Source organism: Pseudomonas sp. TNT2022 ID1044 (assembly GCF_028656895.1).
In the GTDB taxonomy this organism is placed as follows: Bacteria; Pseudomonadota; Gammaproteobacteria; order Pseudomonadales; family Pseudomonadaceae; genus Aquipseudomonas; species Aquipseudomonas reinekei.
In genome coordinates this window covers 807,219-922,561 of record NZ_JAMDHB010000001.1, presented here as the reverse complement: position 1 = coordinate 922,561, position 115,343 = coordinate 807,219, and the positions used below count along the sequence as shown (strand labels likewise).

The 115,343-nt window shown below is 58.2% G+C and carries 93 protein-coding genes and 2 pseudogenes (2 of these 95 cut by a window edge); 52 read left to right on the top strand and 43 right to left on the bottom strand.

The annotated features are described in order from the left end of the window. The 3 genes from M5G20_RS04050 to M5G20_RS04040 form a co-directional block, all read right to left on the bottom strand. Positions 1 to 366, bottom strand: partial view of a PAS domain S-box protein gene (locus M5G20_RS04050; protein ID WP_273918011.1) — the 5' portion only. The gene continues 1,173 nt to the left of window position 1, outside the view; the window shows 366 of its 1,539 coding nt (coding positions 1-366); it begins with the start codon at positions 364 to 366; its stop codon lies beyond the left edge, outside the window. A gap of 274 nt (positions 367 to 640) precedes the next feature. Continuing rightward, entirely contained in the window at positions 641 to 2,920 is a 2,280-nt protein-coding gene (locus M5G20_RS04045; protein WP_273918010.1) for an ATP-dependent DNA helicase, read from the bottom strand. Then, positions 2,917 to 4,569, bottom strand: a complete 1,653-nt coding sequence (locus M5G20_RS04040; protein WP_337994287.1) for a VRR-NUC domain-containing protein — start codon at positions 4,567 to 4,569, stop codon at positions 2,917 to 2,919. Before M5G20_RS04040 ends, M5G20_RS04045 begins: the two co-directional genes overlap by 4 nt. 207 nt (positions 4,570 to 4,776) lie before the next feature. Between M5G20_RS04040 and M5G20_RS04035 the strand changes: the two genes are divergently transcribed. After that, the gene (locus M5G20_RS04035) at positions 4,777 to 5,001 is read left to right on the top strand and encodes a YgdI/YgdR family lipoprotein (RefSeq protein ID WP_273918009.1); all 225 of its coding nucleotides are present in this window, start codon (positions 4,777 to 4,779) and stop codon (positions 4,999 to 5,001) included. A gap of 108 nt (positions 5,002 to 5,109) precedes the next feature. On the opposite strand, the gene M5G20_RS04030 is transcribed toward M5G20_RS04035, so the two are convergent. Genes M5G20_RS04030 through M5G20_RS04015 form a run of 4 tightly spaced genes read right to left on the bottom strand, consistent with a single transcriptional unit; the run spans position 5,110 to position 8,887 of the window. After that, a complete protein-coding gene (locus M5G20_RS04030; protein ID WP_273918008.1) occupies positions 5,110 to 6,195 on the bottom strand; it encodes a polyamine ABC transporter substrate-binding protein in 1,086 nt (361 codons plus the stop codon). 47 nt (positions 6,196 to 6,242) lie between these two features. Next, positions 6,243 to 6,584, bottom strand: a complete 342-nt coding sequence (locus M5G20_RS04025) for a cupin domain-containing protein (protein WP_273918007.1) — start codon at positions 6,582 to 6,584, stop codon at positions 6,243 to 6,245. A gap of 30 nt (positions 6,585 to 6,614) precedes the next feature. Next, positions 6,615 to 8,021 carry an NAD(P)/FAD-dependent oxidoreductase gene (locus M5G20_RS04020; protein ID WP_273918006.1) on the bottom strand — a complete coding sequence of 469 codons (1,407 nt, stop codon included), beginning with the start codon at positions 8,019 to 8,021 and terminating at the stop codon, positions 6,615 to 6,617. Between the two features lie 50 nt (positions 8,022 to 8,071). Beyond that, the gene (locus M5G20_RS04015; protein ID WP_150732880.1) at positions 8,072 to 8,887 is read right to left on the bottom strand and encodes a helix-turn-helix domain-containing protein; all 816 of its coding nucleotides are present in this window, start codon (positions 8,885 to 8,887) and stop codon (positions 8,072 to 8,074) included. Between the two features lie 263 nt (positions 8,888 to 9,150). Between M5G20_RS04015 and M5G20_RS04010 the strand changes: the two genes are divergently transcribed. Further along, positions 9,151 to 9,423 (top strand): DUF1652 domain-containing protein, encoded by a 273-nt coding sequence (locus M5G20_RS04010; RefSeq protein ID WP_273918005.1) that lies wholly within the window; start codon positions 9,151 to 9,153, stop codon positions 9,421 to 9,423. Between the two features lie 52 nt (positions 9,424 to 9,475). Here the strand turns inward: M5G20_RS04010 and M5G20_RS04005 are convergent, their stop codons facing one another. Beyond that, entirely contained in the window at positions 9,476 to 11,953 is a 2,478-nt protein-coding gene (locus M5G20_RS04005) for a UvrD-helicase domain-containing protein (RefSeq protein WP_273918004.1), read from the bottom strand. A gap of 277 nt (positions 11,954 to 12,230) precedes the next feature. On the opposite strand from M5G20_RS04005, the gene M5G20_RS04000 reads away from it, so the two are divergent. Then, entirely contained in the window at positions 12,231 to 12,926 is a 696-nt protein-coding gene (locus tag M5G20_RS04000) for a pirin family protein (RefSeq protein WP_273918003.1), read from the top strand. 90 nt (positions 12,927 to 13,016) lie between these two features. Here M5G20_RS04000 and pgm read toward each other — a convergent pair whose 3' ends face one another. From pgm to M5G20_RS03980, 4 genes are all read right to left on the bottom strand, one after another. Further along, complete coding sequence (gene pgm / locus M5G20_RS03995; protein ID WP_273918002.1) at positions 13,017 to 14,663, bottom strand: phosphoglucomutase (alpha-D-glucose-1,6-bisphosphate-dependent); 1,647 nt, start codon at positions 14,661 to 14,663, stop codon at positions 13,017 to 13,019. 142 nt (positions 14,664 to 14,805) lie between these two features. Next, positions 14,806 to 16,206 (bottom strand): aminotransferase-like domain-containing protein, encoded by a 1,401-nt coding sequence (locus M5G20_RS03990; RefSeq protein ID WP_273918001.1) that lies wholly within the window; start codon positions 16,204 to 16,206, stop codon positions 14,806 to 14,808. A gap of 37 nt (positions 16,207 to 16,243) precedes the next feature. After that, positions 16,244 to 17,722 carry a hypothetical protein gene (locus M5G20_RS03985; protein WP_273918000.1) on the bottom strand — a complete coding sequence of 493 codons (1,479 nt, stop codon included), beginning with the start codon at positions 17,720 to 17,722 and terminating at the stop codon, positions 16,244 to 16,246. A gap of 564 nt (positions 17,723 to 18,286) precedes the next feature. Beyond that, positions 18,287 to 19,309, bottom strand: a complete 1,023-nt coding sequence (locus tag M5G20_RS03980) for a zinc-dependent alcohol dehydrogenase family protein (protein WP_273917999.1) — start codon at positions 19,307 to 19,309, stop codon at positions 18,287 to 18,289. A gap of 269 nt (positions 19,310 to 19,578) precedes the next feature. Here M5G20_RS03980 and M5G20_RS03975 point away from each other — a divergent pair, with 269 nt between their 5' ends. Next, positions 19,579 to 20,493, top strand: coding sequence for a LysR family transcriptional regulator (locus M5G20_RS03975; RefSeq protein WP_056855394.1), 915 nt, complete (start codon positions 19,579 to 19,581; stop codon positions 20,491 to 20,493). Positions 20,494 to 20,530: 37 nt separating this feature from the next. Here M5G20_RS03975 and M5G20_RS03970 read toward each other — a convergent pair. Next, positions 20,531 to 20,767, bottom strand: a pseudogene (locus tag M5G20_RS03970) (HipA domain-containing protein); the annotation flags it as partial. 294 nt (positions 20,768 to 21,061) lie between these two features. Between M5G20_RS03970 and mexE the strand changes: the two are divergent. From mexE to M5G20_RS03955, 3 genes are read left to right on the top strand one after another with little or no spacing between them, the layout of a single operon-like run. Then, positions 21,062 to 22,315, top strand: a complete 1,254-nt coding sequence (mexE, locus tag M5G20_RS03965; RefSeq protein WP_273917998.1) for a multidrug efflux RND transporter periplasmic adaptor subunit MexE — start codon at positions 21,062 to 21,064, stop codon at positions 22,313 to 22,315. Between the two features lie 15 nt (positions 22,316 to 22,330). Continuing rightward, positions 22,331 to 25,519: an efflux RND transporter permease subunit gene (locus M5G20_RS03960; protein ID WP_273917997.1), complete on the top strand. Its 3,189-nt coding sequence runs from the start codon at positions 22,331 to 22,333 to the stop codon at positions 25,517 to 25,519. Next, a complete protein-coding gene (locus M5G20_RS03955) occupies positions 25,519 to 26,940 on the top strand; it encodes an efflux transporter outer membrane subunit (RefSeq protein ID WP_273917996.1) in 1,422 nt (473 codons plus the stop codon). The genes M5G20_RS03960 and M5G20_RS03955 overlap by 1 nt, the downstream gene beginning before the upstream one ends. Positions 26,941 to 27,066: 126 nt before the next feature. Here the strand turns inward: M5G20_RS03955 and M5G20_RS03950 are convergent, their stop codons facing one another. The 4 genes from M5G20_RS03950 to M5G20_RS03935 all read right to left on the bottom strand — a co-directional run bounded on the left by M5G20_RS03950 (position 27,067) and on the right by M5G20_RS03935 (position 34,646). Beyond that, positions 27,067 to 28,032, bottom strand: coding sequence for an HlyD family efflux transporter periplasmic adaptor subunit (locus tag M5G20_RS03950; RefSeq protein ID WP_273917995.1), 966 nt, complete (start codon positions 28,030 to 28,032; stop codon positions 27,067 to 27,069). A 4-nt stretch (positions 28,033 to 28,036) separates the two neighbouring features. Further along, complete coding sequence (locus M5G20_RS03945) at positions 28,037 to 28,237, bottom strand: DUF1656 domain-containing protein (RefSeq protein WP_273917994.1); 201 nt, start codon at positions 28,235 to 28,237, stop codon at positions 28,037 to 28,039. After that, positions 28,227 to 30,362: an FUSC family protein gene (locus M5G20_RS03940; RefSeq protein WP_273917993.1), complete on the bottom strand. Its 2,136-nt coding sequence runs from the start codon at positions 30,360 to 30,362 to the stop codon at positions 28,227 to 28,229. Before M5G20_RS03940 ends, M5G20_RS03945 begins: the two co-directional genes overlap by 11 nt. A 123-nt stretch (positions 30,363 to 30,485) precedes the next feature. After that, positions 30,486 to 34,646 (bottom strand): hypothetical protein, encoded by a 4,161-nt coding sequence (locus tag M5G20_RS03935; protein WP_273917992.1) that lies wholly within the window; start codon positions 34,644 to 34,646, stop codon positions 30,486 to 30,488. A gap of 144 nt (positions 34,647 to 34,790) precedes the next feature. On the opposite strand from M5G20_RS03935, the gene M5G20_RS03930 reads away from it, so the two are divergent. From M5G20_RS03930 to M5G20_RS03920, 3 genes are all read left to right on the top strand, one after another. Continuing rightward, positions 34,791 to 35,846, top strand: coding sequence for a tetratricopeptide repeat protein (locus M5G20_RS03930; protein ID WP_273917991.1), 1,056 nt, complete (start codon positions 34,791 to 34,793; stop codon positions 35,844 to 35,846). A 153-nt stretch (positions 35,847 to 35,999) separates the two neighbouring features. After that, the gene (locus M5G20_RS03925) at positions 36,000 to 37,502 is read left to right on the top strand and encodes an ATPase domain-containing protein (RefSeq protein WP_273917990.1); all 1,503 of its coding nucleotides are present in this window, start codon (positions 36,000 to 36,002) and stop codon (positions 37,500 to 37,502) included. Further along, positions 37,502 to 39,169, top strand: a complete 1,668-nt coding sequence (locus M5G20_RS03920) for a response regulator (RefSeq protein WP_273917989.1) — start codon at positions 37,502 to 37,504, stop codon at positions 39,167 to 39,169. The genes M5G20_RS03925 and M5G20_RS03920 overlap by 1 nt, the downstream gene beginning before the upstream one ends. Positions 39,170 to 39,211: 42 nt before the next feature. Here M5G20_RS03920 and M5G20_RS03915 read toward each other — a convergent pair whose 3' ends face one another. The 5 genes from M5G20_RS03915 to M5G20_RS03895 all read right to left on the bottom strand — a co-directional run bounded on the left by M5G20_RS03915 (position 39,212) and on the right by M5G20_RS03895 (position 45,753). Then, complete coding sequence (locus M5G20_RS03915) at positions 39,212 to 39,589, bottom strand: response regulator (RefSeq protein ID WP_075945017.1); 378 nt, start codon at positions 39,587 to 39,589, stop codon at positions 39,212 to 39,214. Positions 39,590 to 39,666: 77 nt separating this feature from the next. Next, positions 39,667 to 40,848: a hybrid sensor histidine kinase/response regulator gene (locus M5G20_RS03910; RefSeq protein ID WP_273917988.1), complete on the bottom strand. Its 1,182-nt coding sequence runs from the start codon at positions 40,846 to 40,848 to the stop codon at positions 39,667 to 39,669. Further along, positions 40,842 to 41,435 carry a chemotaxis protein CheB gene (locus M5G20_RS03905; RefSeq protein WP_273917987.1) on the bottom strand — a complete coding sequence of 198 codons (594 nt, stop codon included), beginning with the start codon at positions 41,433 to 41,435 and terminating at the stop codon, positions 40,842 to 40,844. The genes M5G20_RS03910 and M5G20_RS03905 overlap by 7 nt, the downstream gene beginning before the upstream one ends. After that, complete coding sequence (locus M5G20_RS03900) at positions 41,432 to 42,265, bottom strand: CheR family methyltransferase (RefSeq protein ID WP_273917986.1); 834 nt, start codon at positions 42,263 to 42,265, stop codon at positions 41,432 to 41,434. The genes M5G20_RS03905 and M5G20_RS03900 overlap by 4 nt, the downstream gene beginning before the upstream one ends. After that, on the bottom strand, positions 42,265 to 45,753 hold the full coding sequence (locus tag M5G20_RS03895; protein ID WP_273917985.1) for a response regulator: 3,489 nt from the start codon (positions 45,751 to 45,753) through the stop codon (positions 42,265 to 42,267). Before M5G20_RS03895 ends, M5G20_RS03900 begins: the two co-directional genes overlap by 1 nt. Positions 45,754 to 46,013: 260 nt before the next feature. On the opposite strand from M5G20_RS03895, the gene M5G20_RS03890 reads away from it, so the two are divergent. The 14 genes from M5G20_RS03890 to M5G20_RS03825 all read left to right on the top strand — a co-directional run bounded on the left by M5G20_RS03890 (position 46,014) and on the right by M5G20_RS03825 (position 67,608). Continuing rightward, entirely contained in the window at positions 46,014 to 46,376 is a 363-nt protein-coding gene (locus tag M5G20_RS03890; protein WP_273917984.1) for a response regulator, read from the top strand. 155 nt (positions 46,377 to 46,531) lie between these two features. After that, positions 46,532 to 54,052 (top strand): hypothetical protein, encoded by a 7,521-nt coding sequence (locus tag M5G20_RS03885; protein WP_273917983.1) that lies wholly within the window; start codon positions 46,532 to 46,534, stop codon positions 54,050 to 54,052. Positions 54,053 to 54,193: 141 nt separating this feature from the next. After that, positions 54,194 to 55,498 (top strand): glycosyltransferase, encoded by a 1,305-nt coding sequence (locus M5G20_RS03880; RefSeq protein ID WP_273917982.1) that lies wholly within the window; start codon positions 54,194 to 54,196, stop codon positions 55,496 to 55,498. 173 nt (positions 55,499 to 55,671) lie between these two features. Further along, entirely contained in the window at positions 55,672 to 56,541 is an 870-nt protein-coding gene (locus tag M5G20_RS03875) for a phospholipase (protein ID WP_273917981.1), read from the top strand. Positions 56,542 to 56,640: 99 nt separating this feature from the next. Continuing rightward, positions 56,641 to 57,528, top strand: coding sequence for a phospholipase (locus M5G20_RS03870; RefSeq protein ID WP_273917980.1), 888 nt, complete (start codon positions 56,641 to 56,643; stop codon positions 57,526 to 57,528). Positions 57,529 to 57,609: 81 nt separating this feature from the next. Further along, complete coding sequence (locus M5G20_RS03865; RefSeq protein ID WP_273917979.1) at positions 57,610 to 58,515, top strand: AraC family transcriptional regulator; 906 nt, start codon at positions 57,610 to 57,612, stop codon at positions 58,513 to 58,515. 273 nt (positions 58,516 to 58,788) lie between these two features. Then, positions 58,789 to 60,099 (top strand): ABC transporter substrate-binding protein, encoded by a 1,311-nt coding sequence (locus M5G20_RS03860; RefSeq protein ID WP_273917978.1) that lies wholly within the window; start codon positions 58,789 to 58,791, stop codon positions 60,097 to 60,099. Between the two features lie 165 nt (positions 60,100 to 60,264). Beyond that, complete coding sequence (locus M5G20_RS03855) at positions 60,265 to 61,164, top strand: carbohydrate ABC transporter permease (RefSeq protein WP_273918074.1); 900 nt, start codon at positions 60,265 to 60,267, stop codon at positions 61,162 to 61,164. Positions 61,165 to 61,172: 8 nt separating this feature from the next. Further along, a complete protein-coding gene (locus M5G20_RS03850; RefSeq protein ID WP_273917977.1) occupies positions 61,173 to 62,003 on the top strand; it encodes a carbohydrate ABC transporter permease in 831 nt (276 codons plus the stop codon). 33 nt (positions 62,004 to 62,036) lie between these two features. Continuing rightward, on the top strand, positions 62,037 to 63,140 hold the full coding sequence (locus M5G20_RS03845; RefSeq protein ID WP_273917976.1) for an ABC transporter ATP-binding protein: 1,104 nt from the start codon (positions 62,037 to 62,039) through the stop codon (positions 63,138 to 63,140). 16 nt (positions 63,141 to 63,156) lie between these two features. Next, entirely contained in the window at positions 63,157 to 64,629 is a 1,473-nt protein-coding gene (locus M5G20_RS03840; RefSeq protein ID WP_273917975.1) for a mannitol dehydrogenase family protein, read from the top strand. 68 nt (positions 64,630 to 64,697) lie between these two features. Further along, entirely contained in the window at positions 64,698 to 66,194 is a 1,497-nt protein-coding gene (gene xylB / locus M5G20_RS03835; protein ID WP_273917974.1) for a xylulokinase, read from the top strand. Between the two features lie 13 nt (positions 66,195 to 66,207). Beyond that, complete coding sequence (locus tag M5G20_RS03830; protein WP_273917973.1) at positions 66,208 to 67,152, top strand: carbohydrate kinase family protein; 945 nt, start codon at positions 66,208 to 66,210, stop codon at positions 67,150 to 67,152. 186 nt (positions 67,153 to 67,338) lie between these two features. Beyond that, on the top strand, positions 67,339 to 67,608 hold the full coding sequence (locus M5G20_RS03825; protein ID WP_273917972.1) for a DUF2790 domain-containing protein: 270 nt from the start codon (positions 67,339 to 67,341) through the stop codon (positions 67,606 to 67,608). Positions 67,609 to 67,678: 70 nt separating this feature from the next. On the opposite strand, the gene M5G20_RS03820 is transcribed toward M5G20_RS03825, so the two are convergent. Further along, the gene (locus tag M5G20_RS03820; RefSeq protein ID WP_273917971.1) at positions 67,679 to 67,951 is read right to left on the bottom strand and encodes a DUF1652 domain-containing protein; all 273 of its coding nucleotides are present in this window, start codon (positions 67,949 to 67,951) and stop codon (positions 67,679 to 67,681) included. Between the two features lie 295 nt (positions 67,952 to 68,246). Here M5G20_RS03820 and eco point away from each other — a divergent pair, with 295 nt between their 5' ends. Further along, positions 68,247 to 68,729, top strand: coding sequence for a serine protease inhibitor ecotin (gene eco / locus M5G20_RS03815; protein WP_273917970.1), 483 nt, complete (start codon positions 68,247 to 68,249; stop codon positions 68,727 to 68,729). Positions 68,730 to 68,757: 28 nt separating this feature from the next. Here the strand turns inward: eco and ilvA are convergent. Beyond that, positions 68,758 to 69,753: pseudogene (ilvA, locus tag M5G20_RS03810) on the bottom strand (threonine ammonia-lyase, biosynthetic); the annotation flags it as partial. Positions 69,754 to 70,052: 299 nt separating this feature from the next. On the opposite strand from ilvA, the gene M5G20_RS03805 reads away from it, so the two are divergent. Continuing rightward, positions 70,053 to 70,634 carry a peptidase C39 family protein gene (locus M5G20_RS03805; RefSeq protein ID WP_273917968.1) on the top strand — a complete coding sequence of 194 codons (582 nt, stop codon included), beginning with the start codon at positions 70,053 to 70,055 and terminating at the stop codon, positions 70,632 to 70,634. A gap of 59 nt (positions 70,635 to 70,693) precedes the next feature. Here M5G20_RS03805 and M5G20_RS03800 read toward each other — a convergent pair whose 3' ends face one another. Beyond that, positions 70,694 to 71,845, bottom strand: a complete 1,152-nt coding sequence (locus M5G20_RS03800; protein WP_273917967.1) for a PQQ-dependent sugar dehydrogenase — start codon at positions 71,843 to 71,845, stop codon at positions 70,694 to 70,696. A gap of 52 nt (positions 71,846 to 71,897) precedes the next feature. After that, on the bottom strand, positions 71,898 to 72,257 hold the full coding sequence (locus tag M5G20_RS03795) for a hypothetical protein (protein ID WP_273917966.1): 360 nt from the start codon (positions 72,255 to 72,257) through the stop codon (positions 71,898 to 71,900). 190 nt (positions 72,258 to 72,447) lie between these two features. Here M5G20_RS03795 and ku point away from each other — a divergent pair, with 190 nt between their 5' ends. After that, positions 72,448 to 73,308 carry a non-homologous end joining protein Ku gene (gene ku / locus M5G20_RS03790; protein ID WP_273918073.1) on the top strand — a complete coding sequence of 287 codons (861 nt, stop codon included), beginning with the start codon at positions 72,448 to 72,450 and terminating at the stop codon, positions 73,306 to 73,308. A gap of 65 nt (positions 73,309 to 73,373) precedes the next feature. On the opposite strand, the gene lpxO is transcribed toward ku, so the two are convergent. Next, a complete protein-coding gene (gene lpxO, locus M5G20_RS03785; protein WP_212624679.1) occupies positions 73,374 to 74,273 on the bottom strand; it encodes a lipid A hydroxylase LpxO in 900 nt (299 codons plus the stop codon). Between the two features lie 393 nt (positions 74,274 to 74,666). Here lpxO and M5G20_RS03780 point away from each other — a divergent pair, with 393 nt between their 5' ends. Both M5G20_RS03780 and M5G20_RS03775 read left to right on the top strand, forming a co-directional pair. Further along, positions 74,667 to 76,253, top strand: coding sequence for an ABC-F family ATPase (locus tag M5G20_RS03780; protein WP_075945042.1), 1,587 nt, complete (start codon positions 74,667 to 74,669; stop codon positions 76,251 to 76,253). Between the two features lie 143 nt (positions 76,254 to 76,396). Next, on the top strand, positions 76,397 to 77,584 hold the full coding sequence (locus tag M5G20_RS03775) for an MFS transporter (RefSeq protein WP_273917965.1): 1,188 nt from the start codon (positions 76,397 to 76,399) through the stop codon (positions 77,582 to 77,584). A 110-nt stretch (positions 77,585 to 77,694) separates the two neighbouring features. Here M5G20_RS03775 and M5G20_RS03770 read toward each other — a convergent pair whose 3' ends face one another. Further along, positions 77,695 to 78,732 carry an alpha/beta hydrolase family protein gene (locus tag M5G20_RS03770; RefSeq protein WP_273917964.1) on the bottom strand — a complete coding sequence of 346 codons (1,038 nt, stop codon included), beginning with the start codon at positions 78,730 to 78,732 and terminating at the stop codon, positions 77,695 to 77,697. Between the two features lie 166 nt (positions 78,733 to 78,898). After that, the gene (locus M5G20_RS03765; protein ID WP_273917963.1) at positions 78,899 to 79,510 is read right to left on the bottom strand and encodes an FMN-dependent NADH-azoreductase; all 612 of its coding nucleotides are present in this window, start codon (positions 79,508 to 79,510) and stop codon (positions 78,899 to 78,901) included. A gap of 132 nt (positions 79,511 to 79,642) precedes the next feature. On the opposite strand from M5G20_RS03765, the gene M5G20_RS03760 reads away from it, so the two are divergent. Next, positions 79,643 to 80,551, top strand: coding sequence for a LysR substrate-binding domain-containing protein (locus tag M5G20_RS03760; protein WP_273917962.1), 909 nt, complete (start codon positions 79,643 to 79,645; stop codon positions 80,549 to 80,551). Continuing rightward, entirely contained in the window at positions 80,548 to 80,907 is a 360-nt protein-coding gene (locus M5G20_RS03755; RefSeq protein WP_273917961.1) for an MmcQ/YjbR family DNA-binding protein, read from the top strand. The genes M5G20_RS03760 and M5G20_RS03755 overlap by 4 nt, the downstream gene beginning before the upstream one ends. On the opposite strand, the gene M5G20_RS03750 is transcribed toward M5G20_RS03755, so the two are convergent. Both M5G20_RS03750 and M5G20_RS03745 read right to left on the bottom strand, forming a co-directional pair. Next, positions 80,904 to 81,332, bottom strand: coding sequence for a DUF1294 domain-containing protein (locus M5G20_RS03750; protein WP_273917960.1), 429 nt, complete (start codon positions 81,330 to 81,332; stop codon positions 80,904 to 80,906). The genes M5G20_RS03755 and M5G20_RS03750 overlap by 4 nt on opposite strands. Beyond that, a complete protein-coding gene (locus M5G20_RS03745; RefSeq protein WP_273917959.1) occupies positions 81,329 to 82,159 on the bottom strand; it encodes an undecaprenyl-diphosphate phosphatase in 831 nt (276 codons plus the stop codon). Before M5G20_RS03745 ends, M5G20_RS03750 begins: the two co-directional genes overlap by 4 nt. 259 nt (positions 82,160 to 82,418) lie before the next feature. Between M5G20_RS03745 and M5G20_RS03740 the strand changes: the two genes are divergently transcribed. The 9 genes from M5G20_RS03740 (at position 82,419) to M5G20_RS03700 (ending at position 90,622) form a co-directional block, all read left to right on the top strand. Beyond that, positions 82,419 to 84,053, top strand: a complete 1,635-nt coding sequence (locus M5G20_RS03740) for a methyl-accepting chemotaxis protein (protein ID WP_273917958.1) — start codon at positions 82,419 to 82,421, stop codon at positions 84,051 to 84,053. Positions 84,054 to 84,173: 120 nt separating this feature from the next. Beyond that, complete coding sequence (pnuC, locus tag M5G20_RS03735; RefSeq protein ID WP_273917957.1) at positions 84,174 to 84,737, top strand: nicotinamide riboside transporter PnuC; 564 nt, start codon at positions 84,174 to 84,176, stop codon at positions 84,735 to 84,737. Then, positions 84,734 to 85,264 (top strand): AAA family ATPase, encoded by a 531-nt coding sequence (locus tag M5G20_RS03730; RefSeq protein ID WP_273918072.1) that lies wholly within the window; start codon positions 84,734 to 84,736, stop codon positions 85,262 to 85,264. The genes pnuC and M5G20_RS03730 overlap by 4 nt, the downstream gene beginning before the upstream one ends. A gap of 350 nt (positions 85,265 to 85,614) precedes the next feature. Further along, positions 85,615 to 86,049, top strand: coding sequence for a hypothetical protein (locus M5G20_RS03725; protein ID WP_273917956.1), 435 nt, complete (start codon positions 85,615 to 85,617; stop codon positions 86,047 to 86,049). Position 86,050: 1 nt separating this feature from the next. Next, positions 86,051 to 86,629 (top strand): adhesin, encoded by a 579-nt coding sequence (locus M5G20_RS03720; RefSeq protein ID WP_273917955.1) that lies wholly within the window; start codon positions 86,051 to 86,053, stop codon positions 86,627 to 86,629. A gap of 63 nt (positions 86,630 to 86,692) precedes the next feature. After that, the gene (locus M5G20_RS03715; RefSeq protein WP_273917954.1) at positions 86,693 to 87,721 is read left to right on the top strand and encodes a heme utilization protein; all 1,029 of its coding nucleotides are present in this window, start codon (positions 86,693 to 86,695) and stop codon (positions 87,719 to 87,721) included. A 62-nt stretch (positions 87,722 to 87,783) separates the two neighbouring features. Next, positions 87,784 to 88,482 carry a C39 family peptidase gene (locus tag M5G20_RS03710; protein WP_273918071.1) on the top strand — a complete coding sequence of 233 codons (699 nt, stop codon included), beginning with the start codon at positions 87,784 to 87,786 and terminating at the stop codon, positions 88,480 to 88,482. A 25-nt stretch (positions 88,483 to 88,507) separates the two neighbouring features. Further along, on the top strand, positions 88,508 to 89,269 hold the full coding sequence (locus tag M5G20_RS03705; protein WP_273917953.1) for a hypothetical protein: 762 nt from the start codon (positions 88,508 to 88,510) through the stop codon (positions 89,267 to 89,269). A gap of 48 nt (positions 89,270 to 89,317) precedes the next feature. After that, positions 89,318 to 90,622, top strand: a complete 1,305-nt coding sequence (locus tag M5G20_RS03700; protein ID WP_273917952.1) for a hypothetical protein — start codon at positions 89,318 to 89,320, stop codon at positions 90,620 to 90,622. Between the two features lie 138 nt (positions 90,623 to 90,760). Here M5G20_RS03700 and M5G20_RS03695 read toward each other — a convergent pair whose 3' ends face one another. Continuing rightward, positions 90,761 to 92,086, bottom strand: a complete 1,326-nt coding sequence (locus M5G20_RS03695; protein WP_150732820.1) for a sigma-54 dependent transcriptional regulator — start codon at positions 92,084 to 92,086, stop codon at positions 90,761 to 90,763. A gap of 343 nt (positions 92,087 to 92,429) precedes the next feature. On the opposite strand from M5G20_RS03695, the gene M5G20_RS03690 reads away from it, so the two are divergent. The 3 genes from M5G20_RS03690 to nhaB all read left to right on the top strand — a co-directional run bounded on the left by M5G20_RS03690 (position 92,430) and on the right by nhaB (position 95,851). Continuing rightward, on the top strand, positions 92,430 to 92,696 hold the full coding sequence (locus M5G20_RS03690; protein ID WP_273917951.1) for a hypothetical protein: 267 nt from the start codon (positions 92,430 to 92,432) through the stop codon (positions 92,694 to 92,696). A 283-nt stretch (positions 92,697 to 92,979) separates the two neighbouring features. Then, on the top strand, positions 92,980 to 94,269 hold the full coding sequence (locus M5G20_RS03685) for a hypothetical protein (protein ID WP_273917950.1): 1,290 nt from the start codon (positions 92,980 to 92,982) through the stop codon (positions 94,267 to 94,269). A 79-nt stretch (positions 94,270 to 94,348) separates the two neighbouring features. Then, the gene (gene nhaB, locus M5G20_RS03680) at positions 94,349 to 95,851 is read left to right on the top strand and encodes a sodium/proton antiporter NhaB (RefSeq protein WP_273917949.1); all 1,503 of its coding nucleotides are present in this window, start codon (positions 94,349 to 94,351) and stop codon (positions 95,849 to 95,851) included. Between the two features lie 115 nt (positions 95,852 to 95,966). Here nhaB and M5G20_RS03675 read toward each other — a convergent pair whose 3' ends face one another. From M5G20_RS03675 to gnd, 3 genes are read right to left on the bottom strand one after another with little or no spacing between them, the layout of a single operon-like run. Beyond that, positions 95,967 to 96,788 carry an HAD family hydrolase gene (locus M5G20_RS03675; RefSeq protein ID WP_273917948.1) on the bottom strand — a complete coding sequence of 274 codons (822 nt, stop codon included), beginning with the start codon at positions 96,786 to 96,788 and terminating at the stop codon, positions 95,967 to 95,969. After that, positions 96,785 to 98,308, bottom strand: coding sequence for a glucose-6-phosphate dehydrogenase (gene zwf / locus M5G20_RS03670; protein WP_273917947.1), 1,524 nt, complete (start codon positions 98,306 to 98,308; stop codon positions 96,785 to 96,787). Before zwf ends, M5G20_RS03675 begins: the two co-directional genes overlap by 4 nt. Then, on the bottom strand, positions 98,305 to 99,285 hold the full coding sequence (gnd, locus tag M5G20_RS03665; RefSeq protein ID WP_273917946.1) for a phosphogluconate dehydrogenase (NAD(+)-dependent, decarboxylating): 981 nt from the start codon (positions 99,283 to 99,285) through the stop codon (positions 98,305 to 98,307). The genes zwf and gnd overlap by 4 nt, the downstream gene beginning before the upstream one ends. A 273-nt stretch (positions 99,286 to 99,558) precedes the next feature. Here gnd and M5G20_RS03660 point away from each other — a divergent pair, with 273 nt between their 5' ends. From M5G20_RS03660 to M5G20_RS03650, 3 genes are all read left to right on the top strand, one after another. Further along, the gene (locus M5G20_RS03660) at positions 99,559 to 99,735 is read left to right on the top strand and encodes a DUF6026 family protein (RefSeq protein ID WP_273917945.1); all 177 of its coding nucleotides are present in this window, start codon (positions 99,559 to 99,561) and stop codon (positions 99,733 to 99,735) included. Between the two features lie 199 nt (positions 99,736 to 99,934). After that, complete coding sequence (locus M5G20_RS03655) at positions 99,935 to 101,674, top strand: phosphoethanolamine transferase CptA (protein ID WP_273917944.1); 1,740 nt, start codon at positions 99,935 to 99,937, stop codon at positions 101,672 to 101,674. A 195-nt stretch (positions 101,675 to 101,869) separates the two neighbouring features. Further along, entirely contained in the window at positions 101,870 to 102,085 is a 216-nt protein-coding gene (locus tag M5G20_RS03650) for a hypothetical protein (RefSeq protein ID WP_273917943.1), read from the top strand. 82 nt (positions 102,086 to 102,167) lie between these two features. Here M5G20_RS03650 and M5G20_RS03645 read toward each other — a convergent pair whose 3' ends face one another. The 5 genes from M5G20_RS03645 to M5G20_RS03625 all read right to left on the bottom strand — a co-directional run bounded on the left by M5G20_RS03645 (position 102,168) and on the right by M5G20_RS03625 (position 105,655). After that, entirely contained in the window at positions 102,168 to 102,659 is a 492-nt protein-coding gene (locus M5G20_RS03645; protein ID WP_273917942.1) for a GNAT family N-acetyltransferase, read from the bottom strand. 131 nt (positions 102,660 to 102,790) lie between these two features. After that, the gene (locus M5G20_RS03640; RefSeq protein ID WP_273917941.1) at positions 102,791 to 103,378 is read right to left on the bottom strand and encodes a DinB family protein; all 588 of its coding nucleotides are present in this window, start codon (positions 103,376 to 103,378) and stop codon (positions 102,791 to 102,793) included. An 18-nt stretch (positions 103,379 to 103,396) separates the two neighbouring features. Further along, positions 103,397 to 104,515, bottom strand: coding sequence for a cell division protein ZapE (gene zapE, locus M5G20_RS03635; protein WP_273917940.1), 1,119 nt, complete (start codon positions 104,513 to 104,515; stop codon positions 103,397 to 103,399). 30 nt (positions 104,516 to 104,545) lie between these two features. Then, on the bottom strand, positions 104,546 to 104,887 hold the full coding sequence (locus tag M5G20_RS03630; protein ID WP_273917939.1) for a nuclear transport factor 2 family protein: 342 nt from the start codon (positions 104,885 to 104,887) through the stop codon (positions 104,546 to 104,548). Positions 104,888 to 104,938: 51 nt separating this feature from the next. Then, positions 104,939 to 105,655, bottom strand: a complete 717-nt coding sequence (locus M5G20_RS03625; protein ID WP_273917938.1) for a helix-turn-helix transcriptional regulator — start codon at positions 105,653 to 105,655, stop codon at positions 104,939 to 104,941. A 194-nt stretch (positions 105,656 to 105,849) separates the two neighbouring features. Here M5G20_RS03625 and M5G20_RS03620 point away from each other — a divergent pair, with 194 nt between their 5' ends. From M5G20_RS03620 to M5G20_RS03610, 3 genes are all read left to right on the top strand, one after another. After that, the gene (locus M5G20_RS03620) at positions 105,850 to 106,902 is read left to right on the top strand and encodes an aldo/keto reductase (RefSeq protein ID WP_273917937.1); all 1,053 of its coding nucleotides are present in this window, start codon (positions 105,850 to 105,852) and stop codon (positions 106,900 to 106,902) included. A gap of 157 nt (positions 106,903 to 107,059) precedes the next feature. Next, positions 107,060 to 108,508 carry a nucleobase:cation symporter-2 family protein gene (locus M5G20_RS03615; protein WP_273917936.1) on the top strand — a complete coding sequence of 483 codons (1,449 nt, stop codon included), beginning with the start codon at positions 107,060 to 107,062 and terminating at the stop codon, positions 108,506 to 108,508. Between the two features lie 132 nt (positions 108,509 to 108,640). Further along, complete coding sequence (locus tag M5G20_RS03610) at positions 108,641 to 109,114, top strand: LEA type 2 family protein (protein WP_273917935.1); 474 nt, start codon at positions 108,641 to 108,643, stop codon at positions 109,112 to 109,114. Between the two features lie 19 nt (positions 109,115 to 109,133). Here M5G20_RS03610 and M5G20_RS03605 read toward each other — a convergent pair whose 3' ends face one another. Next, on the bottom strand, positions 109,134 to 110,057 hold the full coding sequence (locus tag M5G20_RS03605; RefSeq protein ID WP_273917934.1) for a carbon-nitrogen hydrolase family protein: 924 nt from the start codon (positions 110,055 to 110,057) through the stop codon (positions 109,134 to 109,136). An 84-nt stretch (positions 110,058 to 110,141) separates the two neighbouring features. On the opposite strand from M5G20_RS03605, the gene M5G20_RS03600 reads away from it, so the two are divergent. Further along, a complete protein-coding gene (locus tag M5G20_RS03600; protein ID WP_273917933.1) occupies positions 110,142 to 111,050 on the top strand; it encodes a LysR family transcriptional regulator in 909 nt (302 codons plus the stop codon). A gap of 4 nt (positions 111,051 to 111,054) precedes the next feature. Here the strand turns inward: M5G20_RS03600 and M5G20_RS03595 are convergent, their stop codons facing one another. Next, complete coding sequence (locus tag M5G20_RS03595; RefSeq protein WP_150732793.1) at positions 111,055 to 111,309, bottom strand: hypothetical protein; 255 nt, start codon at positions 111,307 to 111,309, stop codon at positions 111,055 to 111,057. Between the two features lie 163 nt (positions 111,310 to 111,472). On the opposite strand from M5G20_RS03595, the gene M5G20_RS03590 reads away from it, so the two are divergent. Next, positions 111,473 to 111,790, top strand: a complete 318-nt coding sequence (locus M5G20_RS03590) for a DUF883 family protein (protein ID WP_150732792.1) — start codon at positions 111,473 to 111,475, stop codon at positions 111,788 to 111,790. A gap of 92 nt (positions 111,791 to 111,882) precedes the next feature. On the opposite strand, the gene M5G20_RS03585 is transcribed toward M5G20_RS03590, so the two are convergent. Then, the gene (locus tag M5G20_RS03585; RefSeq protein WP_273917932.1) at positions 111,883 to 112,923 is read right to left on the bottom strand and encodes an Ldh family oxidoreductase; all 1,041 of its coding nucleotides are present in this window, start codon (positions 112,921 to 112,923) and stop codon (positions 111,883 to 111,885) included. A gap of 219 nt (positions 112,924 to 113,142) precedes the next feature. Between M5G20_RS03585 and M5G20_RS03580 the strand changes: the two genes are divergently transcribed. Further along, on the top strand, positions 113,143 to 115,343 hold the start of the coding sequence (locus M5G20_RS03580; protein ID WP_273917931.1) for a dermonecrotic toxin domain-containing protein. Its footprint extends 2,626 nt past the window's final position; only the first 2,201 of its 4,827 coding nucleotides appear in the window; the start codon lies at positions 113,143 to 113,145; its stop codon lies beyond the right edge, outside the window.

Sequence of the window (115,343 nt, the reverse complement as noted above, 5' to 3'; positions counted from 1 at the left end):
CTTGGCAAAACCGAGCAATTGGCCCGAAGGGTCGTATATCGGGTCGATCACCACGTGGGACCAAAAATGCGTGCCGTCCTTGCGCACACGCCAGCCCTCGCCCTCGAAACGCCCCTCGCGGATCGCCGTGTCCAGGGCCTTTTGCGGCTTGCCGACTCCGCGATCGTCATCGGTGTAAAAGCGCGAAAAATGCTGACCGATGATCTCGGCTTCTTCATAGCCTTTGAAACGCCGCGCACCAGCATTCCAGCTGATGATGATGCCGTCGGGATCAATCATGTAAATCGCGTAGTCAACCACCGCATCGATCAACAAACGAAAACGCCTGTCCTCGAAAGCCGTGGTATTGGTTTGATCTTCGCTCATTGATCCCTCTGTATTGGTTGATGTGGGGAGTATGCGACAAACCAGAAATTTGGAAAGCCGTAAAACCACTGAACGAGCGGTTAACGGTAAACGTACTTCACGATGTAGGCATACAGGTCGTTAGGGGTGTGTCGGTGCTTCTGACATCGCTCGATTTCCTGATCGAAGAGCCGGTGAAAGTGATACCCGGCCATTTCAATAAAGTGCGTTTCCAGTGATTGTTCAAACCGCGGTTTGATTTAACTTATGTCCATGATTTGAAAGGTAATAATTCCTACTGGGCGGAGTGAAAAAGCGTCGGTTCTATTGACCACCAGCGAGGCAACAATTGCCTGACCTTGCCCTCGCCGAAGCGGTCATCGATCAACATCACCACCCCTTGATCCTGCTGGGTGCGAATCACTCGGCCCGCGGCCTGCACCACTTTCTGTACGCCGGGATACAGATAGGTGTAGTCGTAGCCCGCCCCGAAAATCGCCGCCATGCGTCGTTTCATTTGTTCATTGACGGGATTGAGTTGTGCCAGCCCAAGTGTGGCGATAAACGCGCCAATCAGGCGTGCACCGGGCAAATCGATGCCTTCGCCAAACGCCCCGCCCAATACGGCAAAGCCAACACCCTGGCTTTCGGCGGTGAATTGATCGAGAAACTGCTGACGCTGCTCCTCTGCCATCGCGCGCGATTGCGACCACAGGTTGATCTGCGGATAGCGCTCGGCCAATAGCTGCGCGACTTGCTGCAAGTAATCGAAGCTGCTGAAGAACGCGAGGTAATTGCCGGGACGCCGGGTGAATTGTTGCGCGATCAGCTCGACGATCGGCGCCAGCGACGCCTGCCGGTGGACGAACCGCGTGGAGATCTGATTGACGATGTGCACCTGCAACTGGTCGGCGTGAAACGGCGACTCCACGTCAATCCACACAGTGTTCGCCGGCGTTCCCAGCAAATCAGCGTAATAGTGCCGAGGGCTGAGCGTCGCGGAAAACAGCACGGTGCTGCGTGCAGCCGTCAAACGCGGCCCAATGAAGCCGGCGGGCACCACGTTGCGCAGGCAGACCTGCGAAAGGCTTTTTTTGCGCTCGAGGTCGCGCTTGCTGATATCGAACAGAAACTGCTGATCGAAGAGTTCGCCCACCCGGCAAAACTGCAGCATCTCGAAATAGAAGCTCTGTAGCGCGCTGTCCAGTCCTTGTGGGTGATCGTTCAGATAGTCGCCGATGCTCGCACTGCACGACGACAACGCCTGCAGCAACTTGTCCGGAGGCTTGTCATAGGCCTGATAAGCGCCCGCTTGCTGATTGTGCAGGGCATTCCATTCGCGGTTGACCCGTTGCAGTGGCTTTTTTAATGCTTCGGGGGCGGTTTTTCTTACGCCATTGAGGGCCGATTGGTCGAGGCTGGCGCTGTACATCTGACGGCCGCGCTCCACCAGATTGTGGGCTTCGTCCACCAGCGCCGCGACTTTCCAGTGATTGGCCTGGGCCAGTCCGAACAACAAGGCGCTGAAGTCGAAGTAATAGTTGTAATCGGCGACCACCACGTCGGCCCAGCGGGCCATTTCCTGGCTCAGGTAATACGGGCAAACCCCATGCTCCAGAGCAACCTGGCGCAGTCCATTCTGGTTCAACAGGCTCACTTCACTGGCCGCCTGACGCGCCGCTGGCAAGCGATCGTAGAAACCCTGGGCCAGCGGGCAGGATTCGCCGTGGCAAGCCTTGTCCGGATGCTCGCAAGCCTTGTCCCGAGCGATCATCTCCAGAATCCGCAGGGGCGGCGCATCGGTGCTGTCGAGAATCACCTGCGCGGCGTCAAGTGCCAGTTTGCGTCCCGGGGTTTTAGCGGTGAGGAAAAACACCTTGTCCAGTTGCTGCGGCGCCAGGGCTTTGAGCATCGGGAACAAGGTACCGACGGTTTTGCCGATGCCGGTCGGCGCCTGAGCCATCAGGCAACGGCCGGTACTGACGGCCTTGAACACCGATTCGGCGAGATGACGCTGGCCCGGGCGGAAACCGGCATGGGGAAATTTCAATTGCTGCGCCGCGCGATTGCGCCTTTCGCGATGGACCATTTCCTGTTCGGCCCAGTGCAAAAACAGCAGGCAATGCTGCTCGAAAAACGCCTGCAGCTGCCCGGCGCTGAAAGACTCGACCAGGCAGGTTTCTTTTTCGCTGACGATGTCAAAGTAGACCAGCGCCAGATTGATCTGCTCAAGCTGCAGTTTCTGGCACATCAGCCAGCCGTAGACCTTTGCTTGCGCCCAATGCAGTTGACGGTGGTTGGCCGGTTGCTTGCTCAAGTCGCCACGGTAGGTTTTGACTTCCTCCAGGCAGTTTTGCGCCGGATCGTAACCGTCCGCCCTGCCCTTGACCTTCAGGCTTTTGAACAGCCCTTCGAGGGCGACTTCACTTTGGTAGCCCTCGCTGCGCCGGGATGCCACCGTGCGATGGCCGACAATACCTTCCAGCGCCGTTGGCGACGGTGTGAAGCGCAGGTCAAGGTCCCCGACCTTGGCGGTGAACTCACACAGCGCCCGCACGGCAATGCTGTAGCTCAAGCCTCTTGCTCCGCCCATTGCACGTAGCAAACGGCAATCGGCATGCGGTGCTCATGGCAGAATTCCAGCCAGCGCAGCTGGTTATCCTGCAAGCGGTCCCCCGGCCCTTTGACTTCGATCATGCGGTAGGTCTTTTGCTGCGGCCAGAACTGGATCAGGTCGGGCATGCCGGCGCGATTGGCCTTGATGTCGAGCAACAACCGGTTGAACCAGTGCTTGAGATGCTCCGCCGGCAAACAGTCGAGCGCCTGTTCCAGCAACGCCTCGTTGAGCACGCCCCAGAATACGAACGGCGACTGCACGCCCCATTTGTCGGTAAAGCGTTCACGGATGGTCTGCCGATAACGACCGTCGTCGAGTTCTTCCAGGCACGCCCGGAACAGATCTGCCCGGCGCTCATGGAAATCCTCGTTGAGCAGATCCACCGGCCCACGCTGGAACGGGTGGAAAAAGGCGCCGGGCAACGGCGCGAAAATCGCAGGCCAGCACAACAGCCCGAATAACGAGTTGATCAACGTGTTTTCGACGTAATGGACCGGTGCGTCGTCTTCCGAAAGATGGGCCTGGACGTACTGCTCCACCGATAACTCCAGGTCGGAACGCGGCAAGTGCAAGTCCAGGCGCAGCATTTCCCGGGGCGACGGGCGTTTCATCGGCGGCCCGCCGAGCTTGCGCCGCAGCCTTGGCAGCATCCGCAGCAGCACCTGTCGTTCGGCGGCACTTTCCGGCGTTTGTTCGGCCTGGATGGCCAGTTCCAGCGCCAGTTCAAATTCACTGCAGCGTTCCAGCACGCGGATTAACCGCAGCCTCGCGCCGGGATATTTGCACTGGCGATAAAGCGCCAGCGCAGAGGCGAAATCGGCGATGCGTTCGCAATGCTGGGCGATCTGGAACAGCAGTTTGTCCCGGCGCCTTTGCAGCCATGGATTGCTCAATGTCAGCCCGTTGACCAGCCCGACCACATCGGCCAGCGCCTCACTGGCCTCGAACAGTTGCTGGCATTGGTGCAGGAACATGCAGGCGTCCACGTCCTCACGGCTGCGCAGGCCTCGGGATTCAGCGCAGAAATCGACTTTTTCGTAGGTAAAGATGCCGAGGTCCGCCAGCACGAACTCCGACCAGTCCTGGTAAAGATTGCCAAAAAACATCAAGCGCAGGCGATCGCACAGGCCCATGATGGTCAGGCTGAGCAAGCGGTCGTTGAGCGCCGGGCTCCACTGGTTGAAGCTACGCGCCTCGGGGAATTGCTCACTCAGTACCGGCAGCCAGTCAGTCTTTTTCCCCTTGGGTTGATCGATGGCCGAACCCAGGCACTGGAGAATTTCGGCCTTGAGCAGCACCTCGAACAGTTCCTCCACCGTCAGGGCCATCTGTTCATCAACCCACCCCAGGACCAGCAACGGACTGGCAGCGGTGGCAATGTCGCCGATCTCGGTGTAATGCAGTTTGCCGGCCCTGAAGTGAATACCCTTGCGCATGATCATGCGGACCAGTAATGCCCCGGACTCACGTGGCAAGCCCTTGAAGTCGCGAATAAAGCATTGCTCCTCGTCGCTCAGCACGTCGGCATAACGATGCTCAAGCCAATCAATGACTTGCATGAAGTTATTCAAGTAATAGAACGGATCGTCGAGGGGATTTGCAGTCACAGGAAATAAAGGCCATGGCAAGCGAGTACTGGTTATGCGTACAGATACCAGCAACCACCTGCCCGGCGCAAACGGAAAAGGATAAGCGGCGGCGCTGACAGGTTATTTTTTTGGGCGCGCAGAACTTTCCGCCGATCCATGGAACCAACCGCGTTACAGGTGCTGTCGTGCGCAACCGTCGCAGCTTTTTTTGTTTAAGAGGTGGTTATGAATATCAAGACTCTGGGATTGCCCCTGGCGGCAGTAGCCTTTCTGGCCCTCGCCGGTTGCTCGACGCCAACCGTGGTGACCTTGCAGAACGGCACCCAGTATTTGACCAAGGACATGCCGAAAACCAAGAACAAGGATGGCTTCTACGAGTTCGAGGATATTTCCGGGGCGAAGGTCAAGGTCAAGGCTGACGAAGTGGCGACGGTTCGCGAGGAAGACTGAAGACCGGGTTTTCGCTCATCGCGAGCAGTCTCACTCCTGCAGGGTGCTCCAGTTCCAGGAATGAGACTGCTCGCGAGGAGACCTAGATAGTCGCTACCGTTAACCTGATCAGCTACCGGTACGAATCTTGTTCCACACCCGCGTCCGAATCCGGTCGATATTCAGTGGCATGGCTTCCAGGGCGAACAATTTGCCCATCATTTGCGGACTCGGGTAGACCTTGGTGTCGTTCTTGATGGCCGGGTCGATCAGGCTGTCTGCCTGTTCGTTGCCGTTGGCGTAATGCACGTAATTGCTGATGCTGGCCATGACGTCCGGGCGCAGCAGGTAGTTCATGAAGGCATAACCGGCCTTCTCGTCCGGCGCATCGACAGGCATGGCGACCATGTCGAACCAGATTGCAGCGCCTTCTTTGGGAATCGAGTAACCGATGTCGATGCCATTCCCGGCTTCCTTGGCACGGTTTTCCGCCTGCAGGATGTCGCCGGAGAAGCCGACAGCCACGCAGATGTCACCGTTGGCCAGGTCGCTGGTGTACTTGGACGAGTGGAAGTAGCTGATATAAGGCCGGACCTTCATCAGCAAGTCCTCGGCCTTTTTATAGTCTTCCGGGTTTTTACTGTGATGCGGCAGGCCCAGGTAATTCAGCGCTGCGGGTAACAATTCGGGGCCGTTGTCGAGGATGGCGACGCCGCACTTTTGCAGCTTTTGCATGTTTTCCGGCTTGAAGATCAAGTCCCAGGAATCCACCGGCGCGTTATCACCCAGCACCGCTTTGACTTTGGCAATGTTGTAGCCAATGCCGGTGCTGCCCCACAGGTACGGGAAGCCGTGCTCGTTGCCCGGATCGTTGGTTTGCAGGGCCTTGAGCAACACCGGATTGAGGTTCTTCCAGTTCGGCAGCTGGGACTTGTCGAGTTTCTTCAGCGCCCCGCCTTCGATCTGCCGCGCCATGAAGTGGTTGGACGGAAACACCACGTCATAACCGGATTGGCCGGTCATCAGCTTGCCATCGAGGGTTTCGTTGCTGTCGTAGACGTCGTAGGTGAAGTCGATGCTGGTTTCTTTCTGGAAGTTCTTCGTGGTGTCCGGCGCAATGTAGTCCGACCAGTTATAGATTTTGACGGTCTCAGCTGCCTGGCTGATGGCGGCGACCAGCATCAGCGGGGCCAGTGTCAGTGTCTTTCGGATCATGAGTCGATTCCTGTAGGGGTTGTTTTTGTTGGCAGGCAATCAAAGGATCAAAAAATCAAAACGTAAGTCTTGCGCACGGTTTCCTGGATATCCCAGATGCCGAGGCTGTTGGCTGGCAACATCAGTGCGTCCCCCGCTTCTATGTGCAGGGTTTCGCCATTGTCCGGGGTGAAGGTGCAGCGCCCCTGGATGAAATGACAGAATTCCTGGGCAACGATCTGCCGCCGCCAGCGACCGGGGGTGCATTCCCAGACGCCGGTTTCGACGCCGTCGTCGCGCTCGACACTGGTGGTCGAGGCCACGGCCACCGGCGTACCGAGTGGCACGGCGACCGGGTTCGACTCTTCCAGCTTCAGGGTTGCGGTGTTTTTGAACTGCGTGATGCTCATGGGAGTACCTGTGGTTGTGAAACGCGCCGTTTACTGCATGAAACCTTCCATGAATCCCGCCACCCCGCTGGCAAGTCTGCGCCGCCAAGGGGCAGTGGCCGGGTTGGCGAGGGTCTGGTCTTCGTGGACAAAGCTGCGGATGATCGCGTTGTAACCGAGCCAGCGGCAGGGTTCGGGCTCCCAGGCCCGGAGTGCATCAAGACCGCCTTGGGGAATGACCCACGGCTGACGCACCCGCTCGGTATCGCGTTGCAGGATCAGGTCGGCCAAGGTCCGTCCGCCCAGGTTGCTGGCGCCCACACCCTCCCCGCCATAACCGCCTGACAGGGCAATGCCACTGACCCGGTCGCACAGCATGTGTGGCTTGAAGCGTCGGGACATGCCAAGGTTGCCGCCCCAGCCGTGGGTGATTTGTACATTCTTCAGTTGCGGGAACAATTCACCGAACAGATAGCGCCGCAGCTCGATTTCGCTGCGCGTCAGGTCGAAGTCGTGGCGCAACTGGCCGGCAAACTGATAACCGCCCCGGGCGCCGAAGATCAGCCGGTTGTCCGCGGTGCGCTGGCCGTACGTGACCTGCCGGCTGCTTTCACTGAACGCCTGTCCACGACTCAGGCCGATTTCGTCCCAAGTGGCGGCGGACAGTGGCTCGGTGGCGACGATCAGGCTTTGCACCGGTAACTGATAACGCCCCAACGGCGGCAGCGTCACCGAGTAGCCTTCTACCGCCGGCACAATCCAACGGCTGCGCACCGAGGCTTTCGCCGTGCGCAGGCTGCCGGACTGCCATTGGGTCACCGGGCTGTTCTCATAGATGCGCACGCCCATGCGCTCCACCGTGCGCGCCAACCCGCGTACCAGTTTGGCTGGGTGAATGGTCGCCACGTGGGGGGCGTAAATGCCGCCGTAGGGTTTGGCGACCCGGATCTGCTGCGCCAATTGCTCCGGACTGAGCCAGCGGTAATCGCTTTCGTTGAGCCCTTGCTTGTAGAGCTTGTCCAGATACTGGCGCAGGCTGGCTTCCTGCTCCGGATAGCGGGCAGCGCAGTACAGCGCGCCCCCTTTGCGGTAATCGCAGTCGATGCCTTCACGTTCCAGGACAATCGCTACTTCATCCGGAATGGCGTGCAATAGATCGTAAGACGCCCGTCGTTGCTCGGGTGACAGGCCAGCCAGAAGCCGATCCTCGCCCAGCAAATTGCCCATCAACCAGCCGCCATTGCGACCCGATGCGCCAAACCCGGCGGTTTGCGCCTCGATGATGGCGATGTTCAGGTCAGGGGCCTGACGCTTGAGGTAATACGCGGTCCACAGGCCGGTGTACCCGGCACCGATGATCGCGACGTCGACGTCCAGATCCTGTTCCAGTGCCGGACGCGCCAGCAACGGCTCGTCGAGTTGGTCCATCCACAAACTGATAGTGCGCCACGCCGGCATGCAAGACTCCGCCAATCAAACTTCGTTGGCGCTGATCCTAGTGCGAGGGCTTAAGCGTTGTCTTGCGCGCGTGCACGCAAAGAAATTTGTTTGGCGTAGGCCTTGGGTGACTGCCCGGTGTGTTGGCGGAAACAGCTGTAGAACGCCGACAGCGAATTGAACCCGGCAGCGAACGCCAGTTCGTCGATGCGCAGCGGTGGCGCAGCCTGGTCCAGGGCCGCGAGCAAGTGTTGCAGGCGCGCCTGGTTTACGTAGCGATAGAAGCTCTGCCCCAGCACCTGATTGAGCAAGTAGGAAATCTGGTTGCGGCTGTAGCCACACTCCTTCGCCACCCGTTGCAGGTCGAGCTCAGGGTCGAGATAGGGTTGCTGGCGCTGGAAATACTGTTGCAGATCATCGGCCATGAAACTCAATTGACGCGGTGACAAGCCGAGACGACTGACCGCCGGCCGCTGAGTGCCGCTGCTTTTACTGCTGGGTTGCTCATGCACCAGCGAGGCATATTCGTTGACCCGCCAGATCAGCCCGTCCTTGACGGTGATCGCTTCACTGGCACGAAACGACACCAGCCCCTCGCCTCCACGCAGGGTAATGCGGTACTGAATGAACGCGGTGTTGCCATCCAGGCGGATGCGGTCCGAGTGCTCCAGCGCTTCGTCCGGATCGCGGGGCATGCTGCTGCGCACGTACTCGCGCAACTGTTCAAGGCCCATGACGCGGTTTTGGAAAAAGTCGTTGTACTGGACATCGGGGTGATAAAGCGCCATGACGCCCTCCAGATCCCGGTGTTTCCAGCGCAAATGATAACGCATGACCGTCTCGCCCGTGGCCTGGGTTTGCTGCGGGCCATCATCCTCGGCGTGCATAAAGGTCTCGACGTGAAAAAGCCGAGCTTGCCCAACTTCGGCTTATGCATCAATGGCTAAACGAACGCCGCCGGTTCTGCGAAATCGTTTGCGCAGCCGGGTGAGAATAAAAAACGTGAAGCAATCGCCAAATGACCTGAAAATTCCACATTATTTTCACATCAAGCTGCTACTTTTAAGGTCTGTCATCGGTTGAGCCATTGAAGGCTCTTCCCTCCTAACGTGAGCTAAAGGAAGCGCTCGATGAAGAAGGCGGGCAACACATGAATAAAGGGTTCAGTCAGGTTACTTTTCCAAACGCCTGCCAGCTGATGCGCTGGCATTTTCATCCCATGGGTTTCGAGGCAAGCATGGATGCGCCGGGCAGCATGATCGCCCGTTTGTTTGATCGAGCCACTGGCGAAACCATGATCGCCATTGCCGGTATCCCCTGTGCGACGGTGATGAATGCCGCCGATGTGGAACGAATAATCGAAGCCGTGGAGGATGAGCTGGAGACATTCATCCCCCCGGTGGCTCTCAGGAGTTATGCCTGAAGGTAGATAGTCATGAAAAAGCCCACTTGATGTGGGCTTTTTGTTGGGTGAATCAAAGGATCGCAGCCTTTCCTTGGCGATGATCGACAAAGAACGCCTTGCCCTTACCAATACGGTCCGAAGCCTTCGGCATATTCACCGCCTGGGTTTCCTGCCCATCGACATACCAATAGCAGTGGCTTACCGCCCGGGTAATGCCCACGTAAGCCAGGCGCAGGATTTCGTCTTTCTGCGCATTGTCGTACGGTTCGCTGTCGCCAGCCTTGCCCAGGCCCGCCATGCGGTACACCTGATTCTTGTAGGGCGAACTGGTCAAGTGCTGGCAATCGCCGAGCAGGAACACCGCGTCGGCCTGCAGCCCCTTGGCGCTGTGATAGGTCAGCTGTTTCAAGCGCCTGGCTTCATACGGCAAGCTAGAATCAACATTAACTACAGGATTAATATGCTCTTCAATCAATGACTTATCGCTACCTTTTCGATAGAGCATCAAGATTGAATCACCCTTCCGGTAATGCTCCATCAGCCTTTGCGCCATGCCTTGGTCATCCCGATCCAGTACGTTGACCGGCAGCAACGGCTTCGGCTCACCACTGGCCTTGGCCTTCTTGCCGGGGATCGCCGGCGCGGCACGCACGATGTGTTCGGCGGCGTCGATGATGTGTTGATGGCTGCGGTAGTTATCGCTGAGCATGACTTTGGTGGTGCTCGGTGACGAAAATTCCTTGTTGAACTCCATGAAGTAACTCGGCGAACTGCCGCGCCATCCGTAGATCGACTGCCAGTCGTCCCCCACGCAAAGCAATGACGAGCGTTGCGCGCCACGCCCGACGTGCATGGCCGGGCCGCGACTGCGGATTTCCGTCAGGCTGGCGCGGATCCACGACACGATCTGCGGTGATACGTCCTGGAATTCATCGATCATCAAATGCGACAGCGGCCGCAGCAGCTCATCACTGAGCAACTTGAGGTTTTCCGGCGAGTGCTCGCTGAACAGGGCGAACATCCGGTTGTACGTCATGATCGGTGGCTTCTGGTCGAGCAAGTGATCTTCCAGCGCTCGCCAGTACAGACTCAAGGCTTCGAAAAAGAACCGGTCCGGGTCGTCCTTGCCAAAACTCATCTGGCCCACGGCGGTCGGTACATCCAGGCCGAGGTTCTCGATAAACCCGGCGGCGGCGACAAAACAGTCGAGCAACGGTGCGGAGGCGAGTTCACCCTTGACCTTGTAATCGAAGCCCGGCCCGGCACTGGCATCCCCTGCCAGCGAAGCCAGAACACGCCTTGATGACTCATAACTATCCAGCCATATCAAAGGCTTACAACAGAAAGCTTGAAACAGGGTGCGTTTTACCGCCCATTCCGCGCGCACGCTCAATTTGGCATTGGGACGTGTCAGCTGCGGGTTTTCCCGGGGGTCGAAGCCCAGCACCACCCAGGCGTCCAGCGACGGAATATAGCCGTGGCAATGGAACGTCGAGCCATTGATATCAAACGTCTGACGATCAGGCTCTATCCCCTTGATCGGCCAGGCTTTGGCTCGAAACCACAAGTCCTCGATCGTGTCGCAGAGTTCTTCATCACGCTTGGCGGCCAACTCGGTCACCGCCACGCGTTTCTGCACATCCGGGTGATCGCGCTCCAGTTCCTTGAGTTGCAAGGCATGGCGCGATAATGGCTTGATCAGCTCGCGAAAGCGTTCGTCGCGGGTGTACAAGGCGTGATAACAGGCATTGAGTTGCTGGCGCTGGGCATCGTTGATGCGCAGGTCGAAGGGATTGCTGTCCACCTCTTCGTCGCTGCCTTGAGCTCTGTGGCTGAGGTTCTCGAAGGCCTGCAAATGCTCGAAGCCCGGCAGGCTGCGCACCATGGGCAGGATTCGCGAGTGGAAGGTTCGCACCAGGTCACGGGCTTCCTTGAAGCTGAGCGCTCGCCCCCAGAGCGCGAACAACTCGATCAGTTTATTGATGAAGTCTTTGCGCGATTCGCGGGTGAAAGTCACCACCGTCATCGAACTCAGCTCGAATCCCAGGTACTGCGTCAGCAACACAATGCGCAACACCAGCGTTGTCGACTTGCCCGCACCGGCGCCGGCGATCACCGATGTAGACGGCGTATCACTGAAAATCATCTTCCATTGCGCAGTGCTCGGTTGAGCGTGCGGCGGCAAGAGTCGGGCAACGTCGGCCTTCATGCGCTTTTTCAGCTCGGCGGTTAGCGGCAAGCGCCAATCATCGAACAGGTGGTCATCAATGTTGGGTGGTCGATGCTCGGTGCTGCGCGAGTCACGTATCAGCAACACCTGACGGCCTTCTTCCAGCCCTTCAAGCTTGCCTTCCTTGTAGCCGTAATCCACCCCGGCACTGTGCCCGCTGCGGAAACCGTCCGCTTGGCCGTGCAGCCAGGACGCGCGGTGCTGTGCGCGCAGGCGGGTCAAGCCATGGCCAAAAAACCGGGCGGCCAGGCGTTTGAGCAGCGGCATCTCGGCCAGAGGACGAAGTTCAGGTGGAAGATCGGGGGTGTGTTGCGCCACGCGGACGGACTCCAGGGTCTGAGACTGTTGAGGGCTATGGTGTCTGCATTTACCGCTGAGTTCTAGTCAAATGCTTATGACTCATTGGCTTATGCGATGAAGTGAAGGCTGGATGAGAACGTTGGGACGGTTTTCATATCAAGACATTCGATTGTTATGAGGCATTTTTTACGCTTTTTCTCGATGGTTGCCTGCTGGATGATGACCGTCATCAACCACCGGTCTCGCTTCATGGCTCGCGCGTCAGGCGCCATGACGAACCTTTCAGGAGACGATCATGCTTGAACTCAGACCTTTCAACTCGCTGGGCGGCGCCCACCACGGCTGGCTGGATGCCCATCATCACTTTTCGTTCGCCGAGTATTACGACCCCAAACGCATGAACTGGGGCAACCTGCGGGTATGGAACGACGACGTGATCGCCCCCGGCACCGGGTTCCCCCAGCATCCGCACCGGGACATGGAAATCATCACTTACGTACGTGAAGGTGCGATTACCCACCAGGACAACCTGGGCAACAAGGGTCGCACTGAAGCCGGTGACGTTCAGGTCATGAGCGCGGGTACCGGGATCGCCCACAGCGAATACAATCTGGAAGCGACGCCGACCAAGATTTTCCAGATCTGGATCATTCCCAATGAATCCGGCCTGGCACCGTCCTGGGGCGCCAAGCCGTTCCCCGCTGGTCAGCGCGAAGGTTTCGTCACCCTGGCCAGCGGCAAGGCCGGCGATGATCAAAGCCTGCGTATTCGCGCCGATGCCCGGCTGGTGGCAGCGAACCTGAAGGCCGGCGAAACGACTGAATACCAACTGGACAGCGGCCGTCGCGCGTACCTGGTTCCGGCCACCGGTGTCATTGACGTCAATGGCTTGCGTGCACAAGCTCGCGACGGTGTTGCGGTTGCCGATGAGCAGGTATTGCGGGTAACGGCGATCGAGGACAGCGAAATCGTGTTGGTGGATCTGGCTTGATTGAGTAACTGCATGTCTGGTCCTGAAACAGGTTTACACCTGTTTCAGGACCAGACACTGCACGCTACCTGTAGGAGCCGGCTCCTACAGTTATTGGGTAGAGATGGCGCCATCCACCAATGTCTGCGCTTCGGCCACCAACTGCTTGAGGTGATCGTCGCTGACAAAGCTTTCCGCATAGATTTTGTAGATGTCTTCGGTACCCGACGGACGCGCCGCGAACCAGCCGTTCTCGGTCATGACCTTCAAGCCGCCGATCGCCTGGTTGTTACCTGGCGCGTGGCTCAGAATGCTCTGAATGGCCTCGCCTGCCAGTTCGGTCGAAGTAACCTGTGCCGGCGACAGCTTGCTCAGCAGCGCTTTCTGCTCGGGGTTGGCCTTGGCGTCGACGCGCACCGAGAACGGCTCGCCCAGCTCATCGGTCAACGCACGATAGGCCTGGCTTGGATCGCGGCCGGTGCGCGCGGTCATCTCGGCGGCCAACAATGCCGGGATCAGCCCGTCCTTGTCGGTACTCCAGACGCCACCGTCCTTGCGCAGGAACGAAGCACCGGCGCTCTCTTCGCCACCAAAGCCCAGCGAACCATCGAACAAACCATCGGCAAACCACTTGAAGCCGACCGGCACTTCGTACAGGCGACGACCCAGGCGCTTGGCCACGCGATCGATCAGGCCGCTGCTGACCACGGTTTTGCCGACGGCGGCATCGGCGCGCCACTGCGGGCGGTTCTGGAACAGGTAATCAATGGACACCGCGAGGTAGTTGTTCGGCGCCAGCAAGCCACCGGACGGCGTAACGATGCCGTGACGGTCGTGATCCGGGTCGCAGGCGAATGCCACGTCGTAGCGCTCTTTGAGGCCGATAAGGCCCTGCATGGCGTGAGTGGACGACGGGTCCATACGAATCTGGCCATCCCAGTCGACGGTCATGAAGCGGAAAGTCGGGTCGACCTCTTTGTTCACTACGTCGAGGTCCAGGCGGTAATGCTCGGCAATCGCCGACCAGTAGCGCACCCCTGCTCCGCCCAGCGGATCAACGCCCAGACGCAGCTTGGCATCGCGAATCGCGTCGAAATCGATGACGTTGATCAGGTCGGCAACGTAGGTGTTCACATAATCGTGACGATGGGTGGTGCTGGCCTTCAGCGCTTGTTCGTAGCTGATGCGCTTGACGCCCGCGAGCTTGTTGCCCAGCAGTTCATTGGCCTTGGCTTCGATCCACTTGGTGATGTGGGTATCGGCCGGGCCGCCGTTGGTGGGGTTGTATTTGTAGCCACCGCTTTGCGGCGGGTTATGGGACGGTGTGATGACGATGCCGTCGGCCAGGCCCGAGGTGCGCCCGCGGTTGTAGCAGAGAATCGCATGGGAGATTGCCGGCGTCGGGGTGTACTCGTCGCCCTCGGCAATCATCACGGTCACGCCATTGGCGGCCAGCACTTCCAGGGCGCTGGCGCCGGCTGGAGTGGACAGCGCATGGGTATCGATGCCAACAAACAGCGGGCCATCGATGCCCTGGGCTTCGCGATACAGACAGATAGCCTGGCTGATGGCCAGAACGTGCCATTCGTTGAAACTCAGGTCGAAGGAGCTGCCTCGGTGCCCTGACGTACCGAACGCCACGCGCTGGGTCGAAATGGCGGCATCTGGCTGGCCGGTGTAATACGCCGTAACCAGTCGCGGGATGTCGACCAACAATTCTGCCGGTGCCGGTTTGCCCGCATATTGACTGAGTGTCATGCAAAACCTCTGGAATAGAGTGGTTCAGGAGTTGGATCGCAGTTTACTGGCAGTTTGACCGCCGCGCGACGTTATCGATCCCGTCCCAGGCGCACGGGCAATGTTATAAAAGTCGAGCATTGCGCCAGACCGGGAGCGGCACTCACTCGACCGCCTCCAAACGCAGCGCATCCGCCAGCTGCCCGAGGGCGTTCGCCAGATCCTGTTCAGCGCATACGCTATGACTCAAACGCAGGTGTTGAGCATGCAAACCTTGCAGACTGAACAGTTCTCCCGGCGCGATGACCACCTGCTGTTTGAGCAGGCGCTGGAACACGCGGCGTACGTTGACCCGTCGCAACGGGCGCACCCAGATGGTTGCCCCCCCTCGTGGCTCGACGAAATGCAAGGCATCGGCCAGCCGCTCTTGCAGCAACTGAATCATCTGCACCTTGCCGTCCTTGAGACGACGCCGCAGCAATTGCAGGTGTTGGTCGATGCGCCCGTTGCTGTACAAGCGGGCAATGGCTTTCTGGCGGATGGCAGACAAACGAAACGCTCGCAGCAGAAAATGTCGCTGCAACTCCATGCGCATGTGGCGCGAAAGCAGGTAACCAAAGGGCGCTTCCGGCCCCATGATCTTTTCGAACGAGGAAAACACGATCAGACGTTCCGGCGTCAGCAGCTCCCGGAATCTCGGCCCAACGGGTTCGAATTCAAGTTCGCCGTAGCAGTCGTTCTCCAGGACCCAGCAGTCATGCGCCTTCAACAGCTGCGCGATGGCCTCACGGTTGTCATCCGGCGCCTGGCTGCCCCTGGGCATGTTCAGGCCGGATGAAACCATCACCAGGCGTACAGACTCGGTTTCCAGCAGGTCCTTGAGAAGATCATGGTTCAGGCGGTCATCGGCCATGACCGGCCACTCGATGACCCGAACGCTTGCCGCTTCCAGCAAACGCAGAATCCCCCAGTCGCACGGTGATTCGACCACGACCGTCTCCTCCCTGAGGCCCAGCACCGCAATCAGAATCTCCAGCACACCCCGCAGGTCCGCCCCGATGTAGATGTCGTCAGCGTGCCAGCAACGTAGCGGCGAAGTGGTGTAGCGCGCGGCCAATGCCATACGCAGCTCGAGTTCGCCACAGGGTTGCGAGTGCGCGTGCGGCTGCCGTGGATACTGGCGCAGCAATTCTCTTTCCAGCAGTAACAGCGGGCTGTCGATGGGCTGCAACATCGCCGGATCGTCTGCACTCAGCACCAGCATCCCCGGGCGGCGTGCGTTGACGTAGAGGCTTTCGAGCAAGTCATTGCCGCTGTGTAGCGTGTTCGCAGCGGGCACCGGCTGCGCGAAGTAGCCGGATTTTGCCATTGAGTACACCCGCCCTTCTTTCTCCAGCAGTGCGTAGGCGTACTGAATGGTGGAAATCGACACATTCAGCCGCTGCGCCAGTTGCCGCAACGAAGGCAGACGTACACGCGCGTCGCTGGCTGTTTCGCCAATGAGATGGGTCAGGTAACGATAAACAGCCTGGTAAGCGAAATCGGTTTCCCGCGGCCTTTTCATGGGCGAGGGCCGCATGTGTGATGACGAAGGTTCACTTTCAACCACCGGCTGACGACTCACCCGGCACGGACGAGTGATCTTTGGCTGTATCAGCGGCGGCATCGGCGATTGTCGGCCCGGCCACCCTGCGCTCATCCATAGCCACCGATTTCATGCGATACAACGCGCGGACCAGATTGACCGGCAGACCACTGACATCGGTCAGCCATTGCATGATCTGATCTGCAACCTGATGCCCTTGCATGGCCCGATGCAAATCAGGCAACGCCACCATCATCCCCGGGTGGCACTGACGCAGGAATCGCTCGAGGCTTGCGCCGTTGTCGACAAAAGGCGCAAACAGCAGGCACACCAACTGGGCTTCGTTCAACCCGATGTTGCGTTGCAGTTCAAGGGCCGTCCGTGCCCGCTGCTCAGTAAATGCCAACGGGCCGCCAAATGTTTCCACCGCCTGATCGCACAAGCGTTCCGGCAGTTGTTTACGGCGCATCATCACCAAGGCCCGTTGCAGATATACGCCTACACCCTCTTCATAGGTACGCCCTTGCACGAAACAGGCGTGCAGCCCTCGCATGTGTGCACTGACCGGAAGGCTGCTGTAGTCATTGTCACAAAGGTGAGCTGCGAGTTCGTCCGCCTGGTAACCGAGAAACTCGGTCAGCAGGGGCCATCGCTCTTCCAGTTTGCTGACCAGCAGGTCGTGAATATCAATCAGCGTTGCGCGGCGGCAGGTTTCAAAGTCTTCCGCCGGGCGCCAGGGCTGGCGGCCCGCTTCCGGATAAAAGCGCTGATAACCATGAGCGCCAAGGTCGTCAATCAGGGGGAACAATCCTTCATAGCCGGGGGCGTAATGCCTGGAAGCGTCATGGCCGGCCTTTGCAGCAGCCCGTTTCAGGCCTTCGATAAATCGTTTTTCCTGGCGAGGTGCGTCGTGGCTGATAAAGGCGTCGACGCCATGTTTCCAGCGAGTAATTTGTCCATAGAACTCGCCGGTGGCCAGGTAGCCGTTGTCCCACAGGTCAAGTGGTCCATCCATGGCCCGCACATGGCCAATCATCAGCAGGTGGGTGCGCTCGGCCTCGCGGCCCTCCATGGTCATCGGCGCCAGGGGGTCAAACGGCAGGACCTCGCGGTTATCGACCATCAACACTTCAACCCGCGGATCGTCGTAGACGAACAAGGCGCTGTAGGTGCGATGAATGTTTTCCAGGGCCACCGGGCTGGTGCTGCTCAGACGCAAGGTTGCCACGCGTAGCTGGAACGTTGCCGGCGAACGACTGGCGATGGTCAATTGAGCGGCACGCAGCAACGCCAGGGAGAAGCAACTGTCGCGAGAGCCGGTCTGAATCGCCAATACCTTGAAGTCACCGATTTGCTCCATGCCGCCAGCGGCCACCCCCATGCGTTGTATCAACAACTGCAGTGCCGTGCGTTCAGCCCGGGAAAAGAAACTCAACAAGCGTTGCAGCACTTGTTGATAGACGTTGCTCATGGCTTGTTCATGGATATTGGTCATCTTTATGTACCTGATACTCGTAGTTCAATATCGCGCACATAGCTGAACGCGCAGCGCAGGAGATTGACCTGAACATGGTTTGAATACTGGTTATATGGGGAAATGCTAGCACTTAAATGTTCATATCAATACTTGAGTGCGTGACTGGTTACGCTGACACTGCACACCGCCGGACAGCCTTGCAGCCCGCATTGACAGGGGCTTTCTGGATGGCCTTCGATGTCCTAGGAAATGTCCGACAGCGTCCCACAGACGTTTAACACAAGAAATAAAGAAAGAAGCAACCAACAATTGTCCGGCTAGTGCACAAGCGCGGATTAATTGTTGGATATTTATCAGCAGCGAGCATTGAAAAGTATCAGCCTGATTGCGGCCCATAGCTCATTCCTTGAGATGAAAGTAATCATTCAATTATCAGGGCTTAGATGCTGATTAGAAGCTACAGATTGAGAGCAAAAACCAGTTCAGTTGCTGAACGGCTCCACTGATAGATCAATGGAAGGTCTCATGTAGGAAAGTACTGATAGCAAAAGAGTCCGTGATGGCACGGACTCCTTAAGAACGTCAGGCTGGCTCGACCTGGAGCGCAACCCTTTCGCGGCAAGGGCATTCGTCCATGTAGCGGTGAGCTTCGACAAACTCGGTAAACGGAAACACCCGAGTCTTGAGCGGCAGCAGCACGCGGTCGGCGGTCAGCTGGTTGATGTCACGCAAGGCTCGTTGCAGCGCGACCTGGTCCTGGATGATGCCCAGTTCCGGCTTGCCGGTGAAGTTACCGATACAGTGCACGAAGAACTGAATGTTCTTCTGGAATGCCGCACAGGCCGGGAATGGCGTCTGGTTACCGCCTTGCAGACCGTACAGAACCAGGCTGCCGCGCGGGGCAAGAACGTCGCCCAACAGCGACATCTGTGGGCCGCCCAGGCCATCGAACACGACATCCACGCCGCGATTGTCGGTGATTTTGTTGATCCGCATCAGCAGATCTTCTTCCTCGGTGACAATCACTTTCTCGGCACCCAGCGACAACAGGTATTCACGTTCATCCGCCGACTTGGTGGCGGCAATCACCCGCACACCCAAGGCTTTGCCCAGTTGCACAAACGAAGGGCCGGCGCAGTGGCTGGCGTCAGTGACCAGGGCGAATTGCCCGGGTTTGACCCGTGCGAGATCGGCATAAGCGAAATAGGCAATCAACAGCGGCGTGTAATGCACGCTGGCTTCAATCGGGCTCAGCACGTCCGGGTAGCGGGTCAGGGACGAGCGCGGCAGCACAATCAACTCGCCATACACCGGATAATCGTTCGGGCTTTGAGCCGGGAAGCTGGCGACCTTGTCACCAATAGCCAGGTCTTCGACACCGTCACCGACAGCGGTGACGATACCGGCCATTTCCTGGCCAAGGCCGGATGGCAGTTGAGCACGGGACGACGCCAGGTTTTGACGCCAAAGCGTGTCATACCAGCTGATACCAATGGCTTCGACGCGCACTTGCACTTCACCCGGTGCAGGCAGAGCGGCCGCATGCTCTTCGCATTTGAGCACCTCGGCCGGACCAAACTTGTGAAAACGGATCGTGCGGGACATCGCAAACCTCGCCAGTTAAACCTCTAATGCCATGAACTCTAGCTGGGCTTTCAACCCAACACTATCTGTGGCCATTAATAGTCGACATGCCTGTCATTGATTCCGCATGAGCGGCGACATCGTCAAATGTCGTAAGAAACCGCAGCAGCCTTTGTAGGAAATCTGAATTACTCGGTGCAGAGTACCAGCCTTTCCCCGTAATATTCCTGCTGGCCATTGTTCTCATATGGCCGCTCACGTCAAGTTTACTGACTCTGCCAGGATTCCAGATGAATCGTAATGACCTGCGTCGTGTCGACCTCAACCTGTTGATCGTATTCGAAACCCTGATGCACGAGCGCAGCGTGACCCGTGCCGCAGAGAAGCTTTTCCTCGGCCAGCCAGCCATCAGCGCGGCGCTCTCGCGCTTGCGTGGATTGTTCGATGATCCGCTGTTTGTGCGCACCGGCCGCAGCATGGAGCCGTCGGCCCGGGCCGTGGAGATCTTCGCCCTGCTCTCTCCGGCACTGGATTCGATTTCCACCGCCGTGAGCCGTGCCGCCGAGTTCGACCCCGCCACCAGCACTGCGGTGTTCCGTATCGGTCTGTCAGACGACGTCGAGTTTGCCCTGCTGCCGATGCTGCTCAAGCGCCTGCGCGCTGAATCCCCGGGGATCGTGCTGGTGGTGCGGCGCGTCAACTACATCCTGATGCCAGGACTGCTGGCGTCCGGCGAAATCTCCATCGGCGTCAGCTACACCACCGACCTGCCGGCGAACGCCAAGCGCAAAGTGCTGCGCCGCAGTTCGCCCAAACTGCTGCGCGCCGATACCGTACCGGGGCCGTTGAGCCTGGATGACTTCTGCGCACGGCCTCATGCACTGGTGTCGTTCGCCGGTGACCTCAGCGGGTTCATTGATGAAGAGCTGGAAAAACTCGGGCGCAAACGCCACGTAGTCCTCGCCGTACCGCAGTTCAACGGGCTGAGTACGCTGTTGAGCGGCACCGACATTGTTGCCACCGTTCCCGACTACACAGCCGAAGCCCTCACGGCAGCGGGCGGTGTACGAGCAGAAGAACCGCCGTTGCCGGTGCGCAGTTTTGAATTGCACATGGCGTGGCGCGGGTCGCAGGATAACGATCCGGGCGAGCGTTGGTTGCGGTCGCGGATTCAGATGTTTTTTGGGGACCCTGACAGTCTTTAGGCGTTGTCGGGTGGGCTGTTCATCTGGTCATTTTTGCCGCGATGGTTGCAAATTGGCTCGCCACATCACAAATGCCGTCCATCACTCTGCCTGCTGCGTTCGGGGGCACCTGCGCTTCCTCGGCAAACCGAAGCATTTGCGCGCGGGAAATCGCCAGCGACTCTCCCATCACGTCCATCTGGTGGTATCCACTTGACCCCTCGCGGAAGGTCACGTCGTAAGCCGGCGACAGTCTCCACTGCCCCTCTTTCGACATGATGCAGGCAAAGTTCTTGGAACGCTTGATTTCTGACTTTAGCCGGATAGCATTTGTGAACAACGTGGTGGGTTTACACAGCTAGCCTGCCAGCGATGTACGCACCTCGACCTCAAGCCTTATTAATGCGTTTTCGGCAACACAGAATTAACATCAAGCCAATTGATAGCCCGCTAACCAGAGGTGCAAGCTAGAGGGCTGAATCGGGTCTTATATCATTCCGGATGATAGTTACCTTCGGCTCATTCGATTCGTGCGATACCACCCTGCCGAGCATCATTCGCCAATCTCAACACATTGGCGGATGCATCCATGGAACAGTCATTCAAACATTTGCGCTTCCCGTTGGCTTTATTGGCCATGGTGGTGATCAGCGCTTGCGGCAAGGCTCCCGAAACTGCCGCCACGATGCCGGCGGCGAAAGTCAGCGTGGCCAAGGTGCTGGAGCAACCGGTCAACGAGTGGGACGAGTTCACCGGGCGCCTTGAAGCGCCGGAAACGGTAGAGATTCGTCCACGGGTCTCCGGCCAGATCGATGACGTGGCGTTCACTGAAGGTGCATTGGTCAAGAAAGGCGACTTGCTGTTCCAGATCGACCCGCGTCCGTTCCAGGCCGAGGTCCGCCGCCTCGAAGCACTGGTCGCCCAGGCTCGCGCCAACGCCACACGCAGCGAAAACGAAGCCCGGCGCGGTGAGCGCCTGCGCACCAGCAACGCGATTTCCGCCGAGCTGGCCGATTCGCGGACCAGCGCATCGCAAGAAGCCCGTGCCGCTGTCGGCGCCCTGCAAGCGCAACTGGACCTCGCCAAGCTGAACCTGAGCTTCACCCGCGTCACCTCGCCCATCAGTGGCCGCGTCAGCCGTGCCGAAATCACCGCCGGCAACCTGGTGACCGCCGATACCACTCCGCTGACCAGCGTGGTGTCCACCGACAAGGTCTACGCCTATTTCGATGCTGACGAGCGCGTGTTCCTCAAGTACACCCAGCTCGCGCGCCAGGGCAAACGCGGCGCTACCACTCCGGTTTACATGGGCCTGTCCAATGAAGACGGCAACCCGCACCAGGGCGTGATGAACTTCATCGACAACCAGGTCAACCCGAAAACCGGCACCATCCGTGGTCGCGCCGTGTTCGATAATAGCGACGGCAGCTACACCCCGGGCCTGTATGCACGCCTGAAACTGGTGGGCAGCGGCACCTACAACGCCATGCTGATCAACGACGAAGCCGTCGGCACTGACCTGGGCAAGAAGTTCGTACTGGTCATGGATGCCGACAACAAAACCGCTTACCGCGCGGTCGAGCTGGGTCCGAAAATCGAAGGTCTGCGCATCGTGCGCAATGGCCTGAACAAGGACGACACCATCATCGTCAAGGGTCTGCAACGAGTGCGTCCTGGCTCGCCTGTCACCCCTGAAGTCATCCCGATGGCCAGCGAACAAACCCTCGCGGCCCTTGCACAACAACGACAAGCGCTGGAAGCCAGCAACCTGCCCCAAGTCGCGCCTGCCAAGGTCGCGCCGGGTACGGCTGTAAAACTGGCTGCAGCGAACCCACGCGGTTAAGGGATAACGACTCCGATGAACTTCTCCCAATTCTTCATTTCACGGCCGATCTTCGCAGCGGTGCTTTCGCTGTTGATCCTGATCGCCGGCGCGATCTCGCTGTTCCAGTTGCCGATCAGCGAATACCCGGAGGTTGTGCCGCCGACCGTTGTGGTCCGCGCCAACTTCCCGGGTGCCAACCCGAAAGTCATCGGTGAAACCGTGGCCGCTCCGTTGGAGCAAGCGATCACCGGCGTCGAGAACATGCTTTATATGTCCTCGCAGTCGACCGCCGACGGCAAGATCACCCTGACCATCACCTTCGCGCTGGGCACTGACCTGGACAATGCTCAGGTGCAGGTGCAGAACCGCGTGACCCGGACCGAGCCGAAACTTCCCGAGGAAGTGACGCGCATCGGTATCACCGTGGACAAGGCGTCGCCCGACCTGACCATGGTGGTGCACTTGACCTCGCCGGACAAACGCTACGACATGCTCTACCTGTCCAACTACGCCCTGCTCAACATCAAGGATGAGCTGGCGCGCCTGGGCGGTGTCGGTGACGTGCAACTGTTCGGTATGGGCGATTACTCGCTGCGAGTGTGGCTCGACCCGAACAAGACCGCTTCGCGCAACCTGACTGCGACGGATGTGGTGTCCGCGATTCGTGAACAGAACCGTCAAGTGGCTGCCGGTGCACTGGGTGCGCCCCCTGCCCCGAATGCGCAAAGCTTCCAGCTGTCAGTCAACACTCAAGGTCGACTGGTTTCCGAGGAAGAGTTCGAGAACATCATCATTCGCGCTGGCGACGACGGTGAAATCACTCGTCTGAAAGATATCGCCCGGGTCGAGCTGGGCTCCAGCCAGTACGCCCTGCGCTCGCTGCTGAACAACCAGCCGGCGGTGGCGATCCCGATCTTCCAGCGTCCTGGCTCCAATGCCATCGACATCTCGAACCAGGTTCGGGGCAAGATGGATGAACTGAAGAAAAACTTCCCTCAGGGCATGGACTACAGCATCGTCTATGACCCGACGATCTTCGTGCGCGGCTCCATCGAGGCGGTGGTTCACACCCTCTTCGAAGCGCTGATCCTCGTGGTGCTGGTGGTGATTCTGTTCCTGCAAACCTGGCGCGCGTCGATCATTCCATTGGTGGCGGTGCCGGTATCGTTGATCGGTACGTTTGCGGTGATGCATTTGTTCGGTTTCTCGTTGAACGCCCTGTCGCTGTTCGGCCTGGTACTGGCGATCGGTATCGTGGTGGACGACGCGATCGTGGTGGTAGAGAACGTCGAGCGCAACATCGAACTCGGCCTGACACCGGTCGAAGCGACCAAAAAAGCCATGGGTGAAGTAACCGGCCCGATCATCGCCACGGCGCTGGTGCTCTGTGCGGTCTTCATCCCGGCAGCGTTCATCTCCGGCCTGACGGGGCAGTTCTACAAGCAGTTCGCCCTGACCATTGCGATTTCGACGGTGATCTCGGCCTTCAACTCGCTGACCCTGTCACCGGCCCTGGCGGCGGTATTGCTCAAAAGCCACGACGCGCCGAAAGACCGCTTCTCCAAAGTGCTGGACAAGCTGTTTGGCGGCTGGTTGTTCCGTCCGTTCAACCGCTTCTTTGAAAAAGCCAGCCACGGTTATGTCGGCACCGTTGCCCGTGTGATCCGCTCAAGCGGTATCGCCCTGCTGCTGTACGCCGGCCTGATGGTCCTGACCTTCTTCGGTTTCTCCAGCACCCCGACCGGTTTCGTACCCGGCCAGGACAAGCAGTACCTGGTGGCCTTCGCGCAATTGCCGGATGCGGCGAGCCTGGATCGTACCGAAGACGTGATCAAGCGCATGTCCGACCTGGCCCTGAAACAGCCTGGCGTGGAAAGTGCCGTGGCCTTCCCCGGCCTGTCGATCAACGGCTTCACCAACAGCCCGAACGCCGGCATCGTGTTCGTGACGTTGAAACCGTTCGATGAGCGTAAAGACCCGAGCATGTCTGCCGGGGCGATTGCCGGTGCCTTGAACGGCCAGTACGCCGAGATTCAGGAAGCCTACATGGCGATCTTCCCGCCGCCGCCGGTACAGGGCCTGGGCACCATTGGTGGTTTCCGCCTGCAGATCGAAGACCGGGGCAACCTGGGCTACGAAGAGCTGTACAAAGAAACCATGAACATCATCGCCAAGAGCCACAGCGTTCCGGAACTGGCCGGCCTGTTCACCAGCTACACCGTGAACGTGCCGCAAGTCGATGCCGCCATCGACCGCGAGAAAGCCAAGACCCACGGTGTGGCGGTCAGCGACATCTTCGACACCCTGCAGATCTACCTGGGTTCGCTGTATGCCAACGACTTCAACCGCTTCGGTCGCACCTATCAGGTCAACGTTCAGGCCGAGCAACAGTTCCGCCTCGAATCCGACCAGATCGGTCAGCTGAAAGTGCGTAACAACAAGGGCGAGATGATCCCGCTGGCGACCTTTATCAAAGTCAGCGACACCTCGGGTCCGGATCGCGTGATGCACTACAACGGCTTCATCACCGCTGAAATCAACGGTGCGGCAGCCCCTGGTTACAGCTCCGGCCAGGCGGAAAAAGCCATCGAGAAACTGCTCAAGGAAGAACTTCCGAACGGCATGACCTACGAATGGACCGACCTGACCTACCAGCAGATTCTGTCCGGCAACACCGCGCTGTTTGTGTTCCCGCTCTGCGTATTGCTGGCGTTCCTGGTACTGGCGGCTCAGTACGAAAGCTGGAGCCTGCCATTGGCGGTGATCCTGATCGTACCGATGACACTGCTGTCGGCCATTACCGGGGTGATTGTCTCCGGTGGCGACAACAACATCTTTACCCAGATCGGATTGATCGTACTCGTGGGGCTTGCCTGTAAGAACGCGATTCTGATCGTCGAATTTGCCAAGGACAAACAGGAAGAAGGCATGAGTCCGCTGGCTGCGGTACTGGAAGCTTGCCGTCTGCGTCTGCGGCCGATCCTGATGACCTCCTTCGCGTTCATCATGGGTGTGGTGCCACTGGTGTTCTCCAGCGGTGCCGGTGCCGAGATGCGTCACGCGATGGGTGTGGCGGTGTTCTCCGGGATGCTCGGGGTGACCTTCTTCGGTCTGTTGCTGACGCCGGTGTTCTACGTACTGATCCGTAACTTCGTCGAACGCGGTGAGGCACGCAAGGCCGCCAAAGCGCTGAAACTGCACAATCAGCTGGAGTCGCATTGATGAGTTTGAAAGCTTTCCTGCCAAGCCTGCTGGTACTGGCACTGAGCGCCTGTGCCGTTGGCCCGGACTACCAGACCCCAGCCACTGAACCGGCCAACATCACCACCGCCACCGAGGGTGCGGCCGGTCAGAAGAACTTTGACCGTTCGCGATTCGAAGGCATCTGGTGGCAGCAGTTCGAAGACCCGACGCTCAACCAGTTGGTAACCGAATCGCTCAAAGGCAACCGTGATTTGCGCGTCGCCTTCGCCCGCTGGAAAGCCGCGCGGGCGATCCGTGACGATGTCAGCAATGACGCCATGCCGACCATCACCAGCCGGGCCAGCAGTGATCTGGGCAAAGGGCAGATTCCTGGCCAGACCACCGACCGGGTGAGTAGCGAGCGCTACGACCTGGGTCTGGACATGGCCTGGGAGATCGATCTGTTCGGCCGTATCCAGCGCAACCTGGAATCGGCCGACGCCGAGCAGCAGGCGATTGAGGCTGACTTGTATCAATTGCAAGTGACCATGATTGCCGAACTGGTGGACGCTTACGGTCAACTGCGCGGCGCTCAGCTGCGGGAAAAAATTGCCCTGGCCAACCTGAACAATCAGCAGGAATCGCGCAAGATCACTATCAGCCTGCGAGATGCCGGCGTCGGCGATCAGCTCGATGTGGAGCGCGCGGACGCACGTCTGGCCTCGGTTGAAGCCAGCGTGCCGCAATTGCAGGCGGAGCAGGTGCGGCAGAAAAACCGCATCGCTACGCTCTTGGGTGAACGCCCGGACAAGTTGACCGTGGACTTGAGCCCGAAAGACTTGCCGGCAATTGCCAAGGCGCTGCCGATCGGTGATCCGGGTGAGCTGCTGCAACGTCGCCCGGACATTCTCAGCGCCGAACGCAAACTGGCTTCGGCCACGGCGCGGATCGGCGTGGCCAAGGCGGATCTGTTCCCTCGGGTCAGCCTCAGTGGTTTCCTCGGTTTCACCGCCGGGCGTGGTTCGCAGATCGGTTCCTCGGCGGCCAACGCCTGGGCGCTCGGCCCGAGCATCACGTGGGCCGCGTTTGATCTGGGCAGCGTGCGTGCCCGTTTGCGTGGCGCCGATGCCGATGCCGAAGGCGCGCTGGCGAGCTACGAGCAACAAGTGCTGTTGGCGCTTGAAGAGTCGGAGAACGCTTTCAGCGACTACGGCAAACGCCAGCAGCGGCTGATCTCGCTGATTCGCCAGAGTGAATCGAGCCGTTCTGCGGCCGATCTCGCTGAGATCCGTTACCGCGAAGGCACCGCCGATTTCCTGGTGCTGCTGGATGCGCAGCGCGAACGCCTGGCGGCTGAAGATACCCAGGCCCAGGCCGAAGTTGATCTGTATCGCGGCATCGTCGCGATCTACAAGGCCCTTGGTGGCGGTTGGCAGCCGGAGACGGTGGCCAGCGAGTAACACGGTTTTCTAAAGAGCTCCTTTGGTTGGCCGCAACCAACCAATTTTTTTGCCCCGCGTATCATTGGGTCGCGGGGTTTTTTTTCGCCTGCACGAAATGTTGAACTCACCGCCGCTCCCACAGGGTTAGCGGTGCTCTTCAGGATTGTGGTTTTCCTGCACCGTCACGGTCGCCGTTGTACCGGCGCGCAATTTGTCTTTGCCGGGGTATTCATCGTCAATCTTGATCCGCACCGGCACCCGTTGCGCCAGTTTGACCCAGGTGTAGCTGGGGTTGATGTTGGCCAGCAATCGCCCGCCTGGCAGGTTTTCCCGGTCGGCGATGGCGAAGGCGATGCTTTGCACGGTGCCGCCAAATCGTTCGCCACTCATCAACTCGATGTCGACCCGGTCGCCCTCCCCGATTCTTGGCAATTTGGTTTCTTCAAAGTAGCCGCTGATATAAAACGAGTCACTGTCCACCAACGCCACCAGCGGACCACCGGCAGTCGCGTAGTCGCCCTGGCGGGTCAGCAGATTGGTGACAAAGCCACTGACCGGTGATAACACCCGGGTGCGTTCAAGATCATGTTCAGCCTCGGCCAGCGCGGCAATTGCCAGCTGCACGTTGGCTTGGGCAAACCCCAGGTTGGCCTGGTTGCGTAACAAGTCGGCTTCGGCCACCGACACGTCGGTGTTGGCTTTCTCCCACTCTTCGCCGGAAATCGCCGATCGTTCCTTGAGAGTCCGCCGACGGCGTTCCTCGCTTTGCCGCTGTTTGAGCAATGCCTGGCTGGCGACAATCGTCGCTTGCGATTGCCCTAATGACGCCTTGGACACTTCCACCGCACGCTTGGCGTGTTCCACCGCGAGGTTGTAGCGCGAGGGATCGATTTCAAGCAACAACTGGCCCTTGTCCACGTGCTGGTTATCTTGCACGTTGAGTTTGACAATGCGTCCGGCGACATCGGCGGACAACGTCACTACATCGGCGCGCACCCGGGCGTCCCGGGTCCATGGCGCGCGGGTGTAATGTTCCCAGGCAAACCAGCCGAGCACAAACGCCAGCAGCACCACCGCTACCGTCGAGAGTCGGGCAAGAATCGTCTTCAAGGCATCAGGCTCCCATGAACAAAATCAAGGTCGCGCACACGCAAGCGTACAACGCGCCTTCGAACAAGGCTTCATGCCAGACGAACCGCAGCACACCGAGACGCCGCAGCATCCAGTCCAGCAGCAAAAAAATGGGCACGCCCAGCAACAGCGCCTGGGCAATCGGCGGCAGGTAGACACCGCCTATTTCCAGATCAATGGGCAAGTGCGGGCGCTCCTTGGGGTTGCGGGGATTCAAAGTGGCCTCGGTGTCTCTCCAGGAATGACACTACGATCAACAACGCCACGCGCATGCGAAACACCGACCACAGGTGTTCATGGACACTGGAATGCAACGCGTCCAGTTCATCGCCCAAGGCACGCAACTTGTCGAGCAGGCCGTCGACTTCGGTGTCGGGCCGGGCTGCGACCAACCGTCCGGTTTCGCGTACCGTGGCGAGCACGCGACTTTGCGTGTCCGGACTCAACAGGCTGTTGTTCTGCGTCTGCTGCCTGAGCTGATTCAAAGCGATGCCCAGGGCCATGCTGCCGAGACTGACTTCAAACAGATCTCGCGCAGACGTGTCTTCGATGGCTGGCAGCAGACCCAGCATCATGGTGAGGCGATCGACCATGCGGCTTTCGAAGGCGAACTGGTTTTCATCGGTGGCCGGCATTTTCAGCAAGGCGTAAACCTGCTCGCAGTTTTCCTGGTGTAACCGCCGAAGGCGCAGGCCGGGCCTGAAAGGGAAAATCAACGCATAGACACTCAAGGCCAGTGCGGCGGCGCATACGTAAGCGCCGGCAAATTCGAACCATTGCATCGCAGTGTTCTGCCCCAACCCGGTGTTTTGCGGTCCCAACAGCAAAAACGTCGTCAGCCCCAGACCAATCCCGGTCCCTGTGGTGGGTGGGCTGGACAACCCCACAGCGACCGCATACAGCAAGGGCACCAGCAGCAACGCCAGCATTTCGAAACTGCTGATCATTGGCACCAGGGCGAACTGCAGCAGCGCCGACACCACCAGCGCCAGTCCCAGCCCCCGGGCGTAACTCTGGACCGCCAGCAATGGCCGGGGAAACGTCGCCATCAACGAACAGAGGATGCCAGTCACGATCATCCCGCCCCGGGCGCCGTCCCAGCCGGTTTCGATCCAGATCAGGCCAGCGACCATCAAAGCGCTGTACGCGCGGATGGCGTTCATTGCCGCCAGCGTGTAATCAAGATGCAAGGGGTTCTTCTGACCACGAAACATGCTGCTGGCACCGCGTCCGCTCTGGATCGCGTCGCTCAATTCCAGAATGGTTTCCATCTGCTGCAGCATTCGCGCCTGTTCCCAGCGCAATGACCAGGACAGCGATCGCAACGTCGCCTTCAAGGGTTCGGTGAGCTGTTCCGAACGGTAAGCCAGCGCATCGAAGCGTTTTTGCAGGACCGCAAACTGTCGCCGTTGCGCTGCCGGAAGCGCGCGCCCTTGCCGGGCCAATTCATCGAGAAACTCCAGTTCTTGCGTGAGCAGCTCACGAATCTCCAGAGGGATTTCGCCCTCCCAGCGTTCCAGCAATAGTTCGCGCTGATGGCGCAACGCGGTGAGCCTTGCCGTCAACAGCACCAGTTGGTTGCCCAGCAATTGCACCAGATCATCGGCACTGCGCAAACGCGGAGCGTCGTAATACAGATGCCGACGTACGCCTTCCAGTGCGCCAATCTGCCCAAGCAACTGCATTTGTCGACGGTGGAACTCTGCCTCGCTTTCCTCGGTACGAATCACGGCGCTGGCATGGGTGGCCAGCAGCTTGATCACCTGATCGATCCGCGCGAAGTAATCCTTGGCCACGGCCTCCGGGCGTGCGGTCAACAGGCTGACGACACACACGCAGGCCACCGCCAGCAGTGTTTCGGTGACCCGGGTCACGGCCAGCAAAAACGTGCCATCCGGCTCCGGCACGGCCAGCAGCCCCACCACCACCGCCGTATAACCGCTGAGTACAAACGCCTGGGAACTGGTGTAGCGCAATAAGGTGCCGCCCGCGGTACAAAACGCCAGCCACAGCGATAGCGTAATGAGGAACGGCACCGGCGCCTGGGGAAAGATCGCCATGATCACCACGGCCACCGCCGCCCCCAGGGTGGTGCCGATGACCTGGCCAAAGCTGCGGGCCAACACCATGCCGGCCAAGGGCTGACTGATGATGACCACAGCCATGATCGACCATTTGGGTTGCTCAAGGTCAAACACAAATGCCAGGTACAACGTGAGCAGCCCGGCGGCAATGGTTCGCAAGGCAAACAGCAACACGCCGGGGCCGGGGTGGAGGATGGCTTTGAAGTACTCAAGCAGCGCTTGCATGGAGACGCTCGATGACGGTTCTCCAGCAAGCGTAGACACTGCTGCGCAGCCTCGACAGTTTCAGGTGTCGAGGCCCCTGTGCAAGTGATTGATTTTCACCACTTGCAGATGGTGAAGAATGCATCAGGCGGGTTTATTCGGTGAGACGGTTGTAAACCTGCGATTAAAGACGGAATTAGCCGGCCGAAACAGATTGTCACCGTTAAATTGAACCGGTTTGCTACGCTCGATACTTTTTTCAAGCGCCATAGGGTTCGCAATGAAATTGCCCTGTTTGTCATAGCAGCCGATAACGGCCGAGTCGGGGATGCTCTGGCCGTAATTGACTTCATAAGGCCGCATCCCTAATTTCGAGGTCGGGTGTTTCACCCAATTGTCATTGGCGTACAGATGGTATCCCCTGAGTTGCCTGGCATCGATAACATAGGTATACCCTCCCCGAGCACCGCCATATTGATACGCCCCTGCCCCACTGTGTTTGTAATAAGGCGATGTCGATATGCCCATACCATCCGGGTCCAGCGCATTTTTGCCACCACCGAAGCCACCCCTCATGCCATTCACCTGATTGACATCCGTGATGGTCGTTCGCAACTTGAAGCCTCCCTCGAACACTACTTTCGGTGGTCGCATGTCGCCCCGCAGGACAAACCCCTGGTAAACATATCCCTCCCGGGGTCCGGAAAAATAAATGACCTTGGTGTCCTTGATCAGTTTTTGCGCATATTCCGGGCCTTTGCCAAGTGTCTGCAGCTGACTGACGGTTCGATGGCTGTTGAATTTTTTCTGAATTTTTGTAGTCAGAACCTGCTGATCCAGCACCGTGGGTGCGATCCATTGGGTCGGTTTAGGCAACCTGTGCGTCATGGATTTAATTCGATTGAAGACCAAACGGCCAATACGCGAAGCAACGCCGCCAGACAATGCCTTGCCAATCAGTCTACCCGCCAGCGGCCCCGCGAATTCCATGATGAAGCCACGATAGGCACTGGACCTGAACTGCTCCGCCACGCCGGGATCATCAGCCATCTCGCCCCGAAGCAAATCTGTCGCGCTGGCACTGACGCCAAATAAAAACGACGCAGCCATGCGTGCTCCATTGGTTGCAAGCACGGTGGCCCCTGGGACGATCGTGACGATGGACAGTGCTGCCAGTAACTTGCCCAAGGCATCGAGCACTCCATCCGTAAATCGCTCTTCGTCAGTTGAGACCAGGGTGTCGATGTCAGATTGCACTTGTGTCAATTGTCGCTTGTAGAGCTCGTTCATCGCATCCGAGGTCGTATCAAAAAGCACGGGGGCATAAAGCGGATAGGCGCCGAAAATACTGGAGACAGGCTCACGGTATTTGAAGTCAGTGTCTTCACGCGACAGCTTCTGATTAAGAGGAATCCGGTCCAGAAGTCTGGTTTGAAGAACCGTGTCAGTCTCGATGAGCTGACGCTTTTGTGCACTTCCGGCAGGCAATTCAACGACGGCGTTGTTACCGCCCAAGAATACAAACAGGCCAGTCTCGTCGAGGTTGTCGCTCAAATAAAGGGTATTGCTGACTTTGGCAGGGCTGTTTTCACGGGGATTTTGTAGGTAGACAAGATGGGACCTGGTGTAGCCCTCAAAAAAACTGTCAACGATTTTTATCCCTTCGACAGTCGCATTCGCAGAGTTTTTATAGGATTCCAATGCGGCTTTTAATTCGTATTCCTTGCTCAGCTTCCAGAGTTGTTTTACATCTGGCCGCTCAAGGGTCGACGTGATGAGTTCCTTGTAAGCCGCCTGCAGATCGGCATTCGCAATCGTGTTTATCAAATCCTCAGGGAAGCTTTCCGGCCAGAGGATCGTGAATTCCTCGTCAGCTTTTTTCACTCGAAGGTGATAATCCACACACAGTTCATACAATGAGAATTTCTGAATCCTTTCCGGTTGTGAGGACTTGGTACTCTGTTTGCCCTGCAAGGGTTTCTTTTTAAATCTGACATCAACGGTTGAAGCTGGATCAAGGGTTTGCTTCAGTGAGCTGGGCAGGCTCGATTCACTGATGATGGCGTTGACACTATCGCGTATGAAAGTTTGCGGGTCGGTGATCGCCGCGGCGTCTTTAAGGACCTTAACGACTTTGTCGGTGAGTAGATCGAGCGTGTACCCGGGAGCTATTTCTTCACCGCGCTGATCAGACGGGATTTCGGCCATTTTCCTCTCGCGCACTACTTCAACCATCCAGTGCACGCCGAATGCGCTAACCCTTTCCAGACTACGCTTTTTGCGAATCAACACGTTAGGCTCTCTTGTTTGAGCCGTTGTCGTAGTATCCGGAAGTTGCTCCTCTTCAACTGGCTCATCGGCTTGCACCAACCCGATGACCTCATCTATCCGATCCAGAAAAGTGATGTCGGGATCGCTTGGCGTGTATTGTTGGAGCATCGCCCCAATCTCCTCCAAAAGCTGGAAATCGAGATGTGGGTCCACGTAGGTCGATTGCTCAAGACGCTTTTCAAGAGCCTGAACCAGGTCCGGAAACTCATCGAGTATGTCGTTCAATTCGACGAGGATGATTTCTCGCTCCTGAGTGGCCGAATCAGAGACATAAAAGAACTCGGATGACGCTGAAGAACGTGTAGGGTCTTGCGCCTCGGGCAGAAACCACGCCGCATAAAAATTGCTGATGGCCATGTAGGCTGCGAAAGCACCCAGTGCAACTTTCGGATGGTTTTCAATCAGTTGCCCGGTATGACTGAGGAAGGCAGCACCAGTGCTGACCAGGCTGACAGCCATCCTGTTGAGCCAGTCATGTAACTGCTCACCCAAGTGTTCCATCCGTGTCGCGAGTACGGCAGATTGAGCATCGTCCAGAGGCACGGTCGTTTCTTCATAAACTCTGCGCAGGTCATCTGGCATATCCATGGCCAATTCAACGTATTGCGCATTGGCTCCGTTCCATGGCGCGACTGTATTGAAGAATTGGGTGACAAATTCATCTAACTGCGCTGCACGCAGTCCCAGCGTCGCCCACATTGGCCATATCTGCGCGGTGTCCACCAGATGCTCTCCACCAGGATCCTGCGGCGGTACAGGCAGGTCTTGATTCCCCTCAAGCTTATGTGGCGGCGGGTTCGGCATGCTTAACAATGGTTGCACCGCGCTCAGCACATTCAAGGCACATACGACCGACTCGGCCAGGGTGGTTGGAATACGAGGGCCCGCCGGGGTGAAGGTCGAAAAATCTGCACTGCGCTCAAATTTTTGCAGCTGCGAAAGCAATGAGCTCTCGCGATCCCGGTTCAGTGGTTGCCTGACCGATTCAATGGGCGCCGCCGAAGTCAACGTTTCGCGCAATCCCTTGATGGATGCCGACAACGAAACCGGTTGGCCAACGAGGCTCTCCAGCCAGCTTGGCCCGATGATCCACTCCAGCCACGACTGCTTCGATTCTTCGGCGGGTTTTAGCTGTGCGTAGACAGCTTCAACCTCCTTGGGAAAACGTTCAGGCCAACGAACGCGCTCGCCCGGTGGAGGTTTGTCGAGTTGCTCAATGAACTGAGCCAGATACTGCCGTGCTTCTTGAGGAGTGGGACGAAGGCTGCGCATGTCTTCAAGCATCATCAATGCGCTGTTGAGCGGGTTGTCGCTTGAATGGCGAATGTACTGTCGGGCCTGCCGGGTAACGTGCTGAACGGCCTCCCACTGCGTATCCGCCAGCAATTCATCGTTGGCAATGCGCACGTCACGCTGCATGCCTGCACGTTCCAACTGCGCCTGAATGAATCCCGTAACGCTGTCAGTGCTTTGCCCGGGTGAAAACCGCACTGTTTCGCCCAACGCCGCCTGCCATTGCGCAGGTGGCAAATGACAAATCACGTCGACGATCTCTTCCAGCCGCTCTTCACTCAGCTGCCCGACAGGACGGATCGAGCGCAACATGGCGTCGGCAAACAGTCCGGCAATCGCCTTGCCAGTTGGCGTCTGCAATATGCCGCTGCTGAGAATCGCATACGCCTCCTGTTCGCAGATTGCTCCATCACGGAGAGTTTTCTTCAGTGCCTTCCATTGCTGGTCAAGATCGGTCTGATCGATAAAATCGGGCCTCTGCGAAAAAAGCGTAGGCGCAACAAGGACCGGCGGGGGCACATCACCATTGAGCTTCACCACGGGAATTGACTGCAGGGAAGCGCAATCATTGTGGGCGTGCAGAAGGTGATTTGGCAGTGGACTTCGCATCTGGTCAGGGCCGTGCCATTCGTGTATCCGGGACGGGCGACCGGCTGCGGTAGCGTTTTGAATGGGAGGCATGCTTGTTCGCTTCAAACAGGTCAGATGCATACAGGATATTTATCCGCCGTAATATCCTCTTTCAAAAACAGCCCAAGGTTTGACTCACAGCCTTCCCTGACCGAAGCTGATCACTTTGCAAAAGCTTGCCAGCCCGGATTCTGCATGCCCAAGTCCCGCCGTTATCTGCTCATCAGCCTTTGTGCCCTGTTCGCCATCGTCCTTGTGTGGACGTTCCTGCGCAGTTCGACGCCCGTTGTTCCGGAGGCCATCAAGCGTGGTTACAGCGAAGCGCTGGCGAAGGCTCGTGCCGGCCAACCGGGCGCGGCGCGGGTGCTTTACCAGCAACTGGCCCGGCCTGATATTTCGCCGAAGCGACGGGTGTGGCTGCATGCCGAGTTGCCCAATTATCCAAGTTCTGTCGCGCTTAAACTGGCCAATGCGGATTTGCAGCATGAATCACCAGACGTGCGCATTGCCGCGATCAAAAGCATCACCGGATTGGTCCCCAGTGGGCAACGCAGTCTGCTGTTGGGGCCGTTGCTCGATGACGCCGAGCAGAGCGTACGCCTGGCCGCCGTCAACGCGTTGCTGGGGCTTTCGCCGGATGATCTTGGCTTGTATTTCGGCCCGCTGGAACAGGCCATCGATGCCTGGCAGCATACGCTCAAGCGTGAGCCGCAAAGCGCCGAAAACCAGTATCAGCTGGCCCGCTTGTACACACACAATGCCGAGTTCAAAGAGGCGCAGCAGGCCCTCGAAAACACTCTGCGCCTTGCCCCGGACAACTTGCCGGCGCTGGTGATGCAAATCGAGGTGCTGGACAAACTCGGGCAGAACGATGCCGCCCGCCAATTGCTGGCCAGACAACTCAAGGCACAGCCGGATTCGGCCTATCTGCAACACGCGTTGGGGCTGTGGCTGCTGCACCACGGCCAAAGCGAATTCGCCCTGCTCGGCCTGTCCAAAGCCGTGGAACTCGAGCCGGACAACAAGGATTACCGCTATGACCTGGCCACCACGCTGCACGGTGAACAGGAATTGCAGGCGGCGCAAAATCAATTGCAGGAAATCGTCCAGCGCCACCCCAATGATCGCCGGGCGCGGGTACTGCTGATCAATTACTGGAAAGAAAGCGGCCAACTGCAAAACGTGCAGATTCTGTTGGCCCAACTCGAACAACTGAATCCGGACGATCCGGCTTTGCAGCAGGGTCTGTAAGGCTGCGATCCATCACTCTGGTTTTTTTGCGCATCACGCACCTGCAGCAAAACGGTTGAACCGTCGTCTCGGCCAGCGGTCAAGTAAAACAGGCAGCCCATAGTGGCAATCGTGTCACCTGCCTCGCTTCCCCTAGTCAAGAGAGGGCATTTTTTGTCTACATCTAACGTGTTCATCAGCGAAAAAGCTGCAACCGGTATCGCGGGTCTGGATGACATCCTCGATGGCGGACTGTCCCGCGGCCATGTGTTTTTGCTCGAGGGTGAGCCGGGAACCGGCAAGACTACCGTCGCGTTGCACTTTCTCATGGCTGGCGCTGAAGCCGGCGAGCGTTCGTTGTACATCACCCTGTCTGAAACCGAGCGTGAGTTGCGTCAGGGCGCCCGCTCCCACGGCTGGGAGCTGGGAGAAAACGTCAACATCTTCGAACTCACCCCCCCTGAAAGCGTGCTCAATGCCGAGCACCAGCAATCGCTGCTCTATTCTTCCGACCTCGAACTGGGTGAAGCCACGAGGCAGATTTTCGAAGTGGTCGAGCGGGTCAAACCAACCCGCGTGATCCTCGATAGCCTCTCCGAAATCCGCCTGCTGGCGCAAAGCTCGCTGCGCTACCGTCGGCAGATTCTGGCGATCAAGCATTACTTCGTACGTTATGAAGCCACCGTGCTGCTGCTTGACGACTTGACCACCGAATCCCTGGATAAGACCGTGCACAGTGTGGCCCACGGCGTGATTCGGCTGGAGGAGCTGACGCCCAACTACGGCGCCGAGCGTCGGCGCATCCGCGTGGTGAAGTATCGCGGTCAGAAATACCGTGGCGGCTTTCACGACTTCACCATCATGGCCGATGGCGTGCACGTGTTTCCTCGATTGGTGGCTGCCGAGCATCGCGGCGCCTACCTCCGGCAGCAATTGACCAGCGGCATTGCCGAAATGGATGCCTTGCTGGGTGGCGGTATCGAGACCGGGTCCAGCACGCTGATTCTCGGCCCGGCCGGTACGGGCAAGTCGCTGATCTCGATGATCTTCGCCGCCGCTGCTGTAGCCCGAGGCGAGAAAGCCGCGCTGTTCATCTTCGACGAAGAGCTGGGCTTGCTGTTCGAACGCATGAAAAATATCGGCATCGACCTGCAGGCGTTGCAGGAGAGTGGAAATCTGATGATCGAGCAGGTGGATGCCGCTGAATTGTCCCCTGGCGAGTTTTCCCACCGGGTGCGCCGCTGCGTTGATGAGGGCAACATCAAGACTGTGGTGATCGACAGCATCAACGGCTACCAGGCAGCGATGCCAGAGGAAAATGCCCTGGTGCTGCACATGCACGAATTGCTGCTTTATCTCAACCGCAAAGGCGCAGCGACCTTCATGACCGTCGCCCAGCATGGCCTCGTCGGCGACATGCAAACCCCGGTGGACATCACCTACCTGGCCGACACGGTGATTCTGTTGCGTTACTTCGAAGCCTTGGGCAAGGTCCGCCGGGCCATTTCGATCATCAAGAAACGCACCGGCAGCCATGAATCGACCATCCGCGAATACCGCATCAGCGCCAGTGGCATGACCATCGGCGAACCGCTGGAAGCTTTCCAGGGCGTGCTGCGTGGTGTGCCCACTTATATGGGCGCGGCCATTCCATTGCTTGGGGATGAAGGCCAGTGATGATCCAGCCGGCGACATCCGAACGCGCACTCATTCTCGCGCCACTGGGGCGTGACAGTCAGATCGCGATGATGTTGCTCAATGAGGCAGGTTACGACGGGGTCATCAGCGCGGACTTGCCGCATCTGTGCCGCGAACTGGAACAAGGTGCCGGCCTGCTGCTGATCTCTTCCGAAGCCTTGTTGCGCAGTGATTTAGGACCGTTGTTGACGCTGATCGATCAACAGCCGGCATGGTCGGACTTGCCCATCGTCCTGCTGACGCACCACGGTGGCCCGGAACAGAACCCCGCGTCACGCTTCGGCCCGCAACTGGGTAATGTGACCTTCCTCGAGCGACCGTTTCATCCGGAGACGTTGATCAGCCTGGTGACCACCGCCCTGCGCGGGCGTCGACGACAGTACGAAGCCAGGGATCGGCTGGTCGACTTGAGTCAAAGCGAACTTCGCCTGCAAAACACCCTGGAAACCCTGGAACAACAAGTCGAAGAGCGTACCGCGCAGTTGCGGCACAACGAAGAAGTGTTGCGCCAGTCGCAAAAAATGGAGGCGGTCGGCCAACTTACTGGCGGTATCGCCCACGACTTCAACAACATGCTGACGGGTATTATCGGCAGCCTGGAACTGCTGCGCCGGCGTCTGGCCCGTGGCCGCACCGACGACCTGGAAAGCTTGATCGATCTTGGTGTGACCTCCGCCAATCGTGCGGCCGGCTTGACCCATCGCCTGCTGGCGTTCTCGCGACGTCAGTCGCTCGATTCCAAACCCGTGGAAATGAATACGCTGGTGGTTTCCATGGGTGAGCTGTTGCAACGCAGCATCGATGAAAGCATTCGCCTGGAGATGCAGTTGAGTGATCAACTGTGGGTGGCAGAAGCCGATCCCAATCAACTGGAAAGCGCCCTGCTCAACCTGGTCATCAATGCCCGCGATGCCATGCCCGATGGCGGTAAATTAGTCGTGACCACGTCGAACCAACGTCTGGAAAAGCCTTTCACCGACCTGCACAGTAATCTCACCCCCGGTGATTACGTGACACTCAGCGTTAGCGATAATGGCTGCGGCATGCCGCAGAGCACCATCAACCGCGCCTTTGACCCGTTCTTCACCACCAAGCCGATTGGCCAGGGTACAGGGCTTGGCTTGTCGATGATCTACGGCTTCAGCAAGCAATCACGGGGCCATGTCGCCATTCAAAGCGATGTGGGCGAAGGCACCACGATGAGCCTTTATCTGCCGCGCTACGGTGGCGACCTGCCGCAAGATCTGCCGATGGACAGTCACCATCCACTGTTCGCACAACATGGCGAAACCGTTCTGATCGTTGAAGACGACCCGGCAGTGCGGGCACTTGTCAGCACGGTGCTGAGTGATCTGGGGTATGCCTTTGTCGAAGCCTGCGATGCCGACAGCGCGGTGCCGATCTTCGATTCCGCGCAACGCATCGACCTGTTGATCAGCGACGTCGGCCTGCCCGGCATGAACGGTCGGCAATTGGCGGAGATCGGTCGGCAGTATCGCCCCGGCCTCAAGGTCTTGTTCATCACCGGTTATGCCGAGCACGCGGCGGTGCGCGGCGGTTTCCTTGATTCGGGCATGCAGATGATCACCAAACCGTTCACGTTCGACCTGTTGACGGCCAAGGTGCGGGAAATGATCAGCGACTGAAACCCAACCCGCCAGGCGCAGCTTTCGGCAGCGCCTGGCGGATCAGGAAAGCATGTCCTGCATGATTTCCTGCAACACATTCAGGTCGAACGGCTTGGCCAAAATCGGTGCCGTGCGGGTGATCGGGCTGTCTGTCTCGCGGATTTCCTGTGGGTAACCGCTGATGAAGATCACCTTGAGCTCGGGTCGCAGTTTTACCGCGGGCTCGGCGATCTGCACGCCGGAGATCCCGCCCGGCAGGCGGAAGTCTGTGATCATCATGTCCAGGTGCGGCTTGCTGGCGAGGATTGCAAAAGCCTGCTCGCCGTTTTCGGCCTGCAACACGCGGTAGCCCTCCCCCGACAGATAGGCCGACAGCACCATCAGAATCGAGGGGTCATCTTCGACGATCAGTACGACGTCTTGTGCATCTTCACTCATGGGAAGCCTTTGTTCGGTCAATAGCTGCTGATACGACCGTGGGGTCGATCAGAGGTTGCGTTTATCTGGCTGTTTTCCTACAGCGGCAGACAAACGCGAAACAGGGCGCCTTCGCCAATCCGGCTTTCGACGGTAATGGTACCGCCATGGGCGGTGACAATCTGTTCAGAAATAAACAATCCCAAACCCAGCCCGGCGACGGCGTGTCTGGCCGAAACCCGCTCGAACTGCTGGAAAATCCGTTGCTGGTTTTCTTCGCTGATGCCGATGCCGCTATCACGGACTTCAACCCGCGCCTCGCCGCGCTCACTGTATACCTTCACACTGATCGGACTCTTGGCACCGTAGCGCAAGGCGTTGGTCAGCAGGTTGGAAATCACCTGTTCAATGCGAAACTCGTCCCAATTCCCGATCACCGGATGCTCGGCTTCGAGGGACACGGACGCTTCGGCGGCATCAATCTGTTGCGCAAAATTCTGCAACAAGCCGCGAACCAGGGCTGAAAGATCGAACATCGACGTGCGGATCGACAGCTTACCGGTGCGGATGCGCGACACATCGAGCATGTCTTCGATCAGCCGGATCAGGCTTTTGATCTGCCGCTCGTCGCGATCGACCATCGCGTGCATTTTATCGAGGGTGAAGGCAGCGGCGTTATCCCGAGCCAGGTGCATCTTGCGCAGTTGGGTTTCGAGAATCAGGCCGTTGAGCGGCGTGCGCACTTCGTGGGCGACAATCGACATGAAGTCATCGCGCATGCGTACCGCCTGTTGCAGCTCCAGTTGGGTGCTCTGCAATTGATTGAGCAGCGCTTCCTGCTCGCGGCGACTTTGTTCCAGTTGTTCAACCTGCTGCTTCATCGCCTTGCTCTGGCGGAACAGCTCGACGAAGACGTTGACCTTGCTCTTGACCGCGTGGATATCCAGCGGTTTGTGCAGGAAATCCACGGCGCCGCTTTCGTAGCCCTTGAACGCGTAATTGAGCTCACGGCCGGCGGCACTGACAAACACAATCGGAATGTTCTTGGTCTTTTCCGTGCTGCGCATCAATTCGGCCAGTTCAAAGCCATTCATCCCGGGCATCTGTACGTCGAGGATGGCCATGGCGAATTCGTGCTGCAGCAAAAGCGACAGCGCCTCGTCGGCAGACTGCGCCTTGTACACGGTTCGGTCTTCGCGCTTGATCAGCGCTTCGAGTGCCAACAGATTCTCCGGCAGATCGTCGACGATCAGCAGTTTGGCCTGGATATTACTTAGCATGCGATTCGTTCCAGCTCGACAAGCAGACGGCCGATGCCGCGGATAGGGAGAATGTGGTCAGGCTGGTGAATATCCAGCGCTGCCTGGGGCATGGTTGCGACTTGCGCTTCCTGCGGGTCTTGCACGATGGTTAACCCGCCGCGCTGTTTTACCTGCGCCAGCCCCCTGGCACCGTCACGATTGGCGCCAGTCAGCAAAACTGCCGCCAAGGAGGGACCGTACGCGTCGGCGGCAGACTCAAAGAGATAATCGATGGCCGGCCGCGAATGGTGCACGCGGTCTTCCAGGCTCAGGGAAAAACTGCGGTCGTGCTCCACCGACAGGTGATAACCCGGTGCGGCAAAATACAGGGTGCCGGCCTCGACCGGCGTCTTGTCGCTGGCCTCCACAACCGGCATCGACACGCGCCGGGCGAACACTTCGGCCAGATGGCTGCGGCGTTCATCAGGCAGGTGCAACACGACAATGATCGGCAACACGAAGCCTTCACGCAGCGGACCGAGGAGATTGATCAACGCCTCGACGCCACCGGCCGAGGCGCCGATCACAATGGCTTCCACAGAAGGCAAATCCGTTGCACTGTTCATGACTTGCGATAGATCCGTTCTTGTTTGACCAGTGGTTCAAACCGGTTGCCGAAGGCTGAAAAATCCGGGGTTTCCTTGCTGCCCAGCACCAGGAAACCGCGATGACACAGCGACTCATGAAACAAACCGAAAGCCCGATCCTGAAGTTTTTTATTGAAATAAATCAATACGTTGCGACATGAAATTAACTGAGTTTCTGAAAAGACGCTGTCGGTCGCCAGGCTGTGATCGGCAAAGGTCACATTCTCGCACAGCGACTTGTCGAATATCGCGTAACCATAGGCCGCCGTGTAGTAGTCGGCGAACGAGCGCTTGCCTCCGGCCTGCTGGTAGTTGGACGTGTAGGCGCGGACATTCTCCATCGAGAAGATGCCTTGCTTGGCCTTGTCCAGCGAGCGCGGGTTGATGTCCGTGGCGTAAATGATCGTGCGGTCCAGCAGTCCCTCTTCACGCAGGAGGATGGCCATCGAATAGACCTCTTCCCCGGTGCTGCACCCGGCGATCCAGATCTTGATCGAAGGGTAAGTCTTGAGCAGCGGCACCACTTCCTCACGAATGGCCAGGAAGTGCGAGGGGTCGCGAAACATCTCGCTGACCGGAATCGTCAGCAATTGCAGGAGCTGCATGAACGCCGTCGGGTCATGCAGGACTTTTTCCTGCAATGCCGAAATGGTGCTGCATTCGAACTGCGTCAGCGCATGGCTCACCCGGCGCTTGATCGATGCACCGGAGTAATCACGAAAATCGTAGCTGTACTTGAGGTAGATAGCCTCAATCAACAGGCGCAATTCGATTTCGCTGCTTCGCTCCCCAGAATAATTGCGTTCCACTAGATACGTTCCATCTTCGGTAACCACACACGAATCAGCGAAAACAACCGGTCCAGGTCGATGGGTTTGGCCAGGTAATCATTGGAACCCGCCTGCAGGCAGCGCTCCTGATCGTCCTTCATGGCCTTGGCCGTCACCGCAATGATTGGCAGCTTGCGCCAGCGCGGGTCCTTGCGGATCTCGATGGTGGCTTCAAAACCATCCATCTCCGGCATCATCACATCCATCAACACCAGATCGATGTCTTCGACTTCATTCAATCGTTCAATCGCTTCCCGGCCATTACGGCCGATGACCACGACTGCGCCCTTTTGCTCCAGTGCACTGGTGAGGGCGAAGATGTTACGTACATCGTCGTCCACCAACAGCACTTTGCGCCCCTCGAAGACCTTGTCGCGGCTGCGCGCGGTCTTGAGCATCTTCTGTCGCTCATGGGACAACCGTGATTCGACTTTGTGCAGAAAAAGTGTCACTTCGTCCAGCAAACGCTCGGGCGAACGCGCGCCCTTGATGATGATCGAGCGCGAATACTTGCGCAGCTCGGCTTCCTCATCCCGAGTGAGGTTGCGGCCGGTGTAGACGATCACGGGCGGGAACGAGCAGATGTCCTCGGTGGACATGCGCTTGAGCAAGTCATTACCGAGCATGTCCGGCAACTTGAGGTCGATGATCATGCAATCGAAGATCGTCGTACGCAGCAAGTCCAGTGCATCCTGGGCCAGACCGACGGCGGTGATTTCGATGTCATCGTCGCCAATCAACCGGGAAATACTGTCTCGCTGCAGGTCATCGTCTTCGACCAGCAACACGCGTTTGACCTTCTGGGTCAGCTTGGCTTCCAGACGCGCGAATACATCCTTGAGTTCCTCGCGGGTGGTCGGTTTGACCGCATAACCAATCGCGCCCATGTGCATGGCGGCTTCGACCCGGTCCTCGACCGAGATCACGTGCACCGGAATGTGCCGGGTTTCAGCATGTTCCTTCAGGCGTTGCAGCACGGTCAGACCGGAATGGTCCGGCAGGCGCATGTCCAGCAGGATGGCGTCAGGAATGAATTGCCGGGCCAGGTCATAACCTTCATCGGCACCGTGGGCCACCAGGCAGTGATAGCCCAATTCATGGGCCAGGTCGTAGAGGATATGCGCGAAATTCGGTTCGTCCTCCACCACCAGGATGCAGCGAGTGGTGAACGGTGCCTTGCCGCGGTCATCGTCGAAGCGTGGAATCTCTTCGTTCATCAACGGCGCCAATGCGATGGGTGCCACATAAGATGGCGCCGCCACCGGTATGGCCCGCATCGGCTCCACGGCGTCTTCACCCTGTTCAACGTACTGTTGCGGCAACACCAGGGTAAACACACTGCCCTGCCCCGGCGTGCTGCTCACGCTGATGGAACCACCCAGCAGCGCGGCCAGATCGCGGGAAATCGACAGCCCCAGACCGGTGCCACCGTAACGCCGGTTGGTGGTGCCGTCGGCCTGGCGGAACGCTTCGAAAATGCTTTCGTGCTGATCGTTGGCGATGCCGATCCCGGAATCGCGGACGCTGAAGGCAATCCCGTCGTTCGGCGCTGCGGCAACGCTCAGGCTGACGCTGCCTTTCTCGGTGAATTTCACCGCGTTGGACAGCAAGTTCTTGATCACCTGTTCCAGGCGCTGGCGATCGGTGAACATCATGGCGGGCGCACCGTCTTGCAACTCGACATGGAACGCGAGCTGCTTGTCCGCCGCCAATGGCTGGAACATACCGCGCAGGCCGTCCACCAGACGCGCAACGCTGGTGTTCTCCGGTCGTATTTCCAGCTTGCCGGCCTCGACCTTGGAGATGTCGAGAATGTCGTTGATCAGGTTGAGCAGATCATTGCCGGCGGAGTAAATCGATTCGGCGAATTTCACCTGCTCGGCGCTGAGGTTTTCCTGGGGGTTTTCCGCCAGCAACTTGGCCAGGATCAACGAGCTGTTCAGCGGCGTTCGCAGTTCGTGGGACATGTTGGCGAGGAATTCGGATTTGTACTTGCTGGAGCGCTGCAACTCTTCGGCGCGCTCCTCGAGCTGGCTCTGGGCCTGATTGAGTTCGGTATTTTTCAGGTCCATGGCGTCGCGTTGTTCGGCCAACACTTGGGCCTGTTCGGCGAGTTGCTCATTGGTTTGTTCCAGCTCGACCTGCTGGGTTTCCAGGTGGGCCTGGGATTCCTTGAGAATCCGCGACTGCTCTTCCAGTTCTTCGTTGGCGGTTTTCAGCTCTTCCTGCTGCACTTGCAGCTCTTCATTGAGCTGCTGGGTTTCGGCCAGTACTTCCTGCAAACGCTGGCGATAGCGCGCTGCCTCGATCGACGTGCCGATGTTGCCGGCAATCAGCTCAAGCAGTTCAATGTCCCGATCATTCAACGGGCGCAGGAAACCCAGTTCGATAACGCCGTTGACCCGGTCATCTTCGCTGGTCGGTACCACCAGCACGCTGCGAGGCAGACCTTCGCCGAGGCCGGAGCTGACCTTGAAATAGTCGCTCGGCACATTGTCGAGTCGAATCAGGCGTGCCTGTTGCGCCACCTGGCCGACGATGCCTTCATCGCTATAAATATGTTGCTCGAGGGATTCCTGTTCACGGGAGAAGCCATAAGACGCTACGCGCCGCAAGCCACCGTGCTCTTCGCGAACATAGATTGCCGCCACGGCGCTGCCGAGGTACTGCGCACAAAATTGCAGGATGTTGCGCCCCAGCGCATTCAGCGACAGTTGCCCCAACACTTGCTCGGCCAGTTCGGTCTGGCCATTGCGCAGCCAGGCTTGCTGTTCCAGGCGCAGGGCGCTGGCCTGCTGCGCAGACAGGGTCGCGGCGTAGCTTTGCGACAGGTTCACCAGGTCGCGGCGGCCGATATAGGCCAGCAAAGCGCTGATACCGGCAATGAATGCCAGATAAAGACCTATGCTCCAGATCGTGGTCCGCCGCACCTCTTCGTTACGCGTGGCACGCAGTTGCTGCTCCATGTCGATCACGTCTTCGAACTGCTTGCGGACCTCGTCGGTCAGGCGCTTGCCCTTCCCGGCCTGGACCGCGCTGCGGTAGTCGCCGCGGGTTCGCTGCAAGTCGATCATGGTTTGCGCGTAGCTGGCCCACTCCTGCTGTAAGGATTGCAGGCGATGCAGACGATCGGTCTGAACCGGATTATCAGCCGTCAATTCGAGCAACGTGTTGAGCACGACTTCAACGCGGGGCTTGGCCGTTTCATAGGGTTCGAGAAATTTTCCGTCGCCAGTGAGCAGAAACCCGCGCATCCCGGTTTCCAGGTCGACCGTCAACTTGACCGCCTCGTTAGCGTTATTGATCACCCGGTCTGTGTGCTCGACCCATTGGATCGTCGAGAGCAAATAGGTAATCAGCGAGACAAAAAAAACAGCACTGATGGCGCCAACACCCAGCGGGAGGCTGATGTTGCGGCTCAGGAGCTTGCGGAATCGTTGTTCATCAACCAAAGACGCTGAGGTCATGGGGCAGGCCTTTCGAACTATCAGAATTGCGCGAGTTTGCCCCAAAAGTGGCCCATGGATCCATTTTTCTCACATGTTTTAGCCCAAGGTCCTACATTCCTCTGCGCCAGTTCGTGGGTGCGGGTTATCCTTGTCTGACTTGCGCGGCCATTCTTTTTCCTATCCTTGGGAACTTGTCGGGAGCCGCCACTTACTCATGCAAGAGACCGGCATTTTCGATCGGCCGGCAACCGCGAATTCAATTTTTGGGAACCCTTACTATGTCCGCCAACGCGTCCATCATCCTGGTAGTCGAAGACGATGCCATCGTGCGCATGCTGATCGTCGATGTGCTGGAGGAGCTGGAATTCAAGGTACTTGAGGCCGACGGCAGCGAAAAGGCGCTGGAGTTTCTCAATGACGAAGACCAGCACATCGACTTGATGATGACCGACGTCGGCCTTCCGGTGATGGATGGTCGTGAGCTGGCGGTTCAGGCGCACATGCTGCGCCCAGCATTGCCCATCCTGTTTGCCAGTGGTTATGCCGAAAGTATCGATGCGCCCGTGGGCATGCATGTCATTGGCAAGCCGTTTTCCATTGATCAGTTGCGGGACAAGGTCAAAGGGATTCTTGGCCACTGAAAAACAGCATGCCTGCCTGACACACGAGAATTTACAAATAGTCTCATCAATTTTCAAAAAAGTGGATCGCTTACCTTTCTTCGCTTGATGCCTTGGTCGCCCGATGTCGTGGGGGGCCAGGATTAACTTCGTCTTGCGAATCGATAAGAGTCCCCATGCCGCCCGTCAACGCTACTGCAACCACCTCCCGTACGGTTCCAAACCCAATCCAGACAGCTTTGTCGCCAACAGCCAATAAACTTTCCATCGCGCAAGTGCGCAATAGTGCAAGGGCTCGAAATATAGAGATAGTGCCTGAGCGAGCTGCTGCCGGGAGTAGTCCAACACCTCGTGATTCGACACTGCCGATCCCCTGCCCGGTGTACAGCTCAATCCTGGGGGCCAAAGACATCCCTGAAAGCTGGAAAAAAAGCTCGATATACGATCAGGCTTCCCTGGAAAAAAGCTGGTCGAAGGTCGTAGTGCAGCTGCAAGACGGGCACGTGTCCGAGAAAGACGTCTACCAGACCCTCAAATCCGGGTTTCTGCAAACGCCGACCGGAAAAGTACTGGCTCCGCTGTTCATTGAGTCGATCATGCGTTCGATCAGGCCACTTGGGGACCTCAAGCAGGAACAATTGCGTGAGTTTGTGGAAGTCATCTGTCTTTTCCCACCCGCGCGCTGGGCAGATAGTTTCGGAGAAAACGTCAACTTTCCCCGAGGCAAATACGGTGAGGGCGTACATGGAATCATCCAGGATCAACTGACGGCCACACGGGCGGAGCGAGACCAGAAAATTGCCGACGGCGAGCTGCTCGACGATGACACATGGCAGGCGCTGCGCGACTTCACACAACAAACCCGTCAATACATTCCAGCCTCAAGCGATGCGGAACTGAACGCCATTTTGACGCAGCTCGAAGATCTCGTTCACATTCGGCCATCACCGAAAGAAGCCAAGTTGCTCATGGATGATTTTGTTGAAGCCATGAACGAGCAACGACCGAATGAGTTTCAGCGCTGGCCGGAAAATTTTTCAGCCATCGTGCAAAAATTCAGCGAGCGGTTAAAGGCAATTGAGATTATCGATAACCGGCCTGACCGCACTTGGCTTGAGGAAATCGTTGCGATTGGCGCACTCAGTCCTGTTTCACTCAAGGACGTTGGGGGCGCCGCGAGTTCCGCGGTGAAAATGGCTTACGATTTTGTTTTTGGCGGTAAGACTGAGCCAGCCCCCCCAGAAAAAATGCAGGGTCCATCAGCGTCGAAGTTGCTGCTGGCGATGCAAGAGATCGAAAGAACATCCAGTTTTTATGATGAAGTGGTCATGACAGGGCCGGGTGTACCCAACGGCCTTGCGGCAAAGATGCTGTATGCAGTAAACGCTATGCATACGGTGGGGCTGATGGACGTATTACCAAACCTGCCGCTAACCTCTCCCGCGACATCACCAACTGCCCTTGCCATACTGCCAAAGACAGCAACAGTCCACACTCCCTCCACGCTCAAGGAGCAGGCAGAGGGACTGGCAGCTGAAGTCGATGACTTTATGGCGTCCATAAAGTCCGCAACCAGAACCGGTTCAGAGGAAAACGTCAGCCACGATCCGGGGGCTGCCGACGTTCCAGCATCGTCATCCGTATTGCCCATGCTGGACCAGTTGGCGCAATCGATTCGGCATGTGTTGAGCAGAGTCGATGATGCTTTGACATTTCCGGCGGCTTCGGCTTTGCCTGCTGAAAACATACGGTTGGCAGCCATGGAAGCGGGTGAGGACTTTGACCCTCTGAACGCTCCCGGCCCCTATGCCGATACCGTTGAACCTTCCCCAACATGGCGAGAGACCTTGGCTCCAGCAATCAATCAGTTGGTCTCCCAGCTAGCCTCGGTGCTCAACACCTTTGGTGGATACGCTGTCGGGGCTGCCGCTTCCGGCTATCAATTGGCCAGGAACAATCCGGGGACAACCGCTACCGTGGGTTTAATCGGAACGGGAGGAATCCTCACCGCGCTGGGGACTTACCTTACTTTTTTCAAAGAGCAACTCCCGGAACAGCCGGCCACTGATAAAGAGTTGACCAATACTCCACCGCGTGAGGAAGAAGCCCCCGCGCTGACTCAACAACAGATTGATAATGAATTGGAATCGGACACAGCCACTTCCGTCAATACTCATTCAACACCCATCGCAATCTCGACGCCTGACGAGCCCAAGACAACGGTTGATACCACCGTCACTGCAGAGTCTGGCGAAGTCACAACGCCACTCGACAGTACGACTCTCCCTCAGGAGCGAGTAGATGAAGAAACGACCGTTGTAACAGCCGATTCCATGCCGGACGCTGATCCCGCCATCGTCGAAACCGCTGCATCAGAGCAAGAACGGGTCGATGGCAAAATCGTGAACATCATCAACTCCCCCTCCGCCGAGGACCAGTCGCCCCCGTCAGAAGCGATTCTTGAACTGATGTACCAGTCACCCGAGCACAACTTGCTCAGTGACGAACACTTGCTTCACGAGGTGGCATTACTGCTGAACCAACACACCCAAAGCGACCCCGGAAAAACCTACGTAGATTTGATCCTGGCGGCCGAGGCAGGTTTGCCGGTACAGACTCAGCCTCCTCAGTCGCAGACGACGACTCAATCCACGCCACGCCACGCGCTCGGGCCAACAAAAGTCAAGCATGCAGCAGATTTTTTTGCCCCCCCTCCATTGCCTCACTTGGCGGCAATGATTGTCGCTGACGATGATGACGTCCCGGCAAGCCCCATCAGTGACGAAGCGCGCCTCGATCAGTACCTGGCAACAATGGCTGTGCTGCAAAATCCTGAGGTCGCTCCTGATCTGGAGATCGAAAATGATATCGGCACCGCTGATGACCCCGCACTGAGCGTCGCACGCGATGTGATCGTGTTGTTACGTGGCAGGCGCAGTGCCCTCTGGATGGACGCTTCGCGGGCAGCCGGTGACAAGGAATTGTTGACCCGATACACCGATAAGGTACTCGCGTCCCAGGAGTTCCCGATGACGGACGCCACTGTCGTGGTGCCGACACACTCCACATTCGGTCAGTCCTACCTGAACTTTAAAATGGCGATCACGAACCCGTTCTTTAAAGAGTGGGCTGCCAAGGTCGGACTGGACCTGGCGACGGTGAAGGTTCACCTCGACACCAATAGAATCTCCGGCAGGGCCAATGGGCATCGGACGCAATTCACCCTGACGGACGGTTTAGGCTTGGACAAAGTGTCTGGCCCGATATTCAAGGCAGCCAGAGTCATCAGCCCCACGCATCACACCGTGAAATACCCCCTTCCCGGTGGGGCCGTGTCAATCCAGCAAGTAGCGGGCTTTTATGGAGAACGCGAACTGCCGGACATGGCCAGTGCTCAATGGCGTGCCAAAGAGCTGATTGCAAACGGGGCGTTTTTCCAGCTCCCGGCTGATGACCCTCTCAGGCCCGCAGAGCTTAGATCCGAAGCGGCCGTTAAAAGCTTAAAACAACATCTCGGGGACCTTTACAACCATCACCAATTGGTGACGGGCTTGAACAGTCTCATTCAGGGGAAGTCCGATAATGCACGCGTAAAACTCGATGATGTTTCGATAGGTGCTTCGCCTGATTCAACGTTCGCGCTCAAGCACCCGGTAGAAGCCCAAAAGATGGTCACTGTACATCGGTATATCAGTGCCAATGGCTGGACAGTGCCAACGAACGTCGCCCAGGTACGTAATCTGGTGGAAGTCCTGACCACTCCTTTTCCCGTGAGCCCGGAGACAGGGAACTTCTGGGGGGCATTGGCTTATCCGCGTCCCTTGACATCCAGCCAACAAACTACCATCACACGTGCAACGAGCCACTTTTTGGGTAGCAGTGAGGTCAGCGGGCTGCTTGAATACCTGTTGCAGGACAAGTCATTCACCACCCCATCCCAGGGCCTGCAGCTTGCGCTGAACGCTGAGGAGGCGAACACGCTCGACGAGACGGTGCGGGTGAAGCTCAATGCTCTACCCACGAAACACAGCAAGAATGACTGGGTGTCGGCAGCGCTACTACTCGATCTTGATCCCACCCCGGGCCGGCCGCGCAACCATGTGGCCGGGTACGACTTGACACAACAAGCTAACCTGGGCCGAAAACCCTCAGAAGTAGTCGCGGATTTCGAGAAGTACCTTGTGGCGCAAGGCAAAGTAACCGCCAGAACAGCGCCTGTCGCCGCGTATCACTTGTTGGCAGGCAGTGCTCCCGAGCTTCTGGTTAAAGACATACCGGAAAACCTGATCTACAACACACACACATGGACAATGTTCAGGATCGCGGTATCGCAAATAGAACAACTGTCCCCGGGTGCGTCGCTCGGGATGAAGTTTGCGGACATAATGAAATATGGCGACCTGGAGCCTATTACCGTAGGCCAGGAGATCGCCGTTCAATGGCTTTCGGTAAACCCGCTCATCGATTGGGCAATCGCCAGCGGGGTCATCCCAAAAAACGCCAGCGATTCATATACACCAGAGCAGCTGAAGATCGCCGGTGAGAAGTTCCAGAGTGTCAGGGAAGAACTCGCCAAGGCCGGGGGCTATCTGACAGCACCGGTTCCCACCCGAGAAGCGCTGGCGAAGGCTGAGCTGGAGCGTGTTTTCGGTAAAAATGTGCCCTTCGAAGCGCCGTGTTTCAGGACTGCACAGATGCCCAGTACGGCACCGGGCTATTCGCTATTGGATATTTACATCACAGGTCGATTTGAGGCTGGTAAATGGACATCATCGAATAGCGAAATTCCCATTGCAACAGTGGAAACGAAGCTGCCGCGGTTAGAGAATGCTGCTCAGCTATTTGAGCGCGAATTCAACAATTATTACAACGACTTGCAGACCGGATCGCAGTCGATATTCAAACACCTCGTATCGCAATTACCTATAGAAGACCGCCGAAGCCTGGAGTATGGCACGCAGACATTTTATTCGGTGCGTAGCGAGGCGATCGTCGAAGAGCTGACCCCTGAGGTAAAGGATAATCATAAAGGCCGACATGGAATCCTGATGGTTTCCAAATACGGGGACATGGACAGTGTCTATGAGCTGTTTACTTCGCCTCCGATGATTCGCAAACGAACAGACTTGCCTCTGCCGCTCCCGCTTGGGGGGCGGTCTAGAACAGTCATGTCCCCAGATAATCCTGGCAAGCGCATCACTATTGCGGGAGCCATGCCTTACCCAGTGGATTCGCAAGCCTATAAAGAAGGTACACCACCACGAGAGGGCAAAATTTCTCCGGTCATCATTGACCAAATATTTTTTCAGACACTCCGCACAAAGCTAACGGGATACAGTTACACCTCCGGTGTCGTGCCCAATACATTTGCACCCGGCTCTTGGGCAAGCCATATCGCCGACGTCATGGTAAAAGAACACTTTATTACTGGGCGGGAGCAATTGCGCGAACTGGCAGCGGGGGTGACAACGTGGGAAGAAGAACAAGCACACTCCGCTTCCGTGATGCGCTTTTTTGAAAGCCTGATACCTTTCAAAACATGCATTGATAACATACAGAGCGGAAATGTCGGAGACGCGGTACTTGACTGTACGCTCGATGCAGCGGGTTTTGTCATCCCTGGCATCGGCGTCGCAGGCAAAGTCGCCCAGGTCGCAAAGTCTGGCGCAAAGTTAGGCTCTAAAATTCTGGACAGCTCTCGGATCATTATCCGCTACATCGTGACCAATGCCAATCCACTGGACGGTGCTGTCGATACGATGAAAGGCTTAACCAATGCAGTGGGCAATCTGGCAACCCGAGCTTATAGCGCAGTCAACAAAGGAGCTGAGCAACTCAGAAACCTGTATGGCACGTCAAAGGCTGTTGATCCGGTGTTCGTCTCAAAACGGGCGGATATTGCCGAAGGAACTGTCGGTGCCGCGTCGGTCGGCGCCCAGGCTGAAAAAGTCAAAGCCGTTTTCAAGGGTGGCAAATGGTATGACTTCAACCCCGTCAAGAACGAGGCCTACGGCCCGCCACTCGAAAACTTCACCCCGGACAGCGCCATTGCGCTTGAGCGGACAACGTTCAGGGATGGTTCAACCGCCTTCTCCAACTCACGCCTCTTTAACGAAGACTCGCACACGTTCCCGCACTCGTTATTCACCGATGTAGTGGTCGGAGAAAAGGTTTATCGCTTTAATCCGGTTCGACCCACTGTACTCGAAGATTTAACGTCGCCCACGCACAACAAAGAGCTGCCAGATTTTGAAGATGTTTGCAGTATAGGAAACAGAGCCAAGCGTAGCCCTCATACTTGCTTTTCGAAAATAGTCGAGAAGCGATCAACCCGCGCCGAGAAACAACTGCAATCCATCGAACACAAGCGCTTGTATCCATCGAGTGCAACAGGTGGCGGACCTCGTATGGTGGTACATGAACGCCGGATATTTACCATCGCTGACAATGGAAATACTCTAACGCTTGTTCCAGCACCGATGACAGAACCTTTGCAGTTCAGATCCAAAACAAAAGGCAACATTATCAACGACCAATATTTTGGGCTACCGTCAAAACAAGTTGATGCTCAGCTTGAAAGCAAGACCCGGGTGGTCAGGGTCGACGGAATTGTCCACGGAATAGACGACCAACGAGACGCCAGAGGGCTTCTGGTCAATTACGACTACCAGAACGGGGGAATGAAAACCTATTTGGTCGTGGAGTCAGATGCCGGGCTCTTTTACTATAGCGAATACGATCCTGCGACTGTCAAGAACCTCGAACTCAAAAAGATAGACTATCGTTTCGCTGATTCCCTCGATACTGGCCTGATAAAACAACATGGCAAACTTAAAGATCAATACCTGACAGCAGTGGGTCGACCAATCAACAATGATTTTGTCGCGTTGCCTCCACTGGAGTCCATTTATATGGATCTCGTGCTGAATAAAGGTTACACGCCGCAAAAAATCGAGAATTTGAAGGCAAAAATCGCACTGTTTACGGAGGAAAAGAAACGTGAATTCGTTCTTGCCGTATGGAATAAAGGCAACGGCGGAAACGTCGAAGTCGCCGCCCAAGCCATAAGAGTCGAACCAATAACCAAGGCGCCCGGCTTCGACCAGCTTCCAGCCGCGGATCAAAACAAATTCTATGCCGAAATGGCAAAATCCCAAGTGGACGCACAGTTCAAGGCGACGGGTTTGGGATCGGCTAATAAGGTTGTTGCGAACGATCCGATCGATATGCAGCGTCAGGTGCTCGCCGATCCTGTGGTGATATGGTCCTATAATAGGATCGAGTCACCAGAAGCTGAGGATCTGATATTAAGGACAGGCGCGGGAAACTGTGACCAAGTGGCCTGGACTGCCAAAAAAATCATTGATGAGAGTGGAGGCATTGCCGACGTTTGGACAATGCCGGGCCATGCGTTCACTGTGGTAGGCGTGCCTCGTGGGACGATTGCCAAAACCGTCGACTTCAGCGAGCCTGCTTTTAAAGATGCCTGGGTCGTGGACCCGTGGGGAGGTATCAGTTGCCCCGCATACATGTTTACCATAAGGCTTGATTTAGAAATGATGGCATGGAAATCGGAAGGAAGAATGCTGTTGGCACCTGATTCGCTTAATCCCAACGGACCTATGGTCTGGGAGAGTCCGACCGATGCAGAGTGGATCAACGATATTCTCAATGCAGAGAAAACGCCTGTTTCCTGATTGATTGTAAAAACCGGCGTAGGATTCCGATGCCAGATACATGGCGCCCTTGATCGGGGCGCCAGCTTGCCATTAATGTTCTAATCCCGCCTCGTTCATCCTTTCCCTTACTGTCCTGTTTGTATCAAGGAATCCCCCCTCATGATTCAACCCTCCGCAACCAAAGTCCTGGTGATCGGCTACGTCTGGCCCGAGCCCCGTTCTTCGGCAGCCAGCGGGCATGTGATGCAAATTCTCGAGGTTTTCCTGCAGCAAGGCTGGGATATCACCTTCAGCAGCCCGGCCGGCTTCGGGGAGCAGCGCGCCGACCTGACGGCATTGGGTATTGATGAAGTACCGATCGAGCTGAACAACAGCAGCTTCGACACTTTTATCAGCGAACTGCAACCCGACATCGTGTTGTTCGACCAATTCATGATGGAAGAACAGTTCGGCTGGCGCGTCGAAAAACACTGCCCCGCTGCCTTGCGCGTGCTTGAAAGTAGCGACTTGCAAAGCCTCAGGCATAGCCGTCACCAGCGGCTCAAGGAGCGTTTGAAGGCCAGTGACGACAACAATGATTTTCGCGAACTGTTCGCCCCGGCGTTGCGCGAAGAATTTGAGCACATGGCCGATACCGACCTGGCCAAACGCGAGATTGCGGCTTTTTATCGCTGTGATCTGACACTGATGGTTTCGCAAGTGGAAATCGAACTGCTGGTCGAGCAGTTCAGATTTGCGCGCAATCTGCTGCACTGGTGTCCGCTGATGGTCGACCTTCCAGACAGCTCGCCCGTTCCGTTCGAAGAACGCGCGCATTTTCTCCATATCGGCAACTTTCGCCACGCCCCCAACTGGGATGCGGTGCTGTGGTTGAAAACCGCGATCTGGCCGCTGATTCGCGAGCAGTTGCCCAGCGCTCAGTTGCACATCTATGGCGCCTATACACCGCCCAAGGCGACAGCGCTGCATAATCCGGCCCAAGGCTTTCACATCATGAACTGGGCGGAAGATGCCTTGCAGGTCATGTCGGCGGCCCGTGTGTGCATGGCCCCCCTACGTTTCGGTGCCGGTATCAAGGGCAAAATTGTCGATGCGATGCTCTGTGGCACGCCTAATGTGACGACGCCAGTGGGCGCGGAAGCGATGCACGGCGAGGAAGCCTGGCCCGGCGCCGTGGTAAATACCGCTCGCGAATTCGCCGATCACGCTGTGCAACTCCACACCGACAAGGCGCGATGGCAGGCAGCACAGGCACATGGCAATACCTTGCTCGCCAATCGCTATCGGCAATCCCTGCACGGACCGGCGTTGATACAAAAACTGAAGGAGTGCCAGGAAAATCTGGTGAATATAAGACGGGATAATTTTACCGGCAGCATGTTGCGCCATCATCATCACAAAAGTACCCAATATATGGCGCAATGGATTGAGGCAAAGAATCGAAATCCGCTCGAAGTTATATAACTGGCAGCCATTAGACTCAGTTTCAGCCATACCCATAACGCCGACAAGATACGTTAAGTATCAAGTCGGCGTTTGTCATTTTAGTTGCGCTGCTTTATAACTTTCTCGAACTTTAAAAATCAACCTGACACACACAAAAGAGAGTGTGTCTTTCCCAATGCAAGGAAGCATTCATGAATAACGTCCCGTTAGAAAATCTTAAAAACAGCCAGTGGATGGCCGCCACTCCAAGTATTGATTCGATGGTACTTGGCGAGTTGATTTTACCTGGCGCCCATAACAGTGGAGTGGACAAAAAAGCCACTTATGCAGCCCCAGGCATTGCTCACTGGGCTGCGTGCCAGAACAACTCCTTTCTTGAACAGTTACAAAACGGCGCCCGCGCACTGGACCTGCGGTTGGAGTACGACATTGACTCCAGAGGGGTCGGCACGTTCTGGTTCCAGCACAGCGGCATACGGTCATCGCGCTCGCTGGAAAACCTGATCATGCAGTTAATCCGCTTCCTCGAGGCAAACCCCGACGAGTTCGTGCTGCTGGATTTCCACGAACTGGTAGCCGGCAATAGCGCATTCGACCATCGGGAATTCAACCGCTTTTTGACCGTGCATCTGGGACCGAGGGTGATTCCCTCAAGCAATCGCCACCTCACTCTTGATCAATTGAAAAAGGAAAGTCGTGTCCAGCGCGTATGGTTGGCTGCTGCGCGCCACCCGGCGCTGAACAGCGCGTTTTTCCTGCCGGGTATCGAGCATTTCTGGAGCGGAATCGGCACCACCAGCGTCAGCGAGTTGCAGGCTCACATCGCGAACGTGTTACGGGATCCTCACTTCAGCTCAATGCCATGGTCGCTCTCTGCAACCAGCTATACGATTGCTATGGGGCCGCTGGATATCAAGGAGCACCTCGATCAGTGGTTCAATCCTGATAACAGTTGGGTCCACTCGTGCAGCATCATCAATGCGGATTTCTTCGAAGAATCGCGCCTGGTGCACCACTGCCGCACCGCTAACATAATCCGGGCGCAGCAACGCGATAAATAAATAGCACCGCTGCGTTAGTTCGACAGGCTAATGTTTGGCTTCATATAACGTGAAGCCACTTTTACTTGGGAGTGGACTTACTCTGACAAAGGAATCGCCATGCCAACTTCAGCCAGCGGAATGCTCAATAAACAAACCTGGATGAGTCTTGTCCTTGATATCGACAAGCTAAAACTCACCGATATTGTCTGGCCCGGTGCACACAATGCCGGCGTGGACAAAAAGGCATCCGGCCAGGATGCCGTGGTCGGTCACTGGACAAGCTGCCAGAACGATACGTTTGCCTGGCAACTGGCTAACGGCGCCCGGGCTTTCGATATCCGTCTCGGTTACACGCAAAGCCCCGAACCGCAGTTCTACTTTCACCACAATGGCTTCCGCTCCGGTCGTGACCTCGAGGAGTTGATCGACGCGCTGCTGCAGTTTCTCGACCGAAATCCGGACGAATTCATCGTGTTGGACTTCCATCAATTGGGGGATGGTGATGATTCATTCGACCATAAGAAACTCAGTGATCGACTGGTGCGTCGGCTCGGATTGCGCGCCATCCATCCCGCCGACGTGGTTAAAACGGTCGCAGAGCTCAAACGATCGAGCCGTCATCGCAGGATCATCCTGGCGGCGCCTTTCCACTCCGGCATGGACCGTGACTATTTCTGGCCACGCATCCCCCACAAATGGCACGACAGCACATTCACCGATGTGGGCGAACTGCAACGTCACATTGCCAGGACGCTGGAGAATGCCCCTTACGAGACGTTTCTCTGGTCACTGTCGGCGACCTGCTACTCCTTGCTCGGCGGTCCTGCGAACATCAAGCGTCAGCTCAATCATTGGTTCAGCACAACGGGTGGCTGGGTTACCCGTTGCAGCATCATCAGCACCGACTTTTTCGACGAGTCCGACATCGTTCGTTATTGCTGGAGCGCCACCAGTATGAAAGCGGTGTATGGCCAGGCCCTGCATGAGCCGCAAGGCCGGCAGTAAGTTTTCGGGCCACTGCGAACTGGTATTTGCGGCGTCGAAAGAGGCATGATCAACAGGCAGAAACAAGAAAAGCGACCTGCCATGACCCGAATCGCCAGAGTCACCGACCCTTCCTATGAATTGATGGACGACCACAACGGGTTGTCCATCATCTATCGCCAGCACGGTTTCCCCTGTCCGTTGGTGCGCTGGCATTTCCACAAGGAGTACGAACTGCATTTGATCGTCGCCAGTTCGGGCAAGGTGTTCATCGGCGATTACATTGGCAATTTTTACCCCGAAAGCCTGTTTCTCACCGGCCCCAACCTGCCCCACAACTGGATCAGTCAGGTGGCCGAAGACGAAGTCGTGCCCAAGCGCGACATGCTGGTCAACTTCACCGACGAGTTGTTCGACAGCGGCTATCAGGTGTTCGCCGAACTCAAGACCCTGGCCCCGCTGCTGGAGCGCGCGAAGTACGGCATCGAGTTTCGTGGCAAGCACACGATTGGCAGGGCGATGGACCTGATGCAACGCATCGCCGATAGCAGCGGCGTGACCCGGCTCGGGCACTTTTTCATTTTGCTGGAGTTGCTTGCTGCTTCTGATGACTATCAGTTGCTGTCCGGCGCAACCACGCCGCAACTGGCGGACGAGCACAACATCGACCGCACCAACCGCGCGGTGGATTACATTTTTGCCCATTACGCTCGGGACTTGACGCTGGAAGAAGTCGCCGAGCATCTGGGCATGAAACCGACCTATTTCAGCCGGGTATTCAAGCAGGCGACCGGACGCAACTTCATCGAGTTCGTCAATCGCCTGCGAATCAGCAAGTCCTGCGAATTGTTGGCGGATGGCGATAAACCGGTGACCGATGTGTGCTTCGAGTCAGGTTTCAACAACATTTCCAATTTCAACCGGCGCTTTCAGCAACTCAAGGGCATGACGCCTTCGCACTACCGGCGATTGGTGGTGCAGCGATTGACCGAACAAAACCTGGGCTGATTCCTGAACAACCTGTGGGCGCAAGCTCGCTCCAGGTACGGCGTTCAAGCTGGAAACCTGTACGTATTCGATATCGCTCCCGCGCTGGAAACCCCTTCCCTGCGTCTGCACCTTCAAACCCCAGTGCAAAAAAGTATCGATTAAAGTGCGACTGATGATTTGTCTCGTCCGGGATTGAAGGCTGTAATCAGCACAGATTCTTCCTGCCTTCGGAAGACACAAAAACAATAACTGTCCTTCTGTAACCCGCCGGGTGCAGAAAAGGAGTGCACGATGCAACCTTCTGTAAAAGCTCTGCTTGCCCTCACCTGCATGACCCTCAGCAGCGTCAGCCTTGGCGCCCAGACCCTGACCATCGCCACCGTCAACAACAGCGACATGATCCGTATGCAGAAGCTCTCGAAAACCTTCGAGGCCGAGCACCCGGACATCAAGCTCAACTGGGTGGTGCTTGAAGAAAACGTCTTGCGTCAGCGCCTGACCACCGACATCGCCACCCAGGGCGGGCAGTTCGACGTGCTGACCATCGGCATGTACGAAGCGGCATTGTGGGGCGCCAAGGGTTGGCTGGAGCCCATGAAGGATTTGCCCGCCAGTTATGACCTCGACGACGTGTTCCCGTCGGTACGTGAAGGCCTTTCGGTGAAAGGCTCGCTGTATGCCCTGCCGTTCTACGCTGAAAGCTCGATTACCTACTACCGCACCGACCTGTTCAAGGACGCCGGCCTGACCATGCCCGAGCGCCCGACCTGGACCCAGATCAGCGAGTTCGCCGGCAAACTCACCCACAAGGATAAGGAACAGTACGGCATCTGCCTGCGCGGCAAGGCCGGTTGGGGCGAGAACATGGCGCTGATCACCACCGTGGCCAACGCTTACGGCGCGCGTTGGTTCGATGAGAAGTGGCAACCGGAATTCAACGGCCCTGAATGGAAAAACGCGCTGAACTTCTACGTCGACACCATGAAAAAATCCGGCCCCCCGGGTGCATCGAGCAACGGTTTCAACGAAAACCTTGCCTTGTTCAACAGCGGCAAATGCGCCATCTGGGTTGATGCCAGCGTCGCGGGTTCGTTCGTCACCGACAAGACCCAGAGCAAGGTCAGCGATCACGTCGGCTTCACCTACGCGCCCCATGAAGTCACCGATAAGGGCTCGGCCTGGTTGTACTCATGGGCGTTGGCGATCCCGACCAGTTCCAAGGCAAAAGACGCCGCGAAAACGTTCAGTGCCTGGGCCACCTCCAAGGAATATGGCGCGCTGGTCGCCGAGAAAGACGGCATTGCCAACGTGCCGCCAGGCACCCGCGCCTCGACCTACAGCGACGCTTACATGAGCGCTGCGCCGTTTGCCAAGGTGACACTGGAATCGCTGAAGGCAGCGGACCCGAGCAAACCGAGCGCGAAACCGGTGCCGTACATCGGCATTCAACTGGTGACGATTCCTGAGTTCCAGGGCATCGGCACCCAGGTCGGCAAATCCTTCTCGGCGGCGCTGATCGGCCAGACCACGGTCGACCAGGCCCTCGCCGCGGCCCAGCAAACCACTGAACGTGAGATGAAGCGCGCCGGTTATCCCAAGTAACCCCGAACCTCTGTAGGAGCCGGCTTGCTGGCGATGAACGATAACGCGGTCCACCTGAGGGACCGCATCGTGGCAATCGCGAGCGAGCTTGCTCCTACAGCTGATCTCATTCGCCTGTAGCCAATCGGTTTGATCACCATGAATACTTCAACTGCCAAAGCTCAGATGGACATCCCCCAACCGCTGCGCAAAAGCCGCCTGGCCAACCCCGGCTGGTTTCTGGTCAGTCCTTCGGTAGCCCTGTTGCTGCTGTGGATGATCGTGCCGTTGGGCATGACGGTCTACTTCTCGACCATTCGCTACAGCTTGCTCAATCCCGGCGAGAACGAGTTCGTCGGGCTGGAAAACTTTACCTACTTCCTCACCGATTCCGGCTTCCTGCCCGGCGCTACCAATACGCTGTTGCTGGTGGGCAGCGTGCTGCTGATCAGCGTGGTGGTCGGTGTGTTGATCAGTGCACTGCTGGAGGCCAGTGAATTTTTCGGTCGCGGCATTGTGCGGGTGATGCTGATCTCGCCGTTCTTCATCATGCCCACGGTCGGTGCGCTGATCTGGAAGAACCTGATTTTCCATCCGGTGTCGGGGATTCTCGCCTACGTCTGGAAACTGTTCGGCGCGCAACCGGTGGACTGGCTGGCGCACTACCCGTTGCTTTCGATCATCATCATTGTCTCCTGGCAATGGCTGCCCTTCGCGATCCTGATCCTGATGACCGCCATGCAGTCCCTCGACCAGGAACAGAAAGAAGCCGCGCGCCTCGACGGCGCTGGCCCCATCGCGATTTTCTGGCACCTGACCCTGCCGCACCTGGCACGGCCGATTGCGGTGGTGGTGATGATCGAAACCATTTTCCTGCTCTCGGTGTTCGCCGAAATCTTCACCACCACCAACGGCGGCCCCGGCTACGCCTCGACCAACCTCGCCTACCTGATCTACAACCAGGCTCTGGTGCAGTTCGACGTCGGCATGGCCTCGGCGGGCGGGTTGATTGCGGTGGTGATCGCCAACATCGCGGCCATCGTGCTGGTGCGGATGATCGGCAAAAACCTGACAGATAAAGCCTGAGGCCTGCCATGACTCTTCAACAATCCCGCCGCCTGCAAAGCCTGCTGCTCGGCACCCTGGCCTGGGCCATTGCGATCGTGATTTTCTTCCCGATCTTCTGGATGGTGCTGACCAGTTTCAAAACCGAAATCGACGCATTCGCCACGCCACCACAGTTCATCTTCGCGCCGACGCTGGAAAACTACCTGCACATCAACGAACGCAGCGATTACTTCAGTTTCGCCTGGAACTCGGTGGTGATTTCCTTCAGCGCCACGGCCCTGTCCCTGCTGATCGCGGTGCCGGCCGCTTACTCCATGGCGTTCTACGAAACCCAACGCACCAAGGGCACGCTGCTGTGGATGCTCTCTACCAAGATGTTGCCACCGGTGGGCGTACTGATGCCGATCTACCTGCTGGCCAAGAGTTTCGGCCTGCTCGACACGCGCATCGCGTTGATCGTGATCTACACCCTGATCAACCTGCCAATCGTGGTCTGGATGATTTACACCTATTTCAAAGACATTCCCAAGGACATCCTCGAAGCCGCCCGCCTCGATGGCGCCACGCTGTGGCAGGAAATGGTCCGGGTGCTGCTGCCGATCGCCAAAGGTGGCCTGGCCTCCACGGTGCTGTTGTCGTTGATTCTGTGCTGGAACGAGGCGTTCTGGTCGCTGAACCTGACCTCGTCGAAGGCCGCGCCACTGACTGCGTTGATCGCTTCGTACTCAAGCCCTGAAGGTTTGTTCTGGGCCAAGTTATCGGCGGTCTCGACCCTGGCCTGTGCGCCGATCCTGATCTTTGGCTGGATCAGCCAGAAGCAATTGGTCCGCGGCCTGTCGTTCGGTGCCGTGAAATAGCCCTCAAAGAACAAGTACAAAAGGAGCGCCACCATGGCCAACCTGAAAATCAAGAATCTGCAAAAAGGCTTCGAAGGGTTTTCCATCATCAAGGGCATCGACCTTGAAGTGAACGACAAGGAATTCGTGGTCTTCGTCGGCCCGTCAGGCTGCGGCAAATCCACCCTGCTGCGGTTGATCGCCGGCCTGGAGGAAGTCAGCGGCGGCACCATCGAACTCGACGGCCGCGACATCACCGAAGTCAGCCCGGCCAAACGTGACCTGGCGATGGTGTTCCAGACCTACGCGCTGTACCCGCACATGAGCGTGCGCAAAAACATGTCGTTCGCCCTCGATCTGGCCGGCGTGCCCAAGGCCGAAGTGGAAAAGAAAGTCGGCGAAGCCGCACGCATCCTTGAACTGGGGCCGATGCTCGAACGCAAGCCCAAGCAATTGTCCGGCGGCCAGCGCCAGCGCGTGGCGATTGGCCGGGCCATCGTGCGCAACCCGAAAATTTTCCTGTTCGACGAACCGCTCTCCAACCTAGATGCGGCGCTGCGGGTGCAGATGCGTCTGGAGTTACTGCGCCTGCACAAAGACCTGCAAGCGACGATGATCTACGTGACGCACGACCAGGTCGAGGCCATGACCATGGCCGACAAAGTCGTGGTGCTCAACGGCGGCAAGATCGAGCAAGTGGGCTCGCCACTGGATCTGTATCACCAGCCGGCCAACCTGTTCGTCGCCGGTTTTCTCGGCACGCCGAAAATGGGTTTCCTCAAAGGCCGGATCACCCGGGTCGACGGCCAGGGTTGCGAAGTACAACTTGATGCCGGTACCCGGATCAGCTTGCCGCTGAACGGCGCCAACCTGAGCGTCGGTAGCGCGGTGACGCTGGGCATTCGCCCGGAACACCTGGAACTGGCCAAACCCGGCGACTGCACGTTGCAAGTCACCGCTGACGTCAGCGAACGCCTGGGCAGCGACACTTTCTGCCATGTGCGTGCAGCCTCCGGCGAAGCACTGACCCTGCGCGTGCGCGGCGACCTGGCGAGCCGCTACGGCGAAACCCTGAACCTGCACCTGGACGCCGGGCACTGCCACTTATTCGATGCCGACGGCGTGGCGCTGACCCGTCCTCTGCGCGTTGCCGCCTGATTTCCGAGAGTTTGCGATGAAACTGAATAAACAGAACCTCAACCGCCTCGCCCCCGAAGTGACCCTGCCCGCCTACGCCCTGAGCGACACGCGCCAAGGCATCGCCCACATCGGCGTCGGCGGTTTCCATCGCGCCCATCAGGCGTATTACACCGACGCCCTGATGAACACCGGCGAAGGCCTGGACTGGGCCATTTGCGGGGTCGGCTTGCGCGCCGAAGACCGGCGTGCCCGCGATGACCTCAAAGAACAGGATTACTTGTTCACCCTGTTTGAGTTGGGTGACACCGATGACACCGAAGTCCGGGTCATTGGTGCCATCCGCGATATGTTGCTGGCCGAGGACGGTGCGGCAGCGCTGATCGACAAACTCGCCGACCCGCAGATTCGCATCGTTTCCCTGACGATCACCGAGGGCGGGTACTGCATCGACGACAGCAACGGCGAATTCATGGCCCACTTGCCGCAGATCCAGCACGATCTGGCCAACCCGGACGCACCGAAAACCGTATTCGGTTTTCTATGTGCCGCACTGGCCAGGCGCCGGGCCGCGGGTACGCCTGCGTTCACCTTGATGTCCTGCGATAACCTGCCGCACAACGGCGCGGTGACCCGCAAGGCGTTGCTGGCCTTCGCCGGGCTGCGTGACGCTGGTTTGCGTGACTGGATAGCGAGCAATGTCAGCTTCCCCAATGCCATGGTCGACCGCATCACGCCGATGACCAGCACTGCGCATCGCCTGCAACTGGCGGACAAGCACGGTGTGGACGACGCCTGGCCGGTGGTCTGTGAACCGTTTGTACAGTGGGTGCTGGAAGACAAGTTCGTCAATGGCCGCCCAGCCTGGGAACAGGTCGGCGTGCAGTTCACCGACGACGTCACGCCTTATGAAGAAATGAAAATCAAGCTGCTCAACGGCAGCCATCTGGCGCTGACGTATCTCGGTTTTTTGAAGGGCTATCGCTTCGTCCACGAAACCATGAACGACCCGTTGTTCGTACGCTACATGCGTGCCTACATGGACCTCGACGTCACCCCGCAACTGGCGCCGGTGCCGGGCATTGACCTGACTGATTACAAGAACACACTGGTGGCGCGTTTCTCCAATCAGGCGATTGCCGATCAACTGGAGCGGGTGTGCTCGGACGGTTCGTCGAAGTTTCCCAAGTTCACCATTCCGACCATCAACCGCCTGATCGCCGATGGCCAGGAGACCAAACGTGCCGCACTGGTGGTGGCGGCGTGGGCCTTGTATTTGAAGGGGGTGGATGAGAATGGCGACACCTATTCGATACCGGACCCGCGAGCGGCGTTCTGTCAGGCGTTGGTGGCCGATGATGTGTTGATCACCCAGCGCTTGCTGGAGGTCGAGGAGATATTCGGCACGGCCATCCCGCGTTCGGCGGAGTTTGTCGCGGCGTTCGAGTGGTGCTGCAACAGTTTGCGCGAGGTGGGGGTGACGCGGACGCTGGAGCGGGTTTTGACCTGAGACATGCGGTGAAGCAACTGCTCGCGAATGGACTCACCGATTTCGACCTGACACACCAAGGACATTCCATGGCAAATCAACAATTATTTCTCGGCATCGACTGCGGCACCCAAGGCACCAAAGCCATCATCCTCGACGCCGTCAGCGGTGAGGTGCTGGGCCTCGGTGCCGCCTCTCACACGATGATCAGCGGCGCCAACGGCCGTCGCGAACAAGACACCAATCAATGGCTGGAAGCCTTTGCCCTCGCCACCCGCCGCGCCTTGCTCGCAGCCGGCGTCGATGGCCAGGACATCCTCGGCATCGGTGTCTCCGGCCAGCAACATGGCTTGGTCTTGCTCGATGATCAGGGCCAGGTGCTGCGCCCGGCGAAACTCTGGTGCGACACCGAAACCAGCGCAGAGAATGATCGCCTGCTTGAACATCTGGGCGGCGAGAAAGGTTCGCTGGAGCGCCTGGGCGTAGTCATCGCACCGGGCTATACCGTGTCCAAACTGCTGTGGACCAAAGAGCAGCACCCAGCGGTGTTTGCCCGAATCGCCCACATCCTCCTGCCCCACGATTACCTGAATTTCTGGCTCACCGGCCGCCGTTGCAGCGAGTATGGCGATGCTTCAGGCACGGGCTACTTCAACGTGCGCACCCGCCAATGGGATTTGCAGATACTGCGCGACATCGATCCCGGCGGACGCCTGCAAGCGGCGCTGCCGGAATTGATCGACGCGCACGCCGCGGTCGGCACGATCCTGCCGGCAATCGCCGAACAGTTGGGTATCAATCCAAAGGCACTGGTCTCCAGCGGTGGTGGCGACAACATGATGGGCGCCATCGGCACCGGCAACATTCGCCCGGGGGCCATTACCATGAGCCTCGGGTCGTCCGGCACGGTATACGCCTATGCCGATCAACCGACCGTCAGCCCGGACGCGGCAGTCGCCACGTTCTGCTCTTCCAGCGGCGGCTGGTTACCGTTGATCTGCACCATGAACCTGACCAATGCCAGCGGGGTTATCCGCGAATTGTTCGACCTTGATATCGAGCGCTTCAACGCGCTGGTTGCCCAAGCCCCCATCGGCGCGGAAGGCGTGTGTATGCTGCCGTTTCTCAATGGTGAACGCGTCCCCGCCCTGCCCCACGCCACCGGCAGTGTGCTGGGTCTGACCATGACCAACCTGACCCAGGCCAACCTGTGTCGCGCGGTCGTCGAAGGCGCTACCTTCGGATTGCGTTTCGGGCTGGACCTGTTGCGGCAAAATGGCTTACAAAGCCGCAGCATCTGCCTGATCGGCGGCGGCTCGAAAAGTCCGGTATGGCGGCAAGTGGTCGCCGACATCATGAACACGCCGGTGATGTGCACCGAGCAAAGCGAAGCCGCGGCCCTCGGGGCGGCGATTCAGGCGGCGTGGTGCAAGTCCCGGGCAAGCGGGCACGAGGACAGCCTGGCGGATCTGTGCGAGCGCTGCGTCAAGCTCGATCTGGCCAGTGAAACCCTGCCGATCGCCGAAAACGTAGTGCTCTCGCAGCAAGCCTACGAACGCTATCAACGGCATGTCGCAACCCTTTAAAGAGCGAACAATTATGTATCTGGTGTGTGGCGAAGCGCTGTTCGATTTCTTCAGTGAAGACGATGCCAGCGGTCTGGCTTCCAAAGTGAACTTCAAGGCGATTGCCGGCGGTTCGCCGTTCAATGTCGCGGTAGGCTTGCGCCGTTTGGGAGTGGACGCGGCGTTGTTTGCCGGGCTGTCTACCGACTACCTCGGCCGCCGACTGCTGCAAGTGCTGCAGGATGAAGGCGTACAAACCGACTATCTGGTGGACTTCGCCGCACCGACAACACTGGCCATGGTCGCGGTCGGCGCCAATGGCTCGCCACAGTACAGCTTCCGTGGCGAAGGCTGTGCTGACCGTCAGTTGAAACCGGAACACCTGCCGGCGTTGGGCCCGCAGGTGCGCGGCTTGCACATCGGTTCGTTTTCGCTGGTGGTACAACCGGTTGCCGACACCCTGTTGGCTTTGGTACGCCGGGAAAGCGGCAAACGCCTGATCAGCCTCGATCCGAACGTGCGCCTCAACCCTGAGCCCAACATCGAGTTGTGGCGCTCGCGGATTGCCACGCTGGTCGAGCACGCCGACCTGATCAAGGTCAGCGATGAAGATTTAAGCCTGTTGTATCCCGAACAGGATCCTGCGCGGGTCATTGATGGCTGGTTGCAGCATCGTTGTCAGTTGGTGTTCCTGACCCGTGGTGGCGAGGGTGCCACGGTGTTCAGTCGAGCGCATGGTTCGTGGTCGGTGCCGGCCTGCGCGGTCAAGATCGCCGACACCGTGGGCGCGGGCGATACCTTTCAGGCGGCATTGATCGCCTGGCTGACCGAGCAGCAACTGGATTCAGTTGAAGGGTTGCGTGAGCTGAATCGCGAGCAGATCGAAACGATGGTGCGGTTTGCGATTCAGGCGGCGGCGCTGACTTGCAGCAAGACCGGGCCGGATTTGCCTTATCGTCAACAGTTGGTTATTGACTGAATTCACTGGGTGGATCCGCCGAACGGTAGTGGCAAAGCGACAGGTGGCGTTCAGGTGAATTAACCAATGCTTAATCGTGCAGTCCAACAATAACTGGACCGCACGCCCTCAGAGTCCTCTGACGCCCAGTGCGGCAGGTTCGACGATACGTCGAGCTGACTTCCGTCTGCACTGGAGATTGCCCCCATGAACTCGCGCGTCTTGCTCGTTTCTTCAGCCTTTGTCTGTGCCGCCTTTTCAGGTTTCGCCCTGGCTGACACCACCTCCGCTCAACCTGTGGCCTCGTATCATTACGGCATGCCACTGCATGTGGGTAAAGTGATAGCCCTGACCGAGCCCACTACGCTGGAATGCCAAGTGGTGACGGCAAAGATGACGTATATCGACGAGCAGTCGGGTAGACCCGCAGAACTGACCTACCGAAAACTGTCGGACGCTTGCAGTTATCAGAACTGACGGTCGCACTGGAGCCGGGCCTGGCATTGCTCCAGGCCCGGCACATCTCGCAAGACATTGAAATCGAGTGTTAGAGCGCTTTGCCGACCACGCGACGATGTTCGCTTTCTACGTGATGATTTCCGAGATCGGTGCGCAAGTCTGCAATCAATTCGTGGATTTCCCGACAACTGTTCAGATGTTGGGCATCGATATCGGTTCTCAAGAGATCGAGGGTATCGGTGCCACCGTCGGCGTAAACCTTGACAGTCATCTTGAGCTCAGGCGTTAGCGAGCACTGACAACGTTTGGGCAAAAAACTGCTTTCAATGATGTTGCGAAGTTCCAAGGCAGAAAGAAACATGGCGACCCTCTCCTTTGTGAGATTGCCAAACAACTATTGAGGCTGGCTCATGTGAAATCCCGGTCAGCTTGAGAACAGCTACAGCATAAAACATGCCTTGAATTTGGCTTTGCAGCTCATCGGTAAATCAAAGGTTTAGTTTAACAACAGGTAACAGCGGTCATGCATTTTGCAACTAAGGCCTCATGCGGCCCTGCAATTTGCACTCACATAGTGTGTTTGCATCAATTGCCTGCGACAGGGAGAATGCGCGCGGGCGAGCGTTCGCCCTCTGTCTTACACGCAAGGAGGCATCATGAATCCCTCGATCTTTCGCACATCCCTCGCCGTTTTCGTTGCAGCCGTGTCCGGCGTAGCTCACGCGGCGTCCGTGGAAAAAATCGCGCCCTTTCCCAAAGCCGAAAACGGCTTCAGCCGCCAGGTCATACACTTGGCGCCACAACCCCGGGAAGACGATTTCCAGGTTGAAATCCTCGCGGGTAAAACCCTCACCGCCGACTGTAATCGCCAACGCCTGGGCGGTATGCTCGAAGAAAAGAACCTCGAGGGCTGGGGCTATCCGTTCTACCGCCTGGAAAAGGTTATCGGTCCAATGAGCACGTTGATGGCCTGCCCCGACGCAAAGAGCAAACAGGATTTCGTGCCCGTTGTCGGTGACGGCTTCATGCTGCGCTACAACAGCAAATTGCCAATCGTGCTCTATGTGCCCAAGGACATCGAAGTCCGCTACCGGGTCTGGTCGGCATCGAGCACGGTCGAAAAGGCCGTCAACGAGTAACCTGCCCGCTTCACGCCGAGGCGACGCTGATCGCGGCGCGCTCGGCAACATGGCGCAGGCTGTCGAAATTGATATTGGCACCCGAGTCGATGGCCACCAGCGTCTGCCCCCGGATTCCCGTGCGGGCCACGTACTTCTTGATGCCGGCCACGGCCAGAGCGCCGGATGGCTCGGTGATCGAACGGGTGTCGTCGTAGATATGCTTGATCGCGGCACAGAGTTCATCGTTACTGACCGTCAGTACTTCATCCACGCAAAACCGACACACCTCAAACCCGTGAGCGCCGATCTGCGCAACCGCCACGCCGTCGGCAAAGGTCCCGACGTTGGGCAGCACCACGCGCTCATCAGCCTCTAAGGCGGCCTGCAAACAGGCGGAGTGTTCCGACTCGACTCCGATGATGCGCACCTGCGGTCGAAGGTATTTAACGTACGCGGCGATGCCGGCGATCAAGCCGCCACCCCCCACCGGTATGAAGATTGCGTCGAGCGCCCCCTGGTGCTGACGCAGTATCTCCATCGCCACCGTACCTTGCCCGGCAATAACATCCGGATCATCAAACGGCGACACGAACGTCCTGCCGCTTTGTTCTGCCAGCTCCAGCGCCCTGGCAAGGGCGAACGGAAAGCTTTCACCGTGCAGCACCGCCTCAGCACCACGGCTGCGAACGCCGAGCACCTTCAGCTCCGGTGTCATGGCCGGCATGACAATGGTTGCGGCAATGCCCAGTTCGCGTGCGGCATGCGCCACGCCCTGGGCATGATTGCCAGCGGAAGCTGTGATGACACCCCGTGCCTTCTGCTCATCAGTCAATTGCACCAGTTTGTTATAGGCGCCACGGATCTTGAAGGAAAAGGTCGGTTGCAAGTCTTCGCGCTTCAACAGAATTTGATTGCCCAGTGCTTCGGACAACGCAGGCGCCGCTTGCAACGGCGTTCGCACCGCCAATTCATAGACGGGTGCCGCGAGGATTTTTTTCACGTAGTGCTCAAGCAAGGCTTGTTGTTGGGCGGTGTTGCTCATGGCTGTCTCCGGTGCGCAGGGTCGGCGACCTTGCTGAAAAAACCCTGAGACAGAAAGTGAAAACCCGCCTCTAGGGCGGGTTGGGTGCTGCAGTCGTGAGCTAGCCCGCCAAATGAGGAATGGCGGTAATAATGCTTGGCTGGCAGCGCAATACGGTGGAAGTCATGGCCGGAAATTAGCCGGGCGCGCGGGCCAAGTCAATGGTAAATAGCTGTCGATTCCAAGATGGCTATCGCGAGCAGGCCCGCTCAGGTTGTTTCGAAAGTCCGGTTTCGTTACGCAACTTTTGCGGCGGTCATATGAATACATGTTTTCGTTTGGCGGTATTGGAAGACTTACCCGAGTTGTTGCAACTGGAGGAGCAGTGTTTCACCACCGATCGGCTCAACAGTCGCAGCTTTCAATGGATGATTACTCGTGCTCACGGGCAACTGCTGGTGGCGCAGGCCGGTGAGCATTGGCTGGGTTACGCCGTGGTGCTTTTTCATCGGGGCACGTCGCTGGCACGCGGTGTACGCGACGAACATAAAAAAGACGTAATGCGCCTGGTGCATGAGGCGTTCACGCAGCAGCTGCTGGCCAGCGATGTCGAGTGCGAGATCGGTGGGCCGCTGAAGCTGCCGCAGCTTCTGGAACAAGGGGGGCAGCCTTTGGTGCTGATCAGCAGCTATCGCCTGACGCGTTCGAAATCACCGCACTGGGTGATCGTTACCGATTGCGATGACGAGTTCGTCTATCTGCACGATCCCGATGTGGACCATAGCCAGCATCGCCAAGCCATGGACTGCCAGCACGTGCCGGTCAGCCATGGGGAATTTGACAAGATGTGCAGTTTTGGGCGGGGCAAGTTGCGGGCGGCGGTGATTGTGTATTCCAGGTGAAACTGAAAAAAATCGAAGCCTGCGGCCGCTCCTGCAGGGGATGCTGCAGGTGCGGTCTGTTATTTGAGGCCTACCTTGTAGAGTCCGCCGTCCTCTTCGTCGGTCAGCACATACAAGTAACCATCCGGCCCCTGCCGCACATCACGGATACGCTTGTTGAGTTCACCCAGCAGGCGCTCTTCGTGAACCACCTTGTCGCCGTCGAACTGCAGACGAATGAGTTCCTGGGTCACCAGCGCGCCGATGAAGACGTTGTGCTGCCACGCTTTGAAACGATCGCCATCGTAAAACGCCATGCCACTCAAGCCGGGTGATTTCTCCCAGAAGTGCCTTGGCCCGACGGTGCCCTCGGTGGTTTTGCCCTGCGCTTCAGGGATGGGCAGGCCGGAATAGTTGATGCCGTGGGTTGCCAACGGCCACCCGTAATTCTTGCCGCGTTCGATGACGTTCAACTCGTCGCCGCCCCGGGGACCGTGTTCGTTTTCCCACAGGGTGCCGGTCCATGGATTGAGCGCAGCACCTTGCGGGTTGCGCACACCGTAGGACCAGATTTCGGGGCGCACACCGGACTGACCGACAAATGGGTTGTCGTCCGGTACTTTACCGTCGGGATAGATACGAACGACCTTGCCTTGAAGTTTGTCGAGGTCCTGTGCGGTCGGGCGGTCGTTGTTTTCCCCGAGGGTGATGAACAGATAACCGTCACGGTCAAAGACCAGTCGCGAACCAAAATGGTTGCCAACGGAGAGCTTTGGTTCCTGACGGAAAATCACCGTGAAATCCTTGAGGTTCGTCAGGTCCTCGGACAACCGCCCGCGTCCGACAGCCGTGCCGGCCTTGTCACCCTGACCGCCACCCTCGGCGTAGGACAGGTAAATCAAGCGGTCCTGCTTGAAGTCCGGTGATAACACCACATCCAGCAAACCGCCCTGCCCCTTGGCCCAGACCTTGGGCACGCCGCTGATTGGCGAAGATACCTTGCCTTGCGGGCTGACCAGCCGCAGGTTGCCGGGCCGTTCTGTCACCAGCATGCCCTGCCGATCGGGCAGAAACGCCACGGACCATGGATGCTCCAGCCCCTTGGCGATTGACGTGACCTCAAGGGTGCCTTGTTCACTTTTCATTTCCTGCGCGGACGCGGCCAGAACCGGCAACGTGGCCGTCAACATTGCACTGGCACAGAGAGCACTCAGAAGGGATTTACGTAACATGCACGATTCCTTTTGTCATGAGAATGGTGGGCAGGAATGAGCGGCCTGCCGTTTAACGAGTGGAGGAGCCCGAGTCCCGAGCAGGTGGATTGGGTATGAATTTGGGTGGACTGGCAGGCGCAGTCGGCGTCTGCCGGGAGCGATTGCCGATGCCACCGTTATCAAGCGTGGGTGGGCGCGGCACGGGCACGGTGTTCGGCCCGCGGATAGCCGGGGCGCTGGGCTGCGTGCCTTGCATGCTGTTGGGATTGGCCCGGCGAATCGGACTGTTATACGGATTGTTGTTGCCGCTGTTCGGCAGGTTCTGCGCCACCAGCAACGGAGCACGAAGCGAGGGGGCTTGCGCCTGGGCCAGGGGGCCAAGAACGGCACTCAAGGCCAACAGGATGAAGCCGAAGATGCATCTGTTCATGGGTTGCCTCTGGACGCGCGCGTATAAGGACTTCGATAGCACGCTACGCCCCGGGTTCGGATTTGTTAACCAAAACCTCAACAGCAAGATGTAACACGAAGTTGATCTGCCGCCCGGGACGGGCTGCAGGCCGCTGAAACTTTTGCTTGAGGCCAACGGTCACCTGATCATCACTCGCGAGTACACGACCATGGCACGGGCAATCTGGAAAGGCGCGATCAGTTTCGGGTTGGTGCACATCCCTGTGGCGCTGGTCTCGGCAACGTCCTCCCAGGGGGTGGATTTCGACTGGCTCGACAGTCGCAGCATGGACCCGGTGGGCTACAAACGGGTCAACAAAGTCACCGGCAAGGAAGTGACCAAGGAGCACATCGTCAAAGGTGTCGCTTATGAAAAAGGCCGGTATGTCGTGCTCAGTGAGGAAGAAATTCGCTCGGCGCATCCGCTATCGACTCAGACCATCGATATTTTTGCCTTTGTCGACGGCGATCAGATTCCGCTGCAAAACATCGATACCCCTTATTACCTGGCACCGGATAAGCGCGGCGGCAAGGTCTATGCGTTATTGCGCGAGACCCTGACCAAAACCAGGAAGGTCGCGTTGGCGCGCGTGGTGTTGCATACCCGCCAGTACCTTGCCGCTTTGATGCCATTGGAATCGGCCTTGGTGCTGGTCAAGCTGCGCTGGCCGGCGGAGGTCCGCAGCCTGGATGAACTGGCGTTGGGGCCGGACGTCACCAAGGCGGAACTGGCCAAAGGTGAACTGGATATGGCCAAGCGCCTGGTAGAGGACATGAGCGCCGAATGGACACCGGAAGATTATCGCGACGGTTTTGAAGAGAAGATCATGGCGCTGGTGGACAAGAAGGCCCATGAAGGCAAGATCGAGGATGTTGAAACGGATACCGGCGAAGAAGCTCGCAAGACGGCGGATGTCATTGATTTGACCGAGTTGCTCAAACGCAGTCTGGGGGGCAAGAGCGCCGATAAGGCGCCGGCAAAAAGCAAGGCGGCGAGTAAGCCGGCAGCGCGGAAAAAAGCCAGCAAGTGATGGGCTGGAGTACTGGCCTCATCGCGGGCTTGCCCGCGATGGCGTCGGCTTGACACACGAATGAATCAAACCAGAACAAAAATCGCCAGCAACCCGCCGAAGAACGCCCACTTCTGCAAGTAATACAGCTTGCGATTACGCTTCTTCAGTTCCTTGGCACGCAAACGAATTTTGTAGATCTTGCCGAACAGACGGTTGATGCCACCGGTCTTGTCCCCCGCCTCGTTCGGCGCGCCGGCAGCCGACATCACCGTGCGGCTGAACCAGCCGTTGAACGCCGCCGCCCAGCGATACTTCATCGGACGCTCGACATCGCAGAACAGAATGATGCGGTTCTGCTGCGTGGTGTTTTCGGCGTAATGGATGAAGGTCTCATCGAACATCACCGCTTCGCCATCACGCCAGTGGTAGTTCTCGCCATCGACGTTGATGTAGCAACCGGCATCATTCGGCGTTTCCAGCCCCAAATGATAACGGTAGGAACCGGCATACGGGTCACGGTGACGCACCAGTTTGGAGCCCGGCGGCAGTTCGGCGAACATCGCGGCTTTGATTGAGCCGATGCTCTGTACCAGCTCAGTGGTGCGCGGGCACAACTTCATGGCCGACGGGTGGCTGTCGCCGTACCACTTGAGGTAGAAACGCTTCCAACCGGTCTTGAAGAACGAGTTGAAGCCGACGTCGTCGTATTGGTTGGAACGCTTGATCTCGCCTGCCCGCAGCAGGTTCTGGCCTTCGGCGCGGATTTCTTCCCAATGGGTCTGCAATGGGCTCAGGTCCGGGAAGTCCGCCGGATTGAGGTAAGGCTTGTTAGGGATTTTCGAGAACATATAAAGGAAGCAATTGATCGGCGCCAGGAACGTCGAGTGATCGCTCAATTGGCGACCCAGCTTGTGGCGCACGCGACCACGCAGGTGAACGTATGCGATGGATACTACATAAATAGCGGCAATGATCAGTTTCACGGAAATCGTCACACGTCAGAAGTGAACAAACTGCGCCCCCCGCCAGCCATCGGCTCTAGGGTCTTGTGCAGCGTCTGAATTCGAAACAACAGCTCCACTGGCCCGGGTTCGAGCCCGGCCGTATGTCGGCCTCGGTGAGAGATGGCATTTTAGCCACACTTTGTAACCAATAGTTAACCTATAACAGTGAAAATCTGCGCACGGCTACCATCGAAGCGACGGTGTGGCCTCATTACCCTATCGTTTGAAGTGCCAGACCAGTACAATCGCCGCCAAACTTTACGCGCCACTTCGTTGATGACGGAAAAAACCCCGTTTCAGCGCACTTTGACTCGGGTCAAGCGCGGTCCAGCCGCCACCCTGGCTACTCTGAATGCTTCGCAGGAAAAACCTTTGATCTCTACAGCTAACATCACGATGCAGTTCGGCGCCAAGCCGCTATTCGAAAACGTTTCGGTCAAGTTCGGCGCGGGCAACCGCTACGGCCTGATCGGCGCCAACGGTTGCGGCAAGTCGACCTTCATGAAAATCCTCGGTAGCGATCTTGATCCGTCCGGTGGCCAGGTCATGCTTGAACCGAACGTGCGGCTGGGTAAATTGCGTCAGGACCAGTTCGCCTACGAAGAATTCACCGTGATCGATACCGTGATCATGGGTCACGAAGAGCTGTGGAAGGTCAAGGCCGAGCGCGACCGCATTTACTCGCTGCCGGAAATGACCGAAGAAGACGGCATGGCCGTTGCCGAGCTGGAAACCGAATTCGCGGAAATGGACGGTTACACCGCTGAGTCCCGTGCCGGCGAACTGTTGCTGGGCCTGGGTATCGGCATCGAGCAGCATTTCGGTCCGATGAGCGAGGTTTCCCCAGGCTGGAAACTGCGCGTATTGCTGGCCCAGGCGCTGTTCTCCGATCCTGAAGTGCTGTTGCTCGACGAACCGACCAACCACTTGGACATCAACACCATCCGCTGGCTGGAAAACGTACTGACCCAGCGCTCCAGCTTGATGATCATCATCTCTCACGACCGTCACTTCCTGAACAGCGTGTGCACCCACATGGCTGACCTGGATTACGGCGAACTGCGCCTGTTCCCGGGCAACTACGACGAGTACATGACCGTGGCGACCCAGTCCCGCGAGCAACTGCTGTCGGACAACGCCAAGAAGAAAGCGCAAATCTCCGAGCTGCAATCGTTCGTCAGCCGCTTCTCGGCCAACGCCTCGAAAGCCAAGCAGGCCACCTCCCGCGCCAAGGCAATCGACAAGATCCAGCTGGCCGAGGTCAAGCCTTCGAGCCGTGTGAGCCCGTTCATCCGTTTCGAGCAAAACAAGAAGTTGCACCGTCAGGCGGTCATCGTCGAGCGCATGGCCAAGGGCTTCGACGGCAAGACCCTGTTCAAGGACTTCAGTTTCCAGGTTGAAGCTGGCGAGCGCGTGGCGATCATTGGCCCGAACGGTATCGGCAAGACCACCCTGCTGCGCACCCTGGTCAACGAACTGACACCGGATGCCGGTAGCGTCAAGTGGACCGACGCCGCTGAGCTGGGCTACTACGCCCAGGATCACGCGCACGATTTCGAAGACGACGTCACTTTGTTCGACTGGATGGGACAGTGGACTCAGGGCGAGCAGATGATTCGCGGTACTTTGGGCCGGATGCTGTTCTCCAACGACGAAATCCTCAAGTCGGTCAAGGTCATCTCCGGTGGTGAACAAGGTCGCATGCTGTTCGGCAAGCTGATCCTGCAAAAGCCGAACGTGCTGATCATGGACGAACCGACCAACCACTTGGACATGGAATCCATCGAGGCGCTGAACCTGGCGCTGGAAAACTATCCGGGCACGCTGATCTTCGTCAGCCACGACCGTGAATTCGTATCGTCCCTGGCCACCCGCATCATCGAGCTGAGCCCGAATGGCGTGACCGACTTCAGCGGTACTTATGACGATTACCTGCGTAGCCAGGGTGTGGTGTTCTAAGGCAGCTCAAGCTTTTAGCTGCAAGCATCAAGTAAAAGCCCTGTCCGTGTGACAGGGCTTTTCACATTAGTTAGCCTGCTTTCTTTTATCCCGCACCCAAGCCATCATGCAGCTCTCCCACCGCCGCCCGCGAACGAGCCCTCATGTCTGCGCAGCAACAGCCAACGCAAAGCTCAATGGCGATCACCCTGCAGATCGTCTCCATCGTTTTCTATACCTTTATTGCCTTCCTCTGTATCGGCCTGCCGATTGCGGTATTGCCGGGGTATGTGCATGAACAGTTGGGCTTCAGCGCCGTTGTCGCCGGGCTGACCATCGGGTCCCAGTACCTGGCCACCCTGCTCAGCCGGCCCATGGCCGGGCGCATGTCCGACAACATCGGCACCAAGCGCGCCATCGTTTACGGGTTGATCGGGATTGTGCTGAGCGGCGGTTTGACCTTGTTGTCGACCCTATTGCAAAGCTTTCCCTTATTGAGCCTGTTGATCCTGATTGCCGGGCGCTTGCTGCTGGGGATCGCCCAAGGCCTTATCGGCGTCGGCACCATCAGTTGGTGCATGGGCCAGGTCGGCGCCGAGCATACGGCGCGGTCGATCTCGTGGAACGGTATCGCCTCCTACGGCGCAATCGCCATTGGCGCGCCGCTGGGCGTGGTGATGGTCGGGCACCTGGGCTTTACCAGCCTGGGGATCGTGCTCTCTGCACTGGCATTGCTGGCGTTGCTGTTGATCCGCAACAAGCCGTCGGTGCCTGTGGTGCGCGGTGAACGCTTGCCGTTCTGGGCGGTGTTCGGGCGCATTGCGCCCTTTGGTGCGAGCCTGAGTCTGGCGTCCATCGGCTACGGCACCCTGACCACCTTCATCACCTTGTATTACATCAACCGTGGCTGGAGCGGTGCGGCTTACTGCCTGACCGTTTTTGGTGTGTGTTTCATTCTGGCGCGGTTGATGTTCATTTCCAGCATCAACCGTTTTGGCGGGTTCACTTCGGCCATCGCCTGCATGACCATTGAAACGGTGGGCCTGGTGCTGCTGTGGCTGGCGCCTTCGACCGGTTATGCCTTGATCGGCGCCGGTCTGACGGGGTTCGGACTGTCGCTGGTGTACCCGGCGCTGGGGGTGGAAGCGATCAAGCAAGTGCCCAACTCCAGCCGTGGCGCAGGCTTGAGCGCGTATGCGGTGTTCTTCGACCTGGCGCTGGCCATCGCCGGCCCGCTGATGGGCGCGGTGGCGTTAAATCTAGGGTATGTGTGGATTTTCTTCAGTGCGGCGGTGTTGTCGGTGGGTGGCCTGGCTTTGACCTTATTACTGAAACACCGCGCCATGACTTGATGCCTACAACCCTGTAGGAGCCAGCTTGCTGGGGATGGCGTTCTGAAGATCAGTGCAAGGCTCAAGGCCGGATCGCCGGCAAGCCGGCTCCTACAGGGATTAGTAAACCTTTATTGATCGGCGGTTTGCATTCCGGCCCGCGTCGCTTTGCCCAAGGTACGGGAGAAAAAGCGCCCGGCTTCGGTGCTGAGATTGCGGTGAATGTCTTCGCGATCGACTCCATCGGCGTCGGTGCACAGGGCCGGCATGATGACGATTTGTTCGTCATTGCACGGCGCCATGAAAACGAAGTGCCCTGCCCCGGCCAGTAATTTGAAATCCGGTGCGACGGGCAACTTGCGCGCCAGTGCCGCGGCATTTTTGTCGACCGCCACCAGTTTGTCGCCGTCACCGCTGTAGAGCAGCACCGGCACATGCACATCGGCCAGGGTGTGCCGGCCAAACTTCAGGCTCAGCGGCGCCATCAACAGCAAGGCATGGACACGCGGGTCCGCCACCGGCTGCAAATCATCACGGTCAACAATCAACTCACCTTGCGTATTGCAGGCGTCGCGGTCATCCGGGCGTTCCTGGCAGTAGCGGCGCAGGCGATCCAGATCCGGCGTCGCGCCGGAGAGGATCAACGCCGTCTCCCCGCCCGCTGAATAACCGATGACGCCCACCTGGTCGGCATTCACAAACGGCGCCAGCATGCGGTCATCCAGGGTGGCGGTGATGGCTTCAGAAATCTGGATCGGCCGACCGTACAGGTTGCTCAAGGTGCCGAGCCGACTGTGGTCCTTGGAGTTGTCCCCGGGATGTATCACCGCCACCACCACGAATCCCTTGCGAGCCAGTGACGTGGCCAGGTCATGCAGGGCCAGCGGGGTGCCGGTGTTGCCGTGGGAAAGCATCAGCATCGGAAAGCGGCCCATGGCGACTTTGGTGTCTTCACCGGCCTCGACCGTATAGCCCTCCAACTGGCTGGAGTGCTCTTTTTCGCTGGAGGGATAAAAAGCAATGGCGCGCATCGGTTGCAAATCGAGCGGGTCGAGAAAACTCATCTCGTGATAACCGACGCTCCAGTGAGGATGCGGCGCTGGGGCGGCGTGCACTGAATTCAGGCTGCTGAACAGGCATATCAGTAAGGTTGCACAAATACGCATCATCGGATGCCCCACTCTGTTACCGGACCATAGACGTACCCGTGATTGCATATCTTGGGCCACTATCTGAAACGATCAGAAACAAAAAACTCCGTACCTGGTACTTGCGCATCCAGAATACAGAGTTTTTTGGGCTTTACCCGAACAGCTTGAGGCTTTTACGCAAGCCTTACGCTGCGGCGAACAGTTGCTCGCTGATTTGCGTCTGCGCGTCGCTCATGGCTTTGCTGCGCACTTCGTCACCGTAGGCCAGGCCATGGGCGCGAACGAATTCGATATCGGTGATACCGATGAAGCCAAACAACACTTTCAAGTACTCTTCGTGGGCAACACCGGTCGCTTGGCCATGGTGCAGACCGCCGGAGGTCGAAACGATCACCACTTTCTTGCCACCGCACAGGCCTTCTGGGCCAGCTTCGGTGTAGCGGAAGGTCTGACCGGCTACGGCGATGCGGTCGATCCAGGCCTTGAGTTGGGTTGGAATGGTGAAGTTGTACATCGGCGCGGCAATGACCACGGCGTCGGCGGCAAGGAATTCGGCCAGCGTCTGGGCGCTCAGCTCGGCTTCGTGCTGTTGTGCAGCGTTGCGCAGTTCGGCGCTGGTGCCAGCGGCAACCAGGGTGGTAGCGGAGAAGTGGCTGATGGCGTCAGCGGCCAGGTCACGGTAAGTCACTACAGCTGACGGTTCGGCGGTTTGCCAGGCTTTGACCACTTCGCCACTCAACAGACGGGAGGCCGAGTTGTCGCCAAGAATGCTCGAATCGATATGCAGCAGTTTCATGTGGGATCTCCAGGTGAGGATCGCCCACAAGGGCGATCTGATGGGGACAATCCTACAGATGAAACCAATAGCTGATTAGCATGCAACAATGCGATAGTTTGTCTCACTGGTAGAACAATCGAGAAGACGTCCATGCAAGACCTCAATGACCTTTATTACTTTGCCAAAGTCGTGGAGGCAGGCGGCTTCGCAGCCGCCGGGCGGTTACTGGGGATTCCCAAGTCGCGGCTGTCGCGGCGCATTGCCGAACTGGAGGAGCGTCTCGGCGCGCGTCTGCTGCAACGCACCACCCGCCAGCTCAAGCTGACGGCCGTGGGTGAACGCTACCTGCGACATTGCCAGGCGATGCTGCTGGAAGCCGAAATGGCCGATGAAGCCGTGGCGAGCATGTCCAGCGAACCACGCGGTCGCTTGCGGGTGTCCTCTCCTGTCGGATTGGCCCACGAAATGCTGCCGGCGGTGATCAGCAGTTTTCTCGAGAAATATCCGCAAGTACAGCTGGAGGTCATGCTGGTCAACCGTCGCGTCGATCTGGTGACCGAAGGCGTCGATGTTGCTTTGCGCGTACGTGAGCCGGGCGACGAAGACCCGCTGCTGGTAACCCGCAGACTCCGTCAGGCACAGATGCTGATGGTGGCCAGCCCCGCGTTCCTCAGGGGGCATGACATCAATCACCCGGATGACCTGAAAAGCCTTCCCGTGCTCGGCGCCCTGGAACCCGATCGAATGGTGCACATTCGTCTGGTCGACGGCCAGGGCAAGCATTATGACCTGGCCCTTGAAGCACGATTGGGGATAGACGACTTTATCGTGCGCAAGACTTGCGTCCTCGCCGGCCAGGGCTTCACCACTTTGCCGATGATGTACTGCGAACAGGAATTGGCAAACGGCTCGCTGGTGCAGTTGCTGCCTGAATGGTCGTTGCCGGGTGGCTGGCTGCAAGCGGTCTACCCTCATCGACGCGGCGTGATGCCGGCCGTGCGCGCCTGGCTCGACCATTTGATTGAAACATTCAATGCCTGCGGGGATCGTTTGATATGAAGGCTGGACACATGAGCGAAGCGCAGGTCGCGGCATTCTGTCTTGCATTGCCGGGTGCGCGGGAAGACTACAAATGGGGCGGCGTGCGGGTATTTTCGATTGCCGGGAACAAGATGTTCGCCTTGCAGAACCTGCGGGGGGAGTCCCTCGCATTCAAGGTCGACAAGGATGTGTTTCTTGGTCATTGCGACCGACCAGGCATTCACCCGGCGCCGTATCTGGCGCGCGCCCAATGGATCATCATGAACACGCCCTACCCGCTGGGCGCCGAGGAACTGCAAGAGCTGCTGCAACGTTCCCACCAACTGGTGGTCAGCAAATTGCCCAAGCGGACCCGGATCGGCTTACTGCTTTAAAACACTGCAAACAGGCGGGCGCCAAGAAACAGCATGTCGATCCAGAACACCTGGTGCAGCAGCACGATGAACCAGAACACCACCTGAAACGAAACCTTGCGCGTCTTGTGCCGAAACACCTGCTGAGCCAGCAGTGCGCCCGGCCAGCCACCGGCGAACGCCAACGCATGCAGCACGTTTTCCGGGGTTCGCCACTGCTCGGCGCGGGCCTTGCGCTTGTCACTCCAATACAGCAAAAACGCCAGCACACTGACGATGCCGTAGGCCGCCAGAGGAATCATCGACACCCCTTGCAGCCATAACGACATCGAACCAGACAGTGGCAGCGCACACAGCGTCGCAAACACCAGCCATTTCAAGCGAAGGTTTTGAATCCCGCCCCCGGGTGGACGGCCGCGGTTGTTGCGTGCGCTGGAATCACTCATGGCTGGGCGGCTGTCCAGTCGACCCAACCGAACTGCCAAGTTGCCAAAATCAACAGGCCGAAGGCAATGCGATACCACGCGAATGCCGCATAGCTGTGACTGGCGATAAACTTGAGCAAGCCGCGCACGGCGATCATCGCGAAGATGAATGCCGTAACGAAACCGATCGCGAACACCGGGAAGTCCGCCGGCACAAACAGCTCGTGGTACTTGTAGCCCGAATACACCGCGGCACCGACCATGGTCGGCATGGCCAGGAAGAACGAGAACTCGGTGGCGGTCTTGCGCGACAGGCCAAACAACAGGCCACCGATGATCGTCGAGCCGGAACGCGAAGTGCCCGGAATCATCGCCAGGCACTGGGCGAAACCTACCTTGAGCGCATCTTTCCAGGTGATTTCGTCGACCGTTTCGGCATGGACTTCATGCTGGCGTTTTTCGGCCCACAGCATGATCACCCCGCCCACCACCAAGGCCGTGGCCACGGTGATCGGGTTGAACAGGTAGTGGTGAATCAAGTCGGCGAAAATCACCCCCAACACCACGGCCGGCATGAAGGCGATCAGCAGGTTCGCCGTGAAGCGACGTGCACTTGGCTGGGTTGGCAAGCCGATGACCACGTCGAAAATCTTGCGGCGAAACTCCCAGACTACCGCCAGGATCGCCCCGAGCTGGATGATGATGTTGAACGCCATGGCGCGTTCACCACCGAAGTCGAGCAAGTCCGCAACAATGATCTGGTGCCCGGTACTGGAAATGGGCAAAAACTCCGTCAGCCCTTCTACAACGCCAAGAATCAAAGCCTGAAAGGCAGTCCAAAGATCCATCAATCCCCCAAAAGGCTATGCGTATGCGCATGCCCCGTCAGTATTTTCCAAGCGTTCACTGCGATCAGCTTAGTTGAAGTCCGCGCGCGCAAACTCCCCTCCTGAACCCGAAAATTGCGTGAAAAATCAATTTGGATTCAGGTTTTTGCGAACCGGGCCGAAATCCTATCAGACAAGCCTGAAAAGCGCTGCCGCGTTATCAGGCCTGACAGGATGCTGGCGATCACTTTACAAAAACAAGAAACCGGAGCACCGCGTTATGAACAGCTTGCGCAATATGTCGATCAGCCGGCGGTTGTGGCTCATCTTGATCGTGGCCGTCATGATGCTGCTGGCCTTGGGCGTCATGATGCTCAAGCAGATTCACGATGACCTGTACGACGCCAAGGCTCAGAAAACCCAGCATGTGGTGCAGACGGCCAGCGGAATCCTGAGCTACTACCACGGCCTGGAAACCGCCGGCACCCTCACGCGTGACGCCGCCCAGCAACAGGCGCTGACCGCCGTGCGCGGCTTGCGCTACGACCAGGACGACTACTTCTGGATCAACGATCTGACGCCGGTGATGGTCATGCACCCGGCCAACCCGAAACTCGACGGCCAGAACCTCTCGGCCATCCGCGATCCGGATGGCTTTGCCGTGTTCAACGAAATGGTCGCCGTGGCCAAGAACAAAGGCGCCGGGATCATCAACTATCGCTGGCCGAAACCGGGCGCCAGCGCGCCGGTCGAGAAAACCTCCTACGTCAAACTGTTCGAACCCTGGGGCTGGGTCCTCGGCTCCGGGGTGTACATCGATGACATGCAGGCCGAGTTTTACGGGCAAGTCTGGGAAGCTTCGTTTATCGGCCTGGCGATTGCGCTGATCATGGTTGCGCTGGTGATCCTGATCGCCCGCAGCATCGTGCGCCCACTGCAGGAAACCGTGAACGCGATGGCCAATATTGCCAGCGGGGAAAGCGACCTGACCCGCAGTCTCGACACCCACGGCCAGGACGAAGTCACGCAGCTGGCGAGGCACTTCAATGCCTTTACCGCCAAACTTCGCCAGGTGATCGGCGAGTTGCAGGTGTCCGCCAGTGCCTTGGGCCAATCGTCCAGCGAACTGGGCAACGACGCCACCCAGGCCCAGCAGCGCAGTCAGCAACAGTCGCAACAAATGGAACTGGTGGCCACGGCCATCAATGAAGTGACCTATGGCGTGCAGGATGTGGCCAAGAACGCCGAACATGCCGCCAGTGAAATGCGCGACGCCGAAGCCCAGGCCCAGCAAGGCCAGATCAACATCGACGGCAGCCTGCAGCAGATCGATACCTTGTCCTCGACCATCAATCAGGCGGTGGAAGTCATTCGCACCCTGGCCACCGAAAGCACGCAGATTGGCAGTGTTCTGGAAGTGATCCGTTCCATCGCCGAACAGACCAATCTGCTGGCCCTGAATGCGGCCATCGAGGCGGCCCGCGCCGGGGAACAAGGTCGCGGGTTTGCCGTGGTGGCCGACGAAGTTCGACTGTTGGCCCAGCGTACCCAGAAATCGACGGCAGAGATCCAGACGATGATCGAGCGCCTGCAAAGTCATTCCGAAGCAGCGGTCAAGGTGATCAGCGACAGCAGCCGCGCCTCGCAACTGACGATTGAACAGGCAGGCCTTGCCGGTGCGAGCCTGAATGCCATTGGCCAGGCATTGCGCAATCTCAACGGTCTTAACGCGTCGATTGCCAGTGCCACCTTGCAGCAGGCGCATGTGGTCGAGGACATCAATCAGAACGTGACGCAAGCCGCCGGGTTGTCCCACAGCACCGCGCTGGCGGCTGAGCAGTCCAGTGCGGCGAGCGTGCGGCTCAAGGGGCTGAGTGAGCAGTTGAACGGGTTGCTGAGGCAGTTCAGGGTGTAACACTCGACAGATCGCAGCTTCAGGCAGCCCCTCTGCTCTGCAGGTGCAGCCGAAGGCTGCGATCTTTTGTTCTCTGCGGGTACAATCCGCACCCTCTTCGATTTTCCCCAAGGAACCTCCATGTCCGGGCTTGAACTGTTTGCCGCCACCCTCGGTGTCATTGCCGTCTGGTTGACGGTCAAGCAGAACCCTTGGTGCTGGCCGATCGGCCTGGTCATGGTGCTTATCTATAGCTGGATCTTCTTTGAAGTGAAGCTGTATTCGGACATGCTCCTGCAAGTGATCTACGCCGCCTTGCAGCTGTACGGCTGGTGGCAATGGACCCGTGCGGGCGAAGCCAGTCATGGTCGTGAAGTCAGTCGACTGGACAGCCGATCAGTGACGATCGGATTGATCATCGGTGCCATTGGCAGTCTATTGCTGGGCGCCGCGATGGCGCACTGGACCGACGCGGCCCAACCCTGGCTCGACGCGGCACTGACCGGTTTCAGCCTGGTGGCGCAAGTGTGGATGGCGCAAAAACGCGTTCAATGCTGGCCGCTGTGGATCGCCGTGGATGTGATCTTCGTCGGGTTGTTTATCTACAAAGGCCTGTATTTGACGGCCGCGCTGTACGGCTTGTTTCTGCTGCTGGCCGTACAAGGCTGGCGCGAATGGCGCGCGGCCCCGGCGTTGCGCACATGAAGGTGCTGGTACTGACGGGCCCCGAGTCCAGTGGCAAGAGCTGGCTGTCGGCCGAGCTGCAAGCGCATTTCGGCGGGATTCTGGTGGGTGAATATGTGCGCCGGTTCATTGAGCAGAACCCACGAGATACCTGCCTGGCGGACATCCCGACCATCGCCCGTGGCCAATTGCAGTGGGAAGATGAAGCCCGCGCCTTGCAACCGCAACTGCTGATCCTCGACACCCATTTGCTCAGCAACATCCTCTGGAGCCAGACACTCTTCGGCGACTGCCCTGGCTGGATCGAGCAAGCATTGCTGGCCAGGCAATATGACCTGCACTTGTTGTTGTCACCTGAGAATGTCGAGTGGACCGACGATGGTCAGCGTTGCCAACCTGAACTCGTTGAGCGACAGGTGTTCTTCAACGACATCCAGACATGGCTGGAGCAGCATGGGCAGCCCGTACAGGTGCTATGCGGCGACTGGTCCGAGCGACGTGCACAGGCATTGGCTGCCGTCGCGATGTTGCTCGGCCCTATCCCCTGATTCCGGGGGTATTTACCCAGCGTTTTCCCCTGTTTTGGGGTAAAAGTGTCCGTTCGTGAAACACCCACTTCCCCGCAAAAGGCCCGTTTCAGCACCCTACCCCCTTTGCTGATCCGTTTGTTAAGACGTTGATACACCGTCCTGCAAACCACTGTTCCAGAGCATCGCAAGCGCTTTAGCCCGCCACGGGCACCGTCTGTTGTCTCACGGTTGAAACAACGCGATTTCTCCTCGCCCGGACAAAAGTCACAAGTTCTTGAATCACAACAAAAATCCAAAACAGGCACAGCTTTCGCTCTCTCCTTCACAACGCTGACTAGGGCCAGCCCACCACAAGAAGGAATTGCATCGTGGGGACTTACAAGAAAGGCTTTTCCTGCCTCCTGCTGATCGCAAGCGCTGCCAGTTCAGTGCTCAGCTTCACTGTCCAGGCCGAAGGCAATGGCGTCATTGTCCTTCAGCGTACCGTCCAGCCGGTGCACATTGGCCGCAATCAGGGCAAGGATCCAAACCCGATCACCGTCAATACCAACCCTTCCGCACGCATCACCGGTGAATTGAGCGACGGCGACTTCGCCAACGTCGCCAGTGGCACGTCTTTCCGCGGGGCCAACAATCAGGCAATGGGTGGCATGCAGGGCCTGAACACTGTTACCAACCCCAACGGCATGCCTGGCATGAGCGCCGGTCATCAGGGCGGCAGCGGCAATGCGATTTCGGGCACCATCAACCGCGCCATGAGTTCCGGCCTCGCCCCATTGGGCAGACTGGCTGGAGGTCAATGAGATGAATCGCTCTCTCCTTTTCTTTGCACTGCTCGGTTGCACCAGCGCCATGGCCGACTCCAGCGTGAAGTCCCTCAATAACGCAGACATTCAAGATTCCGGCACGCAATACAGAGGTAACTTCAACGTCAACCAGGCGGCCGGTGACCAACAGCAACAAACCAACGTTCGGGCAATCGCCATCGGCACAGAAGCCGGCGCGACCACCATCGTCAATCAACGACTCAATACCCCCGCCAATCCATCGATGAACGCGACGGCCACGATTGGCGGCACCTCTTTCAGCAACGGCAACGGTGTACTGGGCGTCAACCAGAGCGCCGGGGCCAACAACCAGATGGCCAACGTCATGCGCATCAGCATCAGTGCTGCTGCGCAGGCGATGGACGATAGCGCCCTTTCTCAACAGAACGTGGCGTTGCTACCAAGCTCAGGAGCAACTGGCACCCCAACCGGCAGTCGCCAGGTCGTGACAAGCGACCAGGCCTTCACCGGCAGCCGAGGGGTGATACAGGTGAACCAGAGTGCCGGGGTGGGGAACCGTATGGCTAACACCTTGAGCATCCGGGTCGCTGACTGACCCAAACGCAGTGCGATTAGAAAGTACCAACACTTAACCAACTAATAAGCACGGAGAAACACCATGAAACCTACAATGGCCTTAAAACCACTGGTTTTCGCTCTCGCAGCAGTGATGGCAATCGCAGCACAAGCAGGCGGCCGCGATGATGATCGCGGTCATGGCAATGGTCACGGCAACGGGCATGGCAACAACCAGCCTAAAGGCCCGACTCTGGAACAAATTCTGCAGATCACCGCCGGTGCCGGGGCCACCGTCATGGATCAACAAAGCAGCAGCGGCAACGCTGTACTGAACCAAGGCACCATTAACCGCGCCACTGTCGAAAACTCGGCAAATGGCTCCAACGGCAACATGGGCCTCAACAACGCTGCTGGCGACGGCAACCAACAAGACAACGCCGCTGCCCTGGCTACTGCTGACGAAAGCTTCATCTTCGGCACCGCAGTGGCGGCTTCCAGCGCTACTCAACTGAACGGTGGCAACACCGTCGCCAACTACTCGAGCACTACCCGCGCAAGCCTAGACAACGTTGGTAATGGCGGCTCCGGCAATATGGGGATCAACAACGCTGCCGGCAACTTCAACCAACAGAAAAACAACCTGGCCATCGCCGTATCCGGCGGCCGTGTAGCACAAGCGGCTGCTGCGGCTAACCAAAGCTCCACTGGCCTGACTGTTACCAACAACGCTGACCAGGCCTATACCAAAGATACCCTTACTGGCACCTTTAACGCTGCCGGTGTATTCGTGGCAGCAGGCAAGGCAACAACCGAAGGCAACGACGGTGGTCACGGTGGCCCACGCAACAATGATCGTGGCGGCAACGGTGGCGGCCATGGCGGCGGTCACGGCGGCAACGGCGACACCACGTCTGATTTCGTAGCCGTGGGTGCATTCGGTATGGCTGGCGTAACCACTCAACAGAAGATGACTCCAAACGGATGGAAAAACCCTGTCACCAATACTGCTAATGTCAGTAACGTCGGCAACAACTTCTCCGGTAACTCAGGCGTCAACAACGCTTCCGGTGTTGGCAACCAACAAAGCAACTCGCTGTCCATCGCTGCTGGCTGCAGAGCCTGCCTGTAATCGCGATAGCAATGAAAGCCCCGGTAACGGGGCTTTTCCAACAGTCCCAAGGCGTATCGATCATGCGTAAGACTGCCCTCATCGCCCTCCTCTGCCTGTCTGGCCTATCTGGCCTGTCTGGCCTGACCCAGGCCGCACAGATGTCAGTGGCCGCCCTTCCTGGCGGCACACTCATCTACAAGCAGGTACAGAGTCTGCGTGAGCGCAAGTTCAGCAACATTGTCGAACAGAAGACCGATTTCAGCTGCGGCGCAGCCGCACTGGCAACGATCTTGCGCCAGGCCTATTGGCTCGACGTCGATGAAGAGCACGTCATCAAAGGCATGCTGGTCAATGCAGACCAGGACCTTGTTCGTACCCAGGGTTTCTCCATGCTCGACATGAAGCGCTACATAGAAAGCATCGGCATGCGCGCCCGTGGCTACAAGATCCCACCGGATAAGCTCGAAGCAGTCACGATCCCGGTGGTGGTACTGACGGAAACTCGCGGCTACAAGCACTTCGTGGTGTTGCAGCGCGCTGACAAGGACTGGGTCTATATCGGCGACCCGGTGCTCGGTCACAAGCGCTACACCCATGATGACTTTGTCAAAGGTTGGAACGGCATTGTCTTCGCTATCGTTGGTTCCGGTTACGAGAAAACCAATGCACTTCGTAGCCCCCCGGTCCCCCTGACAGCCAAGAACAAGCTGGATAACTTCAACCCGGTCAAAGATGCTGATTTGATGGATTTTGGTTTCATACAGAGCGACTTCTTTTAATCGCCAACAAGAAGATTGGGGCAGGATGCTCCGGGAGCACCAAATGAAAACCTCATATTGGGTGGCCGCTGCCTGTCTGGTAGCAAGCACCTCAGGTTTTGCCAACGGATTCAAACCCATCGAGATAAAGGACAAGGAGCTGGCCGAGCTGCGTGGTCGATACGTAATGCCCGGACGGATCATCAGCTTCGGTGTCGTCATGAGCAGTACCTGGCGCAACGCCAGTGGCGATCTGATCGGGGCGTCGACCTCGATGCAGATACAGGCCGCAACGGTCAAACCCCAATTCTATGTTTCAACCTACAGCCATAGCGGTAACGGTGGTCCTGCTGAACAGGGTACCGGCAGCGTGGTGGGCGGCGCGGGCCTTGCCAGCACTCAGGGCATTAACCAGAGCGTGCGCGCCGCAGGCGATGGCAACAGCGCTTACAACAACATCGCCATTGATGTGAAAGAAGCCAGCCGTGCACCGGCGCTGGTACCGGCTCAAGGTCAGGCGCTGATGGCAGGTCAAACCATTACAGGCAGCAGCGCCGCAGGCAGCATTGCGGTTTCCGCAACTAACGGTGGCGTGCAAATGGCCATTCAGGCCAACAACAATCAAGGTTCGGCCATACAGCAAGTCGCCCAGGGTGGCCTGCTGCAAAACACCCGATTGCTGGGCAACAGCAACATGGTCAGCAACCTGACTCAGCTCAACGTGGTACTCAATAATAATGGCCCGACTGTCGGTGCTTTGGACTGCAACTTGAATCAACTTACCGCCCTTCGCTCCCTTGGATATTGAACTACGCTGACTCTCGACCATTGGGCATTACTAGGGACGGCTTAATTCATGTATCGATCAGTCTCGCTGCGCGCAGTCGTATGTTTGAGCACTCTGTTTCCGGCGGTGATGGTGCAGGCAGCACCTGACGCGGAGGTAGAGCTTCTGAAACAGGAACTTCTGGAGTTGAAGCAACGATACGAAGTACAACAAAAAGCCCTGGCGGTACTCGAACAGCGGGTCCGCCAGGTAGAAGATCAACCGGCTTCCCCTCCTCCTAAACGTCTGACCAAATCGCCAGCAGACATGAAAGGCAATTCGCAAGTCGCAGTCGGCACCGGTGCCGCCGCCGCTTCAGGGGGCGCAGCCGGGGGTGGCAGTTCCTATGGGCAGTCGCTGGCAGACGATTCGCAACCGGCGCAAAGCGTTTCCAATCTCTATGACGAGGCCAGCGGATTCTTCGGCGGCGGCAAATTCAGTGTGGAAACCGGGTTGACCTACTCCCGGTACGACACCCGCCAGCTGATCCTTAACGGATTCCTTGCGCTGGACTCGATCTTTCTCGGCAACATCAACCTTGACCGGATCAAGTCGGATACCTGGACGTTTGACCTCACTGGCCGCTACAACTTCAACAACCGCTGGCAGTTCGATCTGAACGTACCGGTGGTGTACCGCGAGTCCACCTACCAGTCAGGCGGCGGCAATGGTGGCTCCGCAGGCGTGACAACCGAAGAATCCGTGACCCGTGATCCGGAGATCGGCGACGTCAACTTCGGTATTGCCTACAAGTTCCTCGACGAGTCGGTCAACTCGCCCGATGCCGTGGTTACCTTGCGCGTCAAGGCGCCTACCGGCAAGGATCCGTTTGGCATCAAGTTGCGCCAGGTGGACGCCAACTCCAACCTGTTCGTACCTGATTCACTGCCAACCGGCAACGGTGTCTGGTCGATCACGCCGGGTATCTCGCTGGTCAAGACCTACGACCCGGCCGTGCTGTTCGGTAGCCTGTCGTATACCCATAACTTCGAGGAGTCCTTCGACGACATCAGCTCAACGGTCGGCCAGGAAAACCCGGGCAAAGTGGACATCGGCGACAGCTTCCAGATCGGTGCCGGTATTGCATTCGCCCTGAACGAGAAAATGAGTATGTCGTTCTCGGTGTCTGATGTGGTGCAGCGCAAAAGTAAAATCAAACAGGATGGCGGGGATTGGGAGTCGGTTACCTCCAGCGACGCCAACGCCGGTTACTTCAACATCGGTATGACCATTGCGGCCACCGACAACCTGACCGTCGTTCCCAACCTGTCCATCGGCATGACGGACGATGCCCCGGACTTCCAGTTCAGCCTGAAATTCCCGTACTACTTCTGATCCACAACATAAAGCCTGGCCGCGATCCCGATCGCCGTCAGGCTTTTACGTTGTGCACTGTGCAAAACAGAAGATCGCCGCCGTCGGTAGCCCTTGTATGTTGAGCTGCCGACGGCGGCGATCTTTTGATGCTGCGGTTCAGCGGATCTGATGTTTGTGCAGCAACCGATAGAAGGTTGGCCGCGATACCCCCAGCACCCGCGCGGCGACACTCAGGTTGTCGCTATGGCGATTCAACACATCACACAGCGCCTGGCGCTCGGCCCGGGTCTTATAGTCTTCGAGCGTGCCCATTGGCGTGGCAATCGCCTGCTGGCTCATCAATCCCAAATCCCGCGCTTCGATCTGTCGCCCTTCGGCCAACACCAATCCGCGCCGAACCCGGTTGGCCAGCTCACGAACATTGCCCGGCCAGTCATGTTTGCCCATGGCAATCAACGCGTCTTCGCTGAAACTGCGAGGGCGGCGCCCGGTTTCATGGCTGTAAAAATGGGAAAAATGGTTAGCCAGCATCGACAGATCGCCATGGCGTTCACGCAGCGGAGCTGTCACGACCTGCAGCACATTCAGTCGGTAATACAGGTCTTCGCGAAAGCGTTTCTTCTCGATCGCCGCTTCGAGATCAACGTGGGTCGCCGCCAGAACCCGCACATCGACGGGAATCGGCTGACTGCCACCCACCCGCTCGATGTGTTTTTCCTGGAGGAACCGCAACAAGTTGGCCTGCAGTTCCAATGGCAGGTCCCCGATTTCATCGAGGAACAGCGTCCCGCCATTGGCGGCTTCAATCCGCCCGACCTTGCGCTGGTGGGCGCCGGTAAAGGCACCTTTTTCGTGGCCGAACAGTTCGGACTGGATCAAGTGCTCGGGAATCGCTCCGCAGTTGATCGCTACAAAAGGTTTGCTGTGGCGTTGGGATTGTCGATGCAGCGTGCGTGCGACCAACTCTTTGCCGGTCCCGCTTTCGCCCCGGATCAGCACCGGAGATTCGGTGGGGGCCAGTTTGCTCAGTAGTTTGCGCAGTTCACGTATGGGCTTGCTGTCGCCAAGCAGTTCATGTTCAGGCTGATCGATGTGGACCGTGCCCTGTCCGCGCAGGCGCGCCATGCCGAACGCCCGCCCCAGTGTGACCTGGACCCGGGACACGTCGAACGGCAAAGTATGAAAATCGAAAAACCACTCGCAGACAAAATCGCCAACGTTCTGCAATCGCAGGACTTCCTGGTTCAGAACGGCAATCCACTCGGTACCGCTGCGGCTTATCAGTTCTTTGACGGCTTCCGGCCGCTCGAGGTGAAAGGGCTGCAAGCGCAACAGTCCTACATCACAGGTTCGGTCCGTGGCGTTTTCCAGCGAACAGCTGTCAACATCCCACCCCACAGAGCGCAACCCCGGCAATAAACGATGACAGTCGTCGCAGGGATCCACTACTAATAAACGTCTTAATGCAGGCGCTTCGCTCATGACTGTTCCTTGGCGCCAAATTTAAAGAAATTTATATAAAACAGTCATTTGGCGGACCTGGCTGTAACATTAGCAAGAATTTGACGTCGCCTTGTACCGTTTGACTATAGGGTTGTTGCGTTATTAGTTATAAGCAACTGCTTGCTTAGTTACCTATCGAACTCCAACCTTTCAATCAGCTTTCAAAACGCGACTTTGCATTGGACTTACGAAAGAAAGTTGAAATTTCTTTTGTTTGTGTGTGACCTGAACCCCGGTTGCGGGCATCAGTACAAGTAACCTGCCGAACGGTAAGCCCAACCGTCGGCACATCACTTGATTGGGTATACTGAGAGAACATTCCATGAACGCCCCGCTCCGTATCAACGAAGCTCTTTTGATTGCAGACCGCGCATTTAAACCCTTCCAGTGCGTGGCCTGGGCGCCACAGGACGGCAACGGCGAACTCAGCCTGACCGTTATCGACCGGACCAACACCAGTATAGGCCGCAAGCTGATTCCCAGCAGCGCCTACACCGATCCTGCGCAATTCGAACGTTTGCTTGAGCAGGCCCGAGCCGAGTTGAGCGAAGAAGGTTACACGCTGCAATCGTGGTCGATGCCCCACTAATCATTTTGCGGATTACTCATTGAGTAATCCGCATCCTCCCCCCTCGTTAGTTGCCTGGTTGAGCACAGCCATTAACACTTACGAGCCTTCTTTATTTGAACTTGAACACGCCTGATTACTTTGCAGGCTCGCGTTTGGTTCGAAAAGACACTGTTGTGGCGCACAACGACCCTCCATCTGGAAGTTCTACCAGTTGTGCATCCAGCCATTCAGGGATTGAATATTCTCCCTAGACGGTCGCCACCCCAACCCGGATAAGGACGACTCGCAAGGAGATGCGTGCATGTCAATCCAGTCCGTTTTAGCGCTTGCGACACCCGCCCCTGCGGCGGGGCACCTCGACACACGCTTTGCCGCCCTGGGCAAAGCCCAAGTGTATTTTGCCAACAGTCTTTCAAGCATGACTAACGGAGTCGCGATCGATTCCAGTGGCCGCTTGCTGGTCGCAGCGAAAGTCGGCATGGCGCACGGCAGCCGTTTTGGTCTGGCTCGCTTGTTGAAGGATGGTTCGGCGGACCTGGGCTTCGGAAATCAAGGCAGCGTCATCGGCCAGTTCGAGCCTGGCTTCGATGCCATGGCCGGCAAGGTTCAGGTTCTAGCGGATGGCCGACTGTTAGTTGTTGGCCTGCATTACGAAAACGCCCATCGCTCGCTTCCGGCCCTGGCGATGTTCGACTCCCAGGGTCATCCCGTTCAGGAGTTTGGCGACAATGGCCACTGCGTCGTTCGACTGCCGGGCAATCTGTCCCATGGCGTGCGCGATGCCTGGCTGCCGCCGGGCGTACCGGGTGCAGAAGCCTGCGATGTCAATGTTCAGGAGGATGGCCGGATTCTGCTGGTGGCCAATCACCATTTCGAGCTGGCCGACCACGCCGGCATGCTGATACGACTCGAATCCAATGGCACGCTGGACAAATCTTTTAATGGCCGGGGTTTCGTGATTGTCAGGCATTTGCTGATGAACACCTGGCTCAGTACGCTGAAGTTGCAGTCCGATGGTCGAATCATTGTCGGCGGCTCGATCAACTTTCCCGAGGAAGGACTGCTGGCCCGCTATTTCACCGATGGCAGTCTCGATGAGAGTTTTGCCGTAGATGGTTTTATGAGTTTCAAGACGCAGGAACGCAGCGTCCAAATCAGCCAGATCGTCCAGCATCGCAACGGCGCCATTCACTGTTTTGGCAGCAGCCGCGACCCGATGCATTGCTTGGCCCTGAAAGTGCACAGCAATGGCCGCCCGGACATTCACTGCAACGGCGGCGTGCCGCAATTGCTGGAAATCGGCCGTTGCGGCTGTCAATGGACTGCCGCTCACCTGAATCCCGATGGAAGTGTGCTGGCTGCCGGGGCCACGATTGGCGGTATCGAAGCCGACTTTATTGTGGCGCGGTACAAGCCTGACGGACAGCTCGATCCACACTTTGGCGACTGCAATGGATGGATCCGCACGCGTCTGGGCCCCAGCCTGGACACGGCCACGTCGATTGCCGTGCAGGACGATGGCAACATCGTTGTTGGCGGTTACTCATTGGATGGCAACTATCGGGCCGTTGTCGTACGGTATTTGGCGTAGTCCACAGGTCGTTTTCCTTCACTTGAACTTCTTCTCCGCATACGGCAATTTGCGCGCTTCTTTATAGAAGGAGTAGCCGATGTCCGGTTCCATGGCTCAGGCGTTCGCGCATAACTTTCTCGGCAACTCCCCCCGCTGGTACAAGGCTTGTATCGTCGGTTTCCTGATTCTCAATGCGCTGGTCTTGCGGACCGTGGGGCCCGCCGCGGCGGGCTGGTTGTTGGTGCTGGAGTTCATCTTCACCCTCGCCATGGCGCTCAAGTGTTATCCGTTGATGCCTGGCGGCTTGTTGCTGGTCGAAGCGCTGCTGCTGAAACTGACCACTCCCCAAGCGCTTTATGACGAGCTGCTGCACAACTTTCCGGTGATCTTGCTACTGATGTTCATGGTGGCCGGCATCTACTTCATGAAAGACCTGCTGCTGTTCCTGTTTTCGCGCTTGCTGCTCGGGGTTCGCTCCAAGGCCTTGCTGGCGTTGATGTTCTGTTTCCTGTCCGCGTTTTTGTCGGCCTTTCTCGATGCGTTGACGGTGACCGCCGTGATCATCAGTGCCGGCGTGGGGTTCTACTCGGTGTATCACCGCGTCGCGTCGGGCAAGGATCCGCGTCAGGACAGCGAATACGCCAATGACCAGAATTTGCCGACCCTTCATCATGGCGACCTGGAACAGTTCCGCGCATTCCTGCGCAGCCTGCTGATGCACGGCGCAGTGGGTACGGCGCTGGGTGGTGTTTGTACACTGGTGGGTGAACCGCAAAACCTGCTGATCGGCCATGAGATGGGTTGGCACTTTGCCGAGTTTTTCTTCAAGGTCGCGCCAGTGTCCCTGCCCGTATTAGTGGCGGGCCTGGCGACCTGCGTGTTGCTGGAGAAGCTGCGCTGGTTCGGTTACGGCACATTGCTGCCTGACCGCGTACGCACCGTGCTGGCCAACTACGCTGACGACGACAATGCCCAACGCACCTCGCGTCAGCGCGCCGCGCTCATTGTCCAAGGCTTGGCTGCGGTGATCCTTATCACCGCACTGGCATTCCATGTGGCAGAGGTGGGCCTGATTGGCCTGATGGTGATTGTGCTGATCACTGCATTCACCGGTATCACCGATGAACACCGGCTCGGCAACGCGTTCAAGGACGCCTTGCCCTTCACCGCGCTATTGGTGGTGTTCTTCGCTGTGGTCGTGGTGATTCACGATCAGCAGCTGTTCACATCGCTGATCCAGTGGGTACTGGCGCTGCCGGCAGATCAACAGCCGGGCATGCTATTTATCGCCAATGGCTTGTTGTCGGCCATCAGTGACAACGTGTTTGTCGCGACCATTTACATCACCGAAGTGAAGCAGGCGTTCATCTCCGGACACATGAGCCGCGAGCATTTCGAATCGCTGGCCATCGCGATTAACACCGGCACCAACCTGCCTAGCGTGGCAACGCCCAATGGCCAGGCTGCGTTCCTGTTTCTGCTGACCTCGGCCATTGCGCCACTGATTCGGCTGTCCTACGGGCGGATGGTATGGATGGCCTTTCCGTATACCGTGGTAATGGGTGTGTTGGGCTGGTACACCGTGAGCCACTGGCTGTAAGCATGAGGCAAATGTGAGAGCGAGCCTGCTCGCGATGGTGTCTTCAGGCTCAACATTTATGTTGGCCGATAGATCGCAATCGCGAGCAGGCTCGCTCCCACATTGTTTTGTGTTGTTATCGAGGAAGGATGTAACGCTCAATGGCCTGAGCCGCACCGTCTTCGGTATTGGCTCCAGTCACCACATCCGCCTGACGCTTCACCGCTTCTTCCGCCTGCCCCATGGCAATCGATAACCCGGCACGCTGAAACATCGCCGGATCGTTGCCGCCATCGCCCATCGCGGCCGTCTGCTCCAGCGCTAAACCAAGAAACTCGGCGAGGGTCGCCAGTGCCTCGCCCTTGTTGGCTTGCATCGCAGTCACGTCGAGAAATACCGGTTGAGAACGGGAAACCTGGGCCTGGCCCTCGACCATGGGTAGCAACCGGGCTTCCAACTCAATCAACAACCCATGGTTGTTGCTGGTGGCGACGATCTTGTCGATGCGCGTCAGATAAGGCTCGAAGCTCTCGACCACCACCGGCGGATACCCCAACCCGTGCTGTTCGCGCGGCACCATGGGACCATTCGGGTCTTTCAGCAGCCAGTCGCCGCCACTGAACACCCACACCTCGATGCCTGGCTGATCGGCGAACAGCGCCAATGTCGTCAGTGCAGCTGTAGCGGGAAGATAATGCGCAACCAACAGGCTGCCATCCGGATGAACGATGGTGCCGCCATTGAACGCCGCCGTGGGCAGATCGACGCCGAGGGCTTCAATCGTCTGCAGCATCGCTTTGGGTGGGCGCCCCGTGGCCAGGCTGAACAGCACGCCAGCCTCGCGCAGCGCGCGGACGGCTTCGATGGTGTGCTGGCTGAGTGTGTGGTCGGGCAGCAACAACGTGCCGTCCATGTCACTGAGCAAAAAGCGGATGGGTTGTTGCGTCGGTTCGCTCATCCCAGACCGTGCCAGACGCGGCCATCGCGAGTCAGCAGTTCTTCGGCGGATGCCGGCCCGTCTTCACCTGCGGCATAACGTTGGACCGTGGAATCCTGCTGCCAGGCATCCAGGAACGGTTGCACCGCACGCCAGCCATTCTCGATGTTGTCGGCACGCTGGAACAGGGTCTGATCGCCGGTCAGGCAATCGTAGATAAGCGTTTCGTAACCGGTGGACGGCTGCATTTCGAAGAAGTCCTTGTAGGCGAAACCCAGCTCGATGTTGTCCATCTTCAGGGCCTGTCCCGGCCGTTTGGCCAGCAGGTCGAACCACATGCCTTCGTTGGGCTGGATCTGGATCCGCAAGTACGTCGGCGCCAACTCATCGACTTCGGTGTCCCGGAACTGCGCATAGGGCGCCGGCTTGAAGCAAATGACGATCTCGGTGTCGCGCACGCTCATGCGTTTGCCGGTGCGCAGGTAGAACGGCACGCCAACCCAGCGCCAGTTGTCGATCATGACCTTGAGGGCAACATAGGTCTCGGTAGTGCTGTCGGGCGCCACCCGGTCCTCTTCGCGATAGCCCGGCAGCGCGATACCGTCGACTTCGCCGGCGGTGTACTGGCCACGCACGGAATTGGCCCGGGCTTGCTCGACCGTCCACGGGCGAATCGCACCCACCACCTTGGCCTTCTCGCCCCGCACCGCATCGGCACCAAACGCGGCCGGCGGCTCCATGGCGACCATGGCCAGCAACTGGAACAAGTGATTGGGCACCATGTCACGCAAGGCGCCGGTGTGTTCGTAGAAACTGCCACGGGTTTCCACGCCGACGGTTTCGGCGGCGGTGATTTGCACGTGGTCGATGTAATGGTTGTTCCAGAACGCTTCGAACAGGCTGTTGGAAAAGCGGCTGACGAGAATGTTCTGTACGGTCTCTTTGCCCAGGTAATGATCGATGCGGTAGATCTGCTTTTCGCTCATGACCTTGAGCAAGCAGGCGTTCAGGGCTTCGGCGGTTTGCAGGTCGGAACCGAACGGTTTTTCGATGACCACCCTTCTGAACGCTTCGGGGCTTTCTTCCAGGAGGCCGGAAGCGCCGAGACGGCGAACGACTTCACTGAAGAAACGCGGCGCGGTCGCCAGGTAGAACACCGCATTGCCTGTGCCGCTGTCGGCGATTTTTGCCGCCAGCGCTTGATAAGTGCTGTCGTCCAGGAAGTCGCCCTGGACGTAGCTGATGTTTTTTGCGAGTTGCGCCCACAATTGCGGATCAAGAGACTGACTGCCCTTGCCGACCTTGCTGGCGACCTCGTTGCGAATAAAGTCTTCGAGCTTTTTTGCGAAGCCTTCATCGCTGATGGCGTTGTGGTCAACGCCGATGATCCGCAATCCATCCCCGAGTAAACCGTCGCGTTTGAGGTTATACAGCGCCGGCATCAGCAGACGCTTGACCAGATCACCATGCGCGCCAAACAGAAACAGCGTGGTGGGTGGTGCGGGTTCAGCCTTGGATTTCCTGCGGATCGCATGGGTCATTTTTTCGAGGTCTCCACGTGGCCGCCAAAGCCGAAGCGCTGCGCCGAAAGGATTTTGTCGCCAAAGGTGCCCTGCCCGCGCGAACGGTAGCGAGAGAACAGCGAGTTCGACAGCACCGGCACCGGCACCGCTTGCTCCATGGCCGCTTCGATGGTCCATTGACCTTCACCGCTGTCGGCTACGGAGCCAGAGAAGCCTTCGAGCTTTGGATCGCTGGCCAGCGCGTCGGCGGTCAGGTCGAGCAGCCAGGAGGACACCACGCTGCCGCGACGCCAGACTTCGGCGATGTCGGCGACGTTCAGGTCGAAACGCTGGTCTTGCGGCAGGCTCTCGCTGTTTTTGGTCTTGAGGATGTCGAAGCCCTCGGCGAAGGCCTGCATCATTCCGTACTCGATGCCGTTATGGATCATCTTGACGAAATGCCCGGCGCCCGCAGGGCCGGCGTGGATGTAACCGCGCTCGGCACGGTCGTCATCGGACTTGCGATCCTTGGTGCGCGGGATATCGCCCATGCCCGGAGCCAGGCTTTCGAACAACGGATCGAGGCGTTTAACGGTCTCGGTATCCCCGCCGATCATCATGCAGTAGCCACGCTCCAGACCCCAGACGCCGCCGGAAGTACCGACGTCGATGTAGTGCAGGCCTTTTTCGGCGAGGGATTTCGCCCGGCGAATGTCGTCCTTATAGAAGGTGTTGCCGCCGTCGATGATGGTATCGCCGGCTTCGAGCAAGGTGCTCAGGGTGTCGATGGTGTCTTCGGTCGGTGCGCCGGCCGGCAACATGACCCACACCGCACGCGGTTTGGCCAGGCCAGCGACCAGGGCCGGCAGATCGGCTACGCCGGTGGCACCCTCTTCGGCCAGGGTTTCGACAAAAGCGGTATTGCGGTCGTACACAACGGTGGTATGTCCGTTGAGCATCAGGCGCCGCGAAATATTACCGCCCATGCGGCCCAGTCCAATAATCCCGAGTTGCATGTGCTGATGCTCCCTACTACAAATAAATGTGTGTCAAAGGTTATAGCCCAACGCGACTCATTCGGTTTAGTCCAGCGAGGAGGCGTGAAGTTTCCGGGCATTGTGCCCGATCCTGATTGATAACGTCGGGAATCGTGCCGGAGACACACCGACCTTTAAAAATAAAAAAGTTCCCTTCACGGGCAAAAGAAATCAAAATTGGCGCCGATAGTAGATCAGCCGCTGATTTCAGGCGGGACCTACAGTTGAGACACGCCATTTGCGAGGTGAGCAATGGGCACAGTACATACCGCACTGCCAGTACAAACCCTCTACGTCACAATTCGTCGCGATGAATTGCGTCAGTTGAAAGACGAACACGAGCAAATGAAGCAGGAGCTGGCGCAATTGCGCTTGCTGGTCCAGGGCCAACAGCCCTTACCCGTAACGCAACGCGCCCCACACGCCTGATCCCTCGCTGCATCGGAAGCAGCACTGCCCTGCTTCCGACACGCCATAGCCCTTCGCCAGCCCTGGCAACTCACAAAGTTTTCACATCCCCTTGATGATACTTGCGTTCATTGTGGCCGCTCGCTATGCGCGCGGCGCCCGTTCGTCGGCGACTTTGCAGTGGCTCGGCGGTGGAAGTGAATTGTGGATGGAGCGGTGAATGTCTTGGTTTAAACGCAGCGAAAAGTCTGCGAACGGTTTCGATTGGGCGGGTTTCCTCTGGTTGTTTGTGTTCTTCTGGTATTTTTCCGGCATCACCCAACTGCTGATTCAGTTGACCGGCACCTCCGGTTTTTCCGGTTTCCGCCAGGCGTTCGTGATGAGCGCCCTCTGGCTCGCACCCATGTTGCTGTTCCCTCGCCAGACCCGCGTCATGGCTGCGGTGATCGGCGTGGTGCTGTGGGCGTGTTCCATGGCCAGCCTTGGCTACTTCTTCATCTATCAGCAGGAATTTTCGCAAAGCGTCATCTTCATCATGTTCGAATCGAACGTGTCTGAAGCCGGCGAGTACATGACGCAATACTTTGCCTGGTGGATGGTCCCGGCCTTCCTCGCCCATACCGCATTCGGCTACTTCCTGTGGACGCGCCTGCGCCCGGTGTACCTGCCCCGCGGCAAGGCTTTCGTGGCCGCCACCGCGATTCTGGTGGCGGTCATCGGTTACCCATTGGTCAAGCAGACCCTGCGCACCGGCAGCTTTGCCAGCGGCTTCGAAAAATTTGAAACCCGCATCGAGCCGGCAGTGCCCTGGCAGATGGCCGTGGCTTACCACCGTTATCTGGACACCCTGGCCGGCATGCAGGAGATGCTCAACAGCGCCAGCACAATCGCGCCACTGCACAACCTCAAGGATGCGATGGCCAACCAGCCGTCGACCCTGGTGCTGGTGATCGGTGAGTCCACCAACCGCCAGCGCATGAGCCTGTACGGCTACCCCCGGGAAACCACGCCGGAACTGGACAAGCTGAAAGATCAACTGACGGTCTTCGACAACGTCATCACGCCGCGCCCCTACACCATCGAGGCGCTGCAGCAGGTACTGACTTTTGCCGACGAAGATAGCCCGGACCGGTACCTGACCACACCGTCGCTGGTCAGCATGATGAAGCAGGCCGGCTACAAGACTTTCTGGATCACCAACCAGCAGACCATGACCAAACGCAACACCATGCTCACGACGTTCTCCCAACAGGCCGACGAGCAGGTGTACCTGAATAACAATCGCAACCAGAACGCCGCCCAGTACGACGGTGATGTGATCGAGCCCTTCAACAAGGCCCTGGCCGACGCGGCACCGCGCAAGCTGATCGTCGTGCACTTGCTCGGCACGCACATGAGTTACCAGTACCGCTACCCTTCGACCTTCGACAAGTTCAAAGACCGCAACGGCGTGCCGGCCGGCGTGCGTGACGATCAGTTGCCGACGTACAACAGCTACGACAACGCGGTGCTGTACAACGACTTCGTGGTGTCGAGCCTGATCAAGGACTATGCCAAGACCGATCCCAACGGCTTCTTGCTGTACCTCTCCGACCACGGCGAAGACGTCTTCGATTCTCCGGGCCACGGCACGCTCGGGCGCAACGAAAGCAAACCGACAGCGCCGATGTACACCATCCCGTTCATGGCCTGGGCCTCGCCAAAATGGCGTGAAACCCACGACTGGAGCTTTGCTGGTGATCTGGGGCGGCCGTACAGCAGTTCCCATCTGATCCACACCTGGGCAGACCTGGCGGGCCTGAGTTTCGATGAACTCGATCCCAGCAAGAGCCTGGTCAGCGACAGCTTCAAGCCACGCCCCTTGATGATCGGCAATCCGTACGAACGCCAACAGCGACCGTTGATTGATTTCAGCCTGATCAAGCCAAAGCCGGCGATCGCGGAAGTTGTCCAGAAATAAACCTGTAAACCCTGCAGGCTCGCTCCTGCAGGGTATTTTTCCTGTCTGAAATTTTTGAAGATCCCTGAGCCTGAACTGCAAACTCCAGGGGTTATTAATTCCCATTTAACGGAATCGGCGGATAATGAGCGTTCGACTTTGATTCATTGACTCATGGACGACAGGCATCCGACATCTGTAAGTGGGAGGCACACCATGAAACGCACAACATTCATTCTCGCCGCACTCATGACATTCGGCTCCGCCAGCGCTTTTGCTGAAGGCGGCGCCGAGCGCATGAGGTACTACTTCGAAACGCTGCGCTACAACCAGCAACTGGCGCTGGGCAATATCACGCAAGGCCAGACCCTTGAACTGCGGGTCCCGGACGACCAGACCGCGCAAATGACCGAGACCTACAGGCCGAAATGATTGTTCCACCTTCGACTGGTTGCTCATCAGTCAGAGAAGACCTGTTGGGCGTCCGGATTGGACGCCCTTTTTTTCGTCCGGATTAAAGTGGCTTGATCCAGAACATCATGCGCCCGTGGGCCGGGTCGAACTCGCCGGGAGCAAAGCCGAACTTGCCGTACGAGGCCTGCGCCACCGCATTGCCTTCCAGCACTTCCAGGGTGATTTTGCAGCAACCGCGCTGGCGGGCGATTTCTTCGACCTTTTGCAGCATCCGCTGGCTCAAGCCCAACCCGCGAAACTTCGGCACCACCGCCACATCGTGGACATTGACCAAAGGCCGGCAGGCAAAAGTGGAGAAGCCTTCAAAACAATTGATCAGCCCGGCCGGTTCGCCGCCGACAAACGCCAGTACGCTGAACGCATGGGCTCGCTTGGCCAGCTCGCCCGGCAGATGCTCCAGCACGCTGGCGGGCAAGGCATGGCCGCCGCCCATTGGGTCCTGAGCGTAACTGTCGAGCACCCGCCCGATGGCCTCGGCATGCACCGGGTTGGTGTAGCTGGCTTGCAGTACAAGAATTTCTGCGGAATCCATTTCCATCCTCGATCACATAAAGTATTGCCGGTGCGCAATTGGCAACGGACAGCGACCCTATCGTGAGCGCTATGCGGGTGCAAGATCAAAAGATCGAAACCCCTGCAGGACCGGCCGCAGGCTGCGATCCTTCAACCCTGATGCCCCCAGATCAAAGCTTCGGTCCACCCCAGCTCTGCAAAGTCCTCCGCCCGCAACCGAGCCTCGCCCGCACAGAAAAACTCGTCCAGTTGCGGCGGCTTGACCCACGTTCCGCTGAGCATCGCGTGAACCTGCCCACGATGATGGATCTGGTGTTCAAACAGATGTGACAGCAAGCGCAAACGGCTGTCGTACTGCGGCGTATCGCGGGCGATGGTGACAACCTTGCCTAGATCGGCATCGCGCATCTGTTCGCAATAGGCGATGAGGCGTCGGTCGACGTGAGCCTGTTCACGCTTGAGGTCTTCAGCTGCGGTGAATGGCTCGTCTTCCTTGAAAAACACATAGCACTCAGGATGCGGATCATCGCCGCGCAGCTCCCGCTCCAGGGCATCCACGTAAAACCAGTCGCAGGTCAGGATGTGGTTGAGGGTGGCGCGGATGCCGGGAAAGAAACTGACGCGATGCGCCTGAAGATCATCTTCACTCAATTGGCCCCAGGCCTTGGCCAGCCGGTGATTGGCCCAGGCGTTCTGATACGCCATGGTCAACAAATGATGCGAAAGAGGGTGATTCATGGTCATTCCTCCTGGGTCTCATGCCTCGGCGAAACGTTCCAGCTGCATTTCCTGCAAACGACTGAGCGTGCGGCGGAACGGGAATTCCAGATAGCCCTCGGTGTACAACGCCTCCATGGGTACCTGCGCTTCGAGGTACAACGGCACTTTGCGGTCGTAGCACTCGTCCACCAGGGCAATAAACCGCCGGACGCCATCGTCGTGCACCGATAACTGCGGCAACTCGCGGTCGCCCGCCTCCACACGCTCGGCCGCGTCTTCGGTGCCCCGGGCGATTCGTCCGGCACGCTTTTGCGCGCTGAGATTGGGCACGTCGCTTAACAGAATTGTGCTGAAGGTGTCGCACAAAGCCATGAAATCCATGGCGGCGAACGGCTGTTCACAGAGGTCGGCGTAACGGCACCAAAGCACGGTTTGACTGGTATGCACCACAGCCAGCGAACGGTAACCGACGTTGATCGGTTCGCTGGATACGGCCTGGCCAAGGGTCAAGACCTTGAATACATCCGCCAGCGCGCTGGGCTGGCCGGGTTCGGCAACCCAGTAACGTTGCAGCCCCTGGCCGGGATGCAGGCGATGATCCTCGCCGCCGTCCACCGCCACCACTTGCATGTGCTGTTTGATCGCGGCGATGGCCGGCGTGAACCGGTCGCGATTGAAGCCGTCGGCGTAGAGTTGATCCGGCGGCAGGTTAGAGGTGCAGACCACCACCACGCCCAGTTCGAACATCACCTGGAACAGGCGCCCGAGAATGATCGCGTCACCGATGTCGTTGACGAACAACTCATCGAAACACAGCACCCGCACTTCTTCGCTCAGCTCACGGGCCAGCGCCATGAGCGGGTCAGCCGTGCCGGTCAGTTGAAACGAGCGCTGGTGCACCCAGCCCATGAAATGGTGAAAGTGCTGACGCCGGGCCGGCACCCGCAAGTGCTGGTAAAACTGGTCCATCAACCAGGTTTTGCCACGCCCGACCGGCCCCCACAGGTAAACACCCATGACCGGTTTACGCCCTTCATGCAGCGCTTCATGGCACTTCTGCAAGGCCCAGACGGCGTGTTCCTGGGCTTCGTCCTGGACGAAGCCCTTCTGTTCGATGGCGTGTTGCCAGGCGCTGAGGGGAGAGTCGACATTCATGCTCGGCAGTATGCCACCAGATCGCGACAGCTAGAGTGAAATGTCCAGCCGGGCGATCTTGCCCTGGTCATTGAGGCGGAACATGTAGCGCAATTGCAGTGGACTGCCGGGAAACGCGCCGGAGATCAGGCCATTGACCAGCACTTTACCGGTGCGCTGCTGCACGCCCAGCACTTCGACCCGAGGCTGGTAGCGCTCGGCAGTGTCCTGCATCCATTGAGCGATGGCCTGGGTGCCGATCTGGTGCTGGCCCTCATCGAACACATTGGCATCTTCAGCGAAAAAACTGCCGACACGCGAGGTGTCACGAGCGTTGGCGGCATCAATGTAGGCAGCGATGGCCGGCGCCAGTGCAGAGGCTGAATGGGACATGGTACGGCTCCTTGTTGGTTGATTCTGGAGCCATGCTAGAACAGCTGAGTGTCAGTTCTTGTCAGGAGTGAAACGCCCGGAATCGTCCAGTTGCATCTGCTTGCGCCAAGTGCGCAACAGGTCGCTGCGCCGCCCCGGATAGTGCTCGCCCTGCTCGCTCGCCGCCGAGATCCGGTCGGTGCGAAAGGTGCGATAGGCGTCGCGCAATTCACACCAGGCGACGATGATGCGCACCTCATTGAGGAAGCCCAAAGCCAACGGCCAGATCAGCCGCTGGCTGGGCACTTGGCGGGCATCAGCATAATCGATGTGCAATTTGGCCTGAGTGCGAATAGCTTGACGGAATACGTTCAGCGGCACCGCATTCGGCGCAAAACCATAACCCGACGGCCCCGGCATTACGGTTGGGTTGTGCAGCGCGTCCAGCGCTTCCGGCGCCAGCACTGCGGCAATCTTGGCCAGGGCATCGGCGGCGGCCTTGCTCAATACCTCATCACCTCGCTGATCGACATAACGCAAGCCCAACACGATGGCTTCGGTTTCATCGGCATTGAGCATCAACGGCGGCAGAAACAGACCGCTGCGTAACACGTAACCGATTCCCGCCTCGCCATAGATCGGTGCGCCGAGCGCGGTGAGTTCGGCAATGTCGCGGTAGAGCGTGCGTTCGGAGATCTCCAGCTCACCGGCCAGCGTTGCTGCCGTCACCGGGCGGCGCTTACCGCGAAGCACTTGCAGCAAAGTCAACAGGCGGGTGGTTCGCGACACGATCGGCAACTCTGTAGGGAAATTCGTCGGAGCTTAGCAGAGGCCCCTGTCAGAAACTGGCAGTAGCGCACACCGTTGATCGAAGGCTTTGCGCCTCATGGAAAAGCGTGTTGACGTTTAAAATTATTCGCATCATATTTAATAGATGTTTACGACAATATAAAACACGATGCTTTCTTCAGGAGTCTTCCGCCATGCATTACAAGGTCTTTGGCCGTAAAACCGGCTTGCGTGTTTCCGAACTGGCCTTGGGTGCCGGCAATTTCGGCACGGGTTGGGGGCATGGTGCGGAACGTGACGAAGCCAAAGCCATTTTCGACGGTTACCTGGAGGCAAGCGGCAATTTCATCGATACCGCCAACGGCTATCAGGGTGGCCAATCCGAAGCCATGCTCAGTGAGTTCATCGCGGCCGAACGTGATCGATTGGTCATCGCGACCAAATACACGCTTGGGACTACGCCAGCCGACGGCATTTCCCACACCGGCAACAACCGCAAAAACATGGTTCGCGCCGTTGAAGAGAGTTTGAAGCGACTGAAAACCGATCACCTCGATCTGTTCTGGGCGCACATGAGCGATGGCGTGACACCGATGGAAGAGATCCTGCGCGGCTTCGACGATCTGGTACGGGCCGGGAAGATCCATTACGCCGGGCTGTCGAATTTTCCGGCATGGCGCATATCGCGTGCCGACCTCCTGGCCGAAGTGCGCGGTTTTGCGCCGATTGCTGCGATTCAGGTGGAGTACAGCCTTGCCGAACGCACCGCCGAGCGCGAACAATTGCCGATGGCCGAAGCGCTGGGCCTGGCGGCGACGTTGTGGTCGCCACTGGGCGGTGGCTTCCTCACCGGCAAGTACCGCAACAGCGAGGGCGATAACCGCGCGAGCAAACTGGGCATGCTGGTTTACGCCGAGAAAAGCGCCCGTGAAACCGCCCTCCTCGACACCTTGCTGGCCGTTGCGGCGGAATTGGACAGCAGCCCGACCCATGTGGCGATTGCCTGGCTTCGGGACAAGGCCAAACGCTCGACCACGGCGTTGATCCCAATCCTCGGCTCGCGGACACGGGAGCAACTGGATGCGACGTTGGGTGCGTTGAATGTGCAATTGAGTGCAGAACAATTGGCGCGTCTGGAGGGTGTCAGTGACGTGGCCAAGGGTGTACCGCATGAAAGCATCTCCAGCTCGTTTTCGCGGTTCAGCGGCGGGGAAACCCTGGACCTGCCGGTAATCCCGGTGGCCTGACAAATACGGTAGGCGTCGGCTTGCTGGCGATGGCTGCGGGTCAGGCAACGAGGATTGGCCCGCAGCGTTTGATCTGTTCTTTTGCTGTAGCCAGACTGTTCTGGCATCCTGCGCCTCCATTTTCTGACCCGGCCTGCCCTTTGGCCCGCACATCACCATGACCGTCTCTGAAAAATCGCCTGCCCCGCGCAATAACGACCTGATCTACGGCCTCAACGACCGTCCTCACCTGACGGCTACCGTGTTCGCAGCCCTGCAACACGTGCTGGCGAGTTTCGTCGGCATCATCACGCCGACGCTGATCATGGGCAGCGCCCTCGGTCTGCAAAGCGAAGTGCCGTACCTGATCAGCATGGCGCTGTTCGTTTCCGGCCTGGGCACGTTTGTTCAGGCGCGACGCTTCGGCCCGGTCGGCTCAGGGTTGCTGTGCCTGCAAGGCACCAGTTTCTCGTTCATCAGCGTGATCCTCAGTGCCGGGTTCATGGTCAAGGCCCGGGGCGGCGGCACCGACGAGATCCTCTCGACGATCTTCGGCGTGTGCTTCTTCGCCGCGTTCATCGAAGTCGTGTTGAGCCAGTTCATCGGCAAACTGCGCATGCTGATCACCCCGGTGGTGACCGGCACCATCATCACGCTCATGGGGTTGTCGCTGATCAAGGTCGCGATGACCGACATTGCCGGCGGCTTCGGCGCGCCTGACCTCGGCGCCGCCAGCCATCTGGGCCTGGCCGCACTGGTGCTGGGCACGATCGTGATCCTGAACCGCGTGGACGTGCCGTTTCTTCGCCTCGGGGCAATCGTCATCGGCCTGACCCTTGGCTATGTCGTGGCCTGGCTCCTGGGCCACGTTGATTTCGCCAGCCTGCCCGCCGTGCCGCTGATGAGCGTACCGGTACCTTTCAAGTACGGATTCTCCTTCGATTGGGTGGCGTTCGTACCGGTGGCGGTGATTTTCCTGGTGTCGCCACTGGAAGCCGCCGGCGACCTGACCGCCAACTCGATGATTTCCCGGCAACCGGTCAAAGGCCCGGTCTACATCCGCCGAATCAAATCCGGATTGCTGGCCGACGGCCTCAACTCAGCGATGGCGGCGGTGTTCAACAGCATGCCAATGGTGACCTTCGCGCAGAATAACGGCGTCATCCAGTTGACCGGCGTGGCCAGCCGTTACGTGGCGTTTTTCATCGCCGGTTTGCTGGTGGTCCTGGGGCTGTTTCCAATGATTGGCGCGGTGCTGCAATTGATGCCGAAACCGGTGCTCGGCGGCGCCGAACTGGTGATGTTCGGCACGGTCGCCGTGGCCGGGATCAAGATCCTCGCCGAAGCCGGCCTGCACCGGCGCAACATGCTGATCGTGGCGATTTCGATTGGCATGGGGCTTGGCGTGGCGGCGGTGCCGGAAGTGCTGCGTGAGCTGCCCAAGGCGCTGCACAACATTTTCGAATCGCCGATCACCGTCGGTGCGTTGTGCGCCATCGTCCTGAACATCTTCCTGCCGGAAGAATTCATCGAGCTCGAAGAAGACGACTTCGATCCTGAAGCGTCGATTTTGCAGGTCATGGAGAATCCGCAGGCGACTGGCCCCGCCGCTGCGCTCAATCGCTGAAGCACACACCTGCAGCGTGACAGTTTGAGGCGAACCCCTCACAGTGGGTGTGGTCGCACAGTAGAGCCGCCGAACATTGCTCAGTGTCGAGCGATCGGCGGCTTGTTCCCTCTTTCTGTCGAGTGATTACACATGCGCAGCCTCCTTGCTTTCACCCTTTCGTTGCTGCTGCTTTCGCTCAGCGCCTGCGCCCTGCTGCCCCAGCACGATCCGCTGAACATCAATGTCGTGGGCATCGAGCCCTTGCCCAGCCAGGACATGGAAATCCGCTTTGCCGTGAAGATTCGCGTGCAGAACCCCAATGAAAGCTCGATCAATTTCAACGGTGTGGCCCTGGACCTGGACATCAACGACCAGCCCTTCGCCGCGGGCGTCAGCGATCAGTCCGGTTCGATTGCGCGCTTCTCCGAAACAGTGCTGACGGTTCCCGTCAGCGTGTCGGCATTCTCGGTACTGCGCCAGACTTTAGGCCTGAGCCGGACGCAAACCCTCAACAACATGCCCTACATCCTGCGCGGCAAACTGGCGGGAGGCTTGTTCGGCACGATGCGTTTCGTCGATAGTGGCAAACTCAGCCTGCCTGGACCGACAACTGGCAGCCGGTAAACCTGATTCATGCAGCAGGTTATGTGTTGAATCGGACACCGGGTCTGGCCCGTTCGTCCACTGTCAATTCGAAGATGTCCGGGCGTGCGTAATGGCCGACCACGTCGTAGTCGTATCGGGCGCGGATCAAGTCATCGGTGTCAATTTCCGCCGTCAGCAAACCGGGACCCTTTCGCAGGGGGCCGGCCAGAACGTCGCCCATCGGCCCGACAATGACACTGCCGCCCGCAATCAAGGGCCGATCCGATGGCCAATTGGCGATATCGATGCCCAAAGCCTGTGGCGATTCCTGGACCTGACAGGCGCTGACCACAAAGCATCGCCCCTCGTGAGCTATGTGCCGCATGCTGACCTGCCACATCTCCCGCTCGTCGACCGTCGGCGCGCACCACACCTCAACGCCTTTGGCGTACATCGCCGTGCGCAGCAGCGGCATCATGTTTTCCCAGCACACCACCGCCCCGATCCGCCCCACCTGGCTGTCGATCACCGGTAACGTCGAACCATCGCCCTTGCCCCAGATCAGCCGTTCGGTGCCGGTCGGCATCAATTTACGGTGCTTGCCGACCAGCCCTGCCTGCGGATCGAAATACAGCGCAGTGCAGTACAGCGTGCTGCCGGAGCGCTCGATAACACCGATCACCAGGTTGGCGCCAGTACGCGCGCTAAGTCCGGCCAGTGCGTCGGTTTCCGGCCCCGGCACATCAATGGCATTTTCAAAGTAACGGGCAAAAGCTTCGCGCCCTTCCGGCAGGCGATAGCCCAACTGAGTTCCGAAACCTTCACCCTTCGGATACCCGCCGAGCAACGCTTCGGGCATGACCACCAGCGCCGCTGCGGATTCGATGATTGCGTCTTCATACGACAAAATCTGCTCCAGCGTGTCGGCCTTGCCGCCGGGCAAGGCGCCAATTTGCAGCGCAGCAACGATTGACTTGGGCATCGCGGTAACTCCAGTTGGGTCAGATGTTGCTGATTTTGCGGCGACACAGGATCATGAATAAAGCCCAGTTAACTGCTAAATGATATGAACCAAATGAATATCGCAGACATTGATCTCAACTTGCTGAAAGTCTTTGAAGCCCTGCACGAAGAATCCAGCGCCAGTCGAGCGGCGCTGCGCCTTGGCGTCACGCAATCGGCGGTCAGCGCCGCACTGCGCCGCTTGCGCGAGGTGTATGGCGATCAGTTGTTTGTCCGGACTGGTCGAGGGCTGGCACCCACGCTCAGGGCCAATCAACTCAAACCGGTGGTCAGCGATGCCCTGAACAAATGTCGGCAGAGCCTGGCGATGGTCGATCCGACGACCCGACATTACGAAGGACGCTCGGTCAGCATTGGCTTGTCGGATGATTTCGAGATTGCCTACGGGCGCCGGATGATCGAAGAAATCGCTCGCTGCGCGCCGAAACTGCGGCTGATCTTTCGCCAGACCCACAGCCAGATCGTCGCCCAGGCCTTAATGGAACGCAGCATTGACCTGGCGATTACCGCCGGCGGCTTCGCTGAACGCTTGCTGAGCCGTCAGGTGCTGGGGGAAGGAAATTACTTGTGTCTGGTCGACCCGCTCAGTCTGGCCGAAGGGCAGCAGACCATCAGCCAGGAGGAATTCGTCGGCCGCGAGCACATCCTTGTCTCCTCAGGCGGTTTTATCGGTATCACTGACGAGGGGCTGGCGGCGTTGGGATTGAGTCGCCGGGTCTGCGCCTCGACCACGCACTTTGCCGCGTTGCCGCATTTGCTCAAGGGCAGTCAGGCCGTGGCGACCATTCCAGCGCATGCGGCCCGCAGCATTGCGGCACTCAGTGGTTTGGTGCTGCTGCCCTGCCCTTTGGATTTGCCGCGCTACCCGATCGAACTGGGCTGGCGTACCAGCACCCAGCTCGACCCGGTGATGCTGAAAGTGCGCGAGGCGATAGTGGCGAGTTTTGCCTAGGGATTTACTTGCTGGCAGCCATCAGGCGATTGACTTCACTGCGCACCATGTTCGAGTACTCAGGTGGCGACATACCGTCCAGCTCGGCGCGAACCCACTCGGCCCACTTGCCTTTGCGCTTGGCACGTTCGCCGAACAACCGGGCAGCCTCACCCTTGGCTTTGCCCAGATTGTTTTGCCAGAGTTCGAACAGACGGGATTTTTCATCTTCAAGCGCAGCGCGCTCGGCAAGGGATTTGTCGGCCAGATTGAAGCTCATGGGATTTTCCTGCTGCGTAAAATAGGCGACATCTTACACTGTAGGACGAAACGTCCTGCTCCGGATTTCTTCGGAATCGGGCTGACGTGAGAAATCGCTGCAACTTTTTCCCGTGCGGCGGACTCCACTGTTCACTGTTCACCCAACTGCAAGGAGTACTTCAATGGCCCGGAAAACCGCCGCACAGGCTGCCGAAGATCAAATCAAGGACCAAGCCTTCAGCGAGCTTCAGGCGCTGATCGAAGAATCGGAAAAACTGCTCAAAAGCAGTGCATCACTGGTCGGGGAGGAAGCGGAGACCTTGCGGGGGCAAATTGCCCTGAAACTCCAGCAGGCCCGGGATTCGGTGACCAGCGTACGCGACCGGACCAAACCGGCGGTCGAAGCCACCGAAAGCTACATCGGCGGGCATCCTTGGCAAACCGTGGCGGTATCGGCCGGTTTCGGCCTGGTGGTCGGGTTGCTGCTGGCACGCCGTTAAACTCACGTGCAGGAACCGGCTGGCGATGGCGCCCCTCAAGAACGCCATCGCCAGCCAGCCGTCTGCCACAGGGTGAGAACGCCTGCGCAGCGTCAGCCCCCCGCCAGCTCCCGCAAATCCGCCAGCGTCTGCTCATCCAGCGCAATGCCACTGGCGTGCGATTTGGCGCGCTGATGATGACGACGATCCCCCGGCAACCGCTTGAGCCCCACACCATGCATCTGCCGCACGAGCTCCTGGCTGCGCTCGGCGAAGCTTTGCCCGGCGGCTTTGCTCGGGTCGATAACGATCAACAGCTGACCGGTCCAGGGCGTCTTGGCCCCCGGGTGGTTCTTCCAGTCGAACTCGAAAGAAAAATTGCCCCCGGTCAGCGCCGCCGCCAGCAGCTCCACCATCATCGACAACGCCGAGCCCTTGTGCCCGCCGAATGGCAGCAACGCGCCACCTTCAAGAATCGCCTTCGGGTCCTGGGTCGGCTGGCCAAGACCGTCCACGCCCATGCCCGGTGCCAGGCGTTCGCCCTTGCGCGCGGCAATCTGCACGTCGCCGTGGGCAATGGCGCTGGTGGCCAGGTCGAAAACGATCGGCTCACCGTCGGCCCGAGGGGCGGCGAAAGCAATCGGGTTAGTGCCGAACAACGGTCGATCCGCACCATGGGGCACCACGCATGTCATGCTGTTGACCACACTGAGTGCCACCAGGCCTTCATAGGCAAAAGGCTCAACGTCCGGCCATAGCGCGGCGAAATGATGGGAGTTCCGAATCGCCAATACCGCGATGCCCGCACTGCGCGCCTTCTCTACCAACAAGGGCCGGGCAGCCGCCAGCGCCGGTTGCGCAAAACCATTGTTGGCGTCGACCCGGACAAAACCCGAAGCCACATCCTCGACCACCGGCACAGCCTGGCCGTTGACCCAACCGCTCTTGAGCGTCGACACATAACCGGGAATACGGAACACGCCGTGGCTATGAGCGCCGTCACGCTCGGCACCGGCGCAGTTTTGCGCCAGCACCCGCGCGACGTCGGCCGAGGTGCCATGGCGCAGGAATATCTTCTCAAGCAATGCCGTCAGCTCTTCGAGGGACAGGGTTTGCGAGACAACAGTAGACACATGATCGTGTGGCGCAGACATCTGAAGCTCCAGACTAATTATTGGAGGGGGCTACAGCGTACGTAGACCGCCGATTAACCACGCGCCGCGGGTAGCCTGTCAACCCTTCGATTGCGCGTGTTTGCACGAATCCCCATCGCCTGTGCATTAACTATCTACCGCCTGCGCCACCGCGTCGGCTTTTAGTCTCGTTGCTCCATCAACAGGCGCTTTCAGTGGCGCCTCGAACGAGACCCGACGATGCCCACACCGCCTGCCCGACTGTTTTTCTCCGAAGCCTTGAACTCGCCCGGTCGCTGGACCGAACTGGGTAAAACGCACGGGCTCACGCAACGCGACTTTCAATGGTTCAGCCACGTGGAGTTGGCCAGCCAATCGCTACGCGGCGAGCAAAAGCCACCAATGATTGCCGAAAAAATCCTGCTGACGACGGCTGATCAGGCGCCGGTCCCCCTGGCCGGCAGTTTCGTGTTGAGCCCCACCCCGGAAACCGCCGGGATCATTGTCTACACCCCCTATGGCGGCATTCAGAAGTTCGACAGTCGTTCGGCGTTGACCGAGCAACTCGGCCAGACCCTGAAAAATGCCGGCGAGGACGACGACCTGCTGGCGCTGATGTCGCTGGCCGCGCGTAAAAATCTCGCCGCCAGCGACAATGTCCGCGTGACCTATGAAGTCATTGAGGGTGACGTGTTCGACGACCTGCGCAAGGGCGTCGCCAATAATCAGCAATTGAACCATCAAGCCATGCTCGACGAATTGGCAGCGTTGCCAACCCTCGCGTCCCTGCTCGATGGAATACTCGATGAATCGCTGCAGCCGACGTTTCCAGGTCTGGATCAAAGCAAGACCCAGGTTAATTTCTACATGACGATGCTCAGCGATAACGTCGATAACGACAGTGAACCGACACGGCGCTGGCACAGTTCAATGTCATTGAGCGACGCGGTTTTGCAGTATTACCGTCATCAGCGATGGCCCATCGGACAGACCCACGAATTCACCCATCCTAAACGAACACCCGCCAGCACCGACCAGCAACACTGGGAGACCGCGATAAAAAGCGCCTCCAGCAAACTGGTTCCTCTGCTGTTCCGGCGTCTGGAGTCGTACTGGGAAGCACCGACAACCGGCGACGGCGCTTCGCGTCGGGCGTTTTTCAGTCGAGCGATCCGTGAGCAGGCGCGCGCAGAGATTCTGCTCAAACGCGAGGCGCAGATCATCAGGCCCGAACAAAGCCAAGCCTTGCAGAGCTTGTTCGATGAGACTGCCCTTTCCACCCGGCGCCCTACCCTGGAGACGGTGCGCCTGTGGGAACAGCAGGCCAATTACGTGTCGTTGGCAGGCTCGCTGATGATCAGTCACGCCAACGCCTGTCTCTACACCCCCACTCAAGGATTGCAGGTGCTGAAGGACTATCAGGACTTGAAAGCAACCTTGCTGCGCAAGTTCAGCGCCAGCGGTCACGAGGACGAACTCTACGGCCTGCTGAGTCTGGAAGAACGCAACCGTTTCATCGGTTTCAATCAGCCGCACGTCTCCGGAGAGGTCATCTCCGGCCCGATATTCGCCGTGTTGTTCGAGGCGATCATCACCAAACAACGGCAAAACATTGAATACGCCCTGCAGGTTTTTCGGCATAGCGATGGCACGGTGAACATCCAGGCCTTGTTCGACAAGGCGCTGGATATTCGCTCGATGATCAGCGAACGCATGCTCTCGCTGGATGCCCATGGCCGCTGGGGCACACGCCCTGTACTGGTCGGCAATCAACAACCCTCCGCCGTGCGAGCCGACACCGCGGCGGCCTACGTGAAAACCTTCGGCGATATTGAAGCACTGATCAACGCGGACTTCGCCGCCCAACCGCTCACCTCACTGGCCTTGCAACGGGTCTACCTCGAGAGGATGACCCCCCAACTGACCCATTCCCTCGCCGTCGGTATTCGTGGGGAAGCCAGCTTGCGAGTGCTGGACGCCAGCTTGCGGGACGCTGACAAGGCCATCGTCGATACGGTGTTGAATTCGGATCATCCGGATCGCCAACGTCGCCTCGCACTCAACGGATTCCGGCCTGACGCTTATAGGCTGATTCTTCAATGCACGGGACAGAAAGACGTGCTGCCTTTGGCCAATTGCGTGCTGCTGACCGAACGGGGCGGGCTGGATAACCAGCATTCGGGGCGGGTTACTTTATGGACCCCCGCAACCGGGCTTGAGGTCTTCGATTCGCTCAACCGGGCGAAGCAAGCACTGAACCGCCGCCTGCTCGACGCAAGCAAACGCCTGGAGCTGCTGGAAAACCTGCCCCCGTCCGGGCGTCACTTTCATCAACACTACTCAATCAACTCGTTGCGGTTGATCGAGGGCAATGTTTTGCAGCAGCTCTCGCAATCGTCCATCGAGCACTTTCTGGCAGCCTGCGAGCACATACGGTCGCG

What these genes read in the sequence shown, in the direction of transcription:
- M5G20_RS04035 (WP_273918009.1), top strand. Translation starts at nt 4,777, where the DNA reads ATGAATATCAAGACTCTGGGATTGCCCCTGGCGGCAGTAGCCTTTCTG.
- M5G20_RS04030 (WP_273918008.1), bottom strand. Translation starts at nt 6,195, where the DNA reads ATGATCCGAAAGACACTGACACTGGCCCCGCTGATGCTGGTCGCCGCC.
- M5G20_RS04025 (WP_273918007.1), bottom strand. Translation starts at nt 6,584, where the DNA reads ATGAGCATCACGCAGTTCAAAAACACCGCAACCCTGAAGCTGGAAGAG.
- M5G20_RS04020 (WP_273918006.1), bottom strand. Translation starts at nt 8,021, where the DNA reads ATGCCGGCGTGGCGCACTATCAGTTTGTGGATGGACCAACTCGACGAG.
- M5G20_RS04015 (WP_150732880.1), bottom strand. Translation starts at nt 8,887, where the DNA reads ATGCACGCCGAGGATGATGGCCCGCAGCAAACCCAGGCCACGGGCGAG.
- M5G20_RS04010 (WP_273918005.1), top strand. Translation starts at nt 9,151, where the DNA reads ATGAATAAAGGGTTCAGTCAGGTTACTTTTCCAAACGCCTGCCAGCTG.
- M5G20_RS04000 (WP_273918003.1), top strand. Translation starts at nt 12,231, where the DNA reads ATGCTTGAACTCAGACCTTTCAACTCGCTGGGCGGCGCCCACCACGGC.
- pgm (WP_273918002.1), bottom strand. Translation starts at nt 14,663, where the DNA reads ATGACACTCAGTCAATATGCGGGCAAACCGGCACCGGCAGAATTGTTG.
- M5G20_RS03990 (WP_273918001.1), bottom strand. Translation starts at nt 16,206, where the DNA reads ATGAAAAGGCCGCGGGAAACCGATTTCGCTTACCAGGCTGTTTATCGT.
- M5G20_RS03985 (WP_273918000.1), bottom strand. Translation starts at nt 17,722, where the DNA reads ATGACCAATATCCATGAACAAGCCATGAGCAACGTCTATCAACAAGTG.
- M5G20_RS03980 (WP_273917999.1), bottom strand. Translation starts at nt 19,309, where the DNA reads ATGTCCCGCACGATCCGTTTTCACAAGTTTGGTCCGGCCGAGGTGCTC.
- M5G20_RS03975 (WP_056855394.1), top strand. Translation starts at nt 19,579, where the DNA reads ATGAATCGTAATGACCTGCGTCGTGTCGACCTCAACCTGTTGATCGTA.
- mexE (WP_273917998.1), top strand. Translation starts at nt 21,062, where the DNA reads ATGGAACAGTCATTCAAACATTTGCGCTTCCCGTTGGCTTTATTGGCC.
- M5G20_RS03960 (WP_273917997.1), top strand. Translation starts at nt 22,331, where the DNA reads ATGAACTTCTCCCAATTCTTCATTTCACGGCCGATCTTCGCAGCGGTG.
- M5G20_RS03955 (WP_273917996.1), top strand. Translation starts at nt 25,519, where the DNA reads ATGAGTTTGAAAGCTTTCCTGCCAAGCCTGCTGGTACTGGCACTGAGC.
- M5G20_RS03940 (WP_273917993.1), bottom strand. Translation starts at nt 30,362, where the DNA reads ATGCAAGCGCTGCTTGAGTACTTCAAAGCCATCCTCCACCCCGGCCCC.
- M5G20_RS03935 (WP_273917992.1), bottom strand. Translation starts at nt 34,646, where the DNA reads ATGCCTCCCATTCAAAACGCTACCGCAGCCGGTCGCCCGTCCCGGATA.
- M5G20_RS03930 (WP_273917991.1), top strand. Translation starts at nt 34,791, where the DNA reads ATGCCCAAGTCCCGCCGTTATCTGCTCATCAGCCTTTGTGCCCTGTTC.
- M5G20_RS03920 (WP_273917989.1), top strand. Translation starts at nt 37,502, where the DNA reads ATGATCCAGCCGGCGACATCCGAACGCGCACTCATTCTCGCGCCACTG.
- M5G20_RS03915 (WP_075945017.1), bottom strand. Translation starts at nt 39,589, where the DNA reads ATGAGTGAAGATGCACAAGACGTCGTACTGATCGTCGAAGATGACCCC.
- M5G20_RS03910 (WP_273917988.1), bottom strand. Translation starts at nt 40,848, where the DNA reads ATGCTAAGTAATATCCAGGCCAAACTGCTGATCGTCGACGATCTGCCG.
- M5G20_RS03905 (WP_273917987.1), bottom strand. Translation starts at nt 41,435, where the DNA reads ATGAACAGTGCAACGGATTTGCCTTCTGTGGAAGCCATTGTGATCGGC.
- M5G20_RS03895 (WP_273917985.1), bottom strand. Translation starts at nt 45,753, where the DNA reads ATGACCTCAGCGTCTTTGGTTGATGAACAACGATTCCGCAAGCTCCTG.
- M5G20_RS03890 (WP_273917984.1), top strand. Translation starts at nt 46,014, where the DNA reads ATGTCCGCCAACGCGTCCATCATCCTGGTAGTCGAAGACGATGCCATC.
- M5G20_RS03885 (WP_273917983.1), top strand. Translation starts at nt 46,532, where the DNA reads ATGCCGCCCGTCAACGCTACTGCAACCACCTCCCGTACGGTTCCAAAC.
- M5G20_RS03880 (WP_273917982.1), top strand. Translation starts at nt 54,194, where the DNA reads ATGATTCAACCCTCCGCAACCAAAGTCCTGGTGATCGGCTACGTCTGG.
- M5G20_RS03875 (WP_273917981.1), top strand. Translation starts at nt 55,672, where the DNA reads ATGAATAACGTCCCGTTAGAAAATCTTAAAAACAGCCAGTGGATGGCC.
- M5G20_RS03870 (WP_273917980.1), top strand. Translation starts at nt 56,641, where the DNA reads ATGCCAACTTCAGCCAGCGGAATGCTCAATAAACAAACCTGGATGAGT.
- M5G20_RS03865 (WP_273917979.1), top strand. Translation starts at nt 57,610, where the DNA reads ATGACCCGAATCGCCAGAGTCACCGACCCTTCCTATGAATTGATGGAC.
- M5G20_RS03860 (WP_273917978.1), top strand. Translation starts at nt 58,789, where the DNA reads ATGCAACCTTCTGTAAAAGCTCTGCTTGCCCTCACCTGCATGACCCTC.
- M5G20_RS03855 (WP_273918074.1), top strand. Translation starts at nt 60,265, where the DNA reads ATGGACATCCCCCAACCGCTGCGCAAAAGCCGCCTGGCCAACCCCGGC.
- M5G20_RS03850 (WP_273917977.1), top strand. Translation starts at nt 61,173, where the DNA reads ATGACTCTTCAACAATCCCGCCGCCTGCAAAGCCTGCTGCTCGGCACC.
- M5G20_RS03845 (WP_273917976.1), top strand. Translation starts at nt 62,037, where the DNA reads ATGGCCAACCTGAAAATCAAGAATCTGCAAAAAGGCTTCGAAGGGTTT.
- M5G20_RS03840 (WP_273917975.1), top strand. Translation starts at nt 63,157, where the DNA reads ATGAAACTGAATAAACAGAACCTCAACCGCCTCGCCCCCGAAGTGACC.
- xylB (WP_273917974.1), top strand. Translation starts at nt 64,698, where the DNA reads ATGGCAAATCAACAATTATTTCTCGGCATCGACTGCGGCACCCAAGGC.
- M5G20_RS03830 (WP_273917973.1), top strand. Translation starts at nt 66,208, where the DNA reads ATGTATCTGGTGTGTGGCGAAGCGCTGTTCGATTTCTTCAGTGAAGAC.
- M5G20_RS03825 (WP_273917972.1), top strand. Translation starts at nt 67,339, where the DNA reads ATGAACTCGCGCGTCTTGCTCGTTTCTTCAGCCTTTGTCTGTGCCGCC.
- M5G20_RS03820 (WP_273917971.1), bottom strand. Translation starts at nt 67,951, where the DNA reads ATGTTTCTTTCTGCCTTGGAACTTCGCAACATCATTGAAAGCAGTTTT.
- eco (WP_273917970.1), top strand. Translation starts at nt 68,247, where the DNA reads ATGAATCCCTCGATCTTTCGCACATCCCTCGCCGTTTTCGTTGCAGCC.
- M5G20_RS03805 (WP_273917968.1), top strand. Translation starts at nt 70,053, where the DNA reads ATGAATACATGTTTTCGTTTGGCGGTATTGGAAGACTTACCCGAGTTG.
- M5G20_RS03800 (WP_273917967.1), bottom strand. Translation starts at nt 71,845, where the DNA reads ATGTTACGTAAATCCCTTCTGAGTGCTCTCTGTGCCAGTGCAATGTTG.
- M5G20_RS03795 (WP_273917966.1), bottom strand. Translation starts at nt 72,257, where the DNA reads ATGAACAGATGCATCTTCGGCTTCATCCTGTTGGCCTTGAGTGCCGTT.
- ku (WP_273918073.1), top strand. Translation starts at nt 72,448, where the DNA reads ATGGCACGGGCAATCTGGAAAGGCGCGATCAGTTTCGGGTTGGTGCAC.
- M5G20_RS03775 (WP_273917965.1), top strand. Translation starts at nt 76,397, where the DNA reads ATGTCTGCGCAGCAACAGCCAACGCAAAGCTCAATGGCGATCACCCTG.
- M5G20_RS03770 (WP_273917964.1), bottom strand. Translation starts at nt 78,732, where the DNA reads ATGATGCGTATTTGTGCAACCTTACTGATATGCCTGTTCAGCAGCCTG.
- M5G20_RS03765 (WP_273917963.1), bottom strand. Translation starts at nt 79,510, where the DNA reads ATGAAACTGCTGCATATCGATTCGAGCATTCTTGGCGACAACTCGGCC.
- M5G20_RS03760 (WP_273917962.1), top strand. Translation starts at nt 79,643, where the DNA reads ATGCAAGACCTCAATGACCTTTATTACTTTGCCAAAGTCGTGGAGGCA.
- M5G20_RS03755 (WP_273917961.1), top strand. Translation starts at nt 80,548, where the DNA reads ATGAAGGCTGGACACATGAGCGAAGCGCAGGTCGCGGCATTCTGTCTT.
- M5G20_RS03750 (WP_273917960.1), bottom strand. Translation starts at nt 81,332, where the DNA reads ATGAGTGATTCCAGCGCACGCAACAACCGCGGCCGTCCACCCGGGGGC.
- M5G20_RS03745 (WP_273917959.1), bottom strand. Translation starts at nt 82,159, where the DNA reads ATGGATCTTTGGACTGCCTTTCAGGCTTTGATTCTTGGCGTTGTAGAA.
- M5G20_RS03740 (WP_273917958.1), top strand. Translation starts at nt 82,419, where the DNA reads ATGAACAGCTTGCGCAATATGTCGATCAGCCGGCGGTTGTGGCTCATC.
- pnuC (WP_273917957.1), top strand. Translation starts at nt 84,174, where the DNA reads ATGTCCGGGCTTGAACTGTTTGCCGCCACCCTCGGTGTCATTGCCGTC.
- M5G20_RS03730 (WP_273918072.1), top strand. Translation starts at nt 84,734, where the DNA reads ATGAAGGTGCTGGTACTGACGGGCCCCGAGTCCAGTGGCAAGAGCTGG.
- M5G20_RS03720 (WP_273917955.1), top strand. Translation starts at nt 86,051, where the DNA reads ATGAATCGCTCTCTCCTTTTCTTTGCACTGCTCGGTTGCACCAGCGCC.
- M5G20_RS03715 (WP_273917954.1), top strand. Translation starts at nt 86,693, where the DNA reads ATGAAACCTACAATGGCCTTAAAACCACTGGTTTTCGCTCTCGCAGCA.
- M5G20_RS03710 (WP_273918071.1), top strand. Translation starts at nt 87,784, where the DNA reads ATGCGTAAGACTGCCCTCATCGCCCTCCTCTGCCTGTCTGGCCTATCT.
- M5G20_RS03705 (WP_273917953.1), top strand. Translation starts at nt 88,508, where the DNA reads ATGCTCCGGGAGCACCAAATGAAAACCTCATATTGGGTGGCCGCTGCC.
- M5G20_RS03700 (WP_273917952.1), top strand. Translation starts at nt 89,318, where the DNA reads ATGTATCGATCAGTCTCGCTGCGCGCAGTCGTATGTTTGAGCACTCTG.
- M5G20_RS03695 (WP_150732820.1), bottom strand. Translation starts at nt 92,086, where the DNA reads ATGAGCGAAGCGCCTGCATTAAGACGTTTATTAGTAGTGGATCCCTGC.
- M5G20_RS03690 (WP_273917951.1), top strand. Translation starts at nt 92,430, where the DNA reads ATGAACGCCCCGCTCCGTATCAACGAAGCTCTTTTGATTGCAGACCGC.
- M5G20_RS03685 (WP_273917950.1), top strand. Translation starts at nt 92,980, where the DNA reads ATGTCAATCCAGTCCGTTTTAGCGCTTGCGACACCCGCCCCTGCGGCG.
- nhaB (WP_273917949.1), top strand. Translation starts at nt 94,349, where the DNA reads ATGTCCGGTTCCATGGCTCAGGCGTTCGCGCATAACTTTCTCGGCAAC.
- M5G20_RS03675 (WP_273917948.1), bottom strand. Translation starts at nt 96,788, where the DNA reads ATGAGCGAACCGACGCAACAACCCATCCGCTTTTTGCTCAGTGACATG.
- zwf (WP_273917947.1), bottom strand. Translation starts at nt 98,308, where the DNA reads ATGACCCATGCGATCCGCAGGAAATCCAAGGCTGAACCCGCACCACCC.
- gnd (WP_273917946.1), bottom strand. Translation starts at nt 99,285, where the DNA reads ATGCAACTCGGGATTATTGGACTGGGCCGCATGGGCGGTAATATTTCG.
- M5G20_RS03660 (WP_273917945.1), top strand. Translation starts at nt 99,559, where the DNA reads ATGGGCACAGTACATACCGCACTGCCAGTACAAACCCTCTACGTCACA.
- M5G20_RS03655 (WP_273917944.1), top strand. Translation starts at nt 99,935, where the DNA reads ATGTCTTGGTTTAAACGCAGCGAAAAGTCTGCGAACGGTTTCGATTGG.
- M5G20_RS03650 (WP_273917943.1), top strand. Translation starts at nt 101,870, where the DNA reads ATGAAACGCACAACATTCATTCTCGCCGCACTCATGACATTCGGCTCC.
- M5G20_RS03645 (WP_273917942.1), bottom strand. Translation starts at nt 102,659, where the DNA reads ATGGATTCCGCAGAAATTCTTGTACTGCAAGCCAGCTACACCAACCCG.
- M5G20_RS03640 (WP_273917941.1), bottom strand. Translation starts at nt 103,378, where the DNA reads ATGAATCACCCTCTTTCGCATCATTTGTTGACCATGGCGTATCAGAAC.
- zapE (WP_273917940.1), bottom strand. Translation starts at nt 104,515, where the DNA reads ATGAATGTCGACTCTCCCCTCAGCGCCTGGCAACACGCCATCGAACAG.
- M5G20_RS03630 (WP_273917939.1), bottom strand. Translation starts at nt 104,887, where the DNA reads ATGTCCCATTCAGCCTCTGCACTGGCGCCGGCCATCGCTGCCTACATT.
- M5G20_RS03620 (WP_273917937.1), top strand. Translation starts at nt 105,850, where the DNA reads ATGCATTACAAGGTCTTTGGCCGTAAAACCGGCTTGCGTGTTTCCGAA.
- M5G20_RS03615 (WP_273917936.1), top strand. Translation starts at nt 107,060, where the DNA reads ATGACCGTCTCTGAAAAATCGCCTGCCCCGCGCAATAACGACCTGATC.
- M5G20_RS03610 (WP_273917935.1), top strand. Translation starts at nt 108,641, where the DNA reads ATGCGCAGCCTCCTTGCTTTCACCCTTTCGTTGCTGCTGCTTTCGCTC.
- M5G20_RS03605 (WP_273917934.1), bottom strand. Translation starts at nt 110,057, where the DNA reads ATGCCCAAGTCAATCGTTGCTGCGCTGCAAATTGGCGCCTTGCCCGGC.
- M5G20_RS03600 (WP_273917933.1), top strand. Translation starts at nt 110,142, where the DNA reads ATGAACCAAATGAATATCGCAGACATTGATCTCAACTTGCTGAAAGTC.
- M5G20_RS03595 (WP_150732793.1), bottom strand. Translation starts at nt 111,309, where the DNA reads ATGAGCTTCAATCTGGCCGACAAATCCCTTGCCGAGCGCGCTGCGCTT.
- M5G20_RS03590 (WP_150732792.1), top strand. Translation starts at nt 111,473, where the DNA reads ATGGCCCGGAAAACCGCCGCACAGGCTGCCGAAGATCAAATCAAGGAC.
- M5G20_RS03585 (WP_273917932.1), bottom strand. Translation starts at nt 112,923, where the DNA reads ATGTCTGCGCCACACGATCATGTGTCTACTGTTGTCTCGCAAACCCTG.